The organism is Mycobacterium sp. E787 (genome assembly GCF_001668725.1).
Lineage (GTDB): Bacteria > Actinomycetota > Actinomycetes > Mycobacteriales > Mycobacteriaceae > Mycobacterium.
Genome location: NZ_LZKL01000033.1, coordinates 1 through 111,953, shown reverse-complemented (window position 1 = coordinate 111,953; position 111,953 = coordinate 1). Strand labels below are relative to the sequence as shown.

113 protein-coding genes, 1 tRNA gene and 3 pseudogenes (1 of these 117 running past the window's edge) are annotated in these 111,953 nt (G+C 68.3%); 51 read left to right on the top strand and 66 right to left on the bottom strand.

What is annotated here, in order from left to right; translation table 11 throughout:
• Positions 1-1,211: the 3' portion of a PQQ-binding-like beta-propeller repeat protein gene (locus A5705_RS06190; protein WP_068276235.1), read on the top strand. It extends 112 nt beyond the left edge of the window; the window shows 1,211 of its 1,323 coding nt (coding positions 113-1,323); the start codon falls outside the window, past its left edge; the stop codon is at positions 1,209-1,211.
• Positions 1,208-1,543 (top strand): hypothetical protein, encoded by a 336-nt coding sequence (locus A5705_RS06185; protein ID WP_068276232.1) that lies wholly within the window; start codon positions 1,208-1,210, stop codon positions 1,541-1,543. The genes A5705_RS06190 and A5705_RS06185 overlap by 4 nt, the downstream gene beginning before the upstream one ends.
• Positions 1,544-1,564: 21 nt before the next feature.
• Here the strand turns inward: A5705_RS06185 and A5705_RS06180 are convergent, their stop codons facing one another.
• From A5705_RS06180 to ctaD, 8 genes and pseudogenes are all read right to left on the bottom strand, one after another.
• Entirely contained in the window at positions 1,565-2,260 is a 696-nt protein-coding gene (locus A5705_RS06180; RefSeq protein WP_068276229.1) for an esterase, read from the bottom strand.
• A 68-nt stretch (positions 2,261-2,328) separates the two neighbouring features.
• A complete protein-coding gene (locus A5705_RS06175; RefSeq protein WP_231982372.1) occupies positions 2,329-3,561 on the bottom strand; it encodes a class I SAM-dependent methyltransferase in 1,233 nt (410 codons plus the stop codon).
• Positions 3,519-4,502 (bottom strand): class I SAM-dependent methyltransferase, encoded by a 984-nt coding sequence (locus tag A5705_RS06170; protein WP_068276226.1) that lies wholly within the window; start codon positions 4,500-4,502, stop codon positions 3,519-3,521. Before A5705_RS06170 ends, A5705_RS06175 begins: the two co-directional genes overlap by 43 nt.
• Positions 4,503-4,524: 22 nt before the next feature.
• Positions 4,525-5,196 (bottom strand): annotated as a pseudogene (locus A5705_RS06165) (enoyl-CoA hydratase); the annotation flags it as partial.
• The gene (locus A5705_RS06160) at positions 5,193-6,023 is read right to left on the bottom strand and encodes an NUDIX domain-containing protein (protein WP_068276223.1); all 831 of its coding nucleotides are present in this window, start codon (positions 6,021-6,023) and stop codon (positions 5,193-5,195) included. The gene A5705_RS06160 and the pseudogene A5705_RS06165, both read right to left, overlap by 4 nt.
• On the bottom strand, positions 6,020-6,862 hold the full coding sequence (locus A5705_RS06155) for an ABC transporter ATP-binding protein (protein WP_068276220.1): 843 nt from the start codon (positions 6,860-6,862) through the stop codon (positions 6,020-6,022). The genes A5705_RS06160 and A5705_RS06155 overlap by 4 nt, the downstream gene beginning before the upstream one ends.
• A 116-nt stretch (positions 6,863-6,978) precedes the next feature.
• Complete coding sequence (serB, locus tag A5705_RS06150) at positions 6,979-8,214, bottom strand: phosphoserine phosphatase SerB (protein WP_068276217.1); 1,236 nt, start codon at positions 8,212-8,214, stop codon at positions 6,979-6,981.
• Between the two features lie 15 nt (positions 8,215-8,229).
• A complete protein-coding gene (gene ctaD / locus A5705_RS06145) occupies positions 8,230-9,990 on the bottom strand; it encodes a cytochrome c oxidase subunit I (protein ID WP_067880009.1) in 1,761 nt (586 codons plus the stop codon).
• A gap of 139 nt (positions 9,991-10,129) precedes the next feature.
• On the opposite strand from ctaD, the gene A5705_RS06140 reads away from it, so the two are divergent.
• Both A5705_RS06140 and A5705_RS06135 read left to right on the top strand, forming a co-directional pair.
• Positions 10,130-11,215, top strand: a complete 1,086-nt coding sequence (locus A5705_RS06140; protein WP_068276214.1) for an iron-siderophore ABC transporter substrate-binding protein — start codon at positions 10,130-10,132, stop codon at positions 11,213-11,215.
• A gap of 103 nt (positions 11,216-11,318) precedes the next feature.
• Positions 11,319-12,359 carry an NAD(P)-dependent alcohol dehydrogenase gene (locus A5705_RS06135; protein WP_067879945.1) on the top strand — a complete coding sequence of 347 codons (1,041 nt, stop codon included), beginning with the start codon at positions 11,319-11,321 and terminating at the stop codon, positions 12,357-12,359.
• On the opposite strand, the gene A5705_RS06130 is transcribed toward A5705_RS06135, so the two are convergent.
• The 5 genes from A5705_RS06130 to A5705_RS06110 all read right to left on the bottom strand — a co-directional run bounded on the left by A5705_RS06130 (position 12,354) and on the right by A5705_RS06110 (position 16,501).
• Positions 12,354-12,767, bottom strand: coding sequence for a DUF3349 domain-containing protein (locus A5705_RS06130; protein ID WP_067879942.1), 414 nt, complete (start codon positions 12,765-12,767; stop codon positions 12,354-12,356). The two genes, A5705_RS06135 and A5705_RS06130, sit on opposite strands and share 6 nt — an antisense overlap.
• A gap of 131 nt (positions 12,768-12,898) precedes the next feature.
• Entirely contained in the window at positions 12,899-13,390 is a 492-nt protein-coding gene (locus A5705_RS06125; RefSeq protein ID WP_156763047.1) for a hypothetical protein, read from the bottom strand.
• A gap of 85 nt (positions 13,391-13,475) precedes the next feature.
• A complete protein-coding gene (locus A5705_RS06120) occupies positions 13,476-14,513 on the bottom strand; it encodes a diguanylate cyclase (RefSeq protein ID WP_068276208.1) in 1,038 nt (345 codons plus the stop codon).
• A 298-nt stretch (positions 14,514-14,811) separates the two neighbouring features.
• Positions 14,812-15,786: a class 1b ribonucleoside-diphosphate reductase subunit beta gene (gene nrdF / locus A5705_RS06115; protein WP_197516981.1), complete on the bottom strand. Its 975-nt coding sequence runs from the start codon at positions 15,784-15,786 to the stop codon at positions 14,812-14,814.
• Between the two features lie 112 nt (positions 15,787-15,898).
• The gene (locus A5705_RS06110; RefSeq protein WP_082956323.1) at positions 15,899-16,501 is read right to left on the bottom strand and encodes a TetR/AcrR family transcriptional regulator; all 603 of its coding nucleotides are present in this window, start codon (positions 16,499-16,501) and stop codon (positions 15,899-15,901) included.
• A 90-nt stretch (positions 16,502-16,591) separates the two neighbouring features.
• Between A5705_RS06110 and A5705_RS06105 the strand changes: the two genes are divergently transcribed.
• The 3 genes from A5705_RS06105 to A5705_RS06095 are packed head-to-tail and all read left to right on the top strand — an operon-like array spanning position 16,592 to position 19,185.
• Positions 16,592-18,166, top strand: coding sequence for an NAD(P)/FAD-dependent oxidoreductase (locus A5705_RS06105; RefSeq protein ID WP_068276203.1), 1,575 nt, complete (start codon positions 16,592-16,594; stop codon positions 18,164-18,166).
• A 40-nt stretch (positions 18,167-18,206) separates the two neighbouring features.
• Entirely contained in the window at positions 18,207-18,653 is a 447-nt protein-coding gene (locus A5705_RS06100) for an SRPBCC family protein (protein WP_068276200.1), read from the top strand.
• Entirely contained in the window at positions 18,637-19,185 is a 549-nt protein-coding gene (locus tag A5705_RS06095) for a TetR/AcrR family transcriptional regulator (RefSeq protein ID WP_068276197.1), read from the top strand. The genes A5705_RS06100 and A5705_RS06095 overlap by 17 nt, the downstream gene beginning before the upstream one ends.
• A gap of 11 nt (positions 19,186-19,196) precedes the next feature.
• Here A5705_RS06095 and A5705_RS06090 read toward each other — a convergent pair whose 3' ends face one another.
• From A5705_RS06090 to A5705_RS06055, 8 genes are all read right to left on the bottom strand, one after another.
• Positions 19,197-20,498 (bottom strand): threonine/serine exporter family protein, encoded by a 1,302-nt coding sequence (locus A5705_RS06090; RefSeq protein ID WP_068276193.1) that lies wholly within the window; start codon positions 20,496-20,498, stop codon positions 19,197-19,199.
• 70 nt (positions 20,499-20,568) lie between these two features.
• Entirely contained in the window at positions 20,569-22,116 is a 1,548-nt protein-coding gene (locus tag A5705_RS06085; RefSeq protein ID WP_082956322.1) for an NAD(P)/FAD-dependent oxidoreductase, read from the bottom strand.
• A 116-nt stretch (positions 22,117-22,232) separates the two neighbouring features.
• Positions 22,233-22,961 carry a TetR/AcrR family transcriptional regulator gene (locus A5705_RS06080; RefSeq protein ID WP_068276187.1) on the bottom strand — a complete coding sequence of 243 codons (729 nt, stop codon included), beginning with the start codon at positions 22,959-22,961 and terminating at the stop codon, positions 22,233-22,235.
• Positions 22,962-23,034: 73 nt separating this feature from the next.
• Entirely contained in the window at positions 23,035-23,556 is a 522-nt protein-coding gene (locus A5705_RS06075; protein ID WP_068276184.1) for a hypothetical protein, read from the bottom strand.
• Positions 23,557-23,573: 17 nt separating this feature from the next.
• A complete protein-coding gene (gene nrdE / locus A5705_RS06070; protein WP_082956321.1) occupies positions 23,574-25,739 on the bottom strand; it encodes a class 1b ribonucleoside-diphosphate reductase subunit alpha in 2,166 nt (721 codons plus the stop codon).
• Positions 25,709-26,155 carry a class Ib ribonucleoside-diphosphate reductase assembly flavoprotein NrdI gene (gene nrdI / locus A5705_RS06065; protein ID WP_068276178.1) on the bottom strand — a complete coding sequence of 149 codons (447 nt, stop codon included), beginning with the start codon at positions 26,153-26,155 and terminating at the stop codon, positions 25,709-25,711. The genes nrdE and nrdI overlap by 31 nt, the downstream gene beginning before the upstream one ends.
• 34 nt (positions 26,156-26,189) lie before the next feature.
• The gene (locus A5705_RS06060) at positions 26,190-26,429 is read right to left on the bottom strand and encodes a redoxin NrdH (RefSeq protein ID WP_067879906.1); all 240 of its coding nucleotides are present in this window, start codon (positions 26,427-26,429) and stop codon (positions 26,190-26,192) included.
• 498 nt (positions 26,430-26,927) lie between these two features.
• Entirely contained in the window at positions 26,928-27,506 is a 579-nt protein-coding gene (locus tag A5705_RS06055; protein ID WP_067879901.1) for an NAD(P)H-dependent oxidoreductase, read from the bottom strand.
• Between the two features lie 69 nt (positions 27,507-27,575).
• On the opposite strand from A5705_RS06055, the gene A5705_RS06050 reads away from it, so the two are divergent.
• Together A5705_RS06050 and A5705_RS06045 are read left to right on the top strand one after the other, a co-directional pair.
• Entirely contained in the window at positions 27,576-28,178 is a 603-nt protein-coding gene (locus A5705_RS06050) for a TetR/AcrR family transcriptional regulator (RefSeq protein ID WP_067879898.1), read from the top strand.
• The gene (locus tag A5705_RS06045) at positions 28,175-29,206 is read left to right on the top strand and encodes a DNA polymerase IV (protein WP_067880000.1); all 1,032 of its coding nucleotides are present in this window, start codon (positions 28,175-28,177) and stop codon (positions 29,204-29,206) included. Before A5705_RS06050 ends, A5705_RS06045 begins: the two co-directional genes overlap by 4 nt.
• Here A5705_RS06045 and A5705_RS06040 read toward each other — a convergent pair.
• Both A5705_RS06040 and A5705_RS06035 read right to left on the bottom strand, forming a co-directional pair.
• Positions 29,168-30,070 carry an SDR family oxidoreductase gene (locus tag A5705_RS06040; protein WP_067879895.1) on the bottom strand — a complete coding sequence of 301 codons (903 nt, stop codon included), beginning with the start codon at positions 30,068-30,070 and terminating at the stop codon, positions 29,168-29,170. The genes A5705_RS06045 and A5705_RS06040 overlap by 39 nt on opposite strands.
• 18 nt (positions 30,071-30,088) lie before the next feature.
• On the bottom strand, positions 30,089-30,733 hold the full coding sequence (locus tag A5705_RS06035; protein WP_067879892.1) for a TetR/AcrR family transcriptional regulator: 645 nt from the start codon (positions 30,731-30,733) through the stop codon (positions 30,089-30,091).
• 127 nt (positions 30,734-30,860) lie between these two features.
• On the opposite strand from A5705_RS06035, the gene A5705_RS06030 reads away from it, so the two are divergent.
• The gene (locus tag A5705_RS06030) at positions 30,861-32,345 is read left to right on the top strand and encodes a cytochrome P450 (RefSeq protein WP_068276175.1); all 1,485 of its coding nucleotides are present in this window, start codon (positions 30,861-30,863) and stop codon (positions 32,343-32,345) included.
• Between the two features lie 15 nt (positions 32,346-32,360).
• Here the strand turns inward: A5705_RS06030 and A5705_RS06025 are convergent, their stop codons facing one another.
• The 4 genes from A5705_RS06025 to A5705_RS06010 form a co-directional block, all read right to left on the bottom strand.
• On the bottom strand, positions 32,361-32,867 hold the full coding sequence (locus tag A5705_RS06025; RefSeq protein WP_082956337.1) for a homocitrate synthase: 507 nt from the start codon (positions 32,865-32,867) through the stop codon (positions 32,361-32,363).
• 224 nt (positions 32,868-33,091) lie between these two features.
• On the bottom strand, positions 33,092-34,063 hold the full coding sequence (locus A5705_RS06020) for an anti-sigma factor RsbA family regulatory protein (protein ID WP_156738396.1): 972 nt from the start codon (positions 34,061-34,063) through the stop codon (positions 33,092-33,094).
• A 129-nt stretch (positions 34,064-34,192) separates the two neighbouring features.
• Positions 34,193-35,614, bottom strand: a complete 1,422-nt coding sequence (locus tag A5705_RS06015) for a FadR/GntR family transcriptional regulator (protein WP_068276172.1) — start codon at positions 35,612-35,614, stop codon at positions 34,193-34,195.
• An 8-nt stretch (positions 35,615-35,622) separates the two neighbouring features.
• The gene (locus tag A5705_RS06010) at positions 35,623-36,816 is read right to left on the bottom strand and encodes a thiolase family protein (protein ID WP_068276169.1); all 1,194 of its coding nucleotides are present in this window, start codon (positions 36,814-36,816) and stop codon (positions 35,623-35,625) included.
• A 63-nt stretch (positions 36,817-36,879) separates the two neighbouring features.
• On the opposite strand from A5705_RS06010, the gene A5705_RS06005 reads away from it, so the two are divergent.
• A complete protein-coding gene (locus tag A5705_RS06005) occupies positions 36,880-37,215 on the top strand; it encodes a Zn-ribbon domain-containing OB-fold protein (protein ID WP_067879874.1) in 336 nt (111 codons plus the stop codon).
• Between the two features lie 74 nt (positions 37,216-37,289).
• Here A5705_RS06005 and A5705_RS06000 read toward each other — a convergent pair whose 3' ends face one another.
• The gene (locus tag A5705_RS06000; protein ID WP_068276166.1) at positions 37,290-39,467 is read right to left on the bottom strand and encodes an acyl-CoA dehydrogenase; all 2,178 of its coding nucleotides are present in this window, start codon (positions 39,465-39,467) and stop codon (positions 37,290-37,292) included.
• A gap of 112 nt (positions 39,468-39,579) precedes the next feature.
• Positions 39,580-40,338, bottom strand: a complete 759-nt coding sequence (locus tag A5705_RS05995) for an SDR family NAD(P)-dependent oxidoreductase (protein ID WP_067879868.1) — start codon at positions 40,336-40,338, stop codon at positions 39,580-39,582.
• Positions 40,339-40,450: 112 nt separating this feature from the next.
• Here A5705_RS05995 and A5705_RS05990 point away from each other — a divergent pair, with 112 nt between their 5' ends.
• Positions 40,451-41,992 carry an ATP-dependent DNA ligase gene (locus A5705_RS05990; protein ID WP_068276466.1) on the top strand — a complete coding sequence of 514 codons (1,542 nt, stop codon included), beginning with the start codon at positions 40,451-40,453 and terminating at the stop codon, positions 41,990-41,992.
• A 51-nt stretch (positions 41,993-42,043) separates the two neighbouring features.
• Entirely contained in the window at positions 42,044-44,281 is a 2,238-nt protein-coding gene (locus A5705_RS05985) for a carbon starvation CstA family protein (protein ID WP_068276163.1), read from the top strand.
• Between the two features lie 15 nt (positions 44,282-44,296).
• Here A5705_RS05985 and A5705_RS05980 read toward each other — a convergent pair whose 3' ends face one another.
• Positions 44,297-44,683 carry an STAS/SEC14 domain-containing protein gene (locus A5705_RS05980; RefSeq protein WP_231964334.1) on the bottom strand — a complete coding sequence of 129 codons (387 nt, stop codon included), beginning with the start codon at positions 44,681-44,683 and terminating at the stop codon, positions 44,297-44,299.
• Positions 44,684-44,927: 244 nt separating this feature from the next.
• Positions 44,928-45,056, bottom strand: a complete 129-nt coding sequence (locus A5705_RS28835; RefSeq protein WP_255381757.1) for a hypothetical protein — start codon at positions 45,054-45,056, stop codon at positions 44,928-44,930.
• 273 nt (positions 45,057-45,329) lie between these two features.
• On the opposite strand from A5705_RS28835, the gene A5705_RS05970 reads away from it, so the two are divergent.
• Positions 45,330-46,853, top strand: coding sequence for an Hsp70 family protein (locus A5705_RS05970; protein ID WP_068276160.1), 1,524 nt, complete (start codon positions 45,330-45,332; stop codon positions 46,851-46,853).
• A 22-nt stretch (positions 46,854-46,875) separates the two neighbouring features.
• On the opposite strand, the gene A5705_RS05965 is transcribed toward A5705_RS05970, so the two are convergent.
• The gene (locus A5705_RS05965; protein WP_068276157.1) at positions 46,876-47,340 is read right to left on the bottom strand and encodes a cyclic nucleotide-binding domain-containing protein; all 465 of its coding nucleotides are present in this window, start codon (positions 47,338-47,340) and stop codon (positions 46,876-46,878) included.
• A 139-nt stretch (positions 47,341-47,479) separates the two neighbouring features.
• On the opposite strand from A5705_RS05965, the pseudogene A5705_RS27690 reads away from it, so the two are divergent.
• From A5705_RS27690 to A5705_RS05945, 5 genes and pseudogenes are all read left to right on the top strand, one after another.
• Positions 47,480-47,584: pseudogene (locus A5705_RS27690) on the top strand (polyphosphate kinase 2); the annotation flags it as partial.
• A gap of 27 nt (positions 47,585-47,611) precedes the next feature.
• Complete coding sequence (locus A5705_RS05960) at positions 47,612-48,442, top strand: oxidoreductase (protein WP_068276153.1); 831 nt, start codon at positions 47,612-47,614, stop codon at positions 48,440-48,442.
• Positions 48,443-48,545: 103 nt separating this feature from the next.
• A complete protein-coding gene (gene adhE, locus A5705_RS05955) occupies positions 48,546-51,179 on the top strand; it encodes a bifunctional acetaldehyde-CoA/alcohol dehydrogenase (protein WP_068276150.1) in 2,634 nt (877 codons plus the stop codon).
• Between the two features lie 165 nt (positions 51,180-51,344).
• Positions 51,345-52,118 carry an enoyl-CoA hydratase/isomerase family protein gene (locus tag A5705_RS05950; RefSeq protein WP_067879994.1) on the top strand — a complete coding sequence of 258 codons (774 nt, stop codon included), beginning with the start codon at positions 51,345-51,347 and terminating at the stop codon, positions 52,116-52,118.
• Between the two features lie 18 nt (positions 52,119-52,136).
• Positions 52,137-53,486, top strand: coding sequence for an acyl-CoA dehydrogenase family protein (locus A5705_RS05945; RefSeq protein ID WP_067879842.1), 1,350 nt, complete (start codon positions 52,137-52,139; stop codon positions 53,484-53,486).
• On the opposite strand, the gene A5705_RS05940 is transcribed toward A5705_RS05945, so the two are convergent.
• Positions 53,483-54,166: an MspA family porin gene (locus A5705_RS05940; protein ID WP_067879991.1), complete on the bottom strand. Its 684-nt coding sequence runs from the start codon at positions 54,164-54,166 to the stop codon at positions 53,483-53,485. The genes A5705_RS05945 and A5705_RS05940 overlap by 4 nt on opposite strands.
• A gap of 186 nt (positions 54,167-54,352) precedes the next feature.
• Here A5705_RS05940 and A5705_RS05935 point away from each other — a divergent pair, with 186 nt between their 5' ends.
• Complete coding sequence (locus tag A5705_RS05935) at positions 54,353-54,583, top strand: hypothetical protein (RefSeq protein WP_067879839.1); 231 nt, start codon at positions 54,353-54,355, stop codon at positions 54,581-54,583.
• A gap of 7 nt (positions 54,584-54,590) precedes the next feature.
• On the opposite strand, the gene A5705_RS05930 is transcribed toward A5705_RS05935, so the two are convergent.
• From A5705_RS05930 to A5705_RS05915, 4 genes are all read right to left on the bottom strand, one after another.
• Entirely contained in the window at positions 54,591-55,550 is a 960-nt protein-coding gene (locus tag A5705_RS05930) for a phosphotransferase family protein (protein WP_067879836.1), read from the bottom strand.
• Positions 55,551-56,315, bottom strand: a complete 765-nt coding sequence (locus A5705_RS05925) for an SDR family NAD(P)-dependent oxidoreductase (RefSeq protein WP_067879831.1) — start codon at positions 56,313-56,315, stop codon at positions 55,551-55,553.
• 72 nt (positions 56,316-56,387) lie between these two features.
• Positions 56,388-56,828: a DoxX family protein gene (locus A5705_RS05920; RefSeq protein ID WP_369803346.1), complete on the bottom strand. Its 441-nt coding sequence runs from the start codon at positions 56,826-56,828 to the stop codon at positions 56,388-56,390.
• Complete coding sequence (locus A5705_RS05915) at positions 56,828-57,745, bottom strand: alpha/beta hydrolase (RefSeq protein WP_068276463.1); 918 nt, start codon at positions 57,743-57,745, stop codon at positions 56,828-56,830. The genes A5705_RS05920 and A5705_RS05915 overlap by 1 nt, the downstream gene beginning before the upstream one ends.
• A gap of 106 nt (positions 57,746-57,851) precedes the next feature.
• On the opposite strand from A5705_RS05915, the gene A5705_RS05910 reads away from it, so the two are divergent.
• The 3 genes from A5705_RS05910 to A5705_RS05900 are packed head-to-tail and all read left to right on the top strand — an operon-like array spanning position 57,852 to position 59,306.
• Positions 57,852-58,247 carry a hypothetical protein gene (locus A5705_RS05910; RefSeq protein ID WP_067879825.1) on the top strand — a complete coding sequence of 132 codons (396 nt, stop codon included), beginning with the start codon at positions 57,852-57,854 and terminating at the stop codon, positions 58,245-58,247.
• Positions 58,248-58,251: 4 nt separating this feature from the next.
• The gene (locus tag A5705_RS05905; RefSeq protein ID WP_068276147.1) at positions 58,252-58,575 is read left to right on the top strand and encodes a multidrug efflux SMR transporter; all 324 of its coding nucleotides are present in this window, start codon (positions 58,252-58,254) and stop codon (positions 58,573-58,575) included.
• Positions 58,576-58,610: 35 nt separating this feature from the next.
• Complete coding sequence (locus A5705_RS05900) at positions 58,611-59,306, top strand: hypothetical protein (RefSeq protein ID WP_067879819.1); 696 nt, start codon at positions 58,611-58,613, stop codon at positions 59,304-59,306.
• Between the two features lie 40 nt (positions 59,307-59,346).
• On the opposite strand, the gene A5705_RS05895 is transcribed toward A5705_RS05900, so the two are convergent.
• On the bottom strand, positions 59,347-60,840 hold the full coding sequence (locus A5705_RS05895) for an MFS transporter (RefSeq protein ID WP_067879816.1): 1,494 nt from the start codon (positions 60,838-60,840) through the stop codon (positions 59,347-59,349).
• A gap of 57 nt (positions 60,841-60,897) precedes the next feature.
• Here A5705_RS05895 and A5705_RS05890 point away from each other — a divergent pair, with 57 nt between their 5' ends.
• Together A5705_RS05890 and A5705_RS05885 are read left to right on the top strand one after the other, a co-directional pair.
• Complete coding sequence (locus tag A5705_RS05890; RefSeq protein ID WP_067879813.1) at positions 60,898-61,503, top strand: hypothetical protein; 606 nt, start codon at positions 60,898-60,900, stop codon at positions 61,501-61,503.
• 229 nt (positions 61,504-61,732) lie between these two features.
• Entirely contained in the window at positions 61,733-64,168 is a 2,436-nt protein-coding gene (locus A5705_RS05885; RefSeq protein WP_067879985.1) for a glycogen/starch/alpha-glucan phosphorylase, read from the top strand.
• A gap of 71 nt (positions 64,169-64,239) precedes the next feature.
• Here A5705_RS05885 and A5705_RS05880 read toward each other — a convergent pair whose 3' ends face one another.
• Together A5705_RS05880 and A5705_RS05875 are read right to left on the bottom strand one after the other, a co-directional pair.
• The gene (locus A5705_RS05880; RefSeq protein ID WP_067879810.1) at positions 64,240-65,043 is read right to left on the bottom strand and encodes an SDR family oxidoreductase; all 804 of its coding nucleotides are present in this window, start codon (positions 65,041-65,043) and stop codon (positions 64,240-64,242) included.
• Positions 65,043-66,539 carry a PE-PPE domain-containing protein gene (locus A5705_RS05875; RefSeq protein WP_067879981.1) on the bottom strand — a complete coding sequence of 499 codons (1,497 nt, stop codon included), beginning with the start codon at positions 66,537-66,539 and terminating at the stop codon, positions 65,043-65,045. The genes A5705_RS05880 and A5705_RS05875 overlap by 1 nt, the downstream gene beginning before the upstream one ends.
• 122 nt (positions 66,540-66,661) lie before the next feature.
• On the opposite strand from A5705_RS05875, the gene A5705_RS05870 reads away from it, so the two are divergent.
• The 4 genes from A5705_RS05870 (at position 66,662) to A5705_RS05855 (ending at position 70,803) form a co-directional block, all read left to right on the top strand.
• The gene (locus A5705_RS05870; RefSeq protein WP_067879807.1) at positions 66,662-66,946 is read left to right on the top strand and encodes a hypothetical protein; all 285 of its coding nucleotides are present in this window, start codon (positions 66,662-66,664) and stop codon (positions 66,944-66,946) included.
• 13 nt (positions 66,947-66,959) lie between these two features.
• Positions 66,960-67,385, top strand: coding sequence for a hypothetical protein (locus A5705_RS05865; protein WP_067879804.1), 426 nt, complete (start codon positions 66,960-66,962; stop codon positions 67,383-67,385).
• Between the two features lie 197 nt (positions 67,386-67,582).
• Entirely contained in the window at positions 67,583-67,981 is a 399-nt protein-coding gene (locus A5705_RS05860; protein ID WP_067879801.1) for an MmpS family transport accessory protein, read from the top strand.
• Entirely contained in the window at positions 67,978-70,803 is a 2,826-nt protein-coding gene (locus A5705_RS05855; protein ID WP_068276144.1) for an RND family transporter, read from the top strand. Before A5705_RS05860 ends, A5705_RS05855 begins: the two co-directional genes overlap by 4 nt.
• 8 nt (positions 70,804-70,811) lie before the next feature.
• Here A5705_RS05855 and A5705_RS27685 read toward each other — a convergent pair whose 3' ends face one another.
• Together A5705_RS27685 and A5705_RS05850 are read right to left on the bottom strand one after the other, a co-directional pair.
• Entirely contained in the window at positions 70,812-70,964 is a 153-nt protein-coding gene (locus A5705_RS27685; protein WP_156763044.1) for a long chain fatty acid-CoA synthetase Faa4p, read from the bottom strand.
• A gap of 219 nt (positions 70,965-71,183) precedes the next feature.
• Complete coding sequence (locus tag A5705_RS05850; protein WP_067879795.1) at positions 71,184-71,921, bottom strand: SDR family NAD(P)-dependent oxidoreductase; 738 nt, start codon at positions 71,919-71,921, stop codon at positions 71,184-71,186.
• A gap of 29 nt (positions 71,922-71,950) precedes the next feature.
• Here A5705_RS05850 and A5705_RS28055 point away from each other — a divergent pair, with 29 nt between their 5' ends.
• Positions 71,951-72,109: a hypothetical protein gene (locus A5705_RS28055; RefSeq protein WP_197516980.1), complete on the top strand. Its 159-nt coding sequence runs from the start codon at positions 71,951-71,953 to the stop codon at positions 72,107-72,109.
• 1 nt (position 72,110) lies between these two features.
• Here A5705_RS28055 and A5705_RS05845 read toward each other — a convergent pair whose 3' ends face one another.
• The 5 genes from A5705_RS05845 to A5705_RS05825 form a co-directional block, all read right to left on the bottom strand.
• Positions 72,111-73,397: an MFS transporter gene (locus A5705_RS05845; RefSeq protein ID WP_067879791.1), complete on the bottom strand. Its 1,287-nt coding sequence runs from the start codon at positions 73,395-73,397 to the stop codon at positions 72,111-72,113.
• Positions 73,398-73,474: 77 nt separating this feature from the next.
• Positions 73,475-74,764 carry an amidohydrolase family protein gene (locus A5705_RS05840; protein WP_197516979.1) on the bottom strand — a complete coding sequence of 430 codons (1,290 nt, stop codon included), beginning with the start codon at positions 74,762-74,764 and terminating at the stop codon, positions 73,475-73,477.
• 5 nt (positions 74,765-74,769) lie between these two features.
• Complete coding sequence (locus A5705_RS05835; RefSeq protein WP_067879785.1) at positions 74,770-75,984, bottom strand: amidohydrolase family protein; 1,215 nt, start codon at positions 75,982-75,984, stop codon at positions 74,770-74,772.
• Positions 75,985-75,988: 4 nt separating this feature from the next.
• A complete protein-coding gene (locus A5705_RS05830) occupies positions 75,989-76,792 on the bottom strand; it encodes an acetoacetate decarboxylase family protein (RefSeq protein WP_067879782.1) in 804 nt (267 codons plus the stop codon).
• A complete protein-coding gene (locus A5705_RS05825; RefSeq protein WP_156738392.1) occupies positions 76,789-77,739 on the bottom strand; it encodes an SDR family NAD(P)-dependent oxidoreductase in 951 nt (316 codons plus the stop codon). Before A5705_RS05825 ends, A5705_RS05830 begins: the two co-directional genes overlap by 4 nt.
• Positions 77,740-77,795: 56 nt before the next feature.
• On the opposite strand from A5705_RS05825, the gene A5705_RS05820 reads away from it, so the two are divergent.
• A complete protein-coding gene (locus A5705_RS05820) occupies positions 77,796-78,689 on the top strand; it encodes an IclR family transcriptional regulator (protein WP_067879775.1) in 894 nt (297 codons plus the stop codon).
• Here A5705_RS05820 and A5705_RS05815 read toward each other — a convergent pair.
• On the bottom strand, positions 78,686-79,957 hold the full coding sequence (locus A5705_RS05815) for an amidohydrolase family protein (protein WP_068276141.1): 1,272 nt from the start codon (positions 79,955-79,957) through the stop codon (positions 78,686-78,688). The genes A5705_RS05820 and A5705_RS05815 overlap by 4 nt on opposite strands.
• Positions 79,958-80,045: 88 nt before the next feature.
• Between A5705_RS05815 and A5705_RS05810 the strand changes: the two genes are divergently transcribed.
• Positions 80,046-80,933, top strand: a complete 888-nt coding sequence (locus A5705_RS05810) for a TauD/TfdA family dioxygenase (protein ID WP_068276138.1) — start codon at positions 80,046-80,048, stop codon at positions 80,931-80,933.
• 12 nt (positions 80,934-80,945) lie between these two features.
• Here the strand turns inward: A5705_RS05810 and A5705_RS05805 are convergent, their stop codons facing one another.
• Entirely contained in the window at positions 80,946-81,290 is a 345-nt protein-coding gene (locus tag A5705_RS05805) for a hypothetical protein (protein WP_067879769.1), read from the bottom strand.
• A gap of 95 nt (positions 81,291-81,385) precedes the next feature.
• Here A5705_RS05805 and A5705_RS05800 point away from each other — a divergent pair, with 95 nt between their 5' ends.
• Positions 81,386-82,792 (top strand): adenylate/guanylate cyclase domain-containing protein, encoded by a 1,407-nt coding sequence (locus tag A5705_RS05800; protein ID WP_067879765.1) that lies wholly within the window; start codon positions 81,386-81,388, stop codon positions 82,790-82,792.
• An 89-nt stretch (positions 82,793-82,881) separates the two neighbouring features.
• Here the strand turns inward: A5705_RS05800 and A5705_RS05795 are convergent, their stop codons facing one another.
• The 3 genes from A5705_RS05795 to A5705_RS05785 form a co-directional block, all read right to left on the bottom strand.
• Entirely contained in the window at positions 82,882-83,202 is a 321-nt protein-coding gene (locus A5705_RS05795) for an SDR family NAD(P)-dependent oxidoreductase (RefSeq protein WP_231982371.1), read from the bottom strand.
• Complete coding sequence (locus A5705_RS05790; protein WP_068276136.1) at positions 83,189-84,088, bottom strand: TIGR03619 family F420-dependent LLM class oxidoreductase; 900 nt, start codon at positions 84,086-84,088, stop codon at positions 83,189-83,191. The genes A5705_RS05795 and A5705_RS05790 overlap by 14 nt, the downstream gene beginning before the upstream one ends.
• A gap of 92 nt (positions 84,089-84,180) precedes the next feature.
• Entirely contained in the window at positions 84,181-84,804 is a 624-nt protein-coding gene (locus A5705_RS05785) for an NADPH-dependent F420 reductase (RefSeq protein ID WP_068276133.1), read from the bottom strand.
• 97 nt (positions 84,805-84,901) lie between these two features.
• Here A5705_RS05785 and A5705_RS05780 point away from each other — a divergent pair, with 97 nt between their 5' ends.
• The 3 genes from A5705_RS05780 to A5705_RS05770 all read left to right on the top strand — a co-directional run bounded on the left by A5705_RS05780 (position 84,902) and on the right by A5705_RS05770 (position 87,659).
• The gene (locus A5705_RS05780; RefSeq protein WP_068276130.1) at positions 84,902-85,381 is read left to right on the top strand and encodes a MarR family winged helix-turn-helix transcriptional regulator; all 480 of its coding nucleotides are present in this window, start codon (positions 84,902-84,904) and stop codon (positions 85,379-85,381) included.
• A gap of 124 nt (positions 85,382-85,505) precedes the next feature.
• Positions 85,506-86,333 (top strand): DUF1906 domain-containing protein, encoded by an 828-nt coding sequence (locus tag A5705_RS05775; protein WP_067879751.1) that lies wholly within the window; start codon positions 85,506-85,508, stop codon positions 86,331-86,333.
• A gap of 60 nt (positions 86,334-86,393) precedes the next feature.
• Positions 86,394-87,659 (top strand): M20 family metallopeptidase, encoded by a 1,266-nt coding sequence (locus A5705_RS05770; protein ID WP_068276128.1) that lies wholly within the window; start codon positions 86,394-86,396, stop codon positions 87,657-87,659.
• Between the two features lies 1 nt (position 87,660).
• Here the strand turns inward: A5705_RS05770 and A5705_RS05765 are convergent, their stop codons facing one another.
• The 3 genes from A5705_RS05765 to pgm all read right to left on the bottom strand — a co-directional run bounded on the left by A5705_RS05765 (position 87,661) and on the right by pgm (position 90,264).
• Positions 87,661-88,323: a trimeric intracellular cation channel family protein gene (locus A5705_RS05765; RefSeq protein ID WP_068276125.1), complete on the bottom strand. Its 663-nt coding sequence runs from the start codon at positions 88,321-88,323 to the stop codon at positions 87,661-87,663.
• 169 nt (positions 88,324-88,492) lie between these two features.
• A tRNA-Ala gene (locus A5705_RS05760) sits at positions 88,493-88,565 on the bottom strand.
• Between the two features lie 61 nt (positions 88,566-88,626).
• The gene (gene pgm, locus A5705_RS05755; RefSeq protein WP_068276122.1) at positions 88,627-90,264 is read right to left on the bottom strand and encodes a phosphoglucomutase (alpha-D-glucose-1,6-bisphosphate-dependent); all 1,638 of its coding nucleotides are present in this window, start codon (positions 90,262-90,264) and stop codon (positions 88,627-88,629) included.
• Positions 90,265-90,397: 133 nt separating this feature from the next.
• On the opposite strand from pgm, the gene crcB (A5705_RS05750) reads away from it, so the two are divergent.
• Positions 90,398-90,793, top strand: a complete 396-nt coding sequence (gene crcB, locus A5705_RS05750; protein ID WP_068276119.1) for a fluoride efflux transporter CrcB — start codon at positions 90,398-90,400, stop codon at positions 90,791-90,793.
• Positions 90,790-91,164 carry a fluoride efflux transporter CrcB gene (crcB, locus tag A5705_RS05745; protein ID WP_067879738.1) on the top strand — a complete coding sequence of 125 codons (375 nt, stop codon included), beginning with the start codon at positions 90,790-90,792 and terminating at the stop codon, positions 91,162-91,164. Before crcB (A5705_RS05750) ends, crcB (A5705_RS05745) begins: the two co-directional genes overlap by 4 nt.
• Here the strand turns inward: crcB (A5705_RS05745) and A5705_RS05740 are convergent, their stop codons facing one another.
• Entirely contained in the window at positions 91,165-91,794 is a 630-nt protein-coding gene (locus tag A5705_RS05740; protein ID WP_068276116.1) for a GNAT family N-acetyltransferase, read from the bottom strand.
• A gap of 33 nt (positions 91,795-91,827) precedes the next feature.
• Positions 91,828-92,175 carry a DUF488 domain-containing protein gene (locus A5705_RS05735; RefSeq protein WP_068276113.1) on the bottom strand — a complete coding sequence of 116 codons (348 nt, stop codon included), beginning with the start codon at positions 92,173-92,175 and terminating at the stop codon, positions 91,828-91,830.
• Between the two features lie 49 nt (positions 92,176-92,224).
• On the opposite strand from A5705_RS05735, the gene A5705_RS05730 reads away from it, so the two are divergent.
• On the top strand, positions 92,225-93,475 hold the full coding sequence (locus A5705_RS05730; RefSeq protein ID WP_068276110.1) for an HNH endonuclease signature motif containing protein: 1,251 nt from the start codon (positions 92,225-92,227) through the stop codon (positions 93,473-93,475).
• Position 93,476: 1 nt separating this feature from the next.
• Here A5705_RS05730 and A5705_RS05725 read toward each other — a convergent pair whose 3' ends face one another.
• Genes A5705_RS05725 through A5705_RS05715 form a run of 3 tightly spaced genes read right to left on the bottom strand, consistent with a single transcriptional unit; the run spans position 93,477 to position 95,692 of the window.
• A complete protein-coding gene (locus tag A5705_RS05725; RefSeq protein ID WP_068276108.1) occupies positions 93,477-94,172 on the bottom strand; it encodes a DsbA family protein in 696 nt (231 codons plus the stop codon).
• 16 nt (positions 94,173-94,188) lie between these two features.
• Positions 94,189-95,109: a CoA ester lyase gene (locus A5705_RS05720; RefSeq protein ID WP_067879978.1), complete on the bottom strand. Its 921-nt coding sequence runs from the start codon at positions 95,107-95,109 to the stop codon at positions 94,189-94,191.
• 31 nt (positions 95,110-95,140) lie between these two features.
• Positions 95,141-95,692: a hypothetical protein gene (locus tag A5705_RS05715; protein WP_068276105.1), complete on the bottom strand. Its 552-nt coding sequence runs from the start codon at positions 95,690-95,692 to the stop codon at positions 95,141-95,143.
• A 211-nt stretch (positions 95,693-95,903) separates the two neighbouring features.
• On the opposite strand from A5705_RS05715, the gene A5705_RS05710 reads away from it, so the two are divergent.
• The 4 genes from A5705_RS05710 to A5705_RS05695 all read left to right on the top strand — a co-directional run bounded on the left by A5705_RS05710 (position 95,904) and on the right by A5705_RS05695 (position 99,935).
• Complete coding sequence (locus tag A5705_RS05710) at positions 95,904-96,179, top strand: WGxxGxxG family protein (RefSeq protein ID WP_067879720.1); 276 nt, start codon at positions 95,904-95,906, stop codon at positions 96,177-96,179.
• Positions 96,180-96,293: 114 nt separating this feature from the next.
• Positions 96,294-96,860: a hemerythrin domain-containing protein gene (locus tag A5705_RS05705; RefSeq protein ID WP_067879716.1), complete on the top strand. Its 567-nt coding sequence runs from the start codon at positions 96,294-96,296 to the stop codon at positions 96,858-96,860.
• Positions 96,861-96,887: 27 nt separating this feature from the next.
• Positions 96,888-98,351, top strand: a complete 1,464-nt coding sequence (locus A5705_RS05700; RefSeq protein ID WP_068276102.1) for a YdiU family protein — start codon at positions 96,888-96,890, stop codon at positions 98,349-98,351.
• A 96-nt stretch (positions 98,352-98,447) separates the two neighbouring features.
• Complete coding sequence (locus A5705_RS05695; protein ID WP_068276099.1) at positions 98,448-99,935, top strand: NAD(P)/FAD-dependent oxidoreductase; 1,488 nt, start codon at positions 98,448-98,450, stop codon at positions 99,933-99,935.
• Between the two features lie 10 nt (positions 99,936-99,945).
• On the opposite strand, the gene A5705_RS05690 is transcribed toward A5705_RS05695, so the two are convergent.
• Both A5705_RS05690 and A5705_RS05685 read right to left on the bottom strand, forming a co-directional pair.
• Positions 99,946-100,773 (bottom strand): LLM class F420-dependent oxidoreductase, encoded by an 828-nt coding sequence (locus tag A5705_RS05690; RefSeq protein WP_068276096.1) that lies wholly within the window; start codon positions 100,771-100,773, stop codon positions 99,946-99,948.
• A 17-nt stretch (positions 100,774-100,790) separates the two neighbouring features.
• Complete coding sequence (locus A5705_RS05685) at positions 100,791-101,177, bottom strand: DUF4267 domain-containing protein (RefSeq protein WP_067883191.1); 387 nt, start codon at positions 101,175-101,177, stop codon at positions 100,791-100,793.
• A 320-nt stretch (positions 101,178-101,497) separates the two neighbouring features.
• Here A5705_RS05685 and A5705_RS05680 point away from each other — a divergent pair, with 320 nt between their 5' ends.
• From A5705_RS05680 to A5705_RS05665, 4 genes are all read left to right on the top strand, one after another.
• Entirely contained in the window at positions 101,498-102,199 is a 702-nt protein-coding gene (locus tag A5705_RS05680; protein ID WP_082956319.1) for a TetR/AcrR family transcriptional regulator, read from the top strand.
• A 103-nt stretch (positions 102,200-102,302) separates the two neighbouring features.
• Positions 102,303-102,965, top strand: a complete 663-nt coding sequence (locus tag A5705_RS05675; protein ID WP_068276093.1) for a TetR/AcrR family transcriptional regulator — start codon at positions 102,303-102,305, stop codon at positions 102,963-102,965.
• 102 nt (positions 102,966-103,067) lie between these two features.
• Positions 103,068-103,658 carry a DUF732 domain-containing protein gene (locus A5705_RS05670; RefSeq protein WP_231982370.1) on the top strand — a complete coding sequence of 197 codons (591 nt, stop codon included), beginning with the start codon at positions 103,068-103,070 and terminating at the stop codon, positions 103,656-103,658.
• A 161-nt stretch (positions 103,659-103,819) separates the two neighbouring features.
• Positions 103,820-104,341: a DUF732 domain-containing protein gene (locus A5705_RS05665; protein ID WP_082956318.1), complete on the top strand. Its 522-nt coding sequence runs from the start codon at positions 103,820-103,822 to the stop codon at positions 104,339-104,341.
• A gap of 5 nt (positions 104,342-104,346) precedes the next feature.
• Here the strand turns inward: A5705_RS05665 and A5705_RS05660 are convergent, their stop codons facing one another.
• Together A5705_RS05660 and A5705_RS05655 are read right to left on the bottom strand one after the other, a co-directional pair.
• Positions 104,347-104,736: a nuclear transport factor 2 family protein gene (locus A5705_RS05660; protein WP_068276086.1), complete on the bottom strand. Its 390-nt coding sequence runs from the start codon at positions 104,734-104,736 to the stop codon at positions 104,347-104,349.
• A 26-nt stretch (positions 104,737-104,762) separates the two neighbouring features.
• Positions 104,763-106,277, bottom strand: a complete 1,515-nt coding sequence (locus A5705_RS05655) for a serine hydrolase (RefSeq protein WP_067883197.1) — start codon at positions 106,275-106,277, stop codon at positions 104,763-104,765.
• Positions 106,278-106,395: 118 nt separating this feature from the next.
• Between A5705_RS05655 and A5705_RS05650 the strand changes: the two genes are divergently transcribed.
• Entirely contained in the window at positions 106,396-106,986 is a 591-nt protein-coding gene (locus tag A5705_RS05650; protein ID WP_231964560.1) for a M15 family metallopeptidase, read from the top strand.
• 28 nt (positions 106,987-107,014) lie between these two features.
• Here the strand turns inward: A5705_RS05650 and glnA are convergent, their stop codons facing one another.
• On the bottom strand, positions 107,015-108,451 hold the full coding sequence (glnA, locus tag A5705_RS05645; RefSeq protein WP_068276083.1) for a type I glutamate--ammonia ligase: 1,437 nt from the start codon (positions 108,449-108,451) through the stop codon (positions 107,015-107,017).
• A 223-nt stretch (positions 108,452-108,674) separates the two neighbouring features.
• Between glnA and A5705_RS05640 the strand changes: the two genes are divergently transcribed.
• The 3 genes from A5705_RS05640 (at position 108,675) to A5705_RS05630 (ending at position 111,502) form a co-directional block, all read left to right on the top strand.
• Positions 108,675-110,450, top strand: a complete 1,776-nt coding sequence (locus A5705_RS05640; protein WP_067883200.1) for an NAD-binding protein — start codon at positions 108,675-108,677, stop codon at positions 110,448-110,450.
• Positions 110,451-110,540: 90 nt separating this feature from the next.
• The gene (locus A5705_RS28950; RefSeq protein ID WP_068276081.1) at positions 110,541-110,963 is read left to right on the top strand and encodes a PE family protein; all 423 of its coding nucleotides are present in this window, start codon (positions 110,541-110,543) and stop codon (positions 110,961-110,963) included.
• 182 nt (positions 110,964-111,145) lie between these two features.
• Complete coding sequence (locus tag A5705_RS05630) at positions 111,146-111,502, top strand: hypothetical protein (RefSeq protein WP_231964557.1); 357 nt, start codon at positions 111,146-111,148, stop codon at positions 111,500-111,502.
• Here the strand turns inward: A5705_RS05630 and A5705_RS28050 are convergent.
• Positions 111,503-111,953: pseudogene (locus A5705_RS28050) on the bottom strand (hypothetical protein); the annotation flags it as partial.

The following is a 111,953-nucleotide window of genomic DNA, read 5'->3' as shown; positions in this document are numbered from 1 at the left end:
CCTCGGCCGCGCAGGGCTGGCCCGCGCAGTACGGCGACGCCGCCAACAGCGGCTACACCGCGACGGGCGGCGCGGCCAAGCTCTCGCTGCAGTGGACGCGATCGGTCAAGGGCAGCCTGGCGGCCGGCCCGGCGCTGAGCGCGCGCAGCTATCTCGCCCTCAACGGCCAGACGCCGGCCGGGTGTTCGCTGATGGAGTGGCAGAACGACGACAACGGGCGGCAGCGCTGGTGTGTCCGGCTGGTCCAGGGCGGGGGCTTCGCCGGCCCGTTGTTCGACGGCTTCGACAACCTCTACGTCGGCCAACCGGGGGCGTTCCTGTCGTTTCCGGTGACCCAGTGGACGCGATGGCGGCAACCGGTGATCGGAATGCCCACCACCCCAAGGTTTCTCGGACACGGCCAGCTGCTGGTCGCGACGCATCTGGGGCAGGTGCTGGTTTTCGACGCACACCGCGGCGAGGTATCCGGCAGCCCGCTCGATCTGGTGGACGGCGTCGACCCCACCGATGCGACGCGCGGTCTGGCCGATTGCGCCCCCGCCCGGCAGGGCTGCCCGGTCGCGGCCGCGCCGGCCTACTCCGCGGGCAACGGGATCGTGGTGATCGGCGTCTGGCAGCCGGGCGCACCGGCGGCGGGCCTGGTCGGGCTGAAGTACCACGCCGGCCAGTCCCCGCTGCTGAGCCGGGAATGGACCAGCGACGCGGTGGGCGGCGGCGTCATCGCCAGCCCGGTGTTGTCCGCCGACGGGTCGACCGTCTACGTCAACGGCCGCGACCAACGGCTGTGGGCCCTACACGCCCCCGACGGGAAGCCGAAATGGTCTGCGCCCCTTGGCTTTCTGGCGCAAACACCGCCCGCGGTCACCCCACAGGGGCTGATCGTGTCGGGCGGCGGGCCCGACACCCGGCTGGCGGCGTTCAAGGACGCCGGCGATCACGCCGACGCGGTCTGGCGCCGCGACGACGTCACGCCGCTCTCGTCGTCGAGCCTGGCCGGCGGCGGCGTCGGCTACGCGGTGGTCACCGGCCCGAGTGCCAATGGCGCGCCCGGCATGTCGGTGCTGGCCTTCGATCCCGGCAACGGCCACACCCTGGGTAGCTACCCGCTGCCCGCGGCCACCGGCTATCCCGTCGGCGCGGCGGTCGGCAACGATCGCCGGGTGGTGGTCGCCACCAGCGACGGCCAGGTCTACAGCTTCAGCCCGGCATGAGCACGCGCCGCCCGGCGGACGTGGTCGCCACAGTCGGCCTGCTGATCGTCCACGGGTTCTTGCTGGGCGCGACGGTGGTGCTGCTGGAGTTGCTCGTCATGGTCACCGACCCGTGCGGCTCGGTGCGCTGCGGCGACCCGGCCTGGATCGACCGGGCCATGATGCTGGGGATCTGGGGCGGCGCCACGGTCCTCATCGCAGACGTTGCGGTCTGCGTTTATCTGCTCGTCCGGCACCGGACCGCCTTCTTCGTGCCGATCATCGGCTGCGCGGCGCAGGTCGCGCTGGCGCTCGGCGCCGCGGCGATGGAGTGGCAGGCCGGGCCGGTTTGAGCCCGGGACCTGCACGCTGCGCTAGATGGCCAGCGGCGGAATGGCGTTGCGGGGCACCTGGGCCTGGGCCGGTCCGGCAAACGCGGGAAGCATCTCGCCCGGAGCGAAGTAGAAGATCAACTGGTCGTCGGTGATGGCGAAGTTCTGATAGTGCGACGGGTCGAGCCCGTTGGACGGCAATATCGCCGCCCCGAACGGGTTCTGGCGGTTCAGGTCGCGTTGCACCAGCGGGAAGATGGTGTCCAGCGGGGTCGTGCCCGGCGCGAACAGGTTGTCGAAGGTGATGGGCTGTTTGCTGCCGAGGTTGTAGTTGAACGCCTTGTACCAGGTGGACGTACGTGACCCGCCGACGTCCTGGAAGAACTTCAGCACGACGCTGCGGGTGTTGTGCGGCAGCTGGCCGGCGGTGTGCTGCTCGGTGGTGGCCTCCATCTGGTAGGGCTGGTCGCGGGGCCCGGACCCCTGCGCCACGTTGATGAACCCGTCGCGATTCTGGGTGATGTAGTCGGTCAGCGCCTGCTCGTCGGGATAGTCGGCGGGAAACGTCATGTTGAGTGTGTACATGGGGCCGCTGGCGTGCACGTGACACATCTGCCCGGCCTCGACGGCGCCGCCCAGGCCCGCGCACGACGGCGGCTCGGCGGCCGACCGAGGGGCCGCCGGCCAACCCAGCATGACCGCGGCGCACAGCACCGCGGCCGCTATCGGGTAACGCATCGTCGAATTGTCCTCGCAGATCAGGGCGGGGCGCCTACCAGAATGACCGCAGCCAGCCTACCCGCGCGTCAGCGGGAGGGACGGCAGACGAAGGCCGTCGCGCGACCGTCGGCCCCGGAGCCGATGCGGGCGATGACGACCGACAGCGGCCGGTCGCCGCGCGGCCGCAGCCGTCCGCGCAACGCGTCGGGGTCCACGCGCACCCCGCGGACGAGGATTTCCAGCGCGCCGCAGCCCAGCGCCGCCAGGGCCTGCCGCAGCCGGCGCTCGTCGAACGCCAGCTGCTCGAGAACCTCGAAGCCGCGCACGCCCGGCGGCAGCCGCTCCCCCGACAGGTAGGCGATGTCGGGGTCTAGTTGCCACAGCCCGTGGCGCGCCCCGTAGTGGCGCACCAGCCCGGCCCGGACCACGGCGCCGTCGGGGTCGACGATCCAGCGCCCCGCCGGTCGCACCCCGCACTCGTCCGGTTCGTTGTCGGTGACCTGTTCGCCGCGATCCAGCACGCTCGCCCGCCGGCGCACCCCCGGCCCCGCCAGGCCGGTCGACCACAGGCACGCCTCCCGGACCGACCCGCGATACGACGTCACCTCGATCTCGCCGTCGAATCCGAGGCGCCGCAACCGCTCGAAATTGATTCCGGGGGAACACTTCACGGCGAAATCGCGGTCCCGGTTGGTGTCGAGCAATCGACCGAGGCCGGGCTGGTAGTCGTCGACGCGGAAGCGCCGCCGCCCGCCGTCACGGCGCCCCGGGTCGGCGAGCACCACCGCGTCGCGGGTCACCGGGTGCAGCGCGTCGGCGCGGCAGAGGTCGGCCGCCGGCCCCAGGTTGTGGCGGGCCATCGCGAGGCGCACCGGGTCGATGTCGCTGCCCACGGCGCGGCTCCCGAAGCGGCGCAGCGCGGCCAGTTCGGTGCCGATCGAGCAGGTCGCGTCGTGCACCGGCACGCCGGCCTGCGCGAGCCGGGCGGCCCGGTGCAGCGCCACCGGCGCCGCGGTGGCCTGCTGCAGCGCCTCGTCGGTGAACAACCACTCCGACACGTCACCGAGCTCGCCCAGCTTGTCGGCCGCGCGGCGGCGCAGCAGCGTCGTCTCCACCAGCGCCGGTGCCCGGTCGCCGAACCGGGCGCGCGCGGCCGCGACGTCCGCGATCCTGGTGGCTTCGCTCAGCTCGAGTTCGCCGACGAAGTCCAGCGCCGCGGCCCCCGATTCCGACCGCAGGTAGCTGACGTCGTCGCTGCTGAATTGCAGCCCCGCACTCAGGAGGGTTTGACCCCGGTGACCATCACGTTGTAGAACCACCCCTTGGGCACCAGGTGCCGCGACACGTTGGCATCCAGCCAGCTCAGCGCCTTCCAGCTGTTGAACGCGAAGTGCGCCCAGCCCCAGCCCAGCCGCCCCGGCGGGACCGCGCATTCGAACGTGCGCAGCGGCCAGCCCAGCATCGCGGCGGTGAACTCCACGGTGGCGGTCCGCACGTCGACCGCGCCGGCGTTGCCGGCCATGCGCTCCAGGTCTTCGGGCGCGAAGGTGTGCAGGTCGACCAGCGCCTCCAGCGCGGCGGCGCGCGAGGACTCGTCCAGCTCCGCCTGCGGGCGGCGCCAGCCGGTCAGGCCCGGCAACCGGGTGACGTTGGTGACGACCCGCCAGGTCAGCGTCGAGAGAGCGCGCGCGTAGACCTCGCCGGCGTTGCTCGGCTCGCCGGCGAACACGAATCGGCCGCCGGGGCGCAGCACCCGGACCACCTCGCGCAGCGACAGCTCGACGTCGGGGATGTGGTGCAGCACGGCGTGCCCGACGACCAGGTCGAACGTGTTGTCCTCGTACGGGATGCCCTCGGCGTCGGCCACGCGGCCGTCGATGTCCAGCCCGAGCGATTGGCCGTTGCGGGTGGCGACCTTGACCATGCCGGGCGACAGGTCGGTGACCGACCCGCGTCGAGCCACCCCGGATTGGATCAGGTTGAGCAGGAAAAACCCTGTGCCGCAACCCAATTCGAGGGCACGGTCGTAGGGCAGCTCGGCGATGCCGTCCTCGGGGACGACGCCGTCGAAGCAGTCCCTGGCGTAGTCGATGCAGCGCTGATCGTAGGAGATCGACCACTTCTCGTCGTAGGTCTCGGCCTCCCAGTCGTGGTAGAGCACCTGGGCGAGCTTGCTGTCGTGCCGCGCCGCTTCCACCTGCTCGGCGGTGGCGTGCGGGTTGGGAACGGCGTCGCCTGGGAGATCGGTACTCGTCGTCATGAACGGCAGCCTAATCGGCTTGCGGTGGCGGGCCGAAAACGGCATTGATTCCCGCCTTGGCGGCGGCGAGGGCGCCGCGCGGCCCCTCCAGGAAGCGGCGCGCCCAGGCCGCGGCGGCGTCGTAGACGTCGTCGGGGGCCACCATCTCGTCGATCAGCCCCAGCGCCAGGGCCTCCTCGGCGTCGAAGAAGCGCCCGCTGAACACCAGCTCCTTGGCCCTGCTCGCCCCGGCGATGCGGGCCAGGCGCGCCATTCCCCCGCCGCCCGGGACCAGGCCGGCCAGGATCTCGGTGGCGCCGAACTTCACGTTGTCGCCGCTGACCCGCCAGTCGGCCGCCAGCGCCAGCGTGAGGCCCGCGCCCAGCGCGTAGCCGGTGATCGCGGCCACCGTCGGCTTCGGGATCGCCGCCACGGCGTCGACGGCCTCGCGGCGCACCCGGGCCGCGGCGTCGGCCTCCGGCGCGGTCAGCGTCCGCAGCTCGGGCAGGTCGTCGCCGGCGGAGAAGATCTCGTGGCCGCCGAACAGGATGACGGCGGCGACGTCGTCGCGCCGCCCCAGCTCGTCGGCCGCGGACACGATCTCGCGGTAGACCTGCCGGGTCATCGCGTTGGTGGGCGGCCGCGAGACGAGCAGCATCGCCAGCCCGGCGTCGCGCGTCCCGTCGCTGACGACGACGCTGACGAACTCCCTCAATGCCGCCATCCCATCCCGCCCGCCTCGCGGGCCTGGTGGTAGCGGTCGGAGTCGAAGAACTCGAAAACCCAGTTGTCGCCCTGGATTTCGAGGTGCGGCTGCACCGGGACGATCTGGCGCTCGACCGCCAGCACGTCGGCGACGGTGCGACCGGCCAGCGAGTCGAGTTGCGTCCAAGTCGGCGGCAGCAGGAAGCAGCGGCCGGCGGCGAAGTCGTCGATGGCGGCCTGCGGCGTCGTCCAGCCGGCGCGGTCGGACTCGGTGTTGTGCCCGTCCGCCCGCTGCCCCTCGGGCAGCGCCCCCACGAAGAAATAGGTGTCGTAGCGGCGGGTGCGCTCGGCCTCCGGGGTCACCCAGTTGGCCCACGGCCGCAGCAAATCGGAACGCAGCTCCAGGTTTTCGCGGCGCAGGAAGTCGGCGAAGGACAGCGTCCCCTCGGCCAGCGCGCGGCGCGCGTCGCCGTACACCGAGGCGTCGCCGACGATACCGTCCGGGTCACCGGCCGGCCCGGCGAACAGCACGCCCGACTCCTCGAACGTCTCGCGGGCGGCGGCGCAGACCAGCGCCTCGGCCAGGTCGGGCTCGATGCCGAACCGCTGCGCCCACCACCCCGGCGGCGGGCCGGCCCACGCGATATCGGCGTTGCGGTCGCGGTCGTCGACGCCCCCGCCGGGAAACACCATCGTCCCGGCGGCGAACTCCATCTTGGCGTGCCGGCGCATCAGGAACACCGCGATACCCTCGGGGTCGTCGCGGACCAGCATCACGGTCGCGGCCGGGCGGGGCACCAGGGGCGGCGGATCCGGCGGGGAAGTCGGGGAAGTCATAGTTGCCTCCGGTGGGCTGCGCGGGTGCGGACGCGGCGGGCGAAGTACCGCCCGTCGGCGACGTCGAGGGCGATGGACTGACCGAACGTGGCCGACAGGTTCTCGGCGGTCAGCACGTCGGGCAGCAGGCCGGCGGCCACCACCTTGGCCTCCGACAGCAGCATGCAGTGGCTGAAGCCGGGCGGAACCTCCTCCACGTGATGCGTGACCAACACCAGCGCGGGCGCGTCGGGGTCGGCCGCCAGGTCGGCCAGCCGGGCCACCAACTCCTCCCGGCCGCCCAGGTCCAGGCCGGCCGCCGGTTCGTCGAGCAGCAGCAGTTCGGGGTCGGTCATCAGCGCCCGCGCGATCAGCACCCGCTTGCGCTCCCCCTCCGACAGCGTGCCGTAGGTGCGGTCCGCGAGGTGTTCCGCGCCAAGGCTTTCCAGCATGTCGACGGCCCGCTGGTAGTCGACGTCCTCGTAGCGCTCCCGCCACCGGCCCAGCACCGCATAGCCCGCCGACACGACGAGGTCGCGCACCAGCTCGTCGGTCGGCACGCGCTGCGCCAGGGCCGACGAGCTCAGGCCGATCCGCGAGCGCAACTCGGACATGTCGACCCGCCCGAGCCGCTCGCCGAGGACGAACGCCACGCCCGACGACGGGTGCTCGCTGGCCGCGGCGATGCGCAACAGCGACGTCTTGCCGGCGCCGTTGGGCCCGATGATCACCCAGCGCTCGTCGAGTTCCACCGCCCAATCCAGCGGCCCGACCAGGACACGTCCGTCGCGCTGCAGCGACACGTTCCTGAAGTCGATCAGCAGATCGGGGTCGGCTGCCTCACTTCCGTTTTCGGGCACCGAACCATCGTGCCGTACCGCGCCCCCCGAATACCCGCCGGGTGTCCCTCCCGCGAACAGACGCAAAAGCCCCCATTTCGCGCCGAAATTGGGGGCTTTTGCGTCTGGTCGGGCACCTAATCCGGCGGGATCTCCACCCGGCGCAACTGGCCGTCGACCGCGTCGGCGGCCTCGATCTCCGCCCGCGTCACGCCCAGCAGGAACAGCACCGTGTCCAGGTAGGGGTGGCTCAGCGACGCGTCGGCCACCGCACGCAACGCCGGCTTGGCGTTGAACGCCACGCCCAGGCCGGCCGCGGCCAGCATGTCGATGTCGTTGGCGCCGTCGCCGACCGCGACGGTCTGCGCCATCGGCACCCCGGCCTGCTCGGCGAATTCCCGAAGGGCCGCCGCCTTGCCGGCCCGATCGACGATCGGCCCGAGAACCCGGCCCGTGAGTTTCCCGTCGACGATCTCCAGCTCGTTGGCGGCGACGTAGTCCAGCATCAGCTCGCGCGCCAGCGGCTCGATGATCCGCCGGAACCCGCCGGAAACCACGCCGCAGTGAAAACCCAAGCGCCGCAACGTCCGAATCGTCGTGCGGGCGCCGGGCATCAGTTCCAGCTGGTCGGCCACCTCGTCGATCACCGTGGCCGGCAGGCCCTCCAGCGTCGCCACCCGCTGCTCGAGCGACTGCGCGAAGTCCAGCTCGCCCCGCATCGCGGCCTCGGTGATCGCGGCGACCGCTCCCTGGGCGCCCGCGCGGGCGGCGAGCATCTCGATGACCTCGCCCTGCACCAGCGTGGAATCGACGTCGAACACGACGAGCCTCTTGGCGCGCCGTTCCAGGCTGTACTCCTCGACCGCGACGTCGACGCCCTCGTCGGCGGCCACCCGGGTCAGCGTGTTGCGCAGCGACCCGTCGGCCAGCGGCGGCGCCGACACCCGCAGCTCCAGGCCGGTGACGGGATAGTCGGAGACGCCGCGGATCAGGTCGATGTTGACGCCGAGCGCCGCCAGCTCGCGGGCCACCGCGCCGAACGCGCGGGCCGTGATCGGCCGGCCCAGCACGAAGATGGTGTGGGTCGACGGGTCCCGGATGATGGGCACGTCTTCGCTGCGTTCGATGCTGACGTCGAGGCCCAGCCCGCGGACGGCGGATTCGACGTCGGCGCCCAACACGCCGCCGTCGGCGACCTCCGGTGAGCAGCACAGCAGCACGCCCAGCGTGAGGCGCCCGCGGATCACCACCTGTTCGACGTTGAGCAACTCCACCCCGTGCCGCGACAGCACCTCGAACAGCGCCGACGTCACGCCCGGCTGATCCACGCCGGTGACGGTTATCAGCACCGACACCTTGAGTGGTGGGTTCACTCCCGGCAGCCGCCGCTACTGGTCGGCGGTCGAGCGATCGGGTTCGGTCCGCGGACCGAATCCCTTCGGCGACTCGAGCGCCGTCGCGTGGCGCCCCACGTGCGCCTCGGCGCGCAACCGCTCCACCATGTGCGGGTAGTGCAACTCGAAAGCCGGTCGCTCCGAACGGATCCGGGGCAGCTCGGTGAAGTTGTGCCGCGGCGGCGGGCAGCTGGTCGCCCACTCCAGCGAGTTGCCGTAGCCCCACGGGTCGTCGACCGTCACGACCTCGCCGTAGCGCCAGCTCTTGAAGACGTTCCACACGAACGGGAACATCGACGCGCCCAGGATGAAGGCACCGATCGTCGAGACGACGTTCAGGGTCGTGAAGCCGTCGGTGGGCAGGTAGTCGGCGTAACGCCGCGGCATGCCCTCGTCGCCCAGCCAGTGCTGCACCAGGAAGGTGGTGTGGAAGCCGATGAACGTGAGCCAGAAGTGCAACTTGCCCAGCCGCTCGTCGAGCAGCCGGCCGGTCATCTTCGGGAACCAGAAGTAGATGCCGGCGAACGTGGAGAACACGATCGTGCCGAACAGCACGTAGTGGAAGTGCGCGACGACGAAGTAGCTGTCGCTGACGTGGAAGTCCAGCGGCGGGCTGGCCAGCAGCACGCCGGTCAGGCCGCCCAGCAGGAAGGTCACCAGGAAGCCCAGCGAGAAGAGCATGGGTGTCTCAAAGGTCAACTGGCCCTTCCACATCGTGCCGATCCAGTTGAAGAACTTGATCCCGGTCGGCACCGCGATCAGATACGTCATGAACGAAAAGAACGGCAGCAGAACGGCTCCGGTGGCGAACATGTGGTGCGCCCACACCGCCACCGACAGCGCGGCGATCGACAACGTGGCATACACCAGCGTGGTGTAACCGAAGATCGGCTTGCGGGCGAACACCGGGAAGATTTCGCTGACGATGCCGAAGAACGGCAGCGCGATGATGTACACCTCGGGGTGGCCGAAGAACCAGAACAGGTGCTGCCACAAGATGACTCCGCCGTTGGCCGGGTCGTAGACGTGCGCCCCCAGGTGGCGGTCGGCGGCCAGCCCGAACAGCGCCGCCGTCAGCAACGGGAACGCGATCAGCACCAGGATGGAGGTCACCAGGATGTTCCAGGTGAAGATCGGCATCCGGAACATGGTCATGCCGGGCGCGCGCATGCAGACCACGGTGGTGATCATGTTGACCGCGCCCAGGATGGTGCCCAGGCCGGCGACCGCCAGACCCATGATCCACAGGTCACCGCCGGCGCCGGGCGAGTGGATGGCGTCGCTCAGCGGGGTGTAGGCGGTCCAGCCGAAATCGGCCGCACCGCCCGGCGTGATGAAGCCGGCCATGCCCAGCGTCGCCCCGAACAGGAACAGCCAGAACGAGAAGGCGTTCAGCCGCGGAAACGCGACGTCGGGCGCCCCGATCTGCAGCGGCAGCACCAGGTTTGCGAAGCCGAACACGATCGGGGTGGCATAGAACAGCAGCATGATCGTGCCGTGCATGGTGAACAGCTGGTTGTACTGCTCGTTCGACAGGAACTGCAGGCCCGGCGCCGCCAACTCGGTGCGCATGAACAGCGCCAGCAGCCCACCGATGAAGAAGAAGATGAAGCAGGCGACGCAGTACATGATGCCGATCATCTTGTGATCGGTCGTGGTGATCAGCTTGTAGACCAGATTCCCTTTGGGACCCGTCCGGGCCGGGTACGGACGGACGGCCTCGAGTTCTCCCAGCGGGGGGGCTTCGGCTGTCAACAGCTCCTCCAAACATCGTCGGTCACGGCCCGAACCAGTATTGACTTCGAATCTTAGCCTCCGGACAAGTCGCCGTCAGGGGCAGTCCTACAAACTGTCGTAAAAGGCTGCGGGGTCGCCGGATGTTAGCGTCGGACCCGTGCCGGGGAGGCGATCGATCGTGGCGGCGGCCGCCCTGGCGGCCGCGGTCCTGGCCTGCGCCGGATGCGGTTCGGAAGGCTCCAAGGCCTCGGCGCGATCGCTCGTCACTCCCACCACACAGATCGCCGGAGCCGGCGTGTTGGGCAACGACCGCAAGCCCGACGAGTCGTGCGCGCGCGACGCCGCCGCGGCCGATCCGGGGCCACCGACGCGGCAGGCCCGCAACGCGGCGGGCCTCACCCCCGACACGGTCGCGGTACCCGCGGAGCCGCAGCGCATCGTGGTGCTCTCCGGCGACCAGCTCGACACCCTGTGCGCGCTCGGTCTGCAATCGCGGGTGGTCGCCGCCGCGCTGCCCGACGGGGCCTCGAGCCAGCCCGCCTATCTGGGCAACGCGGTCCACGGCCTGCCCGGCGCGGGCACCCGCACCAACCCCGACCTGGGGGCCATCGCCGCGGCCCACCCGGACCTCATCCTGGGCTCGGAGGGGCTGACCCCGAGGCTGTACCCGCAGCTCGCGGCCATCGCCCCCACGGTGTTCACGGCGGCGCCCGGCGCCGCCTGGCAGGACAACCTGCGCGCCGTGGGCGCCGCCACCGCGCGCACCGCGGCCACCGACGCGCTGATCAGCGGCTTCACCCAGCGGGCCACCCAGATCGGGACCAGCCACGACGCGTCCCACTTCCAGGCGTCGATCGTGCAGCTGACGACCAGCGCCATCCGGGTCTACGGGGCCAACAACTTCCCGGCCAGCGTGCTCGGCGCGGTCGGCGTGGACCGCCCGGCCGCCCAGCGGTTCACCGACAAGCCCTACATCGAGATTCCCGCCACCGACGCCGAACTCGGCAAGAACCCGGACCTGTCGGCCGCCGACGCCGACGTGGTCTACGTGTCGTGCGCCACCCCGGCCGCCGCGGACCGCGCCGCCGCCGTGCTGGACAGCAACCCCTGGCGCAAGCTGTCGGCCAATCACGACAACCGGGTCTACGTGGTCAACGACGAGGTGTGGCAGACCGGCGAGGGCCTGATCGCGGCCCGCGGCATCGTCGACGACCTGCGCCTGCTCAACGCGCCGATCAACTAGCCGTCCTAAGCTGGCACGCGGGGCGCCACCCGCCAAGTGGCCCGAGAACATTACCTTAGCTAAACTTCTTTACGACGCAATCGAGATCAAAGAGGGATATTTCATGAGCACAGTTTCGGCGTACGCCGCCACCTCGCCGACGGCACCGCTGACCAAGACCACCATCGAACGTCGCGACCCCGGCCCGCACGACGTCGTGATCGACATCAAGTTCGCCGGCATCTGCCACTCCGACATCCACACCGCCAAAGGCGAGTGGGGCACCCCGAATTACCCCGTGGTCGTGGGACACGAGATCGCCGGCGTCGTGACCGAGGTGGGTTCCGAGGTCACCAAATACCGGGTGGGCGACCACGTCGGCGTGGGCTGCATGGTCAATTCCTGCGGGGAGTGCAGCAGCTGCCAGGCCGGACTCGAGCAGTACTGCAAACGGGGCGCGATCTTCACCTACAACTCCACCGACAAGGACGGCACGCCGACGCAGGGCGGCTACAGCCAGGCGATCGTCGTCGACGAGAACTTCGTCCTGCGCATCCCCGACTCGCTGCCGCTGGACAAGGCGGCGCCGCTGCTGTGCGCCGGCATCACGCTGTTCTCCCCGCTGCGGCACTGGAAGGCCGGGCCGGGAACCCGCCTGGCGATCATCGGCCTGGGCGGCCTGGGGCACATGGGCGTGAAGCTGGGCGCCGCGATGGGCGCCGAGGTGAGCGTGCTGTCCCAGTCGCTGAAGAAGATGGAGGACGGGCTGCGGCTCGGTGCCGGCAACTACTACGCGACGGCCGACCCGGACACCTTCAAGAAGCTGCGCGGCAGCTTCGACCTGATCCTCAACACCGTCTCGGCGAACCTGCCGCTCGACGACTATCTCAATCTGCTCGACGTCGACGGGACCCTCGTCGAGCTCGGGATCCCCGAGCACCCGATGGAGACCCACGCGTTCGCGTTGGCGCTCATGCGACGCAGCCTGTCCGGCTCCAACATCGGCGGCATCGCCGAGACGCAGGAGATGCTGGACTTCTGCGCCGAGCACGACGTGACGCCCGAGATCGAGCTGATCGAGCCCGACTACATCAACGAGGCCTACGAGCGGGTGCTCGCCAGCGACGTGCGCTACCGCTTCGTGATCGACATCTCGAAGCTATGACGGGGTTTTCGACACGCCCTGGCAGGCAACCTCTTCGGCCGCCTCGGCGTGGTCGTCACCCGGGCATACCTCGCTGACGTCGATGCCGGCCAGCGGCCAGCCGGCCGCGGCCAGCGTCGCGGCCACCCGGATGATGTCCTCCCGACCGGGGTCGTGGTGGGTGGTCTGGGAGATGAACTCCTCGATCTCGTCGCGGCTGACTGAACCGTCGCCCTCGGCCTTGTGCTTCGAGACGATGTTGTGCACCACTTCGTCGAGCTGATCCTGGGTTAGTGGCGTGCTCTTGAGCAGGGCGAACAATGCGACCTGGTCCGGCCCGGGGACGCCCTGCGGGTACCCGACGTCCAGCCAACGGATCACTGACCGGAGAAACTTGGCGTGCTTGTGGTTCTCGTGGGTTGAAGTCACGTCATAAGTCTCACGTCGGCGCGCTCGCGGGGCGTCGCGGCCGACCCACAATTCATGCGCCGTTCACGACGGCGTCAGAAGTCGCAGTCCTCGGTAGCACGGCCCGCCGCGGCCCTCGCGTCCGCGCCTGCTCATCGGCTGTTCTCGTCACGCGAGGCTTGGATCGCCAAGTTGTCGAGCAACTGCCGGCCGTCCGGGGTGCGCAGCACGGGCAACAACGCGGAGACCACACCGGCGGCGGTGAGGGCGAGGCGGACCAGACCGTCGGGCGCCCTGTCCGCGTCGCGCAGCACCTCGTACTCGGCGCCGGGATCTCCCGAATGTTGTGCCATGGCCATCCGAGCCACCAGCCGATTGTCACGGTCCAGGCCGATCTCGTCGTCGGCGGACGCCAAGGTCAGGGTTTCGCCGATCTCCGCGACTTCTTCCGGTTCGCAGAGCTGAGCCATCAGTTGCCACAGGATGGAGATGGTGGCGCGGATCAACTGTGGCAGCCGACCAGCCGGGATGACTTCATCGTCGACGATGACGCGCATGCCCGCCACGTCGCCGCGCTCGCCATGCCGGATGAGCGCCAATGCGCGACGGAAGTCTGCCGCACCCACGCTGTCGTCACTGCTCATTCCCCACATCCTGCCCGACCTGGGCTTGGCCGCAGCGCCGCGAGCGAGCTACGGCCGTCAGACGTCAGGGCGACGGCCTCGCCGATCACGCACCGCGAGCCGGAGCCGGCGAGGAAGTGGCGCTTCGCGTCGGACGGCCGTTGCCCGGCCCGGCCACCCGGCTTTCGTGGCGAGCCTGGTTCCCGCCGCTGCGTTTGGCGGCGTACATCGCGCGGTCGGCGATCGCGATCAGCTCCTCGATGCCGGCGTGGCTCTCGCGACCGCCGAACGATGTCAACTCGGCGCTGGCGGTGCCGATGCTCGCCGTCATCTTCGGGGAAAGGCCGGTCAGGGCAGCGCAAATCCGCGCCGCCAGCGGTGCTATCTCGGAAGTCGCGCACGTCAGCGCGATGAGGAACTCTTCGCCGCCGGCGCGACAGATGACGGCGTCGGGAGGCGTGTGCTCGATCAGCAGCCCGCTCACCGCCCGGAGCGCGTCATCACCGACGGAATGTCCGTGGGTGTCGTTGATGCGTTTGAAGTTGTCGAGATCGAGCATCACCACGGTCAGATGCGTGTGCGCGCGGGACGGGTCCGCGAGCCGATTGCCGACCGTCTCGACGAATGCGCGCCGGTTCAGCAGACCGGTGAGCGCGTCCTCCTCCGAGCGCTGCGCGTACCCCCCCATTGCCTGCGACAGGCCCCATGCACCAAGCAGCACAGACGCATTGACGAAGGTGATCAGCCAGAACGCCGCTATCGCCGCGGCGATGCCGACGTGGCCGGCCAGGCGCGCCACCGCCGCCAGCGCGACCGCGACAGCCACCGCCGAGTGGAACACCACGACCTTTCGACGGTGAAATATTGCGCTGTAGGCCCCGGTGACCGTCGTGGCGGTACAGGCCAGGACGGAGAGGGCCGCGGTGGGCTGGACCAAGCTCCACCCGCCGACCAACAGCACGCCAACGGCGGCGGCGGCCTCTGACTGCCGTCGCGTTGGAAAACGCATCAGCCAGAAAACGGTCATGCCGATGGTGAACGCGGCGGTGAGGCCGCCCATGACCACCGCGGCCTCGCTCTGCCGGTGCTGGCTGAACAACACGGTCAACGGCGGCAGCGCCGCCGCCGCGCAGACAACGGCCATGATCCGCTGCGCGGCTCGTAACCGTCCCCGCTGACGCAGAAACGCCTTGATCCACTCGTACTTGTCAGGCCTATTAGGCCAATACCTCGGCCGGGACATCCGTCGGCGAACCCCCCAAAAAAGCGTTGCTGCGCACAGCGAGAGAAAGCGGTAGGAACAGTGGGCCCGACGTCATGAGTAGACCAGATAAAGAAGGGCAAAAGTCTGTTTTACGAAGATTTAATTGACTTCTGCCCCGTGAAGTTGTGCGGCCTCCCGCGGCGGGTCTTCGGTCGCCGCTTCGCTGACATCCGCAGGTCTAGAAGTCCCAGTCCTCGTCCTCGGTGACGACGGCCTTGCCGATCACGTACGACGAGCCGGACCCCGAGAAGAAGTCGTGGTTCTCGTCGGCGTTGGGCGACAGCGCCGACAGGATGGCCGGGTTGACGTCGGTCTCGTCGCGCGGGAACAGCGCCTCGTAGCCCAGGTTCATCAGCGCCTTGTTGGCGTTGTAGCGCAGGAACTTCTTGACGTCCTCGGTCAGCCCGACCTCGTCGTAGAGGTCCTGGGTGTACTCAACCTCGTTGTCGTAGAGCTCGAAGAGCAGCTCGTAGGTGTAGTCCTTGAGCTCGGCGCGCTTGGCGTCGTCGACCAGCGCCAGGCCGCGCTGGAACTTGTAGCCGATGTAGTAGCCGTGCACCGCCTCGTCGCGGATGATCAGCCGGATCATGTCGGCGGTGTTGGTCAGCTTCGCCCGGCTCGACCAGTACATCGGCAGGTAGAACCCGGAGTAGAAGAGGAAGCTCTCCAGCAGCGTGGAGGCCACCTTGCGCTTGAGCGGCTCGTCGCCGCGGTAGTACTGCATGACGATCTCCGCCTTGCGCTGCAGGTTGGGGTTCTCCTCCGACCAGCGGAACGCGTCGTCGATCTCGGCGGTGGAGCACAGGGTCGAGAAGATCGAGCTGTAGCTCTTGGCGTGCACCGACTCCATGAAGGCGATGTTGGTGTAGACGGCCTGTTCGTGCGGGGTCAGCGCGTCGGGGATCAGGCTGACCGCCCCGACGGTGCCCTGGATGGTGTCCAGCAGGGTCAGCCCGGTGAAGACGCGCATCGTGAGTTGCTTCTCGTGGGCGGTCAGCGTTCCCCACGACGGCAGGTCGTTGGACACCGGCACCTTTTCGGGCAGCCAGAAGTTACCCGTCAGCCGGTCCCAGACCTCGGCGTCCTTCTCGTCCTGCACCCGGTTCCAGTTGATCGCCGAGGTCCGGTCGATCAGCTTCATGTTTTCGGTCACCAGAACCCCATCTCACCAGCCGGTTTGCCTTTGATATCCAGGCCACAAACACTACCCCTGGGGTACGACAAGGCGCGGCAACACAACCACTTGTGTTCGCCGTGTCGTGGCGTCATTCCAATCCGACCTCTCGCAAGGTGTGCGTGAGGCCGTCCTCGAGGGCGCGCAGCGCGACATCGGTGAGGCGACTGAGTTCGTCGACATCCTCGCCGCCGGTGCTCATCCAGGCCTCGAGCGACGCGAAGACGGCGGTGGCGAGGCTTTGCGCCGCGATGTCGGCGATCATCGCCCCCTCGGCGCTGGGCGCGGAACGCTCGTGGATGAAGCGGCCGATCTCGTCGGCGACCTGATCGCGCATCCGCCGGATGTGGGTGGTGATGATGTCCTGGTCGAGGTCGCGGGACCGGATCGTGGCCGCCTCGCGGACCATCGCGAAATCAAAGGGGAAGGCGTCCATGGCCTTTCGCACCGACGCCGCGATGGGTTCCCCGTGTGGTCGCAACGCCAGGGCGCGGGCGAACCATTCGAAGCCGATGTCGTAATCGGCGAAGATCACCGCGTGCTTGGACGGGAAGTGCCGATAGAACGTTCGCTCGGTGACCCCGACGTCGGCGGCGATATCCGAAACGCTGGTCCGGTGCACGCCGTCGGCGACGAAGCGCTTCATCGCCGCCTGCTGCAGCGCCTGACGGGTGCGCTGTCCACGAGATTCCACGGACCAAGGAGACACCAAATGTCACCATTGACGCAAATATGTCATATGTGACATTGTGCCTGCTGTCGGGTCACTACCGGAGGAGTCGGCATGGCGGACTATGACGCGATCGTCATCGGGGCAGGTCACAACGGTTTGGTCGCCGCGAACGTGCTGGCGAAGGGCGGCGCGAAAGTGCTTGTCGCCGAACGGGCCAACTTCCTGGGCGGGATGGCCGCGACCCGCGAACTGTTCGACGGGTACAAGCACAGCGTCGGCGCGTGGGCGGTGCTCATCTGGCGCCAGGAGATGACCGAGCGGCTGGAGCTCACCGAGTGGGGCTTCGAGCTGATGGATCAGTGGACGTCGACGTGCACCTTCGGCGACGAGGCCGACACCCCGTTCGTGATGTACAACGACCTGGCACGCATGGCGCGCCACCTGCTAGACGACCACGGCGCCGACACCGCGGCGGCCCTGGGCGCCCTGTTCGCCCACATCGGCCGATTCGCACCGTATTTCGTCGACTCGGCGTTCGGGCCGCCGCTGGACATCGTCGAGGTGATCGCCTCCCAGCCCACACCGGAAGACCGCCACGATTTCGCCCAGATGTGGTACGGCAGCACCATGGACACCGTCCGGCGCTTCCTGGCGCCGGATCAGGCCCGCTGCATCCAGGGCTCGCTGGCGGCGATGTCCATCGACGCCTTCGACGGCGGCCCCTGGACCCCGGGCTCCAACGCGTCGACGCTGTACCACTACCTGATCGGCGGCGGCAACGTCGAGTACATCATGCCGCGCGGCGGCATCGGGGCCCTGAGCGCGGCGCTGTGCCGCCGCGCCGAAGCGTTGGGCGCCGAGGTGCAGCTCAAGCAGCACGTGAAGCGGGTCCTGGTCGCCGACGGCCGCGCCACCGGGATCGAATTGCGCGACGGCACAACGATTTCGGCCGACGCGATGCTCTCGTCGCTCGACCCCTACACCACCTTCGTGAATCTGGCCGGCGCGCAGAACTTTCCGCCGGACTACATCCGCAAGGTCAAGGAGATCAACTTCAACCTCGGCTACATCCAGGCGCACCTGACCATCGACCAGGCGCCGCAGTGGATCGAGCGGCTGCAGCCGTTCATGCACGACAACGGCCAATGGTGTCCCACCGTCGCGTACGCGCCGTCGCCGGAATACATCAGCGACGCCTGGGAGCAATACCGCAAGGGGCAGCTCCCCGACGCCCCGCCGACCTATCTGTACATCCCCAGCATGGTCGACTCGTCGCTGGCGCCCGAAGGCAAGCACAGCGCAACGATTTTCACGCCCTACTTCCCCACCGGGCTGGACGCGGACGAAAACCGAAGCTGGAAGGAGCAATACGCCGACACCTGCGTGAGAATCTTCGACACGTTCGCGCCCGGGTTCGCCGACTCGATCACCAATCGCGTCGTCTTCTCCAACCGCTATTTCGGCAGCACCTTCAGCGCACACGCCGGCGACTACTCGCACGGCCTGCTGCAGCCCAACCAGCTGTGGACGGGCCGCGTCGTCGAGGGCGCCGACAAGTTCGCCACGCCGGTCGACGGGCTCTTCCTGTGCGGCCAGTGCACCCACCCGGGCCCGGGGGTGACCGGTATCCCCGGCTGGAACGGCGCCGAGGCGGCCCTCAAGCACCTCAACGCCCGCGTCGGATAGGCCCTAGGCACAGCCCGGCGGTTTATGTACCATTTGGTACATGATTACCGCAGACAGCATCGACATCGACGCAGCGCCGCAGGTCGTATGGGACGTCTTCAGCGACGTCGAACGCTGGCCCGAGTGGACCCCATCAGTGACGTCCCTGACCGGGCGGGACGGCTCCGCCCTGGCCGTCGGCAGGCGGTTCGCGATCAAACAACCCGGCATGCAGAAGCTGGTATGGCAGGTCACCGAGATCCAACCCGGCGCCTCCTGGACGTGGGCATACCGCGCCCCCGGCGTGCTGGTGACCGCCCGCCACCACGTCACCGCCCTACCCGGCGGCCGGGCGTGCGTGCGCCAGGAGCTCGATCAGCGAGGTGTGCTCGGCGCGCTGGTCGGCCGGTTGACGGTCAAGCGGACCAAGCGCTACCTCAAGCTCGAGGCCGAGGGCCTCAAGGCCCGGTCTGAGCAGCTCAGCCGCGCCCATGGCCCGCACGCCTGACACCGAACGGCGCCGCGAACTGCTGCACGCACTCTTCGACGAGTTCGCCGCCAACGGCATCGGCAACCGTTCGCTCCGCGATGTCGCCGCCGCGGTCGGCACCAGTCACCGGATGTTGTTGCACCACTTCGGTTCTCGCGAAGACCTGCTGATCGCGATCGTCGAGGAGGCCGAGCGCCGCCAGCTGGCCCTCGTCCCCGGCCTGCCGCACGATCCGGCCGACGGCTTCGCCGCGATGTGGGCCGACCTTCGTCGCCCCGAACTGCGCCAACTCGAACGGCTCTTCTTCGAGTGCTATGCGCGCGCCGCCCAGGGCGAAGAGCCGTTCACGCGACTGGTCCCCGGCGCCGTGGACGGGTGGCTGCGCGAGGTCGAGTCGGCCGCCGCCGGTGTCGCCTATGACGGCGCGCTGGCCAGGCTCGGGCTGGCCGTCACCCGCGGCCTGCTGCTGGATCTGGTGGCCACGAATGACGACGCCGGCGTGGACGCGGCCGCGAAGGCCTTCACCGACCTTTTGCAGCGCTGGTCCTGACCGGGCGCGCCTCACAAAGCCCGCGACGCGGACCGAACGCCGCGTCGCCCCAGCAGCACGGAGTTGACGACACTCCAGCTGATCAGGGTGCCCAGCGCGATCGAGAACACCGTCGCGACCGCGCTGATCAACGTTGAAAGATCGGCGGGTCCGCCGGTGGCGGCCTGCGACAGCGTCTCGAAGCTCAACGCTCCGGGCACCAGCGACCAAAACGCCGCCAGCACCATCACCAGGGCCGGCGGTGCGTGTTTGAGACGCGCGGCGATCAGCGCAACCGGCAGGACGAGTGCGGCCCCTAGCGCGCCCGCGTGCGCCGGGGTCAGAAACAAACTGCCGAGCTTCTGCCCGATCAGCGCCGCGGCGACCGCCAGGGTCAACCAGACCAGCGATCCGCGCGGCGCGGACAGGTAGACGTACAGCCCGACGCCGATCACCAGGATCGCCACATAAAAACCCCAGGGGCCGATTTGCGGCGAGGGTTGCTGGGGTGCGACGTTGCCCGCCAGCGCCACGCCCAGCGCCACCCCGAACACCAGCAGCATCAACTGGACGACGCCGTAGATGAGGCGGCTCGCGCCGGCGATGATCTCCGATCCCGCCAGCTCCATCGCACCGACCGTCAACGCCAGCCCGGGCAGCATCGCCACCAGCGAGGGCGCGATCACCCGCATCAGGCCGTCGTTGGCGGCGTCGGCGACAAACCAGGTGGCCAACACCGTCACGGTCATCGCCGCCAGGGTCGGCGCGATGGCGTTCAACGCCGGAACGAACCGTGCCGCAAGCAGAATCACGCCGACGACCGCCCCGAGAAACGCGTGCCCCCACAGCGACGCCCACGTCGGGTTGATGATCATGCCGAAGCCCAGTGTGGTGATCACGTAGCCGCCCACCGTCAGCAGCGGGTTGAAGCGCGGCGGCATCGCGCGGGCCTCGGCCAGCGCGGCCACCGCGTCCGCCGGCGCGATGGCGCCGAGTGTGGCCAGGCGGGTGATCTCGTCGATGCGTCCGGCCAGATCCAATCGGAAGCCCGCCGGCCTGGTCACGTCGATCTCGTAACTCTCGTTGCCCAACTGGATGAGCATGACCGTCGGCAACACCACGATCCGCACGTCTTTGGTCGTGTAGCGGACGATGACGCGCCGCAGGCGCCCCCGCACCAGATGCGTCGGGTGCATCATCTCGATCATCGCAAGGCCGAGTTCGCGCAGCATCGCCGCGATCTCGCCGTCGTCGAAGGTGTCGGGCGGGGCGATCGGTGCGGGCGACTCTTCGGCGCGTGCGAGCCTTTTCCGGACGGACTGACTACTCCACATAGCGCTTTCGATTGTGTCGCACCGGCACCCAGGCCTGCGGCCCGACGCCCCCGTACGACGGGCGCCGCGGTCAGTTCACGGCGGCCGGCGCCGATCGCTTGGCCGGTGAGCCCTTGCCGACCCCGAAGAACCGGTACTCGTCGGGCTTGACCGAACGGGTCGCGCGCCAGTATTGCCAGGTGTATCCGCCCCACAGCACCGTGTTCTTGCCGTGTTCGTCGAGATACCAGCTGGCGCAGCCGCCGGTGTTCCACACCGAGTGCGACAGCTTACGTTGCAGCTCGTCGTTGAAGGCGTCCTGCGCCTCGCGGGTGGGGGCGAGCGCCTGCGCGCCCATCTTGTCGCAGGTCTTGATCGCGTCGGCGACGTAATGGATCTGGGATTCGATCATGAACACCACCGAGTTGTGCCCGAGCCCGGTGTTGGGTCCCAGCAGGAAGAAGAGGTTGGGCACGTCGGCGACGGTGATGCCGCGGTGGGCGCCGATGCCCTCGCGGTTCCAGCGGTCGACCAGGTCCTCCCCGTGCCGCCCCTTGATCTGGACGTAGGTGTAGGAGTCGGTGACGTGGAAGCCGGTGGCATAGACGATCACGTCCGCCTTGTGCTCCCGGCCGTCGGCGGTGACGATCCCGTCCGGCGTGATGCGGCGGATGCCCTCGGTGATCAATTGGGTCTTCGGGTCCGCGACCGCACCGTAATAGGTGGAGGAGTTCAGGATTCGCTTGCAGCCGATGCGGTAGTGGGGGGTCAGTTTGCGGCGCAGCTCGCGGTCCTTCACCGACCGGCGGATGTTGTATTTGGCGTACGCCTCGATGACCTTCAGCGCGTTGGGCCGCTGGGTCATGCCGTACGCCAGCGCCTCCTGGGCCCAGTAGATCCCCAGCCTCGTCAGTGCGCGCAGCCCGGGGATGTTCTCCATGGCGCGGCGCAGGGCCACCGGCAGGTCCGGGTTGGAGCGGGGCACCACCCAGGGCGGGGTGCGCTGGTAGAGCTGCAGTTCGGCGACCTGCCCGACGATCTCGGGCACGATCTGGATCGCACTGGCGCCGGTGCCGATGATCGCCACCCGCTTGCCGGTCAGGTCGACGCTGTGGTCCCACTGCGCGGAATGGAAAGCAGGGCCCCGGAATCCGTCGCGGCCCTCGATGTCGGGGAACGCCGGGATGTGCAGCGCGCCCGCCCCGGAGATCAGGAACTGGGCGACGTATTCGCGCCCGTCGGCGGTGAACACGTGCCAGCGGTTCTCGTCGTCGTCCCAGTGGCCGCGATCCACCAGCGAGTTGAAGACGATGTAGCGGCGCAGCCCGTATTTGTCGGTGACTCGCTGCAGGTAGTCCCAGATCTCGGGCTGGTAGGAGAACGGGTTCTTCCAGTCGGGCTTGGGCTCGAACGAGAAGGAGTAGAGGTGCGAGGGGATGTCGCACGCGCAGCCGGGGTAGCTGTTGTCGCGCCAGGTGCCCCCGATGTCGCCGGCCTTCTCCAGGATGACGAAGTCTTGCCCGCTGAAGCCCTGCTTCTGCAGCGCGATCGCCATGCCGAGACCGGAGAAGCCGGTCCCGATGATCAGGGCGCGGGTGTGCACCGGCTCGTGCGCCTGAGTCGGCTCAACATGTGTCATGGCATCGGTCACGATGGTCGGTCTTCCTGTTGGCTAACGCAAATACCCGGTACCCAGGGTATCGGATGGCACGAGTGTTGACGATCGCCGCGGCGGTGTCAACGTGCCAAAAGTCCTCAGCTCGCGGCGGGCTTGGAGGGCACCACGCTGTGGATCGGCTGGTCAGGGTCCATCGAGATGCCGAGCACTTCCGCCGTGCCGACGATCACACCCATCATGATCGTCGTCAGGTGCGCGACGAACTGGTCCCGCGGCATGCGCCGCGGGCTGTCGGGATCGGGCCCCAACCACCACTCGGTGGCCGAGGCCGCCGAGCCGAACGCCGCGTGCCCGGCCAGCTCGACCGCCGCGTGGTCCAGCTCCATCTCGCGCAGCTCGTTGTCGAACATGTCGGCCACGGCCAGGGTGATGCCGCGGCCCTCCTCGAGGATCTGGGGACTCGCCGCCGAGCGGCCCTGAATGAAGACCCGCAGCACGTTGGGGTGCTTGTCGACGAGGATGACGTACTCCTCGACGGCGCGCCGGATCACCTCGCGGGCCGAGTCGGTCTTCAGGTCGATCGACGGGAAGATCGCCCCCCACAACATGTCGCGCAGGCGCTCCCCGATCGCCTGGAACAGATCGGACTTGTCGTGGAAGTGCCGGTAGATCTTCGGCTTGGCGGTGCCGGCCTCCTCGGCGATCTCCCGCACGCTCAGGTCGGGCCCCAGGCGGTCGATGGCGCGAAACGCCGCCTCGACGATTTCGCCGCGCACCTTCTTGCGGTGTTCGCGCCACCGTTCGCTGCGCGCGTCGACCTTCACCCCTGGCTTCACGCTGGGATGCGGTCTCGAAGGCCGAGGCATTCTCACCACATCAAGCACCATACCGCGTAGGACCCGCTGACCTGGGCGGACGGCGCTCTTGCTGCCGGGCGGTTCACCATCGCAGCATCGGAAACGGCCGTCGTGGGTGGGTGACCGCGTAGCCGGTGAGGCCGCGCACCAGGAAGGCATGAAAACCCAGGTAGGGCAATTCCCGCACGATCCCTTTGACGAACGATCGCTCGAGGGAACCGGTCAGGAGACCACGGCTGACGTCGATGCGGTCGGCAATGCGAAACGCCTCGCTCATCGGGTCGCCGACGGCGCGCAGCTTGTGATGTTCGGTGATCATCCTTCGCGCGTGGCCGACTTCGCCGATGCCGAACTCGCCGGCCAACCCCGACGCGAGGTCGGCCGAGGGCTCCAGGTAGTCGAAGGTGCCCGCGGTCCAGATGCCCAGGTCGTGCACCGCCCATGCGAGCGCGGCCCAGTCGGGCAGGGGGCCGCCCGACAGTTCCTGGTGGTAGGTCAGTCCGCGATAGACATGGTTGCGATACGCGGGCAGGTCAGCACCTAGCGCATCCCTATGGCGCCGCAGCACAGCGTCGACGATGGGGTGAGCGGTGACGGCGTTCATCTGCTACCGGCGCCGCGCTACAGCATGCAGGAGACGCAGCCCTCGACCTCGGTGCCCTCCAGCGCCATCTGCCGCAGCCGGATGTAGTACAGCGTCTTGATTCCCTTGCGCCAGGCGTAGATCTGCGCCTTGTTCACGTCGCGGGTGGTGGCGGTGTCCTTGAAGAACAGCGTCAGCGAAAGCCCCTGGTCCACGTGCTGGGTGGCCGCCGCGTAGGTGTCGATGATCTTCTCGTAGCCGATCTCGTAGGCGTCCTGGTAGTACTCCAGGTTGTCGTTGGTCATGTAGGGCGCCGGGTAGTAGACCCGCCCGATCTTGCCTTCCTTGCGGATCTCGACCTTCGACACGATGGGGTGGATCGAGCTCGTCGAGTGGTTGATGTAGGAGATCGACCCGGTCGGCGGCACCGCCTGCAGGTTCTGGTTGTAGATGCCGTGCGCTTGGACCGATTCCTTCAGCCGCTTCCAGTCGTCCTGGGTGGGGATGCGGATCTCGGCGTCGGCGAACAGCTGGCGCACCTTGTCGGTCGCCGGCTCCCAGACCTGCTCGGTGTACTTGTCGAAGAACTCCCCCGACGCGTATTTGGACTTCTCGAAACCCTTGAAACGCGTGCCGCGTTCGATCGCGATGCGGTTGGACGCCCGCAGGGCGTGGTAGAGCACCGTGTAGAAGTAGATGTTGGTGAAGTCGATGCCTTCCTCGGAACCGTAGAAGATACCCTCGCGGGCCAGGTACCCGTGCAGGTTCATCTGCCCCAGCCCGATGGCGTGGGAGTCGTTGTTGCCCTGCTCGATTGACGGCACCGACCAGATGTGGGTCTGGTCGCTCACCGCGGTCAGGGCGCGGATCGCCACCTCGATCGTCTGGGCGAAGTCCGGCGAGTCCATCGTCTTGGCGATGTTCAGCGACCCCAGGTTGCACGAAATATCCTTGCCCACTTGGGCATACGACAGGTCCTCGTTGAACAGCGACGGCGTGGACACCTGCAGGATCTCCGAGCACAGGTTCGAGTGCGTGATCTTGCCCTCGATCGGATTGGCCCGGTTCACCGTGTCCTCGAACATGATGTACGGATAACCCGACTCGAACTGCAGCTCCGCCAGCGTCTGGAAGAACTCCCGCGCCTTGATCTTCGTCTTGCGGATGCGCGCGTCGTCGACCATCTCGTAGTACTTCTCGGTCACCGAGATGTCGGCGAACGGCACGCCGTAGACCCGTTCGACGTCGTACGGCGAGAACAGGTACATGTCCTCGTTCTTCTTGGCCAGCTCGAAGGTGATGTCGGGGATCACGACACCGAGCGAAAGCGTCTTGATCCGGATCTTCTCGTCGGCGTTCTCCCGCTTGGTGTCCAGGAAGCGGTAGATGTCGGGGTGATGCGCGTGCAGGTACACCGCGCCGGCGCCCTGACGCGCCCCCAGCTGGTTGGCGTAGGAGAACGAATCCTCGAGCAGCTTCATGATGGGGATGACGCCCGAGGACTGGTTCTCGATGTTCTTGATCGGGGCGCCGTGCTCGCGAATGTTGCTGAGCAGCAAGGCCACTCCCCCGCCGCGCTTGGACAGCTGCAGCGCGGAGTTGATCGATCGCCCGATCGACTCCATGTTGTCCTCGATGCGAAGCAAAAAGCACGAGACCGGCTCTCCGCGTTGCTTTTTGCCCGAGTTGAGAAAGGTCGGGGTGGCCGGCTGGAACCGGCCGTCGATGATCTCGTCGACCAGCTTTTCGGCCAGGCCCGTGTCGCCGGACGCCAGCGTCAGCGCGACCATCACGACCCGGTCCTCGAAGCGCTCCAGGTATCGCTTCCCGTCGAACGTCTTCAGCGTGTAGGAAGTGTAGTACTTGAACGCGCCGAGGAACGTCGGGAAGCGGAACTTCTTGGCGTAGGCGCGGTCCAGCAGCGACTTGACGAAGTTGCGCGAGTACTGGTCGAGAACCTCGCGCTCGTAATAGTTTTCGCGGATCAGGTAGTCGAGCTTCTCGTCCTGGTTGTGGAAGAAGACGGTGTTCTGGTTGACGTGCTGCAGGAAGTACTGCCGCGCGGCGAGAACGTCCTTGTCGAACTGAATCCTGCCGTCCGCGTCGTACAGGTTGAGCATCGCGTTCAGCGCGTGGTAGTCCGTCTCACCGGGCAGCGCGTGCGCGCCGGACGTTACAGGCTCTGCAGTGACCGTTGGTGGCACGTCTGTTCCTTCCAGAATTCAGCCAGGCCCGCGCGGACGGCATCCACGTCGTCCGGGGTTCCCATCAGTTCGAAGCGGTAGAGGTAGGGGACGCCGCACTTGCGGGAGATCACGTTGCCCGCGTAGGCGAATTCGGCCCCGAAGTTGTTGTTGCCCGCGGCGATGACGCCCCGGATCAACGACCGGTTGTGCTCGTTGTTCAAGAAAGCGATGACCTGCTTGGGGACGTAGCCCCCCGCGTTGAGGTCCGGTGTGGCCCGGCCGCCGCCGTAGGTCGGAACGATCAGGACGTAGGGCTCGTCGACCTCGATGCGCCCGTGCAGCGGTATCCGCGTGGCGGGAACACCGAGCTTCTGGACGAAGCGGTGGGTGTTCTCCGACACGGAGGAGAAATAGACCAGGTTGCGCGACTGCACCGCAACCTCCTTACCTGACGTCTACCGCTGCTGCTCAGGCGCTGAGCGCCGACCCCGCGAGCGCCTTGATGCGGTCGGGCCGGAAACCCGACCAGTGGTCGTTGCCGGCGACCACCACGGGTGCCTGCAGGTAGCCCAGCGCCATCACGTAGTCCCGCGACTCTGCGTCCAGCGAGATGTCGACCTTCTGGTAGGCGAGGCCCTGCTTGTCCAGGGCCTTGAAGGTGGCGCTGCACTGCACGCATGCCGGCTTGGTGTAGACGGTGATGGTCATGGATGCCGCTCCTTTGCGGAAGATGGGAACGTGTCACGGACTGGCAACTGCTGGGGTACTGCAACAAACTGCGTCTTCACTGGTGTTCAGCGGCCCGCCAGACTCCGAGATTCCCGTCGAGCGGCCCTGGGAGCCGAAGGCGCTGCCTTCGACGTCTTCAAGCCGATTAGGGGAGGTCCCCCAAGCCCGGCCGGCCTGGGGAGCCTGGGATCTGCCGGTGCTCGAAACACTACACCTAGTGGCCGACAAGTTGTCCAGATACAAGATGTTCTGAATAACAATTTTGAAATTCCCTGGTCGTAAGGCCTCGACACGACACGCGCCCGGCGTGTCGCAGATCACATCGAGGTCAGGGATGCCCATGCCCACCGGTATAACAGCGGCCACCGACAAGGCCGGAAGCGACCGGCCGGCCGCGCCGCCCTCCGGCCGACCGCCAGCAAAGCGGCCCGGTGACCGGAACGTGGGCGGCGAGCGGCTTGCCGGCTATCGCCGGAGTCAGCCCACTTCCGCGGCGAGCTTGCCCAGAACGTCGCGCACGTTCGCCGTCAGCTCGGGGTGTTCGGCGGGCGCCCGACCGTCGAGCGTCTTGAACGGCACCGACAGCTTGATCGCCTCGACCACGCGAGCGCCCGCGATCCCGAACGACTTGCGGGTCTCGTCGTGCGCCCAAACCCCGCCGTACTGCCCGAAGGAACCCCCGATGACGGCCAGCGGCTTGCCCTTCAGCGCGCTGTCCCCAAATGGGCGGGACAGCCAGTCGATCGCGTTCTTGATGACCGCCGGAATGCTGCCGTTGTACTCCGGCGTGACCACCAGGGCGGCGTCGGCGTCGGCCGCCGCGGCGCGCAGCGCAACCACCGGGGTCAGCGGCGAGGCGTCGGCGGTCATCGCGTCGTCGATCTCTTCGTTGTAGAACGGCAGCTCATGCAGCCCTTCGAAAATCGTGACGGTGACGCCGTCCGGGGCGACGGACCCGGCCAACTCGGCGATCTGGCGGTTGATCGACGCCGCCCGCAAGCTGCCGACTAACGCCAAGACTTTGGTGTCTGCCACTGTTTCGTTCCCTTCGGTCATAGGTCCTCATTCTCGCATGCCCCAACCGGACTCTAGTCCGTTTTATTCCGGCGGCGTTAAAGTGCAGGAGTGAGAGCCGTCGAGCCGTTGGGCGAGTTGCCCGTGTCCGCGCACCAGGAGCGGGGCGATGCGGCGCGCAACCGCGCCCTGTTGCTCGAGGCCGCCCGCGCCCTGGTCGCCGAGCGCGGCGCCGACGCCATCACCATGGACGACGTCGCCGCGGCCGCGGGCGTCGGCAAGGGCACCCTGTTCCGCCGGTTCGGCAGCCGGGCCGGCCTGATGATGGTGCTGCTCGACGAGGACGAACGGGCCAGCCAGCAGGCTTTCCTCTTCGGTCCCCCGCCCCTGGGACCCGATGCGCCGCCCATCGATCGCCTGGTGGCGTTCGGGCGGGAGCGGATCCGGTTTGTGCACACCCACCATGCGCTGCTGTCGGAGGCCAACCGCGACCCCCGCAATCGCTACAACGCACCGGCCACGGTCCTGCGCACCCACGTGCGACTGTTGCTGGCCTCGGCGCACACCACCGGCAATCTGGGCGTCCAGACCGACGCGCTGCTGGCCCTGCTCGACCCGGATTACGTGGAGCATCGACTGGCCGAAGGCGGCCACACTCTCGAGACGCTGGGCGACGCGTGGGAATGCCTGGCGCGCAAGCTGTGCGGGCGATGACGGGCTGGATCCTGCACGTGGACCTGGACCAGTTCCTGGCGTCCGTCGAGCTGCGTCGCCATCCGGATTTGGCCGGGCTGCCGGTGATCGTCGGTGGCAGCGGCGACCCGGCCGAACCGCGCAAGGTGGTCACGTGCGCCTCCTACGAGGCCCGCGAGTTCGGTGTGCATGCGGGCATGCCGTTGCGCACCGCCGCCCGCCGCTGCCCCGAGGCCACGTTCCTGCCGTCGGATCCGGCGGCCTACGACGCGGCCTCCGACGAGGTGATGGGTTTGTTGCGCGACCTGGGCCACCCGGTCGAGGTGTGGGGCTGGGACGAGGCCTACGTGGCCGTGTCGGACCACGACCCCATCGAGGTCGCCGAGCAGATCCGGACGGTCGTCTCGTCGGAAACGGGGCTGTCCTGCTCGGTCGGCATCAGCGACAACAAGCAGCGCGCCAAGGTCGCCACCGGCTTCGCCAAACCGGCCGGCGTCTTCGCCCTCACCGATGCCAACTGGATGACGGTGATGGCGGACCGGCCGGTCGACGCGCTGTGGGGCGTGGGCCCCAAGACGGCGAAAAAGCTTGCGGCCCTTGGCATCACCACGGTGCGGGAACTTGCGCACGCCGACGCGGAGCTGCTGACGTCCACCTTCGGGCCGCGCACCGGCCTGTGGCTGCTGCTGCTGGCCAAGGGCGGCGGGGACGCCGACGTCAGCGCCGAACCCTGGATCCCGCGCTCGCGCAGCCACGTCGTCACCTTCCCGCGCGACCTCACCGATCGGGCCGAGATGGATTCGGCGGTAACGGAATTGGCGCGCCAAGCGCTGGACGACGTGCTGGCCGGGGGGCGGATCGTCACCCGCGTCGCCGTCACCGTGCGGACCGCGACGTTCTACACCCGCACCAAGATACGCAAGCTGCCCGCGCCCACCACCGACGCGCACGAGATCGTCGACGCCGCCCTGCGCGTCCTGGACCTCTTCGAGCTGGACCGCCCGGTGCGGCTACTCGGGGTGCGACTCGAGCTGGCCATGCCGGGATGACACCGGGGCGGGGCGCAGCGCGCGCGTGAAGATGACGTTGACCTGACGCATCGCCACGCTGTAGGGCCACCAGGCCAGCCGCTTGAACGCGTACAGCGCGCGGATGTCCGGCGACGTGTAGATGAGGTACCGGTTCTTTGCCACCCCGGACAGGATCTTCTCGGCCGCCCGCTCCGGCGACACGGCGTGGCCGCTGAAGCGGTCCACCCAGCGCGCGACGCCGGGGTCCTGGCGGTCGACGCCCGCGATCTCGACGGTGTCGACCAGCGGCGTCCGCACCGCGCCCGGCACCACGACCGACACCCCGATGCCCTGGCGGGCCAGGTCGAAGCGCAGCACCTCGGACAGGCCACGCAGCCCGAATTTGCTTGCGCTGTAGGCGGCGTGCCACGGCAACGCGACCAGCCCGGCCGCCGACGACACGTTGACCAGACGCCCGCCCCGCCCGGCGGCCACCATCGGCGGGACGAACGTCTCGATGACGTGGATCGGACCCATCAGGTTGATCGCGATCATCTTGCTCCACTGCTCGTGGGTCAGCCGGTCTACGGTGCCCCACGCCGATACGCCGGCGATGTTCAGCACGACGTCCATGCTCGGATGCCCGGCGTGGATGTCGGAGGCGAACGCCGCCACCTGGTGGTAGTCGGAGATGTCGAGCGTGCGGTGCACGGGCACCCGTGCGCCGAGGGCGCGGGCGTCGGCCACGGTCAGCTCGAGGCCGTCCGCGTTGCGGTCGGTCAAAAAGAGCTCGGCGCCCTGCGCCGCCAACCGCAGGGCGGTCGCGCGGCCGATGCCGCTGGCCGCCCCGGTGACCAGGCAACGCTTTCCCTCGAAGTACCGCTCAGCCGCCTTCCCCGCCATGGCCGTGACCCTACCGCGTCAGCTGTGGCCGCCACCCCAGAGCGAATGCAGCCACAGTTGCTCGAGCACGCGGACCCGGCGCTCCGGGTCGTCTTCGGGACCGACCAGGATGGAGTCACCCGTGAGCATCAAGGACGTGGTGCCCGCCAGGGTGCGCACCAGGGTGGGGATGTCGTCGCTGATCGGGTTGGCGGTGCCGGCTGTCATCTCGGCCTCGACCACCGCCGCGATCTGGCGGAGCACCACCTCGAACTGCCGCTCCAGAATGTCGCGGATCTCGATGTCGGTGTAGCGGGACACGTTGCAGGCCGTCATCACCGGGTCGTTGTGGGCGTAAACCGCCGCGGCGCTGCGGACCATCCGCTTGGCGAACTGCTCCGGCGACTCCCCCGGCTGGCGGGGGGCGAAATACTGCGTCAGCTCCTCGAGTTCCTCGGTCGCGTCGGCCACGATCTGGGCCAGCACGGAGTACTTGGAGTCGAAGTAGAAGTAGAAGCCGGATCGCGCGACGCCCGCCCGCTCGCTGATGGTGCTGACGGACAGCTCCGCGAACGGTTTCTCCTGCAACAGCTCGCGCACCGCCTGCATGATCGCCTGCCGGTGCTTGTCGCCGCGCCGGCGCGTCGCGGGTTCGCCCGGCGCGTCGGCGGCGTGACTGCTCACCCCCACGACCTTGCACCACGCCGTCGGAAAAGCAAACTTGACAGCCGTCAAGTTTTTCCCGAAGGATGTGGATCAGTGACCGCTGTCACCCGTCCCCCGGGCTTGCACAGGAGCGCAAAGGAGCCTCATGGCCGCCACCATCAGCACCCCGCACTACCTGCTCGACCAGGCGCGGCGCCGGCTGACGCCGTCGTTCAACAACTTTCCCGGCATGAGGCTGGTCGAACGCCGGCTGCTGAACACGCAATTCCCCGAGCACAAGCTCGCCGACCCGCCGGCGGGCAGCGGGCTCAAGCCGGTCCTCGGTGACGCCGGGCTGCCGGTCCTGGGGCACATCATCGAGATGCTGCGCGGCGGACCGGACTACCTGTTGTTCCTCTACCAGACCAAGGGCCCGGTCGTGTTCGGTGACTCGCCCGTGCTGCCGGGCGTCGCCGCGCTGGGCCCGGACGCCGCGCAGGTCATCTACTCCAACCGCAACAAGGACTACTCGCAGCAGGGCTGGGTCCCGGTGATCGGGCCGTTCTTCCACCGCGGCCTGATGCTGCTGGACTTCGAAGAGCACATGTTCCACCGGCGGATCATGCAGGAGGCGTTCGTCCGGTCCCGGCTGGTCTCCTACGTCGAACAGATGGACAAGGTGGTCTCGCGGACCGTCGCCGACGACTGGGTGGTCAACGACGCGCGCTTCCTTCTCTATCCGGCGATGAAGGAGTTGACCCTCGACATCGCGTCGATGGTGTTCATGGGCCACGAGCCGGGCACCGACCGCGAGCTGGTGACCAAGGTGAACCGGGCTTTCGCGATCACCACCCGCGCCGGCAACGCGATCATCCGGACCCCCGTGCCGCCGTTCACCTGGTGGCGTGGCCTCAAGGCGCGCGAACTGCTGGAGAACTACTTCCGCGAGCGGGTCAAGGAGCAGCGCGGCAAGAACGGCAACGACCTGCTGTCGGTGTTGTGCGAAACCGAGGACGAGGACGGCAACAAGTTCTCCGACGAGGACATCGTCAACCACATGATCTTTTTGATGATGGCGGCGCACGACACGTCGACGTCGACCGCGACGACGATGATCTACCAGCTTGCCGCCCACCCGGAGTGGCAGGAACGCTGCCGCGACGAGTCGGACCGCCTCATCGGCGACGGGCCGCTCGACATCGACTCGCTGGAGAAGCTGGAGTCGCTGGACTTGGTGATGAACGAGTCGATCCGGCTGGTGACGCCGGTGCAGTGGGCCATGCGGCAGACGGTTCGTGACACGGACCTGCTGGGCTACTACATCCCCAAGGGCACGAACGTCATCGCGTATCCCGGGATGAACCACCGGCTGCCGGAACTCTGGACGGACCCGCTGCGGTTCGACCCGGAGCGGTTCACCGAGCCGCGCAACGAGCACAAGCGGCACCGCTACGCGTTCGCCCCGTTCGGCGGCGGCGCCCACAAGTGCATCGGGATGGTGTTCGGCCAGTTGGAGATCAAGACGATCCTGCACCGCCTGCTGCGCCGGTATCGGCTGGAGTTGCCGCACCCGGGATACCGGGCGGAGTGGGACTACGGCGGCATGCCGGTGCCCAAGGACGGCATGCCGATCGTCCTGCGCCCGCTCTGACGCCCGCGAACAGCGTCACGCCAGCAGCCGGTTGGCGCACGCGATCACCGCGCGCAACGCCGACCGGGTCGGATCCTCGGAGAGGCCCATCGCCCATTCGGCGCGAATTCCGTTGCCGCCCTGGATGAAGGTGGCGGTGATACCGCCGGCCCGCAGCTGGTGAAACCTCAGCGTCTCCACCACGATGCCGCGCTCGTGCAGCATCGTGGTCAAAGCGGCGATCGGCCCGCCGGCGGCGGCCGTCGAGGTGCTGAGCTGATCGCCGACGGCAATGACGGCCCGATAGTTGCGGGCCTGCGGCCCGAGCCGCCCGGCGGGCCGCTCGTCGTCGGTGCACGCGAAGTCCCCGAGCCGCACCGGGCCGGCGGTGTGGCCGTAGGTGGCGACGAAGCTTTCCCAGGACACGGCGTCGGCCTGCTCCCGCAGACCGCGCGGCAGCGGGGCGCCGAAGTGGCGGCCGAACCATCCGCCGGCGCCCTCGGGCGCCGTGGGTTCGGCCGGGTTGAGATCCGGAAGGGTGATGGACATCGCGTCGGTCTTCTCTGGTCAGCGGGGGCGACCGACGGTAGTAGCTTCCGACCCACAGCGGGGGGTCGGTCTGGGATCAGACCCCGCTGCGGGTGCTGGCTACTACGGCACGTTTGACAAGACGCACGGGCGCGACGATAGACGCCCCATGCCGGCGATGCAAATTCATTTCGCGCGGCGCGGGAAACCCTTGCCGGGCAAGCGGTTCCGCCGTCCGCTCAGCCGTTCGGCCCCTGCGCCTGCTCGAACCGGAGGTAGGCCTGAATCGTCGTCCCGGCGGACGTGGTGTGCGTGCGCACCAGGTCGGATATGGCGTTCACCAGGAACAGCCCGCGGCTGGCGGGGGCGCTCGGGCCCGGGTCCAGGCGCCCGACCAACGGGTCGTCGAGCCGGCCGGTGTCGCGCGCCTCACAGACGAGATGGTCGTCCTGGCGCCAGAAGGCCAGTCGGCACGCGCCGTCGGTGTACATCAAGCTGTTGGTGGCCAGCTCGGTGGCGATCAGTTGCAGATCGTCGATCCCGTCCCGGGACATTCCCACCCAGCCGGCGTAGTTCACCGCGAACGACCGGGCCGGGCTGAGGTCCGCGGACTTCTTGACCATGTACGTGACGGCCCCCGGGTGGGCGGTCAGCGGCCGGTTGCAGCGTTCCAGGACGTCATGCGGCGCGTAGTCGGCGCTGGGCTGCAGGGCACCGCCGTTCCACAGATAGGGGTGGGTCGCGCGGGAGTCCGCCAGCAGGTCGTCATCGAGCCGGCTTGCGTCGTAGAGGCACAACTTCGTCGCCGGGTAGCCGTCGAGCGCCTCGTTGACCAGCGCCTCGTGCTCTGTGCAGGCGACGAATTCGTTGTCGCTGCGCCCGGGCCAGGCGATTTGGTTCACGATCCGCACCCGCCGATCGGGGTGTTCGTCGACGAAGGAGCCCTCCAAGGCCATGAAGCGGCTCGGATTGCGGCCCACCTCGGCGATGTCCAGCATGCGCAATTCGCCGGCGAACGATCCGGACAAGGCGTCCCGCAATGAGGCCAGCTTGTCGCCGGGCACCGCCACCAGGACCGCTTCGTCGGCCGTCAGCCCGTCGACGACGAAGCGAGAAACGAAATCCAGATACTCCCGCTCGGAGCGGTAAAGAAGCGCGGAATGGATGAAACCCGAACGGCCGGTTTCGGTTCCCCTCAAGCCCCCCCGCATTCCAGCCCTGTCGCTATCGATCACTACGCCAACCCCCTGCTGGACCGGCCGCCTACATTTCCACCTCCCCATACCCGATTGGGACCTTCGCTATGCAAACGAACGGATCACACCCGCGCGGACGCCCCGTTACAGCCACCACGACGCGGCGGCGTCCAGATGACGCCGGGTGCGGTAGCGGGCGAGGCTGTCGTCGCCGGCCTTGATCGCCTGCAGAATCCGCGCGTGAGCGTGCTCGACGGCGGCCACGTCGGCCGGGGTCGGCTCCGCCTGCCCGGTGCTGGACCAGTGCCGGTGAAACAGCTCGATGATGATCCGGAGGAACAGGTCGAGCAGCGCATTGCCGGCGAGCTGCGCCAGCCCGAGGTGAAACCCGACCTCGGCGGCGACGTCCCGCGCGCTGGTGTCGAAAGCGGTCAAGAAGGCCGCCACGCCGGGTTCGGCGCGCCGCTTGACGACTCTGGCGACGTTGTCGATCTCGATGGCGTCGCGCACGCTGCGCAGGTCTTCGCGGGTGGGCTTGCGGTACTGCAGGTACAGGGCGATGGTGTCGATGCTGGCCTGCGCCCGGGGGCGGCCGACGATCAGGCCGCCGCCGGGTCCGCGGCGCATCTGCGCCACGGAGTGATATTCGAGCAGCCGCACCGCTTCCCGGAATACCGCGCGGCTCACCCGGTAGCGATCCAGCAGGACCGTCTCGGTCCCGAACACCGAACCGGGCCGCCAGCCGCCGTCGGCGATCTCGTCGCCGATCGTCGCCGCCAGCATCTCGGCGAGCTTGCCGTGGGGCGCCTCGCCGTCGAGCGGCCGGCGGCGGGTCGGGCGCGGTCGGCCCTTGCCGCCGGGGTGATGCTGCTGCAGCCAAGCGGTCACCGCCTCGACGTGCCGCTCGGACAGCGACTTTGCGCGCGCCGCGTCGCCGGCGGTGACGGCGGCGACGATCTCGGCGTGGCGCTTGTGCATGTGGTCGACCGCCTCGATCGCCTCCGTTTCCGAGTCGGTCCGCGACTGCAGCGCGTATCGGGTGGTGAGCCTGATCAGGATGTCGATGAACAGTTCCAGCACCGGGTTCTTGGATTGCCCGGCCAGCGCGATGTGGAACTCGTCCCGGGGCGCCGGCAGACCCGGCCGCCACTGCTGCTCGGCGCGCAGCACCGCTCGCAGGCGCTCGATGCCGGCCTCGTCGATCCGCTCCGCGGCCACCGAGGCCGCCAGCGGCTCGAGCACCAGGCGCGCGTTGAGCAGGTCGACCAGGGTGGTGCCCGCGTACTCGAGGTAGATCACGACGGCGCGGGTGGCGGGGCCGGCATCCGGCTCACAGATCAGCAGCCCGCCGCCCGGCCCGCGGCGCATCCGGGCAACCCGGTGGTGTTCGACGAGGCGCACCGCCTCCCGCAGCACGGATCGGCTCACGCCGTAGCGCTGTTGCAGAGACTGCTCCGAGCCCAGCGACTCACCGACCGTCCAGCCGCGGCGGACGATGTCCGCCTCGATGTCGCGGGCAATCTGTGCGGCCAGTTTGTCCGCGGGACCGGAATCGTGCTGTGCCACAGGCTATCTCAACATGTGAGCAGCATGCATCCGGCGACCGGCCCGCCGCCCACGGAAACCACCCCGACCTCCGGGCGTTTCGGCACCTGGCGCTCCCCCGCCTCGCCGCGCAGCTGCAGGCAGCCCTCGTGCAAGGCCCAGTAGCCGTGCATGCGCCCGGCCGAGAGTTGGCCGCCGTAGGTGTTCAGCGGCAACCGGCCGTCGCGGGCGATCCGCGCGCCGCCCTCGACGAACGGCCCGCCCTCGCCGTCGCCGCACACCCCGAGGGCTTCCAGCCAGGCGAGGGTGAGAAACGTGAAACCGTCGTACAACTGGGCGACGTCGAGGTCGGCCGGCGTCAGCTGCGTGCGCGACCACATCTGCGCGGTCGCGTCCGACATGGCCATCTTGGGGTAGTCGGCGCGGTGGAACCAGCCGCCGGCGCCGTCGGATCCGCCGATCGCCTCCACCGCCACCGCGCGGTGCGGGCAGTCGCGGGCGTACTCCCCGTGCGACACCACCACCGCGATCGAGCCGTCGATCGGCACATCGCAGTCCAGCAGCCCGAACGGCGTGGACACCGGGCGCGCACCCAGGTAGTCGGCCATGGTCATCGGTTCCCGGTACACCGCAAGGGGATTCAGCCCGGCGTTGCGCCTGCCGTTGAGCGCCAGCCAGCCCAGCTGTTCCTTGGTGGTTCCGTACAGCTCCATGTGGCGGCGGCAGTTCAGCGCCAGCCAGTTCGCCGCCGAATAGGCATGGGCCGCAACGAGATCGTTGACGTCGTCCATCGCGCCGACGGCCGGCCGCGGCGCGCCCTCGGGCGTTTCGAACATGCGCGCCAGCGGCTGGGCGGGCGCGTTCTCCTCCCGCTTGACCGGCACCGTGCCGCCGAGCATCTGGATCGTCCGGTAGACGACCACGTGGCGGGCGCGCCGCTCGGCGACCGCGCGGCACGCCGACATCACCGGGCTCAGCAGGCCGCCGGTTCCGAAGCCGGCGCCGCAGTCGGCCGCTTCGATCCGCAATTCGGCGTTCACGTCCGACGCCGGCGTGTCGCCGAGCGTCGCGATCCCGTCGATGTCCGCGGGCGCCAGGCCGGCGTCGGCGATGGCGGCGCGCACCGCCTCCATGGTCAGCTCGAAGCCGGGAATGCCGGTGCGGCGGCCGATGCGCGAGATGCCGATGCCGGACAGGATCGCGTCCTTTTCGAAATACGCCATACGCACCGCCCGTTCCCGTGAGCCGCCACCCGCGCCGAATCAATAGAGTGTACTGTATTTGGCGTGTCAGGCCAGCTGCTGATCGAGCACTGCGAGCAGTGTGCGCGCTGGGTGCACCCGGCGACCGGCGAATGCCGCGACTGCGGCGGGCCGCTGGTGGCGCGGCCGGTGTCCGGCCGCGGCACGGTGTTCACCTACACTGTGAACCACCACCCGTACAACCCGGACATCCCGACGCCCTACGTGATCGCCATCGTCGAACTCGCCGAACAGAGCGGGTTGCGGGTGGCGGCCAATATCGTTGGCTGTGAACCGGATTCGGTGACGTGCGGGATGCCCGTCGCGATCCGGCCCGAGAAGGGCAGCGGCGGCGCGCCCCAATTCGCCCCCGCCACTTAGCGCGAGCAGACGCAAAAGCCCCTCATTTCGCGCCGAAATGGGGGCTTTTGCGTCTGCTCGCCGGGGGAACCGGCCTAGTTGATCAGCGGGTCGCGCGGCATGCCGAGGATCCGTTCGGCGATCTGATTGCGGGTGACCTCCGAGGTGCCGCCGGCGATCGACATGCCGCGCGCACCCATGATCATGCGGGCCGCCAGCGCGCCCTGGCCGTCACCGAGCGCGACCTCGGGACCCAGCAGGGCCGCCGCGATCGCGGCCCCGTCGACCATGTGCTCGGCCAGCTTGAGTTTGGTGACGTTGCCCTCGGGTCCCGGGCCCGCGCCTTCGACGCTGCGTGCGACGCGGCGCAGGTTCAGCAGCCGCAGCGCGTGGTCGTCGGCCAGGTAGTTCCCGACACGAATCTTGGCGCCCGCCAACTGATCCGGGCGCTGCTTGACGAGTTCGATCAGCATGTCCGCCAGGCCCTCGTAGAACGACCCGCTGCCGCCGATGCTGACGCGTTCGTTGCCGAGGGTGGCGCGGGCGACCGTCCACCCGGTGTTGGGCTCGCCGACGACGTCCTCGTCGGGCACGAACAGGTCGTTGAAGAACACCTCGTTGAAATCCGAGCCGCCGGTGATCTGCCGCAGCGGGCGCACCTCGACCTCGGGCGCCTTCATGTCGACGATCACCGTGGTGATGCCGGCATGCTTGGGCGCCTCCGGGTCGGTGCGTACGGTGGCCAGCCCCCGCGCGCAATAGTGCGCCCCGCTGGTCCACACCTTCTGCCCGTTGATCTTCCAGCCGCCGTCGACCCGGGTGGCGCGGGTCTTGATCGACGCCGCGTCCGATCCGGCGTCCGGCTCGGAGAACAGCTGACACCAGATCTCGTCCTTACGCAAAGCCTTCTCGACGAATCTCTCGATCTGCCAAGGCGTTCCGTGCTGGATCAGGGTCAAGATGACCCATCCGGTGATCCCGTAGTCGGGCCGCTTGATGCCGGCGGCCCGGAACTCTTCCTCGATCACCAGCTGCTCCACCGGGTCGGCCGCGCGGCCCCACGGCTTGGGCCAGTGCGGCATCACGTAGCCGGTCTCGATCAGCTTGTCGCGCTGTGCCTGCTTGTCCAGCGCGGCGATCTCGGCGGCGTCGGCGTGGATCCGGGTGCGCAGCTCTTCGGCCTCGGGCGGCAGGTCCAGGCTGTTCTCCCGCACGGCGCCGGCCGCGGTGCGCTCGAAGGCGTCGGCGGCCGGGGCGTCGCCGCCGAACAGCGCCGTGGTCACCAGCGCCCGGCGCAGGTGCAGGTGCGCGTCGTGCTCCCAGGTGAAGCCGATGCCGCCGTGCACCTGGATGTTGAGTTCGGCATTGCGAGCATACGCCGGGAACGCCAGCGCCGCGGCCACCGCGGCGACGAGGCGAAACTGGGCTTCATCCTCGGAGGAATCCTCCCCCGCCGCGCGCGACGCGTCCCACACCGCGGCGGTCGCCGACTCCGAGGCCACCAGCATGTTCGCGCAATGATGCTTCACGGCTTGGAAAGTCGCGATGGTGCGGCCGAATTGCTGGCGCACCTTGGCGTAGGCGACGGCGGACTCCACGCAGTCCGTCGCCCCGCCCACGGCCTCTGCGGCCAGCAGGGTGCGGGCGCGGGCCAGCGCCGACTCCCGCGCCCCCGCCACGACGTCGTCGGCGCCGATGCTCACGTTGTCCAGGCGGACGCGCCCGGAGCGCCGGGTCGGGTCGAGGTTGTCGGGTACGTCGACCGAGACACCGGACCGGCCGCGCTCCAGCACCAGCAGGTCGTCGCCGGCGGCGACCACCAGCAGCTCGGCAAGCCCGGCCCCCAGGACGATGCCGGCCTCGCCGGCCGCGGTGCCGTCGGTGACGCGCACGCGGCCGCCCAGGCCGATTCCTGCGGTGACGGTGCCGTCGATCAGCCCGGGCAGCAGCCGCGACTTCTGCTCGGGCGTGCCGTCTTTGGCGATCACCGCCGACGCGATGACGGTCGGCACGAACGGTCCGGGCGCCACCGCGCGGCCGAGTTCCTCGACGACCACCACGAGTTCGGGCAGCCCATAGCCCGAGCCGCCGTGTTCCTCGCCGATGTGCAGGCCGAGCCAGCCGAGCTCCACCAGGTTCTGCCAGAACGGGGGCCGGGATTCTTCGGCGGCGTCGAGCAGGGACCGGGCCGCCCACCGCGCCTTCTGCGCGGTCAGGAACGCGCGGGCCACCTCGGCGAGTTCGCGGTGGTCGTCGGTCAGTGCGATACCCATGAGGGGCCTCCTCGCGCCGCTGCCGGGATGGTGGCCTGCCCCGCTCCGAGGGGAAGCGGGGCGGCTGGGTAAAGAGTGTACTTAATCCCCGCGGCGGCCCGGGTGGGGGTGCCTACTTCGGCGCGAACCGCTGCCCGGCGTCCAGCCGCAGGCACTGACCGTTGAGCATCGGGTTGTCCACGATGGCCGCCACCAGCTTGGCGTACTCCTCGGGCCGGCCCAGGCGTTTCGGGAAGGCGGCGTCCTTGGTGAGCGCCGCGGCGAATTCGTCCGGGATGCCCTGGGTCAGCCCGGTGGCGAACAGGCTGGGCGCGATCGCCAGCACGCGGATGCCCAGCGAACCGAGGTCGCGCGCCATCGTCAGGCACATGCCCGCGATGCCGGCCTTGGCGGCGGTGTAGGCGACCTGGCCGATCTGACCCTCGAAGGCCGCGATCGACGCCGTGTTGATGATGACGCCGCGCTCTTCGTCCTCCGGCTCGTTCTTGGCCATATGGGCGGCCGCCAGCCGGCTGATGTTGAAGGTGGCGATGAGGTTGAGATCGATGACCGACTGGAAGGACTCCAGGTCGTGCGGACCGGACTTGGTCATCGTCCGCTTGGCGATGCCGCCGCCGGCGGTGGTGATCACGACGTGCAGGCCGCCGAGCTTGTCGACCGCGGCCTGCAGCGCCTCCTCGGTGCCGGTGAAGTCGGTGACGTCGACCGGGTAGAATGAACCGCCGACGGCCTCGGCGACGGTCTTGCCGTCGGAGCCCTCGCGGTCCAGGATCGCGACGTCCGCGCCGCGTTCGTGCAGCAATTCGGCGCTGGCGCGACCCATCCCCGACGCGCCGCCGACGACGACGACCTTCTTCCCGTTGATCTCCATCCGGGCCTCCTTCTCCAGGGTTGTCAGAATTCTCGAAATTTGTAACGTTAAGCGGACACGCTAGCGTGTCCGCCCGGCCGGGTTGTCGGCGAGCCATGCCAAGCTGAGCGACGTGCTCCTCCTCGACGTGGCAAGCACGTCGCTTACCGTCGGCGGCACGTCGTCGCGGCTGACCAAGGTCGCCCACATCGCCGACCTGCTGCGCCGCACCGCCGAAGAGTTGCCCGCCGACCCGCAGGCGGTGGCGGTCGTCGTGTCGTGGCTCTCCGGTGAGCTGCGCCAACGCCAGATCGGAGTCGGCTGGGCGTCGTTGCGCGAGCGGCCGCGGCCGGCGGCCGACCCGACGCTGACCGTCACGGCAGTCGACGCCACGTTCTGTCAGATCGGGGCGGTCGCGGGCAAGGGGTCACAGGCGCGGCGGGCCGAAATGCTGCACGCGTTGTTCGCCGCGGCGACCGAAACCGAGCAGGCCTTCCTGGTGCGGCTGCTCGGCGGCGAGCTGCGCCAGGGGGCGCTGGCCGGGATCATGGCCGACGCCGTCGCCAAGGCCGCCGGAATCCCCGTCGCGTCGGTGCAGCGCGCCGCGATGCTGGGCGGGGATCTGCCGGCCGTCGCTGTGGCAGCCCTGTCCGGCGAACCCGCGGCCCTGGGCGCCTTCACCCTGCGGGTCGGCCGCCCGGTCAGCCCGATGCTGGCCCAGACCGCGACCGGCGTGGCCGACGCCATCGAACGGCACAACGGCACAACGATTTTCGAGGCGAAGCTGGATGGCGCGCGCGTGCAGATCCACCGGGCGGGCGATCGGGTCACGGTGTACACCCGCAGCCTCGACGACGTCACGGCCCGGCTCCCGGAGGTCGTCGAGGCGACGCTGGCACTGCCTGCCACCGACCTCATCGCCGACGCCGAGGCGATCGCGCTGCGGCCCGACAACCGCCCGCACCGCTTCCAGGTCACCGCCTCGCGGTTCGGCCGGTCCGTCGACGTGGCGGCCGCTGTTGCGGCGCAACGGCTTTCGGTGTTCTTCTTCGATATCCTGCACCGCGACGGCACCGACCTGCTGGACGCGCCCACCACCGACCGGCTCGCCGCCCTGGATGCGCTGGTGCCGCCCGACCAGCGGGTCGACCGGCTGACGACGTCGGACCCGTCGGAGGCCGCGCGCTTCCTGGACGCCACGCTGGCCGCCGGCCACGAGGGCGTGATGGCCAAGGCGCCGCGCGCGCCGTACCTCGCGGGCCGGCGCGGGGCGGGCTGGCTCAAGGTCAAGCCGGTGCACACGCTGGACCTGGTGGTGCTCGCCGTGGAATGGGGGTCGGGGCGCCGGCGCGGCAAGCTGTCCAACATCCACCTGGGCGCGCGCGACCCTGCGAGCGGCGAATTCGTGATGGTGGGAAAGACGTTCAAGGGCATGACCGACGCCATGCTGGACTGGCAGACCGCCCGGTTCAGCGAGCTGGCCGTCGGCGGCACGGACGGTTACGTGGTCCGGCTGCGGCCCGAGCAGGTGGTCGAGATCGCCCTGGACGGCGTGCAGAAGTCGTCGCGCTACCCCGGCGGGCTCGCGCTGCGGTTCGCCCGGGTGGTGCGCTACCGCGACGACAAGGGCCCGGCGGAGGCCGACACCATCGACGCGGTGCGCGCCCTGTACTGAATCGCCTTCGCAAACACCCATTGTCAGCCTTGCGCGCGTAGGGTTTCCGCCGTGGCCGTTCAAGAACACGACAAAGACGTCAGCTACATCCGCACCCACGAACACCTGCCGCCGGTCGCCATCATCGACCGGTCCCCAATCACCACCCGGCACAAGATCGTCTTCGCCGTGATCGCGCTCGTCGGCGCCGTCGCCTGGGCGATCATCGCGTTCGCTCGCGGCGAGACGGTCAACGCCGTCTGGTTCGTCGTCGCGGCGATCTGCACGTACATCATCGCCTACCGGTTCTATGCCCGGTTGGTCGAGATGAAGATCGTCCGGCCCCGCGACGACCACGCCAGCCCGGCCGAGGTCCTCGACGATGGCACCGACTACGTGCCAACCGACCGGCGCGTGCTGTTCGGCCATCATTTCGCCGCCATCGCCGGGGCCGGGCCGCTGGTCGGTCCTGTGCTGGCCACCCAGATGGGCTACCTGCCGGGCGCCATCTGGATCGTCGTCGGCGCGGTGTTCGGCGGGTGCGTGCAGGACTACCTGGTGCTGTGGATCTCCACCCGGCGCCGGGGCCGTTCGCTCGGCCAGATGGCCCGCGACGAACTGGGCGCCGCGGGCGGGGCGGCCGCCCTCCTCGGATCCCTCGTCATCATGGTGATCCTGATCGCGGTGCTGGCGCTGATCGTGGTGAAGGCCCTGGCCGAAAGCCCGTGGGGCGTCTTCTCCATCGCCATGACCATCCCCATCGCCCTGTTCATGGGCTGCTACCTGCGCTTCCTGCGCCCCGGACGGGTGTCGGAGGTATCGGTCATCGGCTTCGCGCTGCTCCTGCTCGCGGTGGCGTCCGGCAGCTGGGTCGCCGAAACAACCTGGGGCGCATCGTGGTTCACCCTGTCACCGGTGACGCTGTGCTGGTGCCTCATCATCTATGGGTTCGCCGCGTCGGTGCTGCCGGTGTGGTTGCTGCTCGCGCCGCGCGATTATCTCTCGACGTTCATGAAGGTCGGCGCCGTCGCGCTGATCGCCCTCGGCGTCTTCCTCGCGCGGCCGGAGATGCAAGCTCCCGCGGTTTCGCAGTTCGCCACCAGGGGGAACGGCCCGGTGTTCGCCGGTTCGCTGTTCCCGTTCCTGTTCATCACCATCGCGTGCGGCGCGCTGTCGGGGTTCCACTCGCTGATCTCGTCCGGGACGACGCCGAAGCTGCTGGAGAAGGAAGGCCAGATGCGGCTGATCGGCTACGGCGGCATGATCACCGAGTCGTTCGTCGCCGTCATGGCGCTGATCACCGCGTCGATCCTCAACCAGCACTTGTACTTCGCAGTGAACGCGCCGGCGGCCCAGACCGGCGGCACGGCGGCCACCGCCGCGGACTACGTCAACCGGCTCGGCCTGTCCGGTCCGCGGGCCACCGCCGACCAGATCGGCCAGGCCGCCCGCAGCGTCGGCGAGAAGTCCATCGTGTCGCGCACCGGCGGCGCACCGACGCTGGCGCTGGGGATGTCCGAGGTGCTGCAGCGGGTCTTCGGCGGCACCGGGCTCAAGGCGTTCTGGTATCACTTCGCGATCATGTTCGAGGCGCTGTTCATCCTGACGACGGTCGACGCGGGAACCCGGGTCAACCGCTTCATGCTCTCCGACACGCTGGGCAACCTGGGCGGCCCGCTGGCCCGGCTGCGCAACCCGAGCTGGCGCCCCGGCGTATGGATCTGCAGCCTGGCCGTGGTCGCCGCGTGGGGCGGCACCCTGCTGATGGGCGTGACCGACCCGCTGGGCGGGATCAACACGCTGTTCCCGCTCTTCGGTATCGCCAACCAGCTCCTCGCGGCGATCGCACTGACCGTCGTCACGGTCGTCGTCATCAAGAAGGGGCTGCTGAGGTGGGCGTGGATCCCCGGCGTGCCGCTGCTGTGGGACCTGGCCGTCACGATGACCGCGTCGTGGCAGAAGATCTTCTCCGGGGACCCCGCCGTGGGCTACTGGACCCAGCACGCGCAGTACCTGGCGGCGAAACACGCGGGCAAGACCGCGTTCGGTTCGGCCAAGAATGCCCATCAGCTCGATGACGTCATCAGGAACACCTTCATCCAGGGGACCCTGTCGATCCTCTTCGCGCTGGTCGTCGTCGTCGTGTTCGCGGCCGGAGTCGTCGTCGCGCTCAAGGTGATTCGCGGCGGCGGCAGGCCGCTTTCCGAGGAAGAACCGGTGCCGTCCAAACGGTTCGCCCCGTCCGGCCTGATCGCCACGCCCGCGGAGCGGGAGGTGCAAAGGCAATGGGACGCGGCAGCCGCCCCGTGATCGGCTAACCCGATCTCATCCGGCATCGCGCTTGCCGTGCGGCGCCACGATCCATTCGCGCGCTTCGTCGGCCTTCGCCTCGGCGAACGTGCGGTACCTGCCGGGCCAGAGGAACCCGAAGAGCTCACTGAACCTGGCCATGTGCTTCACCCATTCCACGTCGCTGACGATCGCGCAGCGATCCCAGTCGAAGTAGTGGCCGATGCCGAACCTGGAATCCGCCCACACCGCGCCGGGTCCGAAACTCGTGAAGTCGGGCGCGATCTCGAGATAGATGCCCACCCGTTCGTGCCGGCTCAGTTTGTCCTCGAAGCCCGGTATGAGCACCGTGTCGTAATCGCTCTTGGTCACGTGCCCATGCAAAGCGAACGCGGCGACGTCGTCGGGGAAACCCTTGAGCATCTCGATCACGAAGTCATCGTCGGCGCACCGAGCGTGCGGGCCTAGGGGCGAAAGTCATCGATGCAACCAGCGCCCGCAACGGTTGAGGTAGTCGACTACGCATGCCCTGGGCGGTCGCCGACCGTACGGTGAGTCCACCAAGCGCCACATCGGAGAAGAGGTAGACGATGTTGGTATCCCCACCGGGAGTCGCGAGCACGACCGATCCCGTCGACAAGCCCACCCATCAACCGCCTCCCCCGGTTCAGGTGTCATCCACCGAGGTTGTGATCAGCACCCAGCAGGTGGTTTTCGGCAGCGCGGCCGCCTTGGGGGTGGTGCGCCGCAGGAGCATCGGCGTCCGGCTGGTCGCCGTCGCACGGCGAATGCTCACGACCACATTCGGTGAATCAGCCCCGCAGCAAAGGCATTGCCCGAAGCGGTACGAATTTCTCGAGAACGCCCTCATGGCGCGGGAGATGCACAGGCTATGAACGTCGTCCTGGCACTCGCGTCCGCGATGCTGATGGTGATGATCGCGAAGGGGCTGTACAGCCTGCAATGGTGGCTCGAGCGTACCGACTACAACCGTCACTTCGAGGATTGACCGGCACGCGCGGTCAAAGGTGGTGCCCAAGACGGTGACACGGTCCTAGAATTCTGCGGAATGAGGGTCGGCATCGACTTTGGCACCACCCACACCGTCGTTGCGGCCGTCGACCGCGGTAACTATCCGGTCATCTCATTCGACGGACTGGACGCCTGGCCGTCGGTCATCGCCGCCAATGCCGACGGGGACCTGAGATTCGGGGTGGCCGCGGCAGCCGTCCGCCACGAGCCGGGCTGGTCGGTGCTGCGATCCTTCAAACGCCTCCTCAACGAGGCCGGACCGCAGACTGAGGTGACCCTGGCCGGCCGCAGCCATCGTCTCGCCGACCTCCTCACCGGCTTTCTGGCCCAGCTGAAGAGCGACCTGCAGCGCCGCTCGAATGCCAGCCTGGCGCCGGGCGAGACCATCGAGGCCGCGATCAGCGTGCCCGCCAACGCCTCCAGCGCCCAGCGCCTGCTGACGCTGGACGCGTTCGTCGCGGCGGGTTTTCACGTCGTCGCGCTGCTGAACGAGCCGTCGGCCGCCAGCCTGGAGTACGCGCATCGATACCGCTCCACCATCACCGCCAGGCGCGAGTACGTCCTCGTTTACGACCTCGGTGGCGGCACCTTCGACGCGTCGCTGCTGAGGATGACCGGGCACGAGAACGAGGTGGTCGTCAGCGAAGGCATTCAGCGCCTCGGCGGTGACGACTTCGACGAGGCGATCGTCGACCTCGTCCTGGGCCGCCTGAACCTTCCCGAGGTGACCCCGGCCGCCCGCGACCTGCTCAGGGAGGAGTGCGCCGCCCGCAAGGAGGCCGTCGGGCCGCAGACGCGCCGTTTCCTGGTCGACCTGACCGGGATCGACGAGGTGGACCGGCCCCCGTTCTCCTGCCGGATCGACGACGTCTACGCCGTGTGCGCGCCCATGGTCGACCAGACGACCGAACTGCTGCACCGCGTCCTGCACGATCCGGCGGGCGGCCCGGACGTGACCTGGTCGGAGGTGGCGGGCATCTACGTCGTGGGCGGGGCCGGGGGCTTCCCGCTGGTCTCCCGGATGCTGCGTACGGCCTTCGGCGAGAAGCGGGTGAAGCGCTCCCCGCACCCGTTCGCCGCGACGGCGATCGGGCTGGCGGTCTTCCTCGACCAGGAGGCGGGTTTCGCCCTGTCCGAACGCTTTTCGCGGCACTTCGGGGTCTTCCGCGAGGCGCACGCCGGCACCGACGTGGTCTTCGACCCGATCGTCCCCAAGGATGCCTCGCTTCCGGCCGACGGGCATACCCCGCTGGTGGTGCGGCGGACCTACCGGGCCGCGCACAACATCGGGCACTTCCGATTCGTCGAGTGCAGCCGCCTCGTCGACGGCCGTCCCGACGGCGACGTGACGCCCTACGACCCGGTCCTCTTCCCGTTCGACCCGGCGCTCTACGACCGGGATGACCTCGGGCGGCAACCGGTCGGCCGCTGGAGTGACGGCCCCGACGTCGAGGAGCGCTACGTGGTGGCCCCCAGCGGCGCGGTGGAGGTGACGCTGACGACGCGCCCGACCGGCTTCGAGCGCACCTTCCGGCTGGAGCGGTGCGCGGCGGCGAGTTAGCGAGACGCTCCCCGGGCCGGCCTCATTCGATGGCGTCGGCGTAGATGTCCAAGAGCCGGAACCTCGTCGCATCGAGATATTCGCCGAGCACCGCGATCACGCGCTTCTGCAACTCGTAGCCGAGTTCGTGATCCTCTTCGCACTTCTCGCGCAGGCACTTGCCGTCGAAGACGATGGCCCGCGTCGTCTCCACCGCGCGTGCGTCGAACCGCGAGTTGTAGGGCGGCACCAGCCACGACCAGCCGAGGATCTCGCCGTCGCCGAGCGTCTGCACGGTCAGGCTGCCATGGCCCGGCGCGCGAGTCTCGAGCGCGATCCTGCCGACGCGGATGAGATAGAAGTGATCGGCCGGGCGGCCCTCGCGGAAGATCAACTCACCCGCGCCGAAGCGCACGTTGGCCGCGCACCCGACGGCCAACTGCAGGTAACGCGGGTCGATGCCGCGGAAGAAAGGGTGCCCGGCCAGCAGGCCTTCGAGCGTCCTCACTGTGTGCTTCCTTCGCTCTCGTCAACGCTTTCCTGAAGCGTAGAACGCGGCCGGCGGGGCGACCAGCACGATGCGCCCGCCGTCCCGATCGCCGGCGCCGACGGGGCTAGCGTCGGACTATGGCACAGATCGATTTGGAAACGCCATGCGTCACGTGCTCGCCAAATCCGACTACGACGACAAGGACGACGAGGTCGTGGGCGAGCCGGACCCGCGGATCGTGGGCCGCGCGCTGACCGACTGAGTTCCGCCCGACCGAAGGAGACACCGCATGTCCACCTGGCTCATCACCGGCTGCTCGACCGGGCTCGGCCGCGCGCTCGCCGAGGCCGTCATCGCGGCCGGCCACCACGCCGTCGTCACCGCGCGCGACGTCACCAAGGTCGCCGACCTGGCGCAGGCCGCACCGGAGCGGGTGCTCGCGGTGGCGCTCGACGTCACCGAGCCCGCGCAGGTCACCGCCGCCGTGCGGGACGCGCACGAGCGGTTCGGCGGCGTTGACGTCCTGGTCAACAACGCCGGCTATGGCTACCGCGCCGCCGTCGAGGAGGGCGACGACGCCGAGGTACGCGAGTTGTTCGAGACGCACTTCTTCGGCACCGTCGCGACGATCAAGGCCGTGCTGCCCGGCATGCGATCGCGCCGCAGCGGCGCGATCGTCAACATCTCCTCGATCGGCGCGACGGTCACTCCGGTGGGATCCGGGTACTACGCGGCGGCGAAGGCCGCGATCGAGGGGATGAGCGGGGCCCTGCGCGGTGAGCTTGCGCCGCTGGGCATTTCGGTGACGGTCGTGGAGCCCGGCGCGTTCCGCACGGACTTCGCCGGTCGCTCGCTCGTACAGTCGGCCGCGGTCATCGACGACTACGCGGCCACCGCGGGGCAGCGGCGCAAGGAGAACGACACCACGCACGGCACCCAGGCCGGCGACCCCGCCAAGGCGGCCACCGCGATCATCAGGGCCGTGGAATCAACCGAGCCCCCGGGGTTCCTGCTGCTCGGCCCCGACGCGCTGGGTCTCTATCGCCACGTCGCGGACGCGCGCGCGGCCGAGATCGCGAAGTGGCAAGAGCTCACCTGCGGCACCAACTTCGGGCCGTAACCGGGCCGAGGGCCTTTCAGCCCTACTTTCGATCAAGGCGGCCGACGTAGCATCTGCTCATTCCGGGGACGCTCGGCGTCCCTTCCCGAGCCGAAACGCGACCATGACCACTACGCAAAGCCAGCCCGCCTCCGGTCTCGAAGCACCCGCGCTTGCCGAAGAGCGCAGACGCGAGGTCGACGCGATCGTCGACGTGGCGGCCGAGGCGGCCCGGGCATTCCGCAGGCTCGACCAGGAGCAGGTCGACGCGATCGTCGAGGCGATGGTGCGCGCCGGGGTCCGCGCGGCGGGCGAATTGGCCAGCGTGGCGATCGAGGAGACGGGCTTCGGTGTCTTCGAGGACAAGGTCGTCAAGAACTATGTCGCCACCGAGTTCCTGCACGACTACCTGCGTGGCAAGAAATCCGTTGGTGTCATCGACGAGGACGTCGAACACAACATCGCCTATGTGGCCGAGCCGATCGGGGTCGTGCTGGGCATCACCCCCGTGACCAATCCGACCTCGACGGTGCTGTTCAAGGCGATCGTGGCCGCCAAGACGCGCAACGCGATCCTTTTTCGGCCGTCACCGTATGCGGTGCGCTGTTGCGAACGCAGCCTGGAAGTCCTCCGCCCGGCGGCCGAAGCGGCCGGGATGCCGCCCGGAGCGCTGCAGGTCATTCCGGACGCCGCGCACGAGGTGACGCACTACCTGTTCAAGCATCCCGAGGTCGACTTCATCTGGGTCACGGGCGGACCGAAGATCGTGGCGCTGGCGAATTCGGCCGGAAAGCCGGGTCTGTCCGTCGGTCCGGGCAACGCGCCGATCTACGTTCACAAGACCGCGGACCTGAAGGGCGCGGTCGTTGACATCCTGATCTCGAAAACCTTTGACTCGTCCGTTATTTGCCCGGCCGAGCAAACCTGCATCATCGACGACGAGATATACGACGAGGTGATGGCCGAGTTCGAGCGGATGGGCGCCCAACTGCTCACGCCCGCCGAGGCCGACGCGGTGGCGGAGTTCGCGTTCGGGTGCGGCGATAAGATCTCGCTCGAGGCGGTCGGGAAGAAGGCTTCGGAGCTGGCCGCCCGAGCCGACTTCAGCGTGTCACCGACCGTCAAAGTGCTGCTGGCACAGCTTCCCGCCGACCTGGACGAACTCGCCTCCCACCCCCTGTTGGCCGAGAAGCTGATGCCGGTGCTCGGGGTGGTGCGCGCAAGAGGCGTCCAGCACGCCATCGACGTGGCCGTCCTGGTCACCGAGCATGGGGGGCTCGGTCACACCTCGGCGGTGTACGCCAGCGACGAGGACGTCATCGAGGCATACGGTCTGGCGGTTCGCACCGGGCGCATCCTGGTCAACGCGCCCACCGCCGTCGGAGCCCTCGGCGGGGTCTACAACAACCTCACACCCACGTTCTCGTTGGGTTGCGGCACCTGGGGCGGGTCGAGCACGACGGAGAACGTCAACTACCGCCAACTGCTGAACATCAAGACCGTCTCGCGGCGCCGCACCCCGCCGCAATGGTTCCGCGTCCCCTCCAACACCTACTTCAACGAAGGCGCACTGGACAACCTGCGCGAACTCGACTGCGAAATCGTCGTGGTGATCACCGATGCCCTGACCGATGAGCGCGGCGTGGTCGACCAGTTGCGAGGCAAGTTACGCACCCAACACGTGCAGGTGTTCAGCGAGGTGACACCGGAGCCCGACGAGGCGACCATCCGCCGTGGCGTCGCGCTGCTGCAGCGGGTCCAACCCGATCTGCTGCTCGCCGTCGGCGGCGGCTCGGTGCTGGATGCCGGCAAGGCGATCCGGCTGTTCTACGAACACCCGGAGAAGAGCCTCGACGAGTTGACGATGCCGTTCCTCGACCCGCGCAAGCGCGTGGCCGACTATCCGACCGACCGCCATCGCGTCCAATTGGTCGCTATTCCGACGACGTCGGGGACCGGTTCCGAAGTCTCGCCGGCGGCGGTGCTGACGGTGCGCGGGAAGAAGGAAACGCTGGTCGACTACAGCCTGGTGCCTGACCTCGCGATCGTCGACCCCGTCCTGACCTCGTCCATGCCACCGAAACTGACCGCCGACACCGGCATCGACGCGCTCACCCACGCTCTGGAAGCGATCGTTTCGATCTTCGCGTCGCCGTACACGGACGCGCTGTGCGCCCAAGCGGCACGATTGATCTTCGACGCGTTGCCCAGGGCCTACGATGACCCCGGCGAGCTATCCGCGCGAACCGACATGTCCAACGCGGCAACCCTTGCCGGGCTTGCCTTTTCGAATGCGTTCGTCGGGACGAACCATGCGCTCGCCCATGCCGTCGGCGCGAGATTCGGGATCTCGCATGGCCGAGCCAACGGCATCTTCCTGCCGCATGTGCTGCGCTACAACGCAAGTCTGCCAAGCAAGTTCATGCCCGCCCCGGGATATTCCGCCTACGTGGCGCCGGACAAATACGCGCAGCTCGGCCAACTGATCTTCGGCGGGCATGAGCCCGACGAATGCCGCGGCCGGTTGTTCCACGGAGTTGACGATCTGCTGAAGCGACTGGACATGCCGCGATCGCTGCGGGAGTACGGCGTCGAGGAGGAACAATTCCTTGCGGCGCTGCCCGCGTTGGCGATGACGGCATTCGAGGATCTCAGCAACCGCACAAATCCGCGGATGCCCTTGGTCAGCGAGATCACCGCCCTGCTTCGGGTGGGCTTCTACGGCGACGCCGAAGCTGAAGCTCAGCCGCGCAGCTGAGGGAGTACGTCACCTTCCCACGCCGCGAAGAACCCGTCCATGTCCGGGCCGAACTGCCCCTGTGGCCCCGGGTGGCCCACCGGATCGCGCTCAAGTCGCGAGAATCCCTTCGCCATTTTGGAGAAGGCAGTTCTCCTGAACCGAGAGACGCTTTACGATCGGTGGGTGTCCCACACGCTGGAACTCGACCGGCCCGCCGACGGCGTCGTCGTCGTGCGCCTGAGCCGTCCGGAGCGGCTCAACGCCATCAACGCGGCCATGCAAGCCGAATTGGCCGCGGCCCTGGCCGATTTGGGGGCCGACCGGTCGACGCGTGCCATCGTGCTCACCGGAGCCGGTCGCGGCTTTTGCGCCGGCATCGACATGCGCGACTTCGGGCCCGACGTGCCCGAGGCGACGGCGCCGGCGCTGGACCGCATGCGCTTCCAGGAGAGCATGGCCGCGCTCGCCCAACGCGTCCGCGAGGTGCCGCAGCCCGTCATCGCCGCGGTCAACGGCCCCTGCGTCGGGGCGGGTTTCGCGCTGTGCCTCGCCGCCGACATCCGAATCTGTTCGGCGCAAGCCTCGTTCGGCAACGCCGCCATCCTGCTCGGGCTGTCGGGCGCCGAGATGGGCATGAGCTATCACCTGCCCCGCATCGTCGGCACCAGCGTCGCGGCCGACTGGATGCTCACCGGGCGCACGGTCTCGGCCGGCGAGGCCGAGCGGCGGGGGCTGGTCAGCGAGGTCGTCGGGCCCGATCGGTTGGTCGATCGCGCCGTCGAGTTGGCGTCGCTGATCGCCGGCCTGGCGCCGCTCGGCGTGCAACTGACGAAGCGCGCGCTGCAGGTGAACACCGACGCGGCGAGCCTGCCGGCGGCGCTGGAACTGGAGAACCGCAACCAGGTGATCGCGCATGCGACCGAGGACGCGGCCGAGCGCCGCAAAAAGTGGCAATGACCCGAGAAGGGACAACGGATGTCGTGGGACTTCTCCACCGAGCCGCAGTGGGCCGAACAACTGAAATGGGTCGAGGAGTTTGTGCGCAACGAGTGCGAGCCGATCGACCTGATCGTCAAGGAATCCCACGACCTCAGCGATCCGGTGCGGCAGGCCCTGATCCCGCCGCTGCAGGAGATCGTCAAGGAGCGCGGCCTGTGGGCCACCCACCTCGGGCCGCACCTGGGCGGCCCGGGCTACGGCCAGGTGAAACTCGCTCTGCTCAACGAGATCCTGGGCCGTTCGGAATGTGCGCCCATCGTCTTCGGTTCGCAGGCCCCCGATTCGGGCAACAGCGAGATCCTCGCGCATTACGGCACTCCCGAGCTCAAGGCGCGCTACCTCGAGCCGTTGCTGGACAACCGCATCGTGTCCTGCTTCTCGATGACCGAGCCGCAGGGCGGCGCGGACCCCAAGGTGTTCCGCACCACCGCGGTGCCCGACGGCGATCACTGGATCATCAACGGGGAGAAGTGGTTTTCCTCGTTCGCCTCGATGGCTTCTTTCCTCATCGTGATGGCCATGACCGACCCCGAAGCGCCGCCATATCAACGCTATTCGATGTTCGTCGTACCGGGCGGCACCCCGGGCATCAACGTGCTGCGCGATGTCGGGTTGGGGTATCAGCCGCCGGGCGGCGGTCGCGAGGGGTACGTCCGTTACGAGAACGTGCGGGTGCCCGCCGACCACATGCTGGGCCCGCGCGGCGGGGCGTTCGCCGTCGCCCAAACCCGCCTGGGCGGCGGGCGAATTCACCACGCGATGCGCACGGTGGGCCTGGTCCGCCGCATCTTCGACATGATCTGCGAGCGGGCGGTGTCACGCTACACCCAGGGCGAGGTCCTGGCCAACAAGCAACTGGTCCAGGAGATGGTCGCCGACTCGTGGATGGAGATCGAGGCCTTCCGGCTGCTGACGCTGCAAACCGCTTGGAAGATCGACCAATTCAACGACTATCACGCGGTGCGGGCGGACATTTCGGCGGTCAAGGCGATGATGCAGAAGGTGTTGCACGACGTGTCGGCGCGGGCGCTCCAGCTGCACGGGTCACTGGGCACCACCCACGAGATGCCGTTCGTGCAGTACCTGGTGGAGTCGTTCGTGCTCGGCCTGGCCGACGGTCCCACCGAGGTGCACAAGGTGACGCTGGCCCGGCTCCTGCTCAAGGACCGCTCACCCGCGCCCGATCTGTTTCCCTCCGAACACCTGCTGCGCCTGCGCGCGGCCGCCGAGGCGAAGTTCGCCGACCGGCTGGCGGGCATACCCCGCGGCGTGGCGATGGCTAGCGCGGCGGAGCCGGGCGAAGCGGGTCGCCACCATCGGCCTTAGACGGCTTTGGTGACGCCGACGTAGGACAGCACCACGTCGGATTGATCGGTCTCCCGGGTCAGCGTCGCGTAGGAGCGGATGAACGACTGCCCCACGCAGCCGTCGATCTTGACGTGGAAGTTGCTGACCATCACCCAGGGACTCGGCCCCTTGAACTGCTTCTTGACCACCGGCACCACGATCACGAGCCCCGGCTTGAGGCCCACGGTGATCACACCGTTGACAGGAACCGTGATCAACGGCACGGGGGTCACCACGCCGGTGAACGCGCCCGCCAGGCCAAGACCCGGGGTGACGCCTGCACTCCCGCCCATCGTGACGCCGTTGGAAGTGCTCATGTCGATCCCGCAGCCGATCTCGTAACCCACCTCGAGGGTGCCCCGCGGCTGCTCAGGCCCTATGAGCGAGCCGACGAACGTCCCGCTCGCCAGGTATTCACGGGACGAGACGGCGGTGGTCAGCGGCGCCACCGGAATCTGCGACTCGTCCTTGGCGCCGAGGCCCAGGGTCCAGCCGTCCGGGGTCTTGAGGATTGCCGGCGCGTTCGAGGGCACGCCACCGTCCGGCGCGGGCACTGTTACGGCGGCGGGGTCGACGTCGGGATCCGCGCTTGTCGACGGCGCCGCGGCCACGGCCACGAACAGACAAACCGCGATAACCGCGGCGCGGCGAACGACCACGGTTACCGGCCCCACGCGCGACACCGTAGGCGCGGCGCGAAACGCGTCAGGGAATTTGCTGGGCAACCGGTCGAAGTCGTTGTGCGTTCGTAACACATCCGCGATATGGCCCCGGAACGTTGCGCCGATCCTGTATCGGTTTGTTTGCCAGGGGGCTACAATAGGCGGGCGACAGAGAGGGCGGGAATGAAGCGGGTTTTGGTGGCCGGCGCGATGAGCGCGATGGCTCTCGCCGCCAGTTCGGCCGTGGCCAACGCCGATCCCGACCCTTTCTCACCGCCGGCGCCCGGGGTTGTCGATCTGATCACGACGGAGAGTCCGGCGCTGTTCGTCGACCCGGCCGACGAGGGCGGCCCGTCGCTCGCCTGGGGCGGCGCCGGGATGTACTGCGAAAACATGTTCGTGCGGTGCCGCTGATCCACCGTTAGCCCAGCATCGACCGCGCCCGCTCCAGCAACCGCGGCGGCGTCGCGGCCATGGCCTCCAATTCGGCCCGGGGAGAGCGCCTTCGGCGGTTGTGCTTGACGATCAGCGACCACGTCGCGGCCGACTTGAAGCACGCCAGCGCGCCGAACCAGCCCAAGTCGGTGACTTCCCAACCTGATTCGCGTTGATAGATCTCGGCCAGTTCGCCGGCTGGGGGCGCGACACCGGCGGAGGACGGAACCCGTTGGTACGTCTCGGGGTCGCAGTTGATCAGCAACCAGCCCAGATCGATGCGCGGGTCGCCGATCGACCAGATCTCCCAGTCGATCACGGCGGTGATCCTGGCGCCGACGGCCATCAGGTTGCCCAGCCGGAAGTCACCGTGCACCACGCTGGGCCGCAAAGCCCTTGGCGCGCAGGCAAGCAGCGCGTCCCGCACACCGCGCCAGTCCGGCACCAGCTCCGCATCCACGGTCCGCAGCGTGTCGCACCAGCGCTGGACCTCGGCGGCCGCATCGACGACCGGCTCGCCGGCCAGACCCAACTCGGACGGCGACAGGCTGTGCAGGGCGGCCATCACCCGGCACGCGTTGCGGTAGCGCTCGAACAGCCCGGCAGCCGGCGGGCAGCAGTCGAACAGCGGCTCCACGCACTGTCCTGAGGCGTGGGACATCACGAACAGCGGCGGGGTGTCGGGCGGGTCGCCCGGATCCTGCCACACCACCTCGGGCACCGGAACTCGCGTCCCGGCAAGCGCTTTCATGATCCGGGCCTGGCGCAACACGTCGCGGTGCGCGACCGGCTCCACGCCCGGCGGGGCAACCTTGATCACCACCGGCCGGGCGTCGCGCGCGCCGCGGAACGTGAGGCTGGACGCGCCCCCGGCGAGCGCGGCGACGTCGACCACCCCGGCGGCCGCGAGCCGCCGGCGCAGCCCCTCGAGATCGAGCTCGGGCATTCAGCCGGCCCGGCCGACCTCGGCCAGGAAGGACTGGGTGTGCGCGATGCGCCCGGTCATGGTCCTCGGATCGCAGGTGCACAGCCGCAGGGCGGTCTCGGTGATCAGTTCGATGTCCTCGGTGTCGGTCTTGGCCAGATCCAGGGCGCCGGCCCCCGGCGTCGCCACCGGGTTGGACGGAGCCGCGGCGTTGACGGCGATGCCGTCGTCATACAGTTCGGCGGCAAGGCTTTTGGTGAGCCGGTTGAGCGCGGCCTTGGCGGTTCCGTAGATCCCGAAGCCCGCGGTCCGGTCGAATTCGGAGAACGGCGGTCCGGGCGGCAGGTCGCCGCCCACCGACGTCAGATTCAGGATCCAGCCCCGCCCGCGCTCGCGCATCGCGGGAATCGCCAGCTGGCTCAGGTGCAGCGGCCCCAGCACGTGCATCTCGATCATCAGCCGGGCCCGCCGTTCCGGGAACCCGTCGAGCGGCCGCAGGAAGGTGACCGCGGCGTTGTTGACCAAGATGTCCGGTGCACCGACGGCGCGCACGACCTCGCCGAAAAGCCGTTCGCGTTCCTCGGGGTGCGACAGGTCCGCCGGGATGGCGACCGCCCGGCCACCGGCGGCGACGATCTCTTCGCGGGTCTGGCGGAGCGATCCCTGGTATTTGGGGTCGGGGTCCATCGTGCGGGCGGTCAGCGCCACCGTGGCACCGCGCGCGGCAAGCCGCGCCGCGATCGCCTTGCCCAGGCCCCGGCTGCTTCCGGTGACCAGGGCCACCATCCCGTCGCATCGTTGCTCCGTGCCCACCGACGACCTCCTCCGGAAATGGCTTCTCCGCTCAAGAGAATGCCATTATCGCCAGGAGATAGGAAGTGTCACCCCACCGCGGAGGGCGTCGACCGAATATCGTCCGCCGCCGGTGAAGACCAGCAGGAAGAAGGCGAAGCAATAAAGGATCGCCATGGCGCCGCCGTTGCCGTCCGGAGGCTCCCCGACGGGCCAGAGCCCCCGCGGTTGATGCATCCAGAAATAGGCGACCGCCATGTGCCCCGAGGCGAAAAACGCCGCAGCGCGGGTGAACAGGCCAGCCGCGATCAGAAGTCCGGTCACGAGCTCGATCAGGGCGGCGTACCAGCCGGGCCAGGCCCCGAACGCGGCGGGATAGCTGGGACGGGCGGGCCAGCCGAACAGGACCACCGAGCCGGAGGCCGCGAAGAGCAAACCGTAAACCAGGCGAAAGAGGCTCAGCACGGCCGGCGCATGCCCGGCGAGGCGTTCCTCGAGCGTCTTCATCACATCGCCGACGTTACGGTCGCCGCCCAGCCGAGCAGGCGCCTCCAGAGCCGCCGGCGGCTCGACGCCATGTTGTGGCAGTGCGCGCTGTCGGCCAGGACCACGGTCGTGATGTCGGGGCTGCTGCGGAACAGGCCGGCCTCCGCCCGCGGGTCCGGCGAGACGTCGACCGCGCCATAGCCCAGCAGCACCGGGACATCGATCCGCGCGGCGTGCTCGGCGACGACGCCGGGGATCATCGCGGTGCCGAACACCCGCGGCACCACCGACTTTGCCGTGACGCAGTCGGCCGCGACCACGTCGGCAGGCACGTCGGGGAGGTGAAACCAGCTCTGCAGGTATTCGCGGGGGGCCTCGGCATAGGGCTCGGCAAGGGCGGAAAGGATCTGGCGCGCCAGCTCGTCGCGGCCCTGCGGGGTCGCGGCCCGGGCGATGAATGCCGCATCCAGGTTCAGCGGCGCGACGTGTCGATTGGTGCACCCGAGGGCCGCCAATCCGGCGTAGCCGGGAAACAGCGATTGCTGAACGATCGCCAGATAGGCACCCAGCGAGTGCGCGACGGCCACCGCGGGTGCGTGGCCACCTGTCAGCGCCGGCAACTCCGAGACCGCCCGCGCGAGCGCGGCGGCGATGTCGGTGAAACCGAAATCCCTTGCGGGCTTCGAACTTTCGCCCGTACCCAGGGGGTCGATCGTGACGACGTCGTAGCCGTTCCCGGTCGCGAACTCGGCGAAGCTGTAGCCGCTACGGCCGGGGATCTTCAGGTCCCAATATTCGCGGCTGTAGGTGCCGCCCGGCAGGCACACGAGCACCGCGTCGGCGGGGCTCGCGGCCGGGTAATAGGTCGCCGCCAAAAAGGCCTGCTCGCCGACCACGTCGCCGACATCGAAGCGCACCAGTCGCGGGGAGACGGTCATGGCTGGCCTTCCGTCGTAGCCGTCATCGTTTTCACCGTCGTAGCGTGATAGTTGATTGAAACAGGTGTGCTCAGCCTCGACGGCACGGTGCGGTGGGGAGTTGGTCATGAGTGAACGGCCCGTCGACGGGCAATCGCGCCCGGCGGAACGCGCGGCACAGGTGGAGCAGCGAGTGAAAGAACTGCGCAACCGCAGGGCGGAGTTGGCCGCCGGCCAACGGCCGTCCCCCGAGTCGGTCAGCCTGGCGCGACACCGGGCGGAGGAATCTCTGCAAGCCGCGGCGGCCGCCCACCACGCCGCCGCCCAACGGCACGAGGAACTGGCGCGCGTCCACGAGCAGACGGCGAACACCTATCAGCGAGCCGCCATGGACGGACTGGGCTCGTCCGCCCAGCTGCAGCGGGCGGCCGACGAGCACTGGCAGGCCGCGCACGACAGTCACCTGGACGCCGTCGCGGACGAGGCGCAGGCCGAAAACCCCAAGAAATCGTCGTCGGACTAGCGCGTTGACGTACCTGTTCCTGCTGTGCGCGATCTTCGCCGAGGTCGTCGCGACCAGCTTGCTCAAGAGCACCGAGGGATTCACCCGGCTGTGGCCGACGGTCACCTGCCTGGTCGGCTACGCCGTTTCCTTCGCGCTGCTGGCGCTGTCCATCTCGCGGGGCATGCGGACTGACGTCGCCTACGCGCTGTGGTCGGCGATCGGGACGGCCGCCATCGTGCTGATCGCGGTGCTGTTCCTGGGCTCCCCGGTGTCGGTGGCGAAGGTCGTCGGCGTCGCGTTGATCGTCGCCGGTGTGGTCACGCTCAACCTGGCCGGCGCGCATTAGGTAACGCGGGGGCCCCCAGCGCAGACATTCACAGCATGATCGTCACCCGGGCCGCCGGTCTCGCAGCGCTGGGCGGCGCCGCCGCGCTGGTCCTCGCCGTGGGCACCGCGCACGCCACGCCCAACCCGCCCCGCGGGCAGGGCACGGTCTACGGAGACCCCGCGGCGGCCGCCGCGTTCTGGCGCTACCAGGGCTACGACGACGACTGCGTGGAAATGGCCGTCGCCGACGTGATCGGTGAGCTGACCGGCCGGGCGCCCTCCGAACAGGCGATCGTCAAGCTGGCCCAATCCACGCCCAGCACCGTCCATTCCGGGCCGGTCTACACCAAGCCGAAGAAGCGCCGGCCCGGCGCCGGCACCTCGTTCGACGACGAGCCGGCGCTGCTCGCCCACTACGGCATCCACGCGGTGTCCACCGACAAGGCCGGCGCCGCGAAGAAGGGCGTCCCCACGGGCATGACGGCGCTGGAGCAGGATTTGGCCAAGGGCCGCAAGGTCATCGTCGGGGTCAACTCCGAACTCATCTGGCGCGAGCCCGTCGAGGACAAGACCCCGGACGGGCAACCGGAGGCCGACCACGCCGTCGTGGTGACCGGCGTCGACACCGCGGCCGGCATCGTGCACCTCAACGACAGCGGCAGCGAGCAGGGCCGCGACGAGCAGGTGCCGATCGACGTCTTCGCGCAATCGTGGGCCAGCAGCGACGACCAGATGACCGTCACGGATTAGCCGACGGGAGCCACGCTCAACAGGCGCACCAGCGCGTCGGTCACCTCGCGGGGCCGCTCCTCCATGACGTAGTGGTCGGCGCCGCGCAATCGTGGCTGATTCCGGGCAGCATCTGCCGGGCGAAGTGCGCCCCGGTGCGGACGGACAGCACCGCTACGAACGCGCCGAACAGGCAGACCGTGGCGGTGATGATCATCGCCACTGAGAAGCCGGGCCCGAGCGGATGCCCCGGTCCGGCGGTGATGCCGGACGCGACCGGCAGCACCGCGACGGCAAGCAGGCCGGCGAGGCGGGCAAGGGCGTTGTTGACGCCGGAGGCGGTGCCCGCGTAGGCGGCGGGCACGGCGGAGAGAACGGCCGCGGTCAGCGGCGCCACGGTGATCGCCAACCCGACACCGAAGACGACCACGGCGGGCAGCACCGCGCCGAGATAGGTCGCCCCGGGCACGATCCGGGCCATCAACGCCAGCCCCGCCGCGGCGACCATCGGGCCGACCGTCATGGGCAGCCGCGGCCCCGCGCTCTGCCCGAGCGCGCCGGCCCACGGCGAGCCGATCAACATGATGATCGTCATCGGCGACATCGCCAGCCCCGCCGCGAGCGCAGAGTAGTGCAGGCTTTGTTGCAGCTGCAGCGCCAACAGAAACAACGCGCCGCCGACGGCGGTGTAGACGGCCAGGGTCGTGAGGTTGGCGCCGGTGAATTGCCGGGATCCCAACAGCCTCAGCGGCAGAAGTGGCGATCGCGCGCGTCGTTCGATCGCCGGAAAGGCAAGCAGGGCCACCGTTCCCACGATCCCGGCGGCCGCTGTGACGAACGTCCAACCGCGCGAAGGCGCCTCGATGAGCGCATAGATCGCCCCGGACAACCCGATTGTGACAGCGGCGGTCCCCAGGACGTCCGGGCGGCCCCGCGCGGTCGGATCGCGCGATTCGGGGATGTGCCGAGCGGCGATCCACACCACCGCCGCGGCGAGCGGAAGGTTCAAGAAGAACACCCAGCGCCACGACGCCGCGTCGACGAGCCAGCCGCCGACGAACGGACCCAACGCCGTCGTCACGCCGGACATCCCCGCCCAGATCCCGACGGCCCGGCCCCGGTCGTCGTCGATGATGCCGGCGTCGATCAACGCGAGGCTGCCGGGAACCAGCGCCGCCGCGCCGACGCCCTGCACCAGCCGGGCCCCGACCAGCCAGCCGACGGTCGGCGCAAGACCGCAGACGACAGAGGCCGCGGTGAAGACGACCAGCCCGGCGATGAACACCCGTCGGCGGCCGTAACGGTCGCCTGCGGCGCCTCCGGAGAGCAGCAGCGCGGTGAGGGTCAGCAGGTAGCCGTCGAGGACCCACTGTTGACCGGTCAGGCCCCCACCCAGGTCGCGCCCGACGGCCGGCAGCGCCACGTTGACGACGGTGCCGTCCAGCAGCGCGATGCCCGAACCGAGTACGGCCGCCGCAATCAGCCAGCGCGCACCGGACGACGCCAGCGGCAGTCGGCTTTGCTCGGCCGATTTCCCGCTCGTGGGCTGATTCATCGTCGAGAATTCTGCGCCGGCGTTCGTCGGGTTGACATCGGGCCTACGATTTCCCGCATGCCGATTCTCGGAAACCAGACCGTCGTGGCCGCGCGGGTGTCGAGGGCGACCTCTAACGCGTTGCGGATCGAGCTCACCGCGGCCGACGGCACCGAATTGGCCCGCGCCCAGCAGAAGGGCGGCGTCGGCGTTCTGCTCGGATTCAAGAACGGCGGCAAAGCCGACTACACGCTGTCCGGCGCGGCGGGCGACGAACTGAGGCTGGCGGTCGCCGGAACGACCACAGTCACCAACCCGGACAGCACCGTGGGACGGATCGTCCCGGCCGACGGCGCGGCGCGGCTGGAGGACGGCGGCGGCACCGTCCTGGCGGTCGTCCGGCCGCACACCGGGTCCAAGGCCGACGGCGCCTGGCATCACCCGATCCTGTCCCCCGCCGGCGACGAACTGGGCGTCCTGACCCTGATGACGGTGCACACCGGCTGGAGCGACATCGAAACCGAGGCAATCCAATTGCTGACCAACCGCAACGTCGCCACGCTGAAAGCGCCGTCGGCCGGTGCGATGCTCAGACTCCGCGCGCCGGTCAACGCCTGGCTGGGCGACATGCTGGCCGCGGCCTGCGTCGACTTCTCCGTGCTGCCCCGCGGCTACATCGCGTAAGTCCCTGCCCCGGAAGCCGTTTCGTCGCCCGCAGGTGGGCTCGCGTTCACGTGGCGGATGCCCATTGCGCGCCTGGTGTGCAAACACCGCTGCCACACTGACTCACCTGCGCGCCGCCGGCATGCCCAAGGGAGTAGGACTCACGATGACCGATCTCGATCAGACACCCCCCGACGGAAGCTCCCCCAGCCCCACCCGGGCCGACCTCGTCGAGCACTCCCGCACCGGGATGAGCGCGGCCGCGCTGCAACGGGCGATCAACGACCACCTGCGCTACTCGATCGGCCGTCCGGCCGCCGCGCGACGGCCCGAGCACTACTACCGGGCGCTCGCCCTGGCCGTGCGCGACCGCATGCAGGACCGCCGGGTGGCGTCGACGCAGACCTCACTGGACCTCGGCCGCAAGGTGACCTGCTACCTGTCGGCCGAGTTCCTGATGGGCCCGCAGCTGGGCAACAACCTGCTGAACCTGAACATGGAGCGCGCGGCGCGGGAGGCGCTGTCGGCGATGGGCCAGAACCTCGACACGGTCCTGGCCTGCGAGGAGGAACCCGGCCTGGGCAACGGCGGCCTCGGCCGGCTCGCCGCGTGCTACCTGGACTCGCTGGCCACCCTGGAGCGGCCGGCGATCGGTTACGGGATCCGCTACGAGTTCGGCATCTTCGACCAGGAGATCCGCGACGGCTGGCAGGTCGAGCAGACCGACAACTGGCTCGACCACGGAAACCCCTGGGAGATCGCCAAACCGGACGTCACCTACCTGGTCAAGTGGGGCGGCTACGCAGCGCACTACACCGACGACGACGGCCATGACCGCGTCCGGTGGGTGCCGGGCCGGCTGCTGAAGGGCGTCGCCTACGACACGCCCATCCAGGGCTACGGCGTCAACACGTGCAACGTGCTGACGCTGTGGAGTGCGCGGGCCGTGAAGTCGTTCGCGCTGGAGGCCTTCAACACCGGCGACTACTACGGGGCGGTCGAGGACGAGGTGATGTCGGAGACGGTCACGAAGGTGCTGTACCCCAACGACGAGCCCGAGGCGGGCAAGCAGCTGCGCCTGCTGCAGCAGTACTTCTTCGTGTCCTGCTCGCTGCAGCACGTGCTGCACATCATGGACGACCTCGCCGACGCCGGCGTGCGCGAGCTCCCCCAGCGATTCGCCTTGCAGCTCAACGACACTCATCCCTCGATCGGGGTCGCCGAGCTGATGCGGTTGCTGATCGACGAGCGCCACCTGGACTGGGACGAGGCCTGGGAGATCACGGTCGCGACGTTCGGCTACACCAACCACACGCTGCTGCCCGAGGCGCTGGAGACCTGGCCGCTGGAGTTGTTCGCCGAGTCGCTACCCCGCCACCTCGAGCTCATCTATGAGATCAACCGGCGATTCCTCGACGAGGTGCGCGCCCGGTTCCCCGGCGACGAGGACCGGGTCCGCCGGATGTCGCTGATCGGCGAGAACGGCGGCAAGAACGTCCGGATGGCACATCTGGCCACCGTCGGCAGCCACGCCATCAACGGCGTCGCCGCGCTGCACTCGGAGCTGCTGAAAACCAGTGTGCTGAAAGACTTTTACGAGATGTGGCCGGAACGGTTCAGCAACAAGACCAACGGCGTGACGCCGCGCCGCTTCCTTGCGCTGGCCAACCCCGGGCTGCGGGAGCTGCTGGACCGGACCGTCGGCGACGGCTGGCTGACCGACCTGGGCCGCCTGCGCGGACTGGAGCCGTTCGTCGAGGACGCGGCCTTCCGCCGGGAGTGGCGCGACATCAAGCGCACCAACAAGGCGCGGCTGGCCAAGTACATCCGCTCGGTGGCGGGCGTCGAGCTCAACCCGGACTGGATGTTCGACGTCCAGGTCAAGCGCATCCACGAGTACAAGCGCCAGCACCTCAACGTCCTGCACATGGTGGCGCTGTACCACCGGATCAAGCAGAACCCGGGGTTGTCGATTCCTCAGCGGGCGTTCATCTTCGGCGGCAAGGCCGCGCCGGGCTACTTCATGGCCAAGCGGATCATCAAGCTGATCAACGCGGTCGGCGAGACCGTCAACGCCGACCCGGACGTCAATCGCTTCATGAAGGTGGCGTTCGTGCCGAACTTCAACGTGCAGAACGCGCACATGATCTATCCGGCGGCCGACCTGTCCGAGCAGATCTCCACCGCGGGCAAGGAGGCGTCGGGGACCGGCAACATGAAGTTCATGATCAACGGCGCGCTGACCATCGGCACGCTCGACGGGGCCAACGTCGAGATGCGCGAGGAGGTCGGGCCGGAGAACTTCTTCCTGTTCGGGCTGACGGAGCAGGAGGTCGAGGCGGTCAAGGCGGGCGGGTACCGCCCGGCGGACTACATAGACGGCGACGACGAGCTGCGCGCGGTGCTGGATCTCATTGCGGGCGGGACCTTTTCGCACGGCGACACCGAGGTGTTCAAGCCGCTGGTGGACAACCTGCGCTACGACGACCCGTTCCTGGTCTGTGCCGACTATGCGTCCTACGTCAAGTGCCAGGAGCAGGTGAGCTCGGCCTGGCAGGACACGGAGTCGTGGACGAAGATGTCCATCCTGAACACCGCACGCAGCGGCAAGTTCTCGTCGGATCGCGCCATCGCCGAGTACTGCGACGAGATCTGGAACGTGTGGCCGCTGACCGTCAAGATGTGAGGCCGTGGGGCGCCTCGGTCGAGCGATTTTTCGCACCACGTGCACGTTCGGCGCGACGGCAGCATGGCCGGTCAGCGGTAGCCCGGCAGGTCCGGCACGCCGCTGGCGGTCAGCCAACCACCGCCGTCGACGACGAGCGTGGCGCCGGTGACGTACGAGGCCGCGTCGCTGGCGAGGAACAGCACGGCTTCGGCGACCTCCGTGGTCGAACCGCGGCGCCGCAGCGGGTTCTGAATCGTGCGGTGCTGGTCATCGCCGGCGATGCGCCGCACGCCCTCGGTGCCCGACATCGCGCCCGGCGCAACGATATTTACGCGCACCCCGGCGGGCCCCCATTCGATGGCGCAGCTGCGGGTCAGCGCGTCGATGCCGGCCTTGGCCGACACCACGTGCGCCTGCAGGGCCATGCCGCGATATTGGGTCGCCGCGCTGATGTTGATCACGGCGCCGCCGTGCTCGTGCAGCCATAGCTCGTAGGCCGCCTTCGACACGTTGAAGGTCCCCAGCAGGTCGATGTCGACCACCGCTTTGAACCCGTTCGGGCTCAGGTCGCTGATCGGCGCGGGGAAGTTTCCGGCGGCATTGTTGACGACGATGTCGAGGCGACCGAACGTTTGCACCACGTCCGCGACGACCGTCATGACCTCCTCGTAACGGCGGACATCGCACACGCCGTAGATCGCCTCGATCCCGGCACCCTGCAACTCCGTCACCGCGGATTGCAGGTTGGCTTCCTTGCGGCTGCAGATGGCGACGCGGGCGCCGTGGCCGCCCAGCACGCGGGCGGTCTCCAGGCCGAGACCGGTGGCGCCGCCGGTGACCAGGGCGACCCTCCCGTGCAGCAGGTCGGCCCGGAAGGGGCTGGGGCGGGCCATCAGCTGTCCCAGCTCGAGACCAGGCCCAGCGCGCGCATCAGGTGGCCCTCGAACCCGCTCAGCAGCGAGACCCCGGTGACCGGCGATTGCGGCAGCGGGAAGTTCAGGCCGGGATCGAGCGCCGGATTGAACGGATAGCCCGTCGGCATCATCGACTGCGGCAGGAACCCGAGATCGACCAGGGCCGCCTGTGGTCCCTGCACCGCGCCGTGCGCGAGGTCCGGGACGATGGTGAACGGGTCCGGCAGTTCGAACAGGCTGGCCGGGGTGGGGATGTTGGCGTACTCCCCCGATCCGTAGCCCATGTCGACGATCACCCGCAGATCCGGCTGCAGCAGGTCGGCCAGGGCGTTGCCGTAGGGCGCCGGCACGTACAGCCGCAGCGGCGAGACGAGCGGCAGGTTCTGGGTCAACAACTCGTAATAGCGGGTGGAACCGGTGTAACCGGGCGAGGTCGGCAGTTGGATCGCGCCCCCGATCTGTCCTGGTGTCGGGTCGACGTAGTCGTGGGTGCCGTGGTAGAGCGCGAACCCCATGAACGCGTTCAGGTCGCTGACCGGGTTGAGCACGTACCGGGGCAGGTTGGTCACCATGTCGTACTGGTTGGTGAAGATCACGGTGGGGTACGGCGAATCGGGGGGCGTCGCGCCGTTCATCAGGACGTCGAACAGCGGGATGTACAGCCCGGGAAAGCGTTCGAAGAACCCACCATTGGGGTTGCCGGGGTCACCGGTCAAAAAGAACGAAAGCCGGCTCGGGTCGGGCGGATTGGCCATGGCCATCAGGTTGCGGATCTCGTCGGTGGCCACGAGCGAACTCTGCGAGGTGCCGTACACGACCACGTTGTTGCCCGCCGCGAGTTCGGTGTTGATGGCGGTGTCGAGCAGCTGCACGCCCCGGGCCACCGACTGGCCCAGCGTCAGGTTGCCGAGTTGCGGTGTGAGCGGCCAGAACTGCTCCGGCGTGTAGATCGACTGCCCGAGCGCCCCGGTGAGCGGCGACAGCGCCGGGTTGTTCAGGAAGTTGGCCATGATGTTGCCGACGTACTTGGCGTCCGGCAGCGGGAACGTGGTGCCGCCGACGATCAGCGCCACCGACCCGTTGTGCGGCACGATCAGCGGCGGGATGCTGGTCGGAGCGGGGTTTTCGGCCTGCGCGGCGAACGAGATCAGGGGTGATTCCAACTCGCCGACCGCGTCGCGCAGCGCCTGCTGCGCGGCCTGTTCGGTCCCGGCATAGGCGATCCACGCCGCGCTCAGCAGTCGCGCGAATTGCCGCTGGAACGCGGTGACCTGGGTGGCAAGCTCCCGGTAGATCCCCGCCTGGTCGTTGAACAGCGGCGTGATCGCCGCGCTGACCTCGTCGGCCCCGGCGGGCACGATGCCGCTCGCCGGCAACGCCGCGTAGGCGTTGGCCCGGTCGAGCATCGCGCCGATGTTGCCGACGTCCTCCGCGGCCGACGCCAGCGCCTCAGGAACAACCTGGATCAGCGCCATCGGGACCATTCTCGGCAATGACGCGGGGGGCCGCGACCCGTTTGGCGAAGCTCGTGCCGTCGCGCGGCGAACGCGGGGCCTTACACTGGGCCGGCAAGGTGCGCGAGTGAAGGTGAACACCAGTGGGGATCACGAAAATCGCCGCCGGCGGGCTCGTCGGTCTGGCCGCACTGTTCGGCTCGGGGATCGGCTTGGGCATGGCGCGAGCCGACAGCAGCCAGGAGAAGGAAGCGTGCCGGCTGATGGACGATCCGGCGGGCCCCGAATCGGGTTACCTACCAGCCGAATACGCTTTCATGGTGTTGCGCGCCAAGGTGTCGGCCGAGGAAGCGCGCAATCTCATGTCCGAGGGGGCACACGACTACTGTCCCAATCACATCACCGACCTGCCGGCGGGCTGGCGGTAAGGAGGACGGGAATATGAGTACGGCTTTGTTTGGCTTCCTGACCGTGCTTGCGCTCGCGTTGGCGCTGGTGTTCGCCGCCATTGCCGGCGTGTACGTCCGGCGGCTGGGCGATCGAGCGACCACTCCGGTAAGCGAGCAAATCGGGGCCGCCAAGACGGTGCTGGCCAAAGTGCGCAAGGGCCAACCGATATCGCGCGAGGAGTTGGACTATGCGAAGCAGATCACGGCCGTCCGCAGCTCCCCGATGACGTTCTGCATCCCCGCCGCGCTGTTCTCGGTGGGCTGCTTTTATGTGTTCGGCAGCCTTTACCACCTGCACGGCGCGACGCCCTCCGAGCGGACGTTTCTCGGGGTGTTCCCCATGTTGGCCTCCCTCAATTTCACGACCCAGATTCTGCGCAGCGCACGCTTGAAGCGGCGACTGCGGAAGATGGCCTGACGCGGCCGAATCCCCCGGCCGCGGGCATGCCGCAACCCCCCGGTCGCTTTCCGGCCCCGGTACCGATACTCTTTGCACGATGTCCATTGGGTACATGACCGTCTACTATCCGCGTGGGCCGGGAGCCGGGAGCGGGGGGAGAAGGTGACCGAGTGAGCCCTCGTTCAGTCGGCAGGACCGTCCTGGCGCGGGTCTGGATGCCCCTGGTGGCCGTCGTCGCGATCGCCGCCGGCGCGGTCGGCATGTGGAAGGTGCACCAGTTCTCGGCTCCGCCGCCCGTGGTCACCGTCAACGGCCCGGCGGCACCGCCGGAGTTCAACCTCAAGCGCCTCACGTACGAGTTGACCGGCTCGATCGGGGAAGGCGGGATGCTCGTCTGGGTGGACGTCGACGGGCATCCGCATCAGGTCAATCTCACGACTTTGCCGTGGTCGCACACGGAGGCGACCACACTCACCGTGGTGTCGGGCAGCATCTCGGCGCAGGTTCGCGGCGGTCAAGTCGGCTGCCGGCTGCTGGTGAATGGCGTCGTCCGCGACGAGCACTCCGATGACCACCAGGATGCGCACGTCTTCTGTCTGGTCAAATCCGCATGAGCGAGCATTTGGCGGAGCAACGGCCGAGGCGGCCCTTCGTCCCCAGAATGGTTCGGATCTTCGCGATACCGATCATCGCCTTCTGGGCCCTTCTCGCCGTGTCGACGAACACCTTCATGCCACAGGTGGAGCGGGTCGCAGAGGAACTCGCGGGGCCGGTGGTTCCGCACTACGCGCCGTCGCAGCGGGCCCTGCTGTCCATCGGCGCGAAGTTCCACGAGTCCGATTCGACCAGCCTGGCGATGCTCGTGTTCGAAGCCGACCGGCCGTTGGGCGACGCGGACCACCACTACTACGACGACTTGGTCCGCCGGCTCAAGCAGGACCCCAGGCATGTGCAGTACGTGATGGACCTGTGGGGCAAGCCGATCACCGCGGCGGGGGCGCAGAGCCTCGACAGCAAATGCTCGTATGTGCTGCTGCGCCTTGCGGGCGATATCGGCCAGATGCAGGCGAACGAGTCCGTCGCCGCCGTTCGGGACATCGTCGCGAAGGACACGCCGCCGCCCGGGCTCAAGGTCTATGTCAGCGGCGCGGCCCCGCTCGCGTCGGACACGGTCGCCATCGCGAATTCGAGCCTGAACGACATCACGATCGTGACGATCTTCCTCATCATCGGGATGTTGCTGCTGGTGTACCGCTCGATCGTCACCCTCTTTGTGCCGTTGGCGGGGGTGCTGTTCGAGATGCTGGTCGCCAAGGGGATCATCTCGTTCCTCGGGCATTTCGGCTACATCGAGCTCTCGTCGTTCGCGGTGAACATCGTCGTCGCGCTGACCCTGGGAGCGGGGACCGACTACGGCATCTTCCTGATGGGCCGCTATCACGAGGCACGGCAGGCCGGCGAGACCAGGGAGGAGGCGTTCTACACCGCCTATAAGAGTGTCACGCCGGTCATCCTCGGCTCGGGGCTGACGATCGCGGGCGCGTGCTACTGCCTGACCTTCGCGCGACTCAACTACTTCCACACCATGGGGCCGGCCGTCGCCATCTCCATGCTGTTCACCATCGCGGCGGCGCTGACGCTCGGCCCGGCTTTCCTGACCGTGGGCAGCCTGTTCGGGCTCTTCGACCCGAAAAGCAAGGCCAAGGCGACTCTGTATCGGCGGATCGGCACGAGCGTGGTGCGGTGGCCGGTGCCGATCCTGGTGGCCAGCGCCGGTGCCGTCGTGTTCGGGGCGGTCTTCGTGCCGACGTACAAGCAGAACTACGACGACCGCCAATACCAGCCGCACAATGCCCCCGCCAACCTGGGTTTCGCGGCGGCGGACCGGCACTTCCCGAAGAGCAAGCTGTTCTCCGAGATGCTGATGATCGAGACGGATCACGACATGCGCAACTCGGCCGACTTCATCTCGTTGGACCGGGTGGCCAAGGCCCTCATCCGCCTTCCCGGCGTCGCGATGGTGCAGAGCATCACCCGCCCCCTGGGCCGGCCCCTGGAACACGCCACCATCCCCTACTTGTTCACCACGCAGGGCAGCGGCAGCGGTCAGCAGCTCCCGTTCAACAAGCAGCAGAACTCGAATACGAGCCAGCAGGCGCAGATCACCACGCACTCCGTCGAGGTCTTGCGGCAAGAGATCGTCTATTTCCAGAACATGTCGGATGAGTTGCACAAGACGGTTCTCACCGTGGAGGACCTGCAGAGGATCACCGCCGAGATGAACCAGGAAATCTCAAACGTCGACGATTTCTTCCGGCCGATCAAGAGCTATTTCTATTGGGAGAGGCACTGTTTCGACATTCCCATTTGCTGGACCTTCAGGTCGCTGTTCGATGCGCTCGACAACATCGACAAGCTGGCCGACGACATCACCGACGCCAAAACGTCCCTCGAGGCCATAGACAAGATCCTGCCGCAGGTGATCACGCAACTGAAACTCACCGCCGACGACTCGGAGTCGCTGGCCGGCCTGTTGGTCAGCAGCTACGGTCAGTCCGCGCTGCAGTCCACGCAGACCGCCCAGACCTTCGACGACCAGGTCAACGTGGGGCTGGACTTCGACCAGTCGCGCAGCGACGACTTCTTCTACATCCCCCATGAAGGTTTCGAGAACGACGACGTCAAGACGGGCATGCAGCTGCTGATGTCGCCGGACGGCAAGGCCGCCCGCATCATCGTCACGCACGAGGGGGACGCCAACGGGCCGGAAGGCGTGCAGCACGTCGAACAGTTCCCGACCGCGATCACCGTGGCGCTCAAGGAGACCTCGCTGGCGGGCGCGCGTGTCTACATCGGCGGCTCGGGCTCGACCAACAAGGACATCAAGGAATACGCCGCGTCCGACCTGCTCATCGTGGCGATCGCCGCCTTCGTGCTGATCTTCTTGATCATGTTGTTCCTGACCCGGAGCCTGATGGCCGCCTTGGTCATCCCCGGTACCGTGGCTTTCTCGTATGCCGGAGCGTTCGGGCTCTCCATACTCGTCTGGCAGCACCTCATCGGCCTGCCCCTGCACTGGCTGATATTGCCGCTGACGTTCATCATCCTGGTGGCGGTGGGTTCGGACTACAACCTGCTGTTGATCATCCGCGTCAGAGAGGAACTGCACGCGGGGATCCACACCGGCCTCATCCGCGCGCTGGGGAGCACGGGCGGCGTGGTGACGTCGGCCGGTCTGGTGTTCGCGTTCACCATGCTGGCGATGCTCACCAGCGATCTGCGCACGATCGGTCAGGTGGGTTCGACCGTGTGCATCGGCCTGTTGCTCGACACGCTGATCGTGCGTTCGTTCGTGGTGCCGTGCATCATCAGGATCCTCGGCCCCTGGTTCTGGTGGCCGACGCTGGTGCGTTCCCGCCCGCTACCGCAGGGTTAGGGCGTCGATCAAGTGGTGCGGGCGGTCTCGCGGGCGACGAACACCGAGACATAACCGATCGGGATGCCGGTGCGGGTGGCGATGCACCGCCGCGCCGCCACGTCCACCTCGGCCCGGCGGCCGACGCGGACGAGGCCACCGATCTCGGGAATCCGGATCATCCACCCGCCGGCATCTCGCGCGACTTCGATGTCAAAGCACTGACCGACCGTGGGGCAGTTCACCCGCGGGGCCGCGCGTCGCGTACGGCTGCGGCGCAATGCGTTTGGGTGCCGCAGACTGGGCTGAATGGGCATGTCTGCTTTCCTGGGTCAGAAACGGGCCGCGCGCAAGAGTAATCCGATTCGCGCCCAAAACCTAATCGGCCGACTGATCCCGCGCTAGCCGGCGCCCTTGCCGTTGTCGACGCGGTAGACGGCGCCGTGGACGGCGGCGGCGTCGTCGCTGGCAAGGAACGCGATGACATTCGCCACGTCGAGGGGCTGCATCATGCCGCGCGGCGAGGCCGTCCGCATGATCAGGTCGTAGTTCGGGTTCTCCGGCGCGCTGAACTGTTCGATCTGCGGTGTCAGCATGCCGCCCGGGCACACCGCGTTGACCCGCAGCCGATCCGCGGTGTACTCCACCGCAAGGGCACGGGTGAGGCCGATCAGCCCGTGCTTGCCGGCGCAGTACCCGGCCGAGTAGGCCTGGCCCTCGACGCCCGCGATGGAGCTGACGTTGACGATGTTGCCGCCGCGCTCCAGCAGATGGGGCAGCGCGGCCCGGCACAGGTAGAACGGCCCGTTCAGGTTGACCGCGAGGTCTTGGGCCCAGTCGTCGTCGGTCATCGACTCCGTGCGGCGCATCTGGTGCTTTCCGGCGACGTTGATCAGGACGTCGAGCCCGCCGAACTGTTGGACGCACTGCCGCACCGCGTCCCGGCAGGCCTGCGCCGAAGCAACGTCCACCGATGCGTACGAGCCCTTGATGTCGGCGAACACCTCGGCCAGGCGCCCGACATCCCGTCCGATGCCGAAAACCGTTGCGCCCCGCCGGGATAGCAGCCGCGCCGTCTCCGCGCCCAGGCCCGACGACGCCCCGGTGACCAGGATGACCTTGCCCTGTAGTGGTGACATACCGCGCAAGGCTACGAGACAATCAGCTGATGTCCAACGAACCCCCACCTCCCCAGCGCCCCGCGCCAAAACCGTCGCGGGAGCAACTCGCGCCCGAGGACTTGGAAAGGTTCGGCGACGAGGAGCAGGCACGCGCGGCGGACGACGAGCGGCGGCTCCGCGACGAGCGACCCCCGCACCACCGCTAGCCTATGTGCGCACCAGGTCTTCCGTGAGCGCCTCGTCGGCCAGGTCTTCGAGTTCTTTGCCTTTCGTCTCGGGTCCGAGCAGGTAGCCGCCCAGCGTCAGCACCCACAGGCCGGCGAGCGCCAGGTACGGCGTCTGCAGCCCGTAATGCGTGATGCCCCACCCGACCACGGCCGGGGCCGCGATGGAGACGATGCGGCCACCGCCGACCGCGATTCCGAAACCGGTGCCGCGCAAGACCGTTGGGAAGAGCTCGGAGACATAGGTGTCACCGACGCCCCACAGCCAGCCGAGGGTGGCGATGGCGATCGCCCCGAAGACCAGGTATCGGTCCAACGAGTGAGAGGTGGCCGCCAGAATCGTCGAGAGGAACTCGATGACCGCGGCAAGGATCGCCGAGGGACGCCGGCCCACCCAATCGGCGAGCGCGGTGCCCAGGTACACGAAAACCACCTGCAGCAAGAAGAACAGCAGTGCGTACCGGATCGCGTCGATCGGGGATGCGTGGAACCTCTTCACGATGTAGGTCGTCAAAAAGACTGTCACGCCCCAGTAGCCGACCGCGTTGGCGGTGTAGATGAGCCAGCCGGCGACGAGCCGTCGCCGCACCCCGGGCAGTTTCCACAGCCGCGGCTTGGCGACCCCGCGCACGATCTTCGTCTGCACGTCGGTGTAGCGGTGCGATTCGGTGATGCCTCGCCGGACCAGGAACAGGACGACGGCCGGGACGATCGCCACGATGAACGCCGATTGCCAGCCGAAGTGCGGCACCAGGGCGAGGGCGACGGCCGCGGCCAGCACATAGCCCAGGGAGAACAGCGAGAAGATCACGCCGCCCACACCGAGGGCACGGGTCTTGGCGGGCCACACCTCGGCCGTGTACGGCGCCCCGACCGCGAGCTCACCGGCACCGCCCACACCGGTGAGGAAACGGAGTCCGGTGAAGGCGGCGATGTTCGTCGTGAGTCCGGCCACCGAGGTGGTGATGCCGTAGAGCAGGATCGACGCCCCGAGCGTGGCCTTACGCCCCCACCTGTCCGCCGCGTACCCGAACCCGATGGTGCCGATGGTGTAGCCCAAGAGGAAGATCGAGCCGATGTATCCGGCCTCGGCGTCGGTGATGTGCAGCGTTCGTTTGATGTCCGGCAGCACCAGGCCGTAGATGTTGACCGCATAGGAATCGAAGCCATAGCCCAGCCCGGCCGTCACCGCGACGAAGAGGGCCTGCTTGAACGTTGCGGGGGTGGCCCGGGGTATCCGGGTGGGGACGCTGCCCACGCTGGAAGTCATCCCGGAAACGTATGCGGACGGGCTCCCGGCGCGGAAGGATCAGGATCCGCTTGATCGGAACGGAATTTTTGCCCTACTCAGTTCTCCACCAGGTCGGGAAGGGGTTCCGCGTCCGTCAGCCAGTGGCGCCCGGTCCGGCGGGCCGCCTCCCACTTGGGGATGCTCACCGCATCGTCCTGGCCCAGGTCCTCCGGGGTCGGGCCGATGCGCGCGGCCAGCGGGGCGAGGGCATCCAGGTCGAAGTTGTACACCTCGGCCGCGGCCAGGCCCAGCATTTGTCGCGTCTCCTCCACCGGGATGTCCCAGAAGGAGCGGTGCAGCCAGTCGCGGGTGTGCGGCCAAGTCCCCTCAGGGTGGGGAAAGTCGTTGCCCCACAGCATGTTCGACACGCCGATCTCGTAGCGCCGGGCCAGCTCCCTGCGCTCGGTGGTGGTGGCCCCGATGAAGCAGTTCCGGTCGAAGTACGCCGAGGGCGGCATCGTCAGGTCGCCCTCCATCTGATGGCTCATCTTCTTGGCCGAGTGCTCACGCAGGTACCGCGTGTCCATCAGCCACAGCAGGTCGTTGGCCCAGAACGCGCCGCACTCGGTGACCCCCCAGCGCAGCCGGGGGAAGCGCTCGAACACACCGGACCACAACGCGAACCACAGGGGCCGGGCGCCCCACCAGCGCACCTCGGTGACATAGATGCCCAGGTGCCCGCCGTACTCCTCCTGCGGGGCGGGACCGGAGTGGGTGTGCACCGGCATCTGCAGGTCCTGGCAGACGGCCCAGACCTTGTCGTAGCGACGGTCGTGGTAGGGCGGGTAGCCGACCCAGCGCGCCGGGATCAGGATCCCGCCCCGCAGTCCGGATTCCGCCGCTCGGGTGATCTCGGCGACCGCCGCGTCGACGTCCGCCAGTATCGGCACGACCGCGACCCCGGCCCGTCGCTCGGGGCTGTGGCTGCACAGCTCGGCCAGCCATCGGTTGTGGGCCCGCGCCCCGGCCATGGCACGCCCCGGGTCGAGGTCGCCGGACTGGCCCAGGCCGGCGCCGAACGGGGCCCCGGCCACCCCCGTCACGGCGTCCGCGTCGGGGAAGATGACCTCGCCGACGACACCGTCACCGTCCAACTCCTTGTCCCGCAGGCCCACATCCCATCCGCCGGCGATGCCGTCGCCATGCTCGGCGAACCATTGTTCGGCGAACTCCTCGTCGATGAATCCGCCCGCCTGGGCCGCGGCGGTCTTCTCGGCCAGGTAGACCTCGAAGTCGTCCCGGTATTCCGGGTCGACGTATTCGCGGTACCGCTCGGTCGGCAGCTCGGCGTGGCAGTCCGCCGAGATGATGAGATACGGGTCCACTGTGCTCCTTTCAGGTCCCATGGCGCTTACCAGGCACGGATGGGGTCGGGCTCGAAGACGGTGCTGCTCGCGTCGGCCGGCACGACGGCCAGTGGCTCGGCAACCTCGGCGACGGTCGGGCCGATTCGGCTGACCAGGGGCGCGAGGGCCTCGAGGTCGAAGCCGTACACCGCCGCCGCGTTCCCCCCGACAATGGCCGCCACCTCGTCGGCCGGGACGCCGCTGAAGGTGTGGCGCAACGCCTCCCGGGTGTAGGGCGCGGTGCCCTCCAGGTGTGGGTAGTCGCTGCCCCACATGATCTTCTCGACGCCGATCCGGTGGCGTTCGGCGCATTCGACGGGTCGCATGAAGCTGGCACCGACGTAACACTGGCGGGTCCAGTACTCACTGGGCTTGAGGCTGAGCGAGCCGGCGGTGGGCCCGGCGAAGCGGGCGATCGCGGAATTCGCCCGCCCGTAACGGGCCGCCGCCACGTCGAGCGAGTCGAGAGTGGCCGGTATCCACCCGGAGCCCTGCTCGGTGAACACCACGGTGAGGTCCGGATGGCGATCCAGCGCGCCGCTGAAGATCAGGTGCCACAGCGCCCGGTGCGCGAACCAGTGTGTCTCGTACACCCACACCGCGAACGAGCTGCCCCACCCGTCCGTCGGGTTGGGTCCGGCGTTGCCGCCGTGGTGGTTGACCACCACGCCGGCGTCGTCGCACGCCGCCCACAGCGGCTCCCAGTGCTCGGCGTAGAGCTGGGGGATGCCGGCGCCCGGGGGAATCCCGGGCAGCAGCACACCGCCGCGCAGGCCCAACTTGGCGATCTGCGGTACCTCGGCGACGGCTTCGTCCAGGTCCCCCAGCAGGATCTGGCCCACCCCGGCGCGCCGCTCGGGCGACGAAGAGCAGAAGTCGGCCAGCCAGCGATTGTGCGCGCGCAGGCCGGCCCAGCGCAGCTCGAGCTCGCGGGCGTCCACCGGTTGGGGGGCGGCCAGGCTCGCCTGAGGGAAGAACGGTGGCACGGTGTTGGGGAAGATGACTTCGCCCGCGACCCCTTCGGCATCCAGGTCCGCGTTGCGCCGGTCGCTGTTCCAGTTGCGCTCGGCGTCGGCCTCCGTCAGGTCTCCGAACGGGTTGACGTATGCCCTTGCCCAGCAGTCGAATTCGTCCCGGTACTGCCGATCGAGGTACTCGCGGTAGTCGAGCAGGTCAGCTCCGGCGTGGCAGTCGGCCGAAATGACCGTGTACCGGTCCATGGCGCTAGGCCCGCGCCGGCTCGGGCCTGGGGGCGGCGAGCAACGCCACATCGTCGTAACGCTGGTGCACATACGGCAGCAACCACTCCTGCGGCACCCGCTGCGCGATCCGCCCCACCTGGATGGTGCGGCGGCGACACCAGGTCATCGACCTGATTTCGCGGATCACGATGTCGGCCACCGGGTCCAGCGGTGACTCCCCCAATTCGACGGTGCCGTCGATGTTTTCCAGCACTTCGTAGTGCCGGTGGTATTCGCCGTAGACCAGGTGGGGGTCGGTGATGCCGCTGCCGTCGGGGGCACGCAGGAACTTGAAGTAGAACTCGGTGTTCACCTGGTCGGGCGGCAGCTCCGCCGGGCCTGTGATCCGGCCGTTCACCTTGATGAGCGGATAGCCCAGCCGGTCGACGGTGGCGGTGACGCGATCGCCTTCCCGCTCGACCTCGATGTGGGCCAGTTTCTTTGGCTCGCCGAATGTTTCGCGCCCGCCCGTGACCGACTGTTCGGTCGACTGGGGCATGAAGAGCGGATAGTCGCCCGCGAGGTCGCCGTGCCGCGCGGTCACCGAGAACACCGCCGACCCGAACGGCGGCCTGCCTTCTATCCGGACGCGCTGAAGCTGAACGCGTACCAGTGGTTCGGCCGCCGGCTCCAGCGGCTTGGGCAGCACGGCCGCGACGATCTGCGGATCGGTGAGGTAGGTGACGGTGATCGCCTCGGTGGCGATGGGCGCCTTGGTAGCGTCGATCTCGTGGTCGACCTGCGCCTCGGGCGCGCGAGGACCGTAGCGAATTTCGTTGGTGCTCAACGTGTTCCTCCTTCGGTTTTCTCGGCATGCCGGCCGAGGACGTCGACCAGGTAGTCGGGCTCGCCGCGGCCGAGGATCGACGCAGCCTTCTTGCTCACGACTTGATCGGCCGGCGTGGGTGGCCCCATCATCCAGAACCGGTCCGCCCGGATTCCGTCCACGACCAGGTCGGCGACCGTCTCGAGCGGGGTGAACTCGACGCGCGCGCCGGCGGCCTCGAAACGGGCCACCACCTTTTCCAGTGTCGCCTCCGGTGTGCGGCGTTCCTGCGTCGCGGCGTAGCGCTCCGGGCGGTGCCGCCACGACTCCCAGATCCCGGTGTTCAGGAAGCCGCCGGGGAAAAGGACGTGCGCCCGCACCCCCGTCCCGGTCATCTCCAGGTGGGTGTACAGGCTTTCGGTCAGGCACAGCACCGCGGCCTTGGTCATCGGATAGACCGCCGTGGCCGGCCCGCCCATGGCCCCCCGCGCGATGGGCGCGAACCCGCCGTTGCCCGAGCAGGTGTTGACGACGTGTCCCTCGCCCTGCTCGAGCAGGATGGGCACGAAAGCCTTGATGCCGTGGATGACACCGAGCACGTTGACGTCGATGCCCCAGCACCAGTCGGCCAGGTCGTGTTCCCACATGTATCCCTCGGACACCCCGCCGGTGCCGGCGTTGTTGCACAGCACGTGCACCGCGCCGAAGCGGTCGAGCGCTTCCTTGGCGAGCGAGGAGACCGAGGAATAGTCGGTGACGTCGGTGCGTACCCCCGCCACGTCGATGCCCTCGTCCGCGAGTGCCCGGGTCGCCTCCTCCAGCGGTTCGGCGAGGACGTCGGCAAGCACCACCTTCATGCCTTCGCGGCCGAAGCGCCTGCCCAAGGCTTGGCCGATGCCGCCGGCTCCCCCGGTCACGACCGCCACCTTGCCCTCAAGGTCCGTCTTCCTGGCAATCACCGTGGCCATCGTCACATGGTCGCGCATGGCACCGCAAGGAGTCGCATTATGCGACCATTGGCTGCATGGCTCCGCGCCCCTCCCCACAGACCGAGCGGGTCGTGAACCTGTTCGAGCAGCTGGCGGCCGATGGAAGCCGGGGGATGGCGGGCATGACCCTGGCCGAGGTGTCGCGCGAGTTGAGCGTGCACAAGGCCAGCTGCCACTCGATGCTGTCCGAACTGCTCCGGGCGGGCTGGCTGCTGCGCGACCCGGTCCGCAAGACCTACCACCTGGGTCCCGCCCTGGTCCGGCTCGGCCGGGAGGCGGCGGCCCGCTATCCGGCGCTCGTGTTGGCGCGCTCGGCGATGGCGGAGCTGTCGGCCGCGACGGGCGCACACTGCGTTGCCTTCTCGGTGAGCGACGACTCCTCGACCGTCGTCGATCAGATCCGAAGCCGGCACGGCGGCGGTCACCCGATGCCCGTCGGCACCCAGTTTCCGCACCGCCCGCCGTACGGGGCGTCGGTCGTCGCCTGGGCCGGGCCGGACGCCCGCGAGCGCTGGCTGGCCACCCTGCCCGGGGACGTCCGCGATCGCTATCGCCGGGCCCTCACCACGGCCAAGCGGCGTGGCTACGCGGTAGGTCTGCACATCCTGCCCGATCTGCGCCTGCGGGAACTGGCGCAGATCGTGCGGAGCGCCGAGGTGCGGTCCACCCGGCTGAGCCGGCTGGCGCAGGAATTGACCGACGAACTGATCCATCAGGAGGAGTGGTTCCCGATCAGCCTGGACCCCGATCGCACGTACGAGGTGAGCCACATCGACTCCCCCATCCTGGAGCCGGGGTCCGGCATCGCCCTGATGCTCAGCCTGGTTCCCAGCGCCGAGCCGATGAGCGGCGCGGCCGTCACCCGCCTGGGGAAACAGCTCACCGCTGCGACCCGCCGGCTCAGCGCCGCGTTGGCCGACGAGTCCTAGCCCCGCTCCGGAGCCAGCCGCTTGAGGGCGAGGCCCCCTTCGAACGGCCGGAAGCCAAAAGCGGCCGGGGCGCGATAGCCCGTGTCCTCCAACGGATTACGAACCTCGGCGACGGTGGGCCCGATCCTGGCGGCGATCGGCGTCAGCGCATCGAGGTCGAAGCGGTACAGGCGACCGGCGTTGCCGCCCAAGATCTTTCGGCAGGCGTCCTCCGGCCTGTCGTGCAGGGCCCAACGAATGGCCAACTTGGAGTGCGGCGCAAAGCCCTCCTCGTGGGGATAGTCACTGCCCCACATGATGTGATCCGGGCCCATGAAATCGATCATCGCGCCGTCGAAAGGCATCAGCTCACTGGCCAAATAGCAGTTCCGCTTGACGTATTCGCTCGGGGTCAGGGTCAGCTCGTCGACCGACGATCCGCCGAACATCCCGTAGGTGCGGTTGTGGGCCTCGGACTTCATGGTGGGCACCATGGCGTCGAGGATGCCGAGTTGCCCGGGCACCCAAAGCGTGCCCTGCTCGGTCGGCACGAATCGCAGCGTCGGATACCGCTCGAACACCCCGGCCAGGATGAGGTGGCCGAGTGTGCGCTGGGCCCAGATCGCCATCTCGGTGATCAACACCGCGTTCGACGCCGGCTGGTCCATCGGCATCTCGGGGCTGCCGGCGCCCGCGTGCTGCACCACCGTGAGGTCCAGTTCCGCGCACAACGCCCAGATCGGTTCGTAGCGGGTGTGGAAAAGCGGGGCCACCTGCGGGTCACCGGGCGAGACCGCGGGAATCAGCACACCGCCAAAGCAGTCCTGCTCGGCGCCCCAGCGGATTTCCTCCAGCGCCAACTCGACGTCGTTGGGAAAGATCTGAATCAAGCCACGGCGTCGGGCCGGGGCCAGCGAGCAGAAGTCGATCTGCCACCGGTTGTGGGCCTGCACGCCGGCCCAACGCTTCTCGAACTCGTCACGGGTGCGGGGCAGGCTGATGGTGATGTTCGGGGTGGTCGGGAAGAACGGCGGAATCGTGTTGGGCAGCAGCACCTCCGCGGCCACCCCGTCGGCGTCCATCTCCGCGATGCGAAGCTCGTGGTCCCAGTTCCGGTTGGCGGTGGCGATGACCAGGTCGTCGAACGGGCTGGCGTACGACTTGGCCCACGCATCGAAGTCATCGTGCAGCCGTGCCGGCAGATACGGTTTGTAGTCGAGCAGATCCGCCCCGGCATGAGTGTCGGTCGAAATGACGACGTAACGGTCCAGCGTGTCCCAAGCAGCCATCGCACCTCCAGCGGTATGTGGAGTATAGGAGCAACGCATCGGCCGGCGTAGGGTGCGACCCATTGAGCGGAACGCACGGAGTGCATCGATGGAAATCGTGCCGTTGGGCCCGGGCTTTGCCGCCGAACTCCGCGGCGTGACCATCCACGACGTTGCGGCAAGCGAGTCCGCGTACGCGGCGGTGCGCGCGGCGTTCGAGGAGCACTCGGTGCTCGTCCTGCGCGACCAGGACGTCACCGATGACGCGCAGCTCGCTTTCTCGCGCCGCTTTGGTCCGCTCGAGGTCACCAAGGTGGGTTCGGCGGGCCACGGCGGCAACCTCGTGATCCTCAAAACCCTCGACGAGGAGGGCAACGTCGTGCCCGGCGATCACCGGATCGCCTTGGAAAACAAGGCGAACCAGCTCTGGCACACCGACAGCACGTTCAAGAAGGTGCCGGCGCTGGCTTCGGTGCTGTCATCGCGCACCATTCCGGGCCGGGGCGGCGAGACGGAATACGTCTCCACCCGGCTCGCGTTCGAGCGCCTCGATCCGGCGCTGCAGTCGCGGTTGGAAAACTCCTTCGCCTGGCACGAGTACGCCTATTCGCGCGGCAAAATCGCGCCCGACCTCGCCACCCCGGCGGAGCGTGCGGCGCTGCCGCCGCAATGCTGGCGTCTCGTGTGGACGAACCCGGTCAACGGCCGCAAGGCGCTCTACGTCGCCTCGCACGCCTACGCGATCGAGGGCATGGAGCGAAAGGCGGCGCAGGAACTGCTGGCCCAGCTGATCGACGCGGCGACCTCCCCCGGTCGCAGCTACCTGCACACGTGGCGCGAGGGCGACGTGGTGATGTGGGACAACCGCGCGACCATGCATCGCGGCCGGCCCTGGCCGGCGTCGGAGCCGCGGCACATGGTGCGCACCACGATCTCCGCGACGGAATCGGACGGGCTGGAGGCGATGCGTCGACGCGCCGCGGAGATCAGCGGCTGATCTCGAGCGTCGTCATGACGACAACCCTTGGCCACCTATCCACAGGGGCGGCTCCTGGCCGCTGTACATGCTCCCGGGCTGCCATCGCTGCCTGCGCAACAGTCGACCGGCGTGGTGCTCGGCAACATCCTTCAGGTACTCGACGTCGTCGCTGGTCCACGGGTGCTGGCCGGTCCCGTCCAACCACCACCTCGGTTGGCCGTCCTGCTTGTAACGGGTTATCCGGTAACGCCAGGCTACGTGCCTGCCCATGGCGTCAACCCGCCAGTCCAGTAGCCGCGGAAGGATTGCCTCGGGCGTGGACTGCAGAGATTCCCACGGGTGAGTTATCCGGATCTCGACGAACTCGCCACCCATGAATCAACCCTAATGAATTGATCGAGGTCTGTGTCAGACAAAATTCGGCGAAGCCGCAAGTGCCGGCTGTCGGTGCCGGCATTTAGGTTGGAGTCATGAGCGACATCCAGTCGCAGGTTTCGGCCATGAAGCGAACCGCCGATTCGGCCGTCGCGGATGCCATTGCACGGCTGATCGAGGACGGTGAAGATCATGAGCTCAATCGAATCAACGCCCTGGACTTTTCCAAACGCGCCGGCCTCGACGAAGAAAAGGTGATTTCCGGCCTCCTGCATGCCTCGCGGCTTGGCCTGTTCGATCTGAGCTGGAACGTGCTTTGTCCCGGTTGTAGCGGCGTCCTGGACGCGCATGACACGCTGAAATCGCTGCGTGATGACGACTATCGCTGCGGATTATGCGCCTGCGGCTATGAGCCTTCCGTCGACGAGCAGGTCGAGGTGGCCTTCACGGTCAGTCCCAAGGTCAGGCGGATTGCCGCCCACGATCCCAACACCCTGCCGCTCTGGGACTACTACAAGCAGGTGTTCTGGAGTTCGGGCATCGACCTCGGCAAGGAATCCTTCGCCTCGCTGACCGGGGAAGTGACCCTGGATGCGCTTGCGCTGCCCTCAGGGGAAAAGACGGTGCGCTCGCTGCAGCTTCCACCCCAATTCATCATCGTTTTCGAGCCGGTGACGCATTCCGCTCATTTCATCGACGTCCAGGGCGAGCCGACCGCGGAACCTCAGGAGCTCCGGCTGATCTTCAACAAAGCGCATCCGCCGACCGGGTCCATCACATTGCGTCCGGGTCCGTTGCGGCTCGCACTCGACAACGAGTGCCCCCTGCGTACGCTGCCCACCGTCTTTGTCGCCGACGCGCTCCACCATCTGCTGGGCAAACGCAGGCCGTTCCTCACCGCCAAGCGGATGCTGTCGAACCAGACGTTCCGCGAGGTGTTCAAGGCCGACAATCTCAACATCGATCAGCGTCTGAAAATCACCTCGCTGACGTTTCTGTTCACCGACCTCAAGGGGTCGACCGCGCTTTACGAGCGAGTGGGCGACCTCGCCGCGTTCGACTTGGTGCGCGCGCACTTTCGGGCGCTGCTGGAGATCATCGCGGCCGAAAAGGGCGCCGTGGTCAAGACCATCGGGGACGCCGTGATGGCGACCTTTGTCCAGCCGGACCACGCGCTCGTCGCGGGCCTGCGGATGCGGGCCGCGATGGACAAGCTCAATGCCGAGCGCGGCAAGTGCGACCTGATCGTAAAGATCGGCATCCATGAGGGGCCGTGTCTCGCGGTGATGCTCAACGAGCGGCAGGACTATTTCGGCCAGACCGTGAATATCGCGGCACGGGTGCAGAGCCTGTCGACCGCGCAGGAGATCCACATCACCGGTCCCGTGATCGACGCGCCCGGCGTCGCCGCCATCCTGGAGAAGGAGGCGATCCGGCCGATTCGGAAGGAGGCCGCGCTGCGCGGCATCGCCGACAAGATCGTCGTGTACGAGATTCCATAACTGTCCACCGCACGACAGGCCCAAGATCGAGCCACCGTCGTTGAGCAGTGGCAGTGCCTTCCGCACCGTGAAGAGCGTGCCGCGCGCGTTCAGCCCGAAGGTGGCATCGAAGTGCTGCTCCGTGATCTCGCCGAGCTTGCGCTCCTCGCACTTGTCCACAACACGTCGACGGCGCCCTTTTCCTGCTTGACCGCGTCGACCAACCGGTCCTGATCGTCCAGGTTGGCCGAATCGGCCTGCAGGCCGGTCACGTTCCGGCCGATGAGCTTGACGGCTTCATCCAGCGCTTTCTGCCGCCGACCCGAGATGAAAACGTGAGCTCCCTCGTCGACGAACAACTCGGCACCGGCCAGCGCGAGACCACTTGATCCGCCCGTGATCACCGCCACCTTGCCGTCAAGCCTTCCCATGATCACCCCATCGGGCAATTACCCGGCCGGCGAAGTCAAGCATCTGGTCAAGGCTGGGGAACATTGCGAAGGCATCCACGATCGCCTCATCAGCACCGGATCCCGCGAGGCGCTCGAGCCTGCCGACAACCGAGTCAACGGACGTGCCCGGTTCGAGGTTGATCCGCATGGCCGTCTTCAACGCGTCAGGATCGCGGCCGGCGTCCTTCGCCGCGCGGCGCGCAATCGACCACAGGTGGTCGGTGACCTCGTCCTGGAGCCCCTCGACCCCGAGCCAGCCGATGCCGCTGCGTCCGACCCGGCGCATCGCGGCCTCGCTGGCGCCGCCGATCCAGATGGGCGGACCGCCGGCCCGGACCGGGCGCAGGTCGGCATGGACCGGCGGCAGGGAGAAGAATTCGCTCTCCCAGGACACCGGGCTGGTCGTCCACCACTCGCGCAGGAACGCCAGCAGGTCGTCGAGCATCCGCCCGCGCCGGTGCCAGTCCGCGCCGCGGGCGATGTCGTGCTCGTCCTTCATCCACCCGATGCCCACGCCGACGTCGAGGCGGCCGTCGCTGAGCACGTCGAGCGTGGTCAGCAGCCGGGCCAGGTGCACCGGCTCGTAGTAGAACGTGCTGAGCGTGCTGGAGTTCAGCCGCACCCGGCTGGTCGCCGTCGCGGCGACGGTCCACAGCAGCACCGGATCGAGGTAACGGGTCATCTGCGGCGGATACGGCTGCTCTTTGCCCGGATAGGTGCTGTGCATGTCGACCGGCGTGACCAGGCGGTCGCCGACCCACAGCGTGTCGTAGCCCAGGTCCTCGAGTCCGCGGCAGAACGCGCTGAGACCAGCGGCGCTGCTGATTGCGGGCCCGACGATGGGAAGTGCGAAGCCAAGCTTCATTGCGAGAATCCTCCCCTTTGGTGATCCATCAACAATTATTTGGGCGGATGGTGCCCTCGTTCGTTCACTGCTTGGACCGTCGGGGGTGCGGCTCAGCCGGGAACGGCGGCGCCGAGGGCGAAGTCGAAGTTCCCCACGCCGTGGCGGGCGAGACCCATCATGACCAGGCCCGTTCCCTCCAGCCAGTGGGCCATGTTCAGGCCGCCGACGTCCAGCGGGCGCAGCCCGAGGCTGTCGATGAACTCCGCCACGCGCGCCTTGGCGCGCGCGTCGTCGCCGGCGAAGAAGACGTCGAGCGGCCGCCCCTGGGCCAAGACGACACCGAAGATGGTGTTGAACGCCTTCACCACGCTCGCGCTGGCCGGGGCGGCCTTGGCAACTTCCTGCGCGATCGAGGTGTCGTCAGGGATGGCTAGCCCGTCGGCCGCGGCATTGAACGGGTTGCTGATGTCGACGATGATCTTGCCCGCGAGGGCGTCTCCATAGTGGATGACGATCGGAACGACGTTGGCGTACAACACGGAAACGATCACGATGTCCCCGGCCGGGACGGCGCCGAACTCTGCCGTCGTAGCGTTGCCCCCGAGAGCCTTGGCCAGGCCGGCGGCCTTGGTCTGATCGCGCCCGATGACCTCGACGCTGTTGCCGCCCGCTACCGCCAGCGCGCCGATGGCGCGAGCCATGTTCCCGGTGCCGATGATGCTGATGTTGCTCATGAGGTGTCCGTTCTTGGATTGAGGCCGAAAAAGTTGACGTGTCCACCTTAGGCCTATGTTTGTTGATGCGTCAACCAATCGGCTAGCATGGACGCTGATGGAACCGAATTGGCTGAACCCGCGTGAAGACCGCGCCTGGCGGGCCTTCCAGCACGCGCATCACCAGCTTGATGTGCACCTGAACCGCGGGTTGCAGGAATCGGGCCTGTCCGGCGCCGACTACGAGATCTTGGCGGTGCTCTCGGGTCACGACGGCGACCGCATGCCCGCCCACGAGCTGTGCAACACACTGGGCTGGGAGAAGAGCCGCGTCTCCCACCAGGTGCGGCGGATGGAAAAGGACGGGCTGATCTGTCGCGAGCCCAACCCCGACGACGCCCGCAGCACGATGGTCTGCCTGCTGCCGGCCGGCCGCGCCGCCATCGAGAAGGCGGCGCCCGGGCACGTGGAGGACGTCCGCCGGAACTTTATCGACCTGCTCAGCCCGGCCGAGCTCGACATGCTCGCCGCGCTCAACGAACGCGTCCTGCGCCACCTGGCCAAAAACGACGACTCCCCCACCGAAGACGAGCCCTAATAGCCCGCGGCCGCGGGGTCCTGACCCAGCCATTGACTCAGGCCGGTGAACCACAAAGACCGATTTGATATCGACTACCACACGCTACTTCTGTTGACAAAAGTCAAATATTTACCATCACGCGATGCAGGACTTGTCGGTGAATGCGCGCCTCCGGCGATCGCGCGCCATTCCCCGGCGCGACGTATTGCGCTGCGCCGTCGCTATGTCCGCACTGCCGGGGCTGTTTGCGGCATCGGCAAATATCGCCGTCCCTACGGCGGCTGCCATCCCTACGGCACCTGCCGCCACCCCCAAACTGATCGACTTCGCCATGCGCCAAATTCCGGCGGAGCACATCCGAGCTGCCGGCTACGCCGGGGTCATCAACTACGTGTCGCTATCGCGTCCCGGCTCGTCCATGGGCGCCAAGCCGATCACCCGGCCTTACGCCGAGCAGCTGACCGCTGCCGGGCTGATGATCGTCAGCAATTACCAATACGGAAAGCCCGGCGGGACAGCACCATCGGACTTCAGGCGCGGGTTCGAGGGCGGCGTCGCCGATGCTCGCACCGCCTGGCAGCTGCATACCGCGGCGGGCGGCGGTCAGAGTGCCCCGATCTTCTTCAGCGTCGACGAGGACATAAACCACGACACCTGGAACAATCTGGCACTCAAGTGGTTTCGCGGAATCAATTCGGTACTCGGAGTCCAGCGCACCGGCGTCTACGGCGGTATCGATGTATGCCGATGGGCCGCCGCCGACGGCGTCATCGGAAGTTCGCGCACCCCCGGCCGCCGGTGGGCTTGGCAGACCCGGTCCTGGTCCCGCGGCCAAGTCGACCCTGCCGCGGTTCTCTACCAACGCGTGGTGAGTACGGCGTCGAATCCTGGCCCGGTGGTCGGGGGACTCGAGGTCGACGTCAACGACGTCCTTGCTGAGGATTGCGGTCAGTGGAACCTACATCCCTGAGCCTGTGACTCGTGGGGGTGTGCGGAAGCGCCGAACACGAAGGGTATTGGAGGGCAATAGATGAGCACCGCGACTAGCCCGTCCGCCGCGATTTTGGAACGCCTGCCCGAGATCCGGGAATGGCAGGAGGATCTCTATCGCGATATCCACCGGCACCCCGAACTGTCGCATCAGGAACACCGCACCGCGGAGCTGGCGGCCGAGAGGTTGCGCGCATGGGGCTACGACGTCCGCGACAACGTCGGCGGCACGGGCGTCGTCGGAATCCTGCGGAACGGCGGTGGACCTACCGTGCTGGTGCGCGCCGACATGGACGCGCTGCCCGTCGAGGAGGCGACCGGCCTTGCGTATGCCAGTACGGTCCGCGCTACGGACGCCGCCGGCGATGAGGTGCCAGTCATGCACGCCTGCGGCCACGACGTGCACGTCGCCTGTCTGCTCGGCGCGGCCTCGTTGCTTGCCGACGGAGCTCAGCACTGGCACGGGACGCTCGTGGCGTTGTTCCAGCCGGCCGAAGAGGTCGCCGACGGGGCACGGGGCATGGTCGATGACGGGCTTTCTGACGCTGTTCCGTCCGTCGACGTCGCCCTTGCCCAGCACGTCCTTCCCGCACCCGCCGGCCACGTCGGCACGCACCGTGGGCCCGTGCTCTCGGCCGCCGACAGTATGCGGATCACGGTTTACGGTCGGGGAGCGCATGGATCGATGCCGCAGGCGGCGATCGATCCCGTCGTGCTGGCATCGATGATCGTGGTTCGGCTGCAGACGATCGTGTCCCGGGAGGTCGCACCGACCGACACCGTGGTCCTGACGGTCGGAAGCATCCACGCGGGCACCAAGAGCAATGTGATTGGCGATCATGCCGTGCTTGAGCTCAATCTGCGAACGTATGACGAATCTGTCCGCAAAGCGGTGCTCGACAGCATCCGGCGCATCGTCGTCGCTGAGTGCCAGGCGTCAAACTCGCCGCAGGAACCCGAGTTCGAGCTTTATGACCGCTTCCCGCTCACCGTGAACGACGACGAAGTCACTGACCGCGTCAGCGACGCGTTCGCGGTTTACTTCGGCGACCGGTTCACCCCGATGGCCCCGCAGTCGGCAAGCGAGGATTTCAGCGATATCCCGAACGCACTCGGCGTTCCTTACACCTACTGGGGCATCGGCGGCATTGACGAGCAGCAATACCGCGAGGCGGTCAAATCCGGCCGGGTCGCCCAGGACATCCCGGTCAACCACTCGCCGACCTTCGCGCCCGTGATCCAACCCACGCTCGACACCGGGACCCAAGCCATCGTCGTCGCCGCACTTGCCTGGTTAGGCAATTGACTCAACAATGATCCGGCCCGGGCTCCGAGCTCGCCGCCCCGGAATCGCCCCCTGGCGGGCTTGGGGCGTTCAGGCCGAATCGCACGCCGAGCATGCGGATGACGAAGCAGACCGCTGCTGCCGCCAGCGCGGCCGGTAGGCCGTAGACACCCGACTGGACAGTCGCGACCGTGATACCCGCCGCCACTATGGCGGGAATTGCGTATAGCTCGCTCCGCAGCACAGTAGGGATCTGTCCCACCATGACGTCGCGGATCGTGCCTCCGCCTACCCCGGTGACGGCGCCAAGCAGAATCGCCGGCGCGATGCCGAGTCCAAACTCCAGCGCCTTGCGCGCGCCGATGACCGCAAACACACTCAGCCCGATGGCATCCAGCACGATGATCGGGGTCTCCAGCCGATCAAGCCACTTGCTCAGCGCAAACGCAATCAAGCCACCGCCAATGGCAAGTGTGAAGTACCGCCAATCCCTGAATGTGGCTGGCGGTATGTCACCGATGAGAACATCTCGAAGCGCACCGCCACCCACCGCTGTGATCAAGCCGAGGGTTACCACGCCGACGATGTCGAGTCGCACCGCGCGCACCGCGGTCAGCGCCCCGTTCAGTCCGAAAGCGAACGTGCCAGTCAAGTCCAGTGCAAGGAGGAGCGGCGGCTCGGTCACGTACCGTGCCTATCACGGGCCGTCTGACTCGATCACTTGCTTGGCCGACCGCGGGGCAGTTCGATAACCAAAGCCGTTCATCTGGACAGCACAAAAAATAGGACGGTCCGCTCGCGGCAGTCGCAGTGCGGCAAACGAGAGCCCCACATCTGCCTCAAACTTCTACCTGTGGAGCTAAGGGGACTCGAACCCCTGACCCCCACACTGCCAGTGTGGTGCGCTACCAGCTGCGCCATAGCCCCAAGTCGTGCCAATCGAAGCTACACCACTGGCAAGATGGGTTCAAAGCCGCTGGTCAGGCGATTAACCGATCACCTGATTGACCACATCGCGCGCGGCCTTCTGCACCTCGGCCAGGTGCTCGGGCCCGTTGAAGGACTCGGCATAGATCTTGTAGACGTCCTCGGTGCCGGACGGCCGGGCGGCGAACCACGCGTTGGCCGTCGTCACCTTCAGCCCGCCGAGCGGGGCCCCGTTGCCGGGGGCGGCGGTCAATTTCGCGGTGATCGGCTCCCCGGCCACCTCGGTCGCGGTCACCTGCTCGGTCGACAGCCGGGAAAGCCGGGCCTTCTGCTCACGATCGGCCGGCGCGTCGACCCGCGCGTAGAACGGCGTGCCGTACTTCGCGGTCAGCTCGTCATATCGCTGCGACGGGCTTAGGCCGGTGACGGCCAGGATCTCGGAAGCCAGCAGCGCCAGGATGATGCCGTCCTTGTCGGTGGTCCACACCGAGCCGTCGCGCCGCAGGAACGACGCCCCGGCCGACTCCTCGCCGCCGAAACCGATCGTGCCGCCGATCAGGCCGTCGACGAACCACTTGAACCCGACCGGCACCTCGACCAGCTTGCGGCCCAGGCCGGCGACCACGCGGTCGATGATCGACGAGCTGACCGCCGTCTTGCCGACGGCGATGCCGTCCGGCCACGACGGGCGGTGCGTGTAGAGGTAGTCGATGGCCACCGCCAGGTAGTGGTTCGGGTTCAGCAGGCCCGCGTCGGGGGTGACGATGCCGTGGCGGTCGGAGTCGGCGTCGTTGCCGGTGGCGATCTGGTAGCGGTCCGAGGTGGCGATCACGTTAATGAGCCCAGCCATCGCGTCCGGCGAACTGCAGTCCATCCGGATCTTGCCGTCGTGGTCGAGCGTCATGAACCGCCACGTCGCGTCGACCAGCGGATTGACCACGGTCAGGTCCAGCCCGTGCCGCTGCGCGATCTCGCCCCAATAGTCGACGCTGGCGCCGCCGAGCGGGTCGGCGCCGATCCGCACCCCGGCCGCGCGGATCGCGTCGACGTCGACCACGTTGGGCAGGTCGTCGACGTAGGTGCCCAGGTAGTCGTAGCGCTGGACGGCCTGCAGCGCGCGGGCCAGCGGCACCCGCTGCACGCCCGACCCGCTGCGCAGAATCTCGTTGGCGCGCTTGGCAATTGCGTTGGTTGCGTCGGTGTCGGCGGGCCCGCCGTTGGGCGGGTTGTACTTGAAACCGCCGTCGGACGGCGGGTTGTGCGACGGCGTGACGACGATGCCGTCGGCAAGCGCGTCGGTGCGGCCTCGGTTGTAGGTCAGGATGGCGTGGCTGACCGCCGGCGTCGGGGTGTAACGGTCGCGCGAATCGATCATCGCCACAACGTCGTTGGCGGCCAGCACCTCGAGCGCCGACACCCACGCCGGCTCGGAAAGACCATGCGTGTCACGGCCGATGAACAGCGGCCCGGTGGTGCCGTGGGTCCGGCGATACTCGACGATGGCCTGGGTGATGGCCAGGATGTGGGCCTCGTTGAACGCCCCGCCCAGGGCCGACCCGCGGTGACCCGACGTGCCGAACACCACCTGCTGGGCGACGTCCTCCGGGTCGGGTTCGATCGAGTAGTACGCGGTGACCAGGTGGGGCAGATCGACGAGGTCTTCGGGCTGGGCCGGCTGACCGGCGCGCGGGTGGGCCATGGTCACCAATTCTGCCCGTGCCCGGCGCGCCCCGCCGCCTTGGACTTCTCAGGTACTTCCCGGGTTCACCTTCTGGTAAGTCGACCCCCTACGCTGCTAAGCGCAGCACTCGCACACCGAAGGGAAACCGACCGTGGCACACGACTATCGCGAGTTGGCCGCGGTTTTCGTCGGTGGTGCGATCGGTACTCTAACCCGCGCGGCGTTGAACACCCTCGTCATCCGCGACGCGGAGCACTGGCCGTGGTCCACCTTCACGGCCAACATCGTCGGCGCGTTTCTGGTCGGCTACTTCACGACCCGCCTGCTCGAGCGGCTGCCGCTGTCGAGCTACCGGCGACCCCTGCTCGGCACCGGACTCTGCGGCGGGTTGACCACCTTCTCGACGATGCAGGTCGAGACCGTGAACATGATTCAGCACGGCCATTGGGTCAAGGCCGCCGCATACACCACCAGCAGCATCGTGTTGGGATTGCTGGCCGTGTACCTGGCGACCGCTTTGGTTCGCCGGGTACGAGTCCGTCGATGACCGGGATATCAACGGCCTTGCTGTGGACCGGCGTAGCGCTCGTCGGCGGCTTCGGGTCGGTGCTGCGCTTCGTGATCGACGGTGCGGTGGCCCGGCGAGCGGCCCGGGCCTTTCCGTTCGGGACGCTCGCGGTGAACGTCAGCGGCGCCGCGCTGCTCGGTTTCCTCGGGGGCCTGGTGTTGAGCAGGGACGCGGCGCTGCTGGCCGGGACGGCGTTCGTCGGCGCCTACACCACCTTTTCCACCTGGATGCTGGAGACGCAGCGCCTCGGCGAGGAGCGCCAAACCTGGACGGCGCTGGCCAACATCGTCGTCAGCGTCGCGCTCGGCATCGCCGCCGCGACATTCGGGCAATGGGTCGCCCAGCAGTGATCAGGTGGCGCGAAGCCTGGGCACGTCCCCGGGTGTGCGCGGCAGCGCGAACAGCGCCATACGCCGATTCGACATGTCGTGCTCGCCGAGGAATGCGCAGCCGGCGCGCTCGCAGAATCGCCGTGCCGTCTTGTTGCGGTGGTCGGGATCGAACATGATCCGGCGGCACAACGGCTCCTGGCCCAGCACGCTGGCCACGAAATGCGGCAGCACGTACCCGGCGATGCCCTGGTTCACCAGCCCTTCGTCGGCGATGGCCGCGTGGATCCCCAAGTCGTAGGGATCGGCTTCATACCGGGTGGCAATGGAATCCTTTGCGGCTCGGTACAATTCGATGTAGGCGCGGTCTTGCCCATCCAGACTGGCGAAAAACGGTCGCGAATACTCACCGTCCAGTTGCGCGCCCAGGTAGCGATGCCAGCGCTCGGCCGGCCAGGCGGATTCCCAGGCCTCGGCGAGCGCGGGCCGGCTCATCCACTCGGCGACCATCTCCGCGTCGGCGTCCGGGTCGGCGAGCCGGAAAGCGTAGGGCTCGGGAACCTCAGCCGTGCTGGGCGGCGGGGGCACCTGACGCACCTCATCGCTGATGTCGGCCAGTTCCCGCGGCAAGATCATTTCGGGTTCGGTCATATCCACCGACCAGCCTACCGAGCCGCCCGCGGATCACCGGCTCGTGAGCAGCTCCGCCAGGACCGCGGCGTGACTGCCGTCGACTTCGCGGGTGGCCGTCACCAGGGTCACGGCGCCGCGCTTGGTCAGCTTTCGCAGCTCCGCCAACGCCGGGCTGTCGTGCAGTTCGTCGGCGTAGCGCGCGGCGAACTGATCGAACTTTCCAGGGTCATGGTGGTACCACTCGCGAAGTTCCTTCGACGGCGCGACGTCCTTGCACCACCTGCCGACCCGCGGATCGTCCTTGCGTAACCCGCGCGGCCAGATGCGGTCCACCAGGACCCGCTGGCCGTCGTCGGGATCGGCCTCCTCGTACACCCGCGCGACCCGGATTCGGCCCATGCAGCCAGCGTAACGGCATCTTGTCGGCCGGTCAGGTATACTCGAACACATGTTCGATGATCGACAATCGGCGCTGATAGAGCGCATCGCCGAGCTGGAGAGGGTCAAGTCCGCTGCGGCCGCGCATCAGGCCCGGCTGGCGGTCGCCCTGGATACCGAGCGCAGGGCCGCCGAAGCGGCGACCGGGGTCCCCGCGGCGCGGCGCGGACGGGGCGTCGCCGGCGAGATCGCCCTGGCGCGGCGGGATTCCCCGGCCCGAGGTGGCCGGCACCTGGGTTTCGCCAAGGCGCTGGTGCACGAGATGCCGCACACGCTGGCCGCGCTGGAGTGCGGGGCGCTCTCGGAATGGCGGGCCACCCTGATCGTGCGCGAAAGCGCCTGCCTCGACGTCGAGGACCGCCGCAGGCTCGACGTCGAGATGTGCGCCGATCCCGCCGGCCTGGACGGGATGGGTGACGCGCGGGTGGCAGCGGCCGCCAAGGCGATCGCCTACCGACTGGACCCGCACGCGGTGGTCGAGCGCGCGGCCAAGGCCGAGAACGAGCGCACGGTCACCATCCGGCCCGCACCCGACACGATGACGTATGTGACCGCGTTGTTGCCGGTCACCCAAGGCGTTTCGGTGTTCGCGGCTCTCAAGCGGTCCGCCGACACCACCTTCGATGACCGCTCGCGGGGACAGGTCATGGCCGACACGCTCGTCGAACGGGTCACCGGGCGCCCGGCGGCGGTCCCTACCCCCATCGCGGTCAATTTGGTCCTCACCGACGAAACGCTGCTGGGCGGCGCCGACACACCGGCCGATCTCGGCGGCTACGGGCCTATTCCGGCGGCGGTCGCGCGATCGCTGGTCGCCGGCGCCGTCAGCGACCGGCGCTCGCGGGCCACCCTGCGCAGGCTCTACGCCCACCCGGCGGCCGGGGCGCTGGTGACCATGGAGTCACGGGCGCGGCTCTTCCCGCGCGGCCTGGCAAGCTTCATCGAGCTGCGAGATCAACGTTGCCGCACGCCCTATTGCGACGCGCCCATCCGCCACCGTGACCACGCGCAGCCCTGGGCCCGCGGCGGGCCCACCACCGCCGACAACGGCCTGGGCTCCTGCGCGGCCTGCAACTACACCAAGGAAGCCGCCGGCTGGCGGGTGCGCACCATGGTCGACGACAACCATACGCACACAGCCGAATTCACCACACCGACCGGGCATACCTACCGATCGGCCGCCCCGCCGCGGGCACCTGCAATCGACGTCAGCGAGACCGAACTGCGCATCGCCGTCACGCTCGCGAAGCACGCGGCGTAGCTCAGCTTTGATTGGTGAGGCGCTCCACGTCGACGACTTCACCGCGGTTGATGCTGACCCAATCCCGCCCATCGAGGTAGGGACGCAGGCTTCGCCCGATGAGGTCGAGATCGGCCGGCGCCTTGGGCCGCTGCAGTTCGTAGACGTGCGGCAGCTCGGCCATGCCGGTCACGACGCTCCACAGCGTCAGGGCGGGCTGACCGGTCGGCGGGTCGACCAACACCGGACCGAACAGGCACTGTCCCGCCAAGAACAGCGTCGGCACACCGAATCCGCCCGCATCGACGACGCGCTGGTGGTCCTGGCGAATGTCGTCGTGGGTGGTGGAGTCCTCCAACGCCTCATCGAGAATCGCGGGGTCGACGCCGATGTCGCCCAGCAGTTTTCGCGCAATCGCGGGGTCGTGTGGCTTGCCGCCCAACGTGTGCAGCTCGCGTCCTATCGCGGCGTACCACCGGTCCAGCAGCGCCATGTCCGTTCGGCGCAGCAGCGCCCCGATCCGCATCAGCGACCAGCCGTAGGACCACTGGCGTTCCCAGGGGTGCTTTTGGCCCTCGGACCTGTTGGTCTCCTCGAGGCTGAAGAATCGCCAATCGACGGTGATGCCGAGCTGGTCGCGAACATCCCGGATCCACAGCGAGGTCTGGTAGGCGAACGGGCACATCGGGTCGAAGTGAAAGTCCACGGCGTCGCTCATCGAACCTGTTCCCTGCCTAGTAGTGATAGGTGTCCGACGGGGCGGGCGAGTGAACGCGTTCTTCGTCGTCGAACTCCGACACTTCGATGCCGTAGGCGCGGGCCAGTTCGAGGATCTTCGTGGCCCTCGCAATCCGCGGTAGGTCGGAGCCGTTGCGAATCTCCCCGCCGTCACGTTCGAACTCAGCGAAAAACTCTTTGGCCCAAGAGATCTCGTCCTGCGACGGGGACAGCCCCTCGTTGACCACCGCGCACTGGTCCGGGGTGAGGCAGATCTTGCCCGTCATGCCGAACTCCACGGAAACCGCCGTGGCCTCGATCAGCTTCAGGGCGTTGGAGCCGATCGTCGGCCCATCGATGGCGCTCGGCAGGTTGGCCGCCTTGGCCGCGATCGTGAAGCGCGACCGGGCGTACGCCAGGGTGGTGGGGTCTTCCCCGAAGCCGGTGTCGCGGCGGAAGTCACCGATGCCGAAGGCCAGCCGGAAGGTGCCCTTGGCCGCGGCGATCTCGGTGATGCGCTCCAGGCCCCGGGCGGTTTCGACCAGCGCCACGATCGGCACGTTGGGCAGTCGCTGGGCGGTCTCGGTGACATGGTCCACCGATTCGACCATCGCCAGCATCACCCCGCCGACCGGAGTCTCGGCCAGCGCCGCCAGGTCGTCGGCCCACCACGGCGTGCCGAACCCGTTGATGCGGACCCAGTCGGTGTTTTCCGAGCTGAGCCAGCGCACGACGTTCTCGCGGGCCGCCTGCTTGCCTTTCGGCGCGACCGCGTCCTCGATGTCGAGAACGACGATGTCGGCGCGGGAATGCGCCGCCGCCTGGAACCGGTCGGCATGCGCGCCGTTGACCAGCAGCCAGCTGCGGGCGAGAACGGGGTCGATGCGCCAGCCGATGTCCGAGGGATCCGGCGCCTGGTCGTCGACCTGTTCATGCATCTGATCTGTCGCCATCTTCATTCCGTGGGTGCTAGCTGGTGTTTGTTAAACGGTAGCCGCATGGCGAACCGCCGATCAGGCGGGCTTGTGCGAGCGGCGCCATAGCAGTCGACCCAGGGCGAGCGCGACGACCAGGACGACCGCGAACAAGCAGGGACTGCAGCACGAAGACCGCGAAGTCGTTGACGTCGTAATAGTCGCCGTCGCCGACGCACTGGAAGCTGACAGTGGTCCCGGACTGGCCCGGCTTGTAGCTGTAGTGCGAGGTGTTGTAGGTCATTTCATATCCGCTGCGGCAGACGATGGGACTCATCCACAGCGCCGTCGAGGGGATCAGCGCGGTCACCGCCGCCGCTCCGCCGACGCAGAGGCCGATCCCCCCGCCGAGCACCGCGATGACCGGCCCGATCAAATCGGCCCCGCGGCGCTTGCGCTGGGGCGCGGCGTAGGCGGGGCGCACACCGGGCGTCAGCTGCGCGGCGGAGACCGGCTGCTCGACGGGTTGGTTCTCGCCGCGGGCGGCCGCCCTGGCGTCGGCCAGCCGGCGTTCCAGGTCGGCGATGCGCTGCCGGGGGTCGTCCATCAGCAAATGATGGCAGTTGGGGAGCGTGGTCGCACCAGGCCACGCGCCAAGCGTGCTCGGGCGAGGTTTCATCGCCGGCGCGCCGGGTAGCCCATCCGTTGCGACGCCAGGGACCTTCGTCTCGCGTCGCTTGTCGCAAGGGCTAGAGGCGACTGGTCCCGAACGCGTTCTCGGTTACCCCTCGGTCGAGACGACCACTCAAGGAGCAAACATGCGTAAGACCATTGCAGTCATTTCCGCCACCGGGGCGCTGCTGTTCGGTGGAGCCGGCGTCGCCAACGCCACCACCCAGGCCGCACCGGCGCCGTCGTCGACCACAACGACGTTGGCGGACAACAACAATGACCAGCACAGTGACAACAACAACGGCTTGTGGGGGCTGCTCGGCCTGCTCGGGCTGGGCGGACTCGTTGGGCTGAAGCGGCGCAAGGACACCGACGCCGTCACCGGCCTCGGGACAACCACGACGCCCGGGCGCGGCGTCTAGCGGTCCAGGCCGACGCCCCCGTCGGATGCTCAGGCGTCTGACGGGGGCTCGCCGCGTTTACCCGGACCCCCGCCGGGTATTTCTTCCATTCCCCTATCACTGGAGGTATCGGCGATGGCCGACATGATTGTCCAATCACCAGAGGAAGTCGTCGCATTCCTCAAAGCGCAACACAACCTCATCGAGGACATGTTCGAAGAAGTGCTGCACGCTTCGGATCCCAAGGCGCGCGAGAAGCCCTTCGTAGAGTTGCGCCAGCTGCTGGCCGTCCATGAGACGGCTGAGGAGATGGTGGTGCACCCCCGGGTGCGCCGCGAGGCCGACGCCGGCGACGGCATCGTCGACGCCCGCCTGCAGGAGGAGCACGAAGCCAAGGAGCTGCTCTCAGCGATCGAGAAACTCGACATCACGTCGCAACAGTTCATCGACGAACTCACCAAGCTGCGTGACGCGGTGCTCGACCACGCCCGGCATGAGGAGGACGACGAATTTCCCGTGCTGGAGCGCAAAGTCGACGCCGACGACCTCAAGCGGATGGGTTCGGCGGTGCGCGCGGCGGAGGCCATCGCGCCGACCCGCCCGCACCCGGGCGTGGAATCGGCGAAGCTGAATTTCGCCGTCGGTCCGTTCGCCTCAATGCTCGACCGCGCCCGCGACCTCATCCGGCAAGCCGTCGGATAGGCCCGGGCGTTCCGTAGTGTCGGTGGAGTGAGCGTCACACCGGAGACAACCGTCGCCCTGCACGACCGGTTCTTCCGCGAATTGCCGGAGTTGGCCGTGCGCTGGCAGGCCGAGGCGACTCCCGAATTGCGGCCCCTCGTGGTCAACGACCGATTGGCCGGCCAGCTCGGCCTCGACGGCGCCTGGCTGCGCAGTGCCGACGGGCTGCGGTTTTTGGTCGGCAACCTGGTGCCCGACGGCGCCGCGCCGGTGGCGCAGGCCTACGCCGGACACCAGTTCGGCGGCTACGTGCCCCGACTGGGCGACGGGCGGGCACTGCTACTCGGCGAACTCGTCGGCGACGACGGGAGCCTGCGCGACCTGCACCTGAAGGGGTCGGGGCCCACGCCCTTCGCGCGCGGCGGCGACGGCCTGGCGGCGGTCGGCCCGATGCTGCGCGAATACATCGTCAGCGAGGCGATGCACGCCCTGGGCGTCCCGACGACACGATCGCTGGCCGTGGTGGCCACCGGACGCCCGGTGCAGCGCGAGACGCCGCTGCCCGGCGCCGTGCTCGCCCGCGTCGCGAGCAGTCACCTGCGCGTCGGCAGCTTCCAGTACGCCGCGTCGCTCGGCGACCCGGGCCTGCTGCGGCGCCTGGCCGACCATGCGATCGCGCGCCACCATCCCGCCGCGGCCGGGGCCGACCGGCCATACCTCGCCCTGTTCGAAGCGGTGGTGGCCGCCCAGGCGTCGCTGGTGGCCCGCTGGATGCTGATCGGGTTCGTCCACGGCGTGATGAACACCGACAACATGACGATCTCCGGCGAAACCATCGACTACGGCCCCTGCGCCTTCATGGAGGCCTACGACCCGGAGACGGTGTTCAGCTCGATCGACTTCTGGGGTCGCTACGCCTACGGCAATCAGCCGGTCGTCGCCGGATGGAACCTGGCCCGATTCGCGGAGACGCTCCTTCCGTTGCTCTCCGACGACGTCGAGGAGGCGGTCGCGCTCGCGGAGGGGTCGTTCGGGGTGTTCCGGCAGGCCTACGACGCCGTGTGGGAGTCCGGCATGCGCTCCAAACTCGGCTTGTCCGGAGATGTTGCGGCACAAGCGGTTACGCGGTTGGTCGACGACCTGCTCACCCTGTTGCAGGAGAGCCACGTCGACTACACCTCCTTCTTCCGCCACCTCGGTCGGGCCGCCCGGGGAGAGGCCGAACCGGCGCGCGGACTCTTCGTCAACCTCGCCGGCTTCGACGCCTGGATGTCGCGCTGGCGGGACCTCGGTCCGGACGCCGAAGCGATGGACCGCGCCAACCCGATCTACATCCCGCGCAACCACCTCGTCGAGGAGGCCCTGACCGCGGCGACGGACGGGGACCTCGATCCGCTCGGGCGGCTGCTCAACGCCGTCACCGACCCGTATCGCGAACGACCAGGCCTGCGGCGCTACGCCGATCCGGCGCCGGAGGATTTCGGCAAGTACCAAACGTTCTGCGGCACCTGAGGTTTCGGCCGCACCGGCGGCCTCGAGGACCGCTATGACTGCCTGCAGGTCAACGACATCCGCATCGGCCTGAGCTGAAGCGTTTACAGTTCCCTGGTGACCACCAGCGTCGCCGTGATCGGGGCGGTCCCGGGCGGGCTGGTCGCGGCCCGCTGGTTGATGTCGCAGGGCTTCGAACCGACGATCTTCGAGAAGGCGCCGATGCCGGGCGGGCAGTGGACGGGCCTGCCCGGCCTGAGCGGCGTGTGGCCGGCTATGCACACCAACAGCAGTCGCACGCTGACGGCCTTCGGCGACCTCGAGCACACCACCGAAGTCGTCTACCCGCCGAATCGCGCGATCCTCGGCTACTTGCATCGATACGCCGAAACCTTCGGCCTCACCCCCCGCATTCTGCTCAACACGCGGGTCGACCTCGTCAGGCGGCAGGGCACGCGGTGGGTCGTTGGTCATGCCGGCGGCGACGAGAGCTTCGCGCGGGTGGTGGTCGCCAGCGGCAGGTTCCACGCCCCGGCGGTCCCCGCCGTGCCGGGCCTCGAGACGTTCGCCGGCTCGGCCGGGGCGATCTCGAGCTACCAATACCGCGACGCCGGCCCGTACCGCGACAAGCGAGTCTTGGTGGCGGGCTGCGCGATCAGCGCCCTCGAGATCGCCGCCGAGCTGGCCCATCTCGGCGCGGCACGCGTGGTGGTGACCCAACGGCGGCAGCGGTACGTCCTGCCGAAGTTCGCCGCCGGGGTGCCCACCGACTACCGGGTCTACACCCGCTACGGCGCCCTGGCCTTCGAGCGCCTGCCCAGGGCCGAGGTCGACCGGCAACTGAAGGAGATCGTCATCGAGGCGGCCGGGAGCCCCGACCAGTACGGCGCACCGCGGCCCGATGCGTCCCTCTTCGCGGCCGGGGTCACCCTCAATCAGCATTACCTACCACTCGTCGCCGAGGGCCGGATCACGGTGCGGCCGTGGATAAAGGCCATCGAGGGCACGTGCGTGACGTTCGCCGACGGGCACGCCGAGGACTTCGACGGGATCGTGTTCGGCACCGGGTTCGCGTTGTCTCTGCCCTTCCTGAGCGAGGACATCCGCGCCGTCCTCGACCTCGACGCGGTGCACCTGGACGCCGACCGCTACACGTTCCATCCCGACCTCCCGAATATGGCCTTCATCGGCATGTGGGACCAGTCGGGCGGATACTTCGTGCCGCTGGAACTCCAAGCCAGGTGGATCGCGTACACGTGGGGCGGCGCGATCGCGCCCCTCGATGAGGACGACCAGCGGAGGTCGCTCAAGGAGTACCGCGCGCGACGCGGGTCACCCCAGAAAACCCAAATGAACCTGGCCGCAATGACTTTCGCCCGAGCGGCCGGGGTGGAGCCACAGCTGGACAACTGGCCGCACCTGCGGCGCGCGTTGCTGTTCGGCCCGCTGGCACCGAGCTGCTTTCGGCTCGAAGGCCCGGATGCGTTGGCCCGGGCGCCGACCCGGTTCGCGCGCGAAGCCGCCGCCTTCGGCGCCATCACGTCGAACGAGCTCACCGGGCGCGAAGCGAAATACTGGTCGGCGGTCGAGGGCGCCGCGGGCTGACCGCGCCGCCCTACGCCAGTTTGGCGAGCTCCGCCTGCAACTCGTCGAGGCGCCGAAGCGTCTCGTCGCGGGGCTCGGTGGGCAGGTCCAGCAGCACCTGTTGCAACCCGAGGGTGCGGTAGCCCTCCAGCTCCTTTGCAGTCGGCTCGCCCCCGTGAAAGTTGATCACCGGCACGTCGTGGTCGGCGACGCGGCGCAACTCCTCGAGCTGGCCCGACAGCGCCTCAGCCGACGGAGTCATCGCGATCCAGCCGGCATTCAGCCGGGCGATGCGCGGAAAACTCGCCGGCCCGCCGCCCAGATACAGCGGCGGGTACGGCCGCGTCACCGGCTTCGGCCAGCTGTAGATCGGATCGAAATCGACCAATTCGCCGTGGAATTCGGCCTGATCCTGGGTCCAGATCTCGATCATCGCCCGAAGCCGCTCCTCGACCATCCGCCCGCGCACCTTCGGATCGACGCCGTGGTTGGCGATCTCCTCGCGCAGCCAGCCCACCCCCACGCCGAAGCGAAACCGTCCCTGCGAGACCAGATCGAGCGACGCAACCTCCTTGGCCGTCAGGATGGGATCGCGCTGCGGGATCAACGCGATCCCGGTCCCCACCTCGAGGCCCCGGGTCGCGACCGCCGCCGCCGTCAACGCCACGAACGGATCCAGTGTGCGGTAGTACTTCGGCGGAATCGGGCCACCGCCCGGATAGGGGGTCTTGGCGTTGACGGGGATGTGCGAATGCTCGGCCAAAAACAGCGAGGCGAACTCGCGCTCCTCCAGCGCCCGGCCCAGCTCGACGGGGCCGATCCCCTCGTCGGTGACGAATGTCAGGACTCCGAATCGCATGCTTGCTCCCATCGCCGTCACACATTCTCCCCGTCGCGGACCCTTCGGGTCGCGCCCCAGAGCCCGACGCCGATGCCGACCACGGCGCCGCCCAGGCCGATCAGCCGTTGCGAGGGCTTCAGCGCGTCGTGCACGCTCATGCCGCCGAGCAGGTCGGCCGCGTCCGCGCCGCCGGAGGCCAGAAACCAGCCGCGGGTGTCCCTACCCCGCAGCGCCGCCGCAGCGAGCAGCCCGCCGATCAAGGCGTCGCGGTAGCCCATCGAACGCAGCAGCAGTCGCGCCGTCGGCGCCGGCTCGTCCGGATCGCCCCACCAGCGGTTCGCCCGGAGCGGGTCGACGAGAAACGAAATGCCCGACGCGAGACGGATGCCGCCGGCCAGGAGGGCCGCCCGATCAATCGACATGGCCGCAGCCTAGGGCCTATCTCGCGGGTGAACCAGGGTTCACCGAAACGGCTGCTGCCAGACAGCGACGATCCGCCGGTCCGGCGCCGAGAAGTCCGGGCTCGTGATCCCTCTTCGCAAACCTGTTCCCGGCAGACGCATTTGCCGCATCAGCCTTGACGCCCCGTGAACGACGCCGGCATGACCTGCGCGAGTGGTGATCGGTGCGCCGGGACGGTGTCGACAGAAACAATTGTGCATTCGTCTAATAGAAGAGTGGGCGGCGCGGGCTTTGCGAAAGCGTGTGTGCACGAACTGTCCACGGATTATTTTTGTTAACTATGACGGGACAGGGGGATCCGGCAGCACATCCGCAGCACCATTTGAGCCACACGGTCACGCCTCGACGGAAGAAGCTGGCACCCGATCCCGACGTGCGCCGCGCCATTGTGGACGCCGCGTCGAAATCGGTTCGCGAGCAGGGGGTTCGAGGCCTCAGCGTTGCCACGGTGTTGGAACGAGCCCGGCTCAGCACGCGGGCTTTCTATCGGCACTTCGACTCCAAGGACCAATTGGTCGCGGCGGTCTTTCTCGAGATGACGCGCAGCGAGGTGCAGCGGCTGAAATCAAAGATGTCGGAAGCCACCGACCCGGTCGAAGCGGTCGCCGCGTGGATCGACGGGCGGCTCGACCTCGCGTTCGATGAGGACATCAAAGCGGAGCTGCACCAGGTGTCTTTGGAGGCCCAATCGAAATCATTCTCCACACCCGAGGCGGTCTCGCCCGCCTACGGTGCGATTCTCGAGCCGTTGATCGAGCAGCTGCAGCGCGGCCTCGAGCTCGGCATCTTCAGGGACATCATCCCGGCGACCGCGGCGAAATCGATCCACGGCGTCGTGTGGGCCGGCACGCAGCGCCAGTGGGCGACGAACCATTGGGACCGCGAGGAGGTCCGCCGACGGGCGGTGCGATTCTGCCTGCGGGGGCTGGGCGTGGCTCCCCACCTCATCGAGCAACTGAGCGCCGGCGAAGCCGCACGTTAGCGGAAGCGCAAACCCTGAAATTCATGTTTTCGGAGACGGGGGTAGGGGGTACCTACGCACTTATGACACGTCTGTGCAACCCCGACGGCCCGGTCAGGCGCGCATGAGCGGCCCGCTATCGCAACGGCGAAACAAGCTCGCCCCCGACCCCAACGTGCGGTGCGCCATCGTGGCCGCGGCGTCCAAATCCATGCACGAGCATGGAGTCCACGGGCTCAGCGTCGCCACCGTGCTGGAGCGCGCTCAGCTGAGCACCCGCGCGTTCTACCGGCACTTCGATTCCAAGGACCAGTTGGTCGCGGCGGTCTTCCTCGAAGAGGCCCGCGTCGAAACGCAGAGACTGAGGGCAAAGATGGCGGACGCCGCCGACCCGGTCGACGCGGTCGTCGCCTGGATCGAAGGGCGACTGGAACGCGCGTTCGGCGAACCCGCCGAGAACGGCGCCCGCCGGCTGCCGATGGACGCGCACACGAAAGCGGTCTCGTCGCCGGAAATGATTGCGCCCGCGTACGGCGCGATCCTCGAGCCGCTCATCGAGCAGATCGAGCGCGGCCTCGAACTCGGCGTGTTCCACGACGCCGTCCCGGCGACGGCCGCGAAATCGATACACGGCGTGGTGTGGGCCGGCTCGCAGCGGCACGGGCAGACGCAGCCTTGGGACCGCACCGCAATTCGCGAGCGGGTGGTGCGGTTCTGCCTGCGCGGTCTGGGCGTATCGCCCCTCAGGATCGAACGGGTCACCGAGGCCGACGCGGCCGCGGGCTGACCGCGAACACAGCTACTCGGCGGGGCAATTGTCGGCGATTTCGCGGCCACGCCGGCCACGACGCCGCCGTCATCCATCCGCGGACCCGCTACCATGGCCGTCATGGCCGAGCCGTCCCCGGCTGGTGACGAGACGTTCGCGCTCAACCGTGCCGAGACGGTTGCCGTACCCAATGACGCGGGTTCGGACGCGGCGGATCGCACGTCCGCGCGCGACTATGACGACGTCCCCGACGAGCCGGCGGCCGACCGCCAGTCCTGGAGCGCCACCTGGCGCAAGGCCGGAGCGCTGCTCGTCGGGGGGCTCGCACTGGCCGGGGCGATCATTCTTGCCTTCTGGCTGTTGAGCCCGGATTCCACCAGCCCTCGGCCGGCAACGCCCAAGGGCGGCGCGACGCCCGCGCCGACGGGCCCGTCGGCGTCCGCCGCTCCGTCGTCCATCGCCTCCACACCGGACCAGGACAACAAGTACGTACAGGACCTGAACGACCACGGCATCTCGTTCGCCAACCCCGAGGCCGCCATCTCGAACGGCAAGATGGTGTGCGATGACATCCGCCGAGGCGTGTCGGTGCCCCAGATCGTCAACGCCTTTCATTCGAGCAATCCGGGCCTCGACGCCGACACTTACGTGAGCATCTCCGTTCGCGCGTACTGTCCGCAAAATGGCAACCTGGTGGGCGGTGGGTCATAGCCGGCGCGGGAAGCGGCGCGCGGCCCGGCGGCCTGTACGGACCGGCGCGGCCGTGACAGACTTCGACACGGCGATTGACGTGTCGTTGAACGTCAGAATGCGAACGGTGCGATATTGATTGGACTTGGCGTTATCGGGGGACACCCGGCAGGGGGTGGGGCATGACTGTCGAGGGCCGCGATGTCCCGACCGGATCGGTGCCTCATCACGTAACACGGCCGGCGCGTCGCTCCAAGCAGACGCCCGCCGCGGTGCTCATCGGGGCCGCGGCCTTCGCCGCGGCCGCCCTGGCCGGTCTCATCTCGGTGGGGGTCTACCTGTCGCGTGACAAGACGGCGATGTCGCCGGGCCCGCAGACCGTGACGATCAGCGCCTCGTCGGCCGCGATGTCCCCGGCCGACGGCGCGGACGCCCAATTCCTGTCCATGCTGAACGGCTACGGCATCACCGACAACGGCAAGGCGGCCATCCGCCAGCGGTTCATGGAGTTGGGCCACCACACCTGTTTCCTGCTGTTGCCGCCGCGGCCGCAGTCGCTCGAGCTGACGGTCGGCAACATCTTGTCCGCACAGGACCAGGACAGCGCCGCCGGTAATCGGTGGCCGAAGCGGCTCAGTCATGATGACGCGGAACATTTGGCGCAGTCCGCCGTCGCCGCCTATTGCCCGAGCGCGCAGAAGTAGGTCGGCTAGCTCCCCTGCTGCAACAGCTTGGCCATCTCGGGGATGACGGTCTCAAGGGCCCTGAGCGGCCGCAGCATCACCTTGACCGAAGTGATCTCGCCGTCGTCGTTCCAGTGGATCATGTCGACGCCGTTCACGTGGGTGCCGTCGACGTCGGCGACGAACTCCAGCACGGCGGAGTGGTCGGAATACCACTGCTCGACGTAGTGGAAATCGGTGTCGGCGAACAGCTTCGCCGCCGCGGTCAGGTAGGCGGCGGCCTTGGCCCTGCCCTCTTGTGGGGTGAAAACCGCCGGCGAGTAGAAGACCGCGTCCTCGGCCAGCAGTTCGTGCAGGCCGTCGGTGCGGCCGCCGTCGACGATCTCGATCCAGCGTTGGATAACCGGTGGGGTCACACGGCAAAACTAGCGCCCGGGTTTTCCTACCGGCGCGGGGGTGTGGTGCTGCCGTAGAGGCGCAGGGCCCGGGCCGCCGCGGTGGCGACCTCCCCGCGCAGATCCGAGATCGGTGGGCTGCCTCGCAGATGGATCGAGTTGGAGAGCAGGACCACATAGGTGTCCGAGCCGGGGTCCAGCCACAGCGTGGTTCCGGTGAACCCGGTGTTGCCGAAACTGCCGACGGGAAAGACCGTTCCGCGGGGCCGGGAAAATCCGGTGTCGATGTCCCAGCCGAACCCGAACAGGTTTTGTCCCCTGACCGCCGGATAGTTGGCGGCCCGGGCGGCTTCGTTCGCCGCTTTGAGTTGTTGGGGGGTGTGTCCGGGTTGCTGGGGCGTCGTCATCAGTTCGAGAGTCGCGGGCTGCAGCGGAAAGTCGCTCGGGCGGCCCGCAAGCCGATCGAGCAGCGCCTGCGCATAGACGCCGACATCGTGCGCCGTCGCGAACACGCCGGCATTACCCGCCACTCCCCCCATGCGGCGCGCCGTCGGGTCATGCACGGTGCCACGAAGCAGATAACCGTAATCGGGGTTCTTGCCGGGATCGGCTCGGCTTTCCTCGTCAAGCGCCGTCGGCGCGATGCGCGGCAGGAGGCCGGCGCTCCATGCGCCCGCGGGACAGGGCTCCGGTTCGCGTCCCGGCGGCGCGGGAGCCCAGGCGATCGCAGACCCTCGAATCCGTTGTGGCCCACAGGCTTTGGCTGCGGGAAGGTAGCGGGTCTGCATGATTCCGAGCGGCGCGAAGACGTTTTGCTGAACGTAGTCGTCCTCCGCCTCGCCCGTGACCTTCTCGAGCAGCGCGCCGAGCAGGATGTAGTTGATGTCGGAGTACCGGAAAACCGCGCCGGGGCCCGACTGGAGCGGCGTGCTGAGCGCACGGTGGACGCCTTCCGCTTTGTCGGACCCGTCGAGTCCCCACGGATCGCCGAGGCTTACGTCTATCCCCTCGCCCGACGTGTTCGTCAGCAACATGCGGACGGTCACCTCGGCACGCTGAGGATCGTTCGCCGCGTTGAAGTCCGGCAAGTACTTCTGCACGGGATCGTCGAACTGCACCTTGCCCTGTTCGTACAGCTGCATGATGGCGGTCGCCGTCGCGAGACACTTTGTCAGCGAAGCCAAGTCGAAGATCGTATCCTCGGTCATCGGCTCGGCGGGCGCCGGCGCTCCGTCCAGCCCCGGTTCGCCCGCCAGCTTGCGCGAGCCGTAGGCCTGGTGAAAGGCGACCTTGCCCCCGTGCCCGATCACCACCACCGCACCCGGCAGCCGGCGTGCCGCGATCGCGTCGTTCATCAGCCTGGAGACGGTTGCGAACTCGGGCGCGGGGGGTGCGGCCGGCTCCTCCGGCGGCGGCGGCGCGGGAGGCGGCGGCGCCTGCGAAGCCCGAGGCCCGTCGCTGACGGCTGACGGCGCCACGTAGCCGGGCGCGGAAGCGGCGGCGAGCACGAGCAGGGCGGCGCCAACGGCAATGACCTTTCGCGCCGACCGCTTACCGGGCATGCCGCCAGCGTAGGCGGGATCGGCTGGGCAGTCCTATAGTTGGTGCCCCGTGCCATTCCCATTCACGTCCGGCAGCCGGTGGTTTGCCGTTCCGGCGGGCATGGCGGCAGCCGCCGTCATGCTGGTTCAGTGCAGCGCCGCTTCGTCCGCCCCCGGGGAGACCGTCCTGCCGGTGACGGTCGCAGAGCTCGGCGCGAGCTGGCGGCCCGGCTGTCCCGTCGAACCCGCGCAGCTGCGGCGGGTCGGCGTCGACCACATCGGGTTTGACGGGCAGACCCACCGCGGCGAGCTGATCGTGCACGAAGACCTGGTGCCCGAGGTCCTCGCGATCTTCGAGCGGCTTTACCGGCTGCGCTTTCCCATCGAGAAGATCCGCGCGGTCGACCACTACCCGGCCGCCGATGACGAGCTGTCGATGGAGGACGACAACACCTCAGCGTTCAATTGCCGAAGCATCCCCGGAACCGATCGATGGTCCCTCCACGCCTACGGCCGGGCCATCGACCTCAACCCGCTGCTCAATCCGTGCGTCTACTCCAGCGGCGCGATCGAACCGCGCAACGCCACGGAGTACCTGGACCGCGGCCGCACCGACCCGGGGATCTTTCATGACGGCGACCCGGCCGTTCACGTGTTCACGGACCTCGGCTGGCGGTGGGGTGGCGCCTGGACGACTCCCGTCGACTACCAGCACTTCGAGCGGCCCTAGACGTCCCTAGACGTCCCCTAGACGTCCCCTAGACGTCGTAGTAGAGGGCAAACTCGTACGGCGTCGGCCGCAGGTTGACCGGTGCGATCTCGTAGTCGCGCTTGTAGTCGATCCACGCCTCGATCAGGTCGGGGGTGAACACCCCGCCCTCGGTGAGGTATTCGCTGTCTTCCTCCAGCCGGTCGATGACCGCCGACAGCTGCGTGGGCGCCTGCGGGATCTCGGCCGCCTCTTCCGGGGGCAGCTCGTAGAGGTCCTTGTCGACCGGCGGCGGCGGCTCGATCTTGTTCTTGATGCCGTCCAGCCCCGCCATCAGCTGGGCCGCGAACGAAAGATAGGGATTGCCCGACGAATCGGGGCAACGGAACTCCAGCCGCTTGGTCTTCGGGTTGTTGCCGGTGATCGGGATGCGCACGCACGCCGAGCGGTTGCGCTGGCTGTAGACCAGGTTGATCGGGGCCTCGTAGCCGGGCACCAGCCGCTTGTACGAATTGACGGTGGGGTTGGTGAACGCCAGCAGCGAGGGCGCGTGGTAGAGCAATCCGCCGATGTAATGGCGGGCGGTGTCGGACAGGCCGGCGTAGCCGGTGTCGTCGTACATCAGCGGAATGCCGTCCTTCCACAGCGACTGGTGGCAGTGCATCCCGGACCCGTTGTCGCCGAACAGCGGCTTGGGCATGAACGTCACCGTCTTGCCGGCCTGCCATGCGGTCTGCTTGACGATGTACTTGTACATCTGATGGTCGTCCGCCGCGTGCAGCAAAGTGTTGAACTGGTAGTTGATCTCGGCCTGGCCGCCGCTGCCCACCTCGTGGTGGCCCTTCTCCAGGCTGAAGCCGGCGTTGGTCAGGTGGGTGAGCATTTCGTCGCGCAGGTCGACGTAGTGGTCGGTGGGGGCGACCGGGAAGTACCCGCCCTTGGGGCGGACCTTGTAGCCGAGGTTGGGGCTGCCGTCGGCCTCGGTCGCGTCTCCGGTGTTCCACCACCCGGAGCTCGCGTCCACCTTGTAGAACGAGGTGTCCGTGCGCGAGTCGAAGCTGACGGAATCGAAGATGTAGAACTCGGCTTCCGGGCCGAAGTAGGCGGTGTCCGCGATGCCGGAGCTGATCAGGTAGTTCTCCGCCTTGCGCGCGACGTTGCGCGGGTCGCGCGAATACACCTCCAGGGTGAACGGGTCGTGCACGAAAAAGTTCAGGTTCAGCGTTCTGGCGGCGCGGAACGGGTCGATCGTCGCGGTTTCCGGGTCGGGCAGCAGCAGCATGTCGGACTCGTGGATCGACTGGAACCCGCGAATCGAGGAGCCGTCGAAGGCCAGGCCGTCCTCGAACACGTTCTCGTCGAAGGCGTAGATCGGAATCGTGAAGTGCTGCATGGTCCCCGGCAGGTCGCAGAAGCGGACGTCGACATACTCGATGTCCTGGTCCCTGGCGAGTTTGAAGATATCGTCGGGCGTCGTCTCGGGCACGGAAGCTCCTTCAGGCAATGCTTTTCACGCGGGCAGCGGTGCTGCGATGGCTTTCTCTACGCCGCAACTATTTCGTCCGCGTGACGAGCCCGAGTCGAACCTGTTGCGTCCCATGAAGACCGGGCCGCTCCGGTGGCACTTCCCGGGCTCGTGGCCGATAGTCGTATTCATGCGGCACACCACGAAGCCACCCCGGTAGCAAACGAGCGAGACGGCCCGCGAAATGGGAGAGGTCTTTCAATTTCATCGCGAGATCATCGTCGGCGGCGATGATCCGCTGTCGAAGACGATCGCCGAGGAACTCAGGGGCGCCGGCGCGCGGATTATCAGGATCAACACCGCCGCGGATCTGCTCGGCGCCGGGGTGCACCGGGCCCGCGCCGTCGTCTGCGCCGGGCCCAACGACGCTGTGAATCTCGAAATCGCCTTACTGGCAAGGGAGTACAGTCCGAATGTCCGCGTGGTGGCGCGGCTGGCCAACGACGTGCTGCGGGAAGCGGTCACCGCCGTCAACGGCCCCGGCGCGATACTGGACGTCGCCGACCTCGCCACACCGTCCCTCGTGGAGGCCGTGCTGTCGCGTAACGCGCACCAGTTCGAAACAGCGGGAATCGAATTCGTCGTGTGGGGCGCCGAGGCGCCGTACGACGCGACGCTGCGCGAGATCTACGCCGACTTGGCGCCCGTCGCGGTCGTCCACGGCAAGAACTCACCCACTCCCGGCGAGGTGGTGCCCTGCCCCGGGCGGGATCTGCGGGTCTACGCCGGGGACTGGACGTCGATGATCGGCGTCAAAGACGAACTGGAGGCCCGTGGCATCAAGGTGCCTCCCCCGACGGGGACGCGCTCACGCCATTCCCGGCTCCGACGCGCAATCGATGCCGCGCGGGCCATGCGCGACGACGTCAACCCGATGCTGTTCCCCTCGTTGGCTTTTGCGCTGTTGCTGATACTCGCCTCGACCACCGTGATGCGCCTGACCTATCACAACCCGCGGATGTCGTGGCTCGACGCCCTGTACTTCACCTCCGAGACCATTACGACCGTGGGCTACGGCGAATTCAGCTTCGCCCAGCAGTCCACCGCCCTGCGACTGTACGTGGTCGCGTTGATGTTCGGCGGCGCGATCGTCACCGCCATCCTCGTCGCGTTCCTCGCCGACCTGATGCTCTCGCGCCGATTCGTGAAAACCGCCGGCCTGCTGCGGGCCCGCCACATGCGCAACCACGTCGTCGTCGTGGGGCTGGGTTCCATCGGCGTCCGCGTCGTCAGCGATCTCACCGCCGCCGGATACGACGTCCTGGTGATTGAGCCGGACGAGAACAACCGCTTCCTGCCGACCGTGGCCGACCTCGACGTGCCGGTGATCTTCGGGGATCCCACGATGCGCCAGACCTTGGAATCGGCGCGCGTCGAACGCGCACGCGGGGTGGCGGTGGTGAACCAGGACGACATGGCGAACATCGAGACCGGCATCGTCCTGCTGGAGATACTCGGATCGGACACCAAGGTGCCGATCGTCATGCGCGTTCAGGGCCGGGCGTTGGGCACCGCGGTGAACCGGCGGTTCGGTTTCGAAAACGTGCGGTCGATCGTCGACCTGGCCGCCCCCTGGTTCATCGGCGCGGCGATGGGTTTGCAAGTGCTCGGGACGTTTTGGGTGGGGCAGCGCTCCTTCATGGTCGGCGGAATGCTGGTGGCGCCGGGCAGCGAGCTCGACGGTCTGCGAATGGTGGAACTGTCCACGCAGACGCGCGTCATCGCGATCACGCGACCGGAGGGGCCGGTCAGGTTGCGCCCTCGCCGCGACGCCCGACTCAAGGCCGGCGACACCGTCTACATCATCGGCCCCTACCGCGAGCTGATCACGACCCTGCGCAAGGGCCAGCCCCCACCGGTGACGGCGATCAACGGCGAGCGGGCGGCGACCTTGGCGGCGGCGCGTTCGCACCGGCCGGACCCACGCCCGCCGAGGTGGGCGCCCGACATGGACGCCTGACGGAAGAGGGCACAAGTGCCCTAGCGGTTGCCGGGCGGCCATCGGGACCATGACACGAACGGATTGTCGTGGCCTAGGACGAGATGCGAGATGTCATTCATCATTGTGGCCCCGGAAACGCTGGCCTCGGTTTCCTCGGATCTGGCCAGTATCGGGTCGAGGATCAGCGAAGCCACCGCGGCCGTCGTGGGGCCGACCACGCACCTGACGGCCGCCGCCGCCGATGAAGTGTCAGCCGCCGTCGCGACGTTGTTCGGGTCGCACGGGCAGACCTATCAAGCGCTCAGCGCGCGGGCGTCGACGTTTCATCGGGAGTTCGTGCAGGCCCTGGCCGTGTCCGGAAGCTCGTACGCGGCTGCCGCCCCGACCCTGCAGAGCGTGGTCGACCAGACCGGTGCAATTCCGATTTGCCGGACGATCCAACAGGCAAACGAAAGTCTGCTCAATCGATTCACCCACGCGGTGGGCCGGCTCGAAAGGCCGTTGGTCCCCGTTGGCTGCCGCCGTCGATGATGCCGACCGCCTACCCCTTCGTGCCGATGCTGGACCCGCATCTGAACTTTCCCATCGGCCAGCACAGCGTGACCGGTCTTTCGCTGATCACAGGAGCTGAGGGGCAGCTGATGCGAAGTCTCGCCCTCATCCCGTCGTGGTGGGGCTAGTGTGCAGGAACAATGCGTCGACGAATTCTCTGGGTGCCGGTCTCGGTCGCCGCGGTAATGATGTGCCCGACGGCCGGGCCGGCCGCGGCCGCCGTCGACGCGGAGTGCGGCGTCATCGTGCCGGCGGCCGATCGGCTGGAGAACGTGTTCAACCTGGTGTCTCCCTCCGGTACACCGGCTTATCTGGCGAGCCAGGTTCGGAACGCTCTGGCTCCGCTGCACGGTTTGAAGAGTGCGGCCGCGGTCGACCTTCGCATTCGCTCGGACATGCTGGCGTCCCAGATCGACGCCAGTGATCCCTACCGGCCCGCAAGCCCGGAACAAATCGCCGGCGATCTCGCCAAGGCGAGGCAGCAGTTGGCGACCGCTCGCGACTACTGCGCGCCGTAGTTACTGCTGTCCCCTGCGCCACTGCCGGATCTGGAGGCGCTCGGCGTCCGGCCAGATGGCCTTGGCGGCCGGTGACCCGCAGAAGGTCTCCTCGGCCTGACGCAGGCTCATGTCCACCGCGTGCAGGCCGTCTTCCTGGTGGGCGCGGCACACGACGGTCAGCACCCGGTGCGTGTCCGGGTCCACCTCCTCGGCTTCGATGGTCAACACCACCACGAGCGTGTACCCGGCCCCGGTCGGCAGGTAGAAGGTGAGGTCCCGGCTGTCCAGCGCGCCGCCGTTGGTCACCAGGTAGCCGTCGCCGCTGGGATAGACGGCCTGCCCGACCATCTGGGTGCGTTCGTAATGGTTGCGGTCACCCGGCGCGCGCCACACCGCGAACCGGGTGTTGGCGCTGCCGTTGAACGGGTGTCGCGCGATCGGGATGATCAGCTCGTCGCGGCCGTCGCCG

Bases quoted from the DNA above. Each gene is read 5' to 3' on its own strand.
- A5705_RS05925 (WP_067879831.1), bottom strand. From the start codon at position 56,315: ATGGTGGCCCTGGTCACCGGAAGCAGCCGGGGCCTGGGCAAGGCGATC.
- A5705_RS05690 (WP_068276096.1), bottom strand. From the start codon at position 100,773: ATGCGATTCGGAGTCCTGACATTCGTCACCGACGAGGGGATCGGCCCC.
- A5705_RS06125 (WP_156763047.1), bottom strand. From the start codon at position 13,390: ATGAGCAGTGACGACAGCGTGGGTGCGGCAGACTTCCGTCGCGCATTG.
- A5705_RS05640 (WP_067883200.1), top strand. From the start codon at position 108,675: ATGGGAGAGGTCTTTCAATTTCATCGCGAGATCATCGTCGGCGGCGAT.
- A5705_RS05840 (WP_197516979.1), bottom strand. From the start codon at position 74,764: ATGGGACCTGAAAGGAGCACAGTGGACCCGTATCTCATCATCTCGGCG.
- A5705_RS05780 (WP_068276130.1), top strand. From the start codon at position 84,902: ATGGAACCGAATTGGCTGAACCCGCGTGAAGACCGCGCCTGGCGGGCC.
- A5705_RS05775 (WP_067879751.1), top strand. From the start codon at position 85,506: ATGCAGGACTTGTCGGTGAATGCGCGCCTCCGGCGATCGCGCGCCATT.
- A5705_RS06135 (WP_067879945.1), top strand. From the start codon at position 11,319: ATGAGCACAGTTTCGGCGTACGCCGCCACCTCGCCGACGGCACCGCTG.
- A5705_RS05680 (WP_082956319.1), top strand. From the start codon at position 101,498: ATGACGGGACAGGGGGATCCGGCAGCACATCCGCAGCACCATTTGAGC.
- A5705_RS05980 (WP_231964334.1), bottom strand. From the start codon at position 44,683: ATGCTCAAGGGTTTCCCCGACGACGTCGCCGCGTTCGCTTTGCATGGG.
- A5705_RS06010 (WP_068276169.1), bottom strand. From the start codon at position 36,816: ATGGCGTATTTCGAAAAGGACGCGATCCTGTCCGGCATCGGCATCTCG.
- A5705_RS05800 (WP_067879765.1), top strand. From the start codon at position 81,386: ATGAGCGACATCCAGTCGCAGGTTTCGGCCATGAAGCGAACCGCCGAT.
- A5705_RS27685 (WP_156763044.1), bottom strand. From the start codon at position 70,964: ATGATCCGGATTCCCGAGATCGGTGGCCTCGTCCGCGTCGGCCGCCGG.
- A5705_RS05860 (WP_067879801.1), top strand. From the start codon at position 67,583: ATGCCCCTGGTGGCCGTCGTCGCGATCGCCGCCGGCGCGGTCGGCATG.
- A5705_RS05685 (WP_067883191.1), bottom strand. From the start codon at position 101,177: ATGTCGATTGATCGGGCGGCCCTCCTGGCCGGCGGCATCCGTCTCGCG.
- A5705_RS05970 (WP_068276160.1), top strand. From the start codon at position 45,330: ATGAGGGTCGGCATCGACTTTGGCACCACCCACACCGTCGTTGCGGCC.
- A5705_RS05915 (WP_068276463.1), bottom strand. From the start codon at position 57,745: ATGACCGTCTCCCCGCGACTGGTGCGCTTCGATGTCGGCGACGTGGTC.
- A5705_RS05930 (WP_067879836.1), bottom strand. From the start codon at position 55,550: ATGCCCGAGCTCGATCTCGAGGGGCTGCGCCGGCGGCTCGCGGCCGCC.
- A5705_RS06100 (WP_068276200.1), top strand. From the start codon at position 18,207: ATGATTACCGCAGACAGCATCGACATCGACGCAGCGCCGCAGGTCGTA.
- A5705_RS05815 (WP_068276141.1), bottom strand. From the start codon at position 79,957: ATGGCTGCTTGGGACACGCTGGACCGTTACGTCGTCATTTCGACCGAC.
- A5705_RS05890 (WP_067879813.1), top strand. From the start codon at position 60,898: ATGCCGATTCTCGGAAACCAGACCGTCGTGGCCGCGCGGGTGTCGAGG.
- A5705_RS05710 (WP_067879720.1), top strand. From the start codon at position 95,904: ATGCGTAAGACCATTGCAGTCATTTCCGCCACCGGGGCGCTGCTGTTC.
- A5705_RS06095 (WP_068276197.1), top strand. From the start codon at position 18,637: ATGGCCCGCACGCCTGACACCGAACGGCGCCGCGAACTGCTGCACGCA.
- A5705_RS06030 (WP_068276175.1), top strand. From the start codon at position 30,861: ATGGCCGCCACCATCAGCACCCCGCACTACCTGCTCGACCAGGCGCGG.
- A5705_RS05705 (WP_067879716.1), top strand. From the start codon at position 96,294: ATGGCCGACATGATTGTCCAATCACCAGAGGAAGTCGTCGCATTCCTC.
- A5705_RS06055 (WP_067879901.1), bottom strand. From the start codon at position 27,506: ATGACCGAAGGGAACGAAACAGTGGCAGACACCAAAGTCTTGGCGTTA.
- A5705_RS06105 (WP_068276203.1), top strand. From the start codon at position 16,592: ATGGCGGACTATGACGCGATCGTCATCGGGGCAGGTCACAACGGTTTG.
- A5705_RS06045 (WP_067880000.1), top strand. From the start codon at position 28,175: ATGACGGGCTGGATCCTGCACGTGGACCTGGACCAGTTCCTGGCGTCC.
- crcB (WP_067879738.1), top strand. From the start codon at position 90,790: ATGACCGGGATATCAACGGCCTTGCTGTGGACCGGCGTAGCGCTCGTC.
- A5705_RS06120 (WP_068276208.1), bottom strand. From the start codon at position 14,513: ATGGCCGTTGTCTGCGCGGCGGCGGCGCTGCCGCCGTTGACCGTGTTG.
- A5705_RS05795 (WP_231982371.1), bottom strand. From the start codon at position 83,202: ATGGGAAGGCTTGACGGCAAGGTGGCGGTGATCACGGGCGGATCAAGT.
- A5705_RS05900 (WP_067879819.1), top strand. From the start codon at position 58,611: ATGATCGTCACCCGGGCCGCCGGTCTCGCAGCGCTGGGCGGCGCCGCC.
- A5705_RS06185 (WP_068276232.1), top strand. From the start codon at position 1,208: ATGAGCACGCGCCGCCCGGCGGACGTGGTCGCCACAGTCGGCCTGCTG.
- A5705_RS05875 (WP_067879981.1), bottom strand. From the start codon at position 66,539: ATGGCGCTGATCCAGGTTGTTCCTGAGGCGCTGGCGTCGGCCGCGGAG.
- A5705_RS05835 (WP_067879785.1), bottom strand. From the start codon at position 75,984: ATGGACCGGTACACGGTCATTTCGGCCGACTGCCACGCCGGAGCTGAC.
- A5705_RS05650 (WP_231964560.1), top strand. From the start codon at position 106,396: ATGCTGGTTCAGTGCAGCGCCGCTTCGTCCGCCCCCGGGGAGACCGTC.
- A5705_RS05865 (WP_067879804.1), top strand. From the start codon at position 66,960: ATGAGTACGGCTTTGTTTGGCTTCCTGACCGTGCTTGCGCTCGCGTTG.
- A5705_RS05655 (WP_067883197.1), bottom strand. From the start codon at position 106,277: ATGCCCGGTAAGCGGTCGGCGCGAAAGGTCATTGCCGTTGGCGCCGCC.
- A5705_RS05820 (WP_067879775.1), top strand. From the start codon at position 77,796: ATGGCTCCGCGCCCCTCCCCACAGACCGAGCGGGTCGTGAACCTGTTC.
- A5705_RS05665 (WP_082956318.1), top strand. From the start codon at position 103,820: ATGACTGTCGAGGGCCGCGATGTCCCGACCGGATCGGTGCCTCATCAC.
- A5705_RS05670 (WP_231982370.1), top strand. From the start codon at position 103,068: ATGGCCGAGCCGTCCCCGGCTGGTGACGAGACGTTCGCGCTCAACCGT.
- A5705_RS05740 (WP_068276116.1), bottom strand. From the start codon at position 91,794: ATGACCGAACCCGAAATGATCTTGCCGCGGGAACTGGCCGACATCAGC.
- A5705_RS05825 (WP_156738392.1), bottom strand. From the start codon at position 77,739: ATGGCCACGGTGATTGCCAGGAAGACGGACCTTGAGGGCAAGGTGGCG.
- A5705_RS05995 (WP_067879868.1), bottom strand. From the start codon at position 40,338: ATGGAGATCAACGGGAAGAAGGTCGTCGTCGTCGGCGGCGCGTCGGGG.
- A5705_RS05735 (WP_068276113.1), bottom strand. From the start codon at position 92,175: ATGGGCCGAATCCGGGTCGCGCGGGTGTACGAGGAGGCCGATCCCGAC.
- A5705_RS05960 (WP_068276153.1), top strand. From the start codon at position 47,612: ATGTCCACCTGGCTCATCACCGGCTGCTCGACCGGGCTCGGCCGCGCG.
- A5705_RS06075 (WP_068276184.1), bottom strand. From the start codon at position 23,556: ATGAACGCCGTCACCGCTCACCCCATCGTCGACGCTGTGCTGCGGCGC.
- A5705_RS05805 (WP_067879769.1), bottom strand. From the start codon at position 81,290: ATGGGTGGCGAGTTCGTCGAGATCCGGATAACTCACCCGTGGGAATCT.
- A5705_RS28950 (WP_068276081.1), top strand. From the start codon at position 110,541: ATGTCATTCATCATTGTGGCCCCGGAAACGCTGGCCTCGGTTTCCTCG.
- A5705_RS06000 (WP_068276166.1), bottom strand. From the start codon at position 39,467: ATGGGTATCGCACTGACCGACGACCACCGCGAACTCGCCGAGGTGGCC.
- A5705_RS05720 (WP_067879978.1), bottom strand. From the start codon at position 95,109: ATGCATGAACAGGTCGACGACCAGGCGCCGGATCCCTCGGACATCGGC.
- A5705_RS06180 (WP_068276229.1), bottom strand. From the start codon at position 2,260: ATGCGTTACCCGATAGCGGCCGCGGTGCTGTGCGCCGCGGTCATGCTG.
- pgm (WP_068276122.1), bottom strand. From the start codon at position 90,264: ATGGCCCACCCGCGCGCCGGTCAGCCGGCCCAGCCCGAAGACCTCGTC.
- A5705_RS05920 (WP_369803346.1), bottom strand. From the start codon at position 56,828: ATGAAGACGCTCGAGGAACGCCTCGCCGGGCATGCGCCGGCCGTGCTG.
- A5705_RS06170 (WP_068276226.1), bottom strand. From the start codon at position 4,502: ATGACGACGAGTACCGATCTCCCAGGCGACGCCGTTCCCAACCCGCAC.
- A5705_RS05730 (WP_068276110.1), top strand. From the start codon at position 92,225: ATGTTCGATGATCGACAATCGGCGCTGATAGAGCGCATCGCCGAGCTG.
- A5705_RS05675 (WP_068276093.1), top strand. From the start codon at position 102,303: ATGAGCGGCCCGCTATCGCAACGGCGAAACAAGCTCGCCCCCGACCCC.
- A5705_RS05845 (WP_067879791.1), bottom strand. From the start codon at position 73,397: ATGACTTCCAGCGTGGGCAGCGTCCCCACCCGGATACCCCGGGCCACC.
- A5705_RS06090 (WP_068276193.1), bottom strand. From the start codon at position 20,498: ATGTGGAGTAGTCAGTCCGTCCGGAAAAGGCTCGCACGCGCCGAAGAG.
- A5705_RS05885 (WP_067879985.1), top strand. From the start codon at position 61,733: ATGAGCGCGGCCGCGCTGCAACGGGCGATCAACGACCACCTGCGCTAC.
- A5705_RS05810 (WP_068276138.1), top strand. From the start codon at position 80,046: ATGGAAATCGTGCCGTTGGGCCCGGGCTTTGCCGCCGAACTCCGCGGC.
- A5705_RS05855 (WP_068276144.1), top strand. From the start codon at position 67,978: ATGAGCGAGCATTTGGCGGAGCAACGGCCGAGGCGGCCCTTCGTCCCC.
- adhE (WP_068276150.1), top strand. From the start codon at position 48,546: ATGACCACTACGCAAAGCCAGCCCGCCTCCGGTCTCGAAGCACCCGCG.
- A5705_RS28055 (WP_197516980.1), top strand. From the start codon at position 71,951: ATGTCCAACGAACCCCCACCTCCCCAGCGCCCCGCGCCAAAACCGTCG.
- A5705_RS06085 (WP_082956322.1), bottom strand. From the start codon at position 22,116: ATGACACATGTTGAGCCGACTCAGGCGCACGAGCCGGTGCACACCCGC.
- A5705_RS05880 (WP_067879810.1), bottom strand. From the start codon at position 65,043: ATGGCCCGCCCCAGCCCCTTCCGGGCCGACCTGCTGCACGGGAGGGTC.
- A5705_RS06020 (WP_156738396.1), bottom strand. From the start codon at position 34,063: ATGCGGGGGGGCTTGAGGGGAACCGAAACCGGCCGTTCGGGTTTCATC.
- A5705_RS05945 (WP_067879842.1), top strand. From the start codon at position 52,137: ATGTCGTGGGACTTCTCCACCGAGCCGCAGTGGGCCGAACAACTGAAA.
- A5705_RS06060 (WP_067879906.1), bottom strand. From the start codon at position 26,429: ATGACCATCACCGTCTACACCAAGCCGGCATGCGTGCAGTGCAGCGCC.
- A5705_RS05895 (WP_067879816.1), bottom strand. From the start codon at position 60,840: ATGAATCAGCCCACGAGCGGGAAATCGGCCGAGCAAAGCCGACTGCCG.
- A5705_RS05910 (WP_067879825.1), top strand. From the start codon at position 57,852: ATGAGTGAACGGCCCGTCGACGGGCAATCGCGCCCGGCGGAACGCGCG.
- A5705_RS05785 (WP_068276133.1), bottom strand. From the start codon at position 84,804: ATGAGCAACATCAGCATCATCGGCACCGGGAACATGGCTCGCGCCATC.
- A5705_RS05935 (WP_067879839.1), top strand. From the start codon at position 54,353: ATGAAGCGGGTTTTGGTGGCCGGCGCGATGAGCGCGATGGCTCTCGCC.
- A5705_RS05715 (WP_068276105.1), bottom strand. From the start codon at position 95,692: ATGGACGACCCCCGGCAGCGCATCGCCGACCTGGAACGCCGGCTGGCC.
- A5705_RS05725 (WP_068276108.1), bottom strand. From the start codon at position 94,172: ATGAGCGACGCCGTGGACTTTCACTTCGACCCGATGTGCCCGTTCGCC.
- A5705_RS06160 (WP_068276223.1), bottom strand. From the start codon at position 6,023: ATGACTTCCCCGACTTCCCCGCCGGATCCGCCGCCCCTGGTGCCCCGC.
- A5705_RS05850 (WP_067879795.1), bottom strand. From the start codon at position 71,921: ATGTCACCACTACAGGGCAAGGTCATCCTGGTCACCGGGGCGTCGTCG.
- A5705_RS05770 (WP_068276128.1), top strand. From the start codon at position 86,394: ATGAGCACCGCGACTAGCCCGTCCGCCGCGATTTTGGAACGCCTGCCC.
- A5705_RS06080 (WP_068276187.1), bottom strand. From the start codon at position 22,961: ATGCCTCGGCCTTCGAGACCGCATCCCAGCGTGAAGCCAGGGGTGAAG.
- A5705_RS06040 (WP_067879895.1), bottom strand. From the start codon at position 30,070: ATGGCGGGGAAGGCGGCTGAGCGGTACTTCGAGGGAAAGCGTTGCCTG.
- A5705_RS05790 (WP_068276136.1), bottom strand. From the start codon at position 84,088: ATGAAGCTTGGCTTCGCACTTCCCATCGTCGGGCCCGCAATCAGCAGC.